General features: G+C 69.2%; 101 protein-coding genes, 2 pseudogenes and 1 riboswitch (2 of these 104 cut by a window edge). Of the genes and pseudogenes, 51 read left to right on the top strand and 52 right to left on the bottom strand.

Translation table 11 applies throughout. The features are described from left to right. Positions 1–2,229: the 5' portion of an SNF2-related protein gene (locus tag QRN27_RS14630; RefSeq protein ID WP_285042852.1), read on the bottom strand. The gene continues 684 nt to the left of window position 1, outside the view; the window shows 2,229 of its 2,913 coding nt (coding positions 1–2,229); its start codon is at positions 2,227–2,229; the stop codon falls past the left edge of the window. 480 nt (positions 2,230–2,709) lie between these two features. Between QRN27_RS14630 and QRN27_RS18365 the strand changes: the two are divergent. Then, positions 2,710–3,078, top strand: a pseudogene (locus QRN27_RS18365) (Swt1 family HEPN domain-containing protein); the annotation flags it as partial. A 171-nt stretch (positions 3,079–3,249) separates the two neighbouring features. Further along, positions 3,250–9,312 (top strand): anti-phage protein ProA, encoded by a 6,063-nt coding sequence (gene proA, locus QRN27_RS14625; RefSeq protein ID WP_285042851.1) that lies wholly within the window; start codon positions 3,250–3,252, stop codon positions 9,310–9,312. Positions 9,313–9,386: 74 nt separating this feature from the next. On the opposite strand, the gene QRN27_RS14620 is transcribed toward proA, so the two are convergent. The 5 genes and pseudogenes from QRN27_RS14620 to QRN27_RS14600 form a co-directional block, all read right to left on the bottom strand. Next, positions 9,387–10,322, bottom strand: a complete 936-nt coding sequence (locus QRN27_RS14620) for a restriction endonuclease (RefSeq protein WP_285042850.1) — start codon at positions 10,320–10,322, stop codon at positions 9,387–9,389. A 71-nt stretch (positions 10,323–10,393) separates the two neighbouring features. After that, positions 10,394–11,650 (bottom strand): hypothetical protein, encoded by a 1,257-nt coding sequence (locus QRN27_RS14615; RefSeq protein ID WP_285042849.1) that lies wholly within the window; start codon positions 11,648–11,650, stop codon positions 10,394–10,396. A gap of 40 nt (positions 11,651–11,690) precedes the next feature. Further along, positions 11,691–12,494, bottom strand: coding sequence for a DUF2510 domain-containing protein (locus QRN27_RS14610; RefSeq protein ID WP_285042848.1), 804 nt, complete (start codon positions 12,492–12,494; stop codon positions 11,691–11,693). 145 nt (positions 12,495–12,639) lie between these two features. Further along, entirely contained in the window at positions 12,640–13,047 is a 408-nt protein-coding gene (locus tag QRN27_RS14605) for a VOC family protein (RefSeq protein ID WP_285043116.1), read from the bottom strand. Between the two features lie 45 nt (positions 13,048–13,092). Further along, positions 13,093–13,947 (bottom strand): annotated as a pseudogene (locus tag QRN27_RS14600) (LysR family transcriptional regulator); the annotation flags it as partial. Positions 13,948–14,107: 160 nt separating this feature from the next. Here QRN27_RS14600 and tdh point away from each other — a divergent pair. Then, on the top strand, positions 14,108–15,220 hold the full coding sequence (gene tdh, locus QRN27_RS14595) for an L-threonine 3-dehydrogenase (RefSeq protein ID WP_285034977.1): 1,113 nt from the start codon (positions 14,108–14,110) through the stop codon (positions 15,218–15,220). Between the two features lie 65 nt (positions 15,221–15,285). Then, on the top strand, positions 15,286–16,455 hold the full coding sequence (locus QRN27_RS14590) for a glycine C-acetyltransferase (RefSeq protein WP_285042847.1): 1,170 nt from the start codon (positions 15,286–15,288) through the stop codon (positions 16,453–16,455). Between the two features lie 13 nt (positions 16,456–16,468). Here QRN27_RS14590 and QRN27_RS14585 read toward each other — a convergent pair whose 3' ends face one another. Continuing rightward, positions 16,469–17,008 (bottom strand): GNAT family N-acetyltransferase, encoded by a 540-nt coding sequence (locus tag QRN27_RS14585; RefSeq protein WP_285042846.1) that lies wholly within the window; start codon positions 17,006–17,008, stop codon positions 16,469–16,471. A gap of 14 nt (positions 17,009–17,022) precedes the next feature. Beyond that, the gene (locus QRN27_RS14580) at positions 17,023–17,205 is read right to left on the bottom strand and encodes a hypothetical protein (RefSeq protein ID WP_285042845.1); all 183 of its coding nucleotides are present in this window, start codon (positions 17,203–17,205) and stop codon (positions 17,023–17,025) included. Positions 17,206–17,521: 316 nt separating this feature from the next. Between QRN27_RS14580 and QRN27_RS14575 the strand changes: the two genes are divergently transcribed. Both QRN27_RS14575 and QRN27_RS14570 read left to right on the top strand, forming a co-directional pair. Further along, entirely contained in the window at positions 17,522–18,331 is an 810-nt protein-coding gene (locus QRN27_RS14575; RefSeq protein ID WP_285042844.1) for a MerR family DNA-binding transcriptional regulator, read from the top strand. A gap of 56 nt (positions 18,332–18,387) precedes the next feature. Continuing rightward, entirely contained in the window at positions 18,388–19,710 is a 1,323-nt protein-coding gene (locus tag QRN27_RS14570) for a GNAT family N-acetyltransferase (protein ID WP_285042843.1), read from the top strand. 45 nt (positions 19,711–19,755) lie between these two features. Here the strand turns inward: QRN27_RS14570 and QRN27_RS14565 are convergent, their stop codons facing one another. From QRN27_RS14565 to QRN27_RS14550, 4 genes are all read right to left on the bottom strand, one after another. Then, positions 19,756–20,133, bottom strand: coding sequence for a bleomycin resistance protein (locus tag QRN27_RS14565; RefSeq protein WP_285042842.1), 378 nt, complete (start codon positions 20,131–20,133; stop codon positions 19,756–19,758). 38 nt (positions 20,134–20,171) lie between these two features. Next, entirely contained in the window at positions 20,172–20,999 is an 828-nt protein-coding gene (locus QRN27_RS14560; protein WP_285042841.1) for a dienelactone hydrolase family protein, read from the bottom strand. 87 nt (positions 21,000–21,086) lie between these two features. Beyond that, positions 21,087–22,445 carry an SNIPE associated domain-containing protein gene (locus QRN27_RS14555; protein ID WP_285042840.1) on the bottom strand — a complete coding sequence of 453 codons (1,359 nt, stop codon included), beginning with the start codon at positions 22,443–22,445 and terminating at the stop codon, positions 21,087–21,089. After that, entirely contained in the window at positions 22,442–23,659 is a 1,218-nt protein-coding gene (locus QRN27_RS14550; RefSeq protein ID WP_285042839.1) for a hypothetical protein, read from the bottom strand. The genes QRN27_RS14555 and QRN27_RS14550 overlap by 4 nt, the downstream gene beginning before the upstream one ends. A 292-nt stretch (positions 23,660–23,951) precedes the next feature. Between QRN27_RS14550 and QRN27_RS14545 the strand changes: the two genes are divergently transcribed. Together QRN27_RS14545 and QRN27_RS14540 are read left to right on the top strand one after the other, a co-directional pair. After that, complete coding sequence (locus tag QRN27_RS14545; RefSeq protein ID WP_285042838.1) at positions 23,952–27,038, top strand: lamin tail domain-containing protein; 3,087 nt, start codon at positions 23,952–23,954, stop codon at positions 27,036–27,038. A gap of 423 nt (positions 27,039–27,461) precedes the next feature. Continuing rightward, a complete protein-coding gene (locus QRN27_RS14540; protein WP_285042837.1) occupies positions 27,462–28,268 on the top strand; it encodes a MerR family transcriptional regulator in 807 nt (268 codons plus the stop codon). 48 nt (positions 28,269–28,316) lie between these two features. Here the strand turns inward: QRN27_RS14540 and QRN27_RS14535 are convergent, their stop codons facing one another. The 7 genes from QRN27_RS14535 to QRN27_RS14505 all read right to left on the bottom strand — a co-directional run bounded on the left by QRN27_RS14535 (position 28,317) and on the right by QRN27_RS14505 (position 36,289). Further along, entirely contained in the window at positions 28,317–29,210 is an 894-nt protein-coding gene (locus QRN27_RS14535) for a DUF2268 domain-containing putative Zn-dependent protease (protein WP_285042836.1), read from the bottom strand. A 254-nt stretch (positions 29,211–29,464) separates the two neighbouring features. Then, complete coding sequence (locus tag QRN27_RS14530) at positions 29,465–30,430, bottom strand: N-acetylglucosamine kinase (protein ID WP_285042835.1); 966 nt, start codon at positions 30,428–30,430, stop codon at positions 29,465–29,467. Positions 30,431–30,432: 2 nt separating this feature from the next. Next, positions 30,433–31,593, bottom strand: coding sequence for an SIS domain-containing protein (locus QRN27_RS14525; RefSeq protein WP_285042834.1), 1,161 nt, complete (start codon positions 31,591–31,593; stop codon positions 30,433–30,435). Between the two features lie 114 nt (positions 31,594–31,707). Beyond that, positions 31,708–32,604: a carbohydrate ABC transporter permease gene (locus QRN27_RS14520; RefSeq protein ID WP_285042833.1), complete on the bottom strand. Its 897-nt coding sequence runs from the start codon at positions 32,602–32,604 to the stop codon at positions 31,708–31,710. Next, positions 32,604–33,563 (bottom strand): carbohydrate ABC transporter permease, encoded by a 960-nt coding sequence (locus QRN27_RS14515; RefSeq protein ID WP_285042832.1) that lies wholly within the window; start codon positions 33,561–33,563, stop codon positions 32,604–32,606. Before QRN27_RS14515 ends, QRN27_RS14520 begins: the two co-directional genes overlap by 1 nt. Further along, positions 33,563–34,918: an ABC transporter substrate-binding protein gene (locus QRN27_RS14510; RefSeq protein ID WP_285042831.1), complete on the bottom strand. Its 1,356-nt coding sequence runs from the start codon at positions 34,916–34,918 to the stop codon at positions 33,563–33,565. Before QRN27_RS14510 ends, QRN27_RS14515 begins: the two co-directional genes overlap by 1 nt. Before the next feature lie 54 nt (positions 34,919–34,972). After that, on the bottom strand, positions 34,973–36,289 hold the full coding sequence (locus QRN27_RS14505; RefSeq protein ID WP_285042830.1) for an alpha-glucosidase/alpha-galactosidase: 1,317 nt from the start codon (positions 36,287–36,289) through the stop codon (positions 34,973–34,975). A gap of 119 nt (positions 36,290–36,408) precedes the next feature. Between QRN27_RS14505 and QRN27_RS14500 the strand changes: the two genes are divergently transcribed. The 5 genes from QRN27_RS14500 to QRN27_RS14480 all read left to right on the top strand — a co-directional run bounded on the left by QRN27_RS14500 (position 36,409) and on the right by QRN27_RS14480 (position 41,267). Continuing rightward, positions 36,409–37,224 (top strand): DeoR/GlpR family DNA-binding transcription regulator, encoded by an 816-nt coding sequence (locus QRN27_RS14500; protein WP_285042829.1) that lies wholly within the window; start codon positions 36,409–36,411, stop codon positions 37,222–37,224. A gap of 218 nt (positions 37,225–37,442) precedes the next feature. Then, positions 37,443–37,790, top strand: coding sequence for a GntR family transcriptional regulator (locus QRN27_RS14495; RefSeq protein WP_285034995.1), 348 nt, complete (start codon positions 37,443–37,445; stop codon positions 37,788–37,790). Positions 37,791–37,865: 75 nt separating this feature from the next. Next, on the top strand, positions 37,866–38,858 hold the full coding sequence (locus QRN27_RS14490; protein ID WP_285042828.1) for a hypothetical protein: 993 nt from the start codon (positions 37,866–37,868) through the stop codon (positions 38,856–38,858). 58 nt (positions 38,859–38,916) lie between these two features. Then, positions 38,917–39,966, top strand: coding sequence for an aldo/keto reductase (locus tag QRN27_RS14485; RefSeq protein WP_285042827.1), 1,050 nt, complete (start codon positions 38,917–38,919; stop codon positions 39,964–39,966). Between the two features lie 203 nt (positions 39,967–40,169). Then, the gene (locus tag QRN27_RS14480; RefSeq protein ID WP_285042826.1) at positions 40,170–41,267 is read left to right on the top strand and encodes a LacI family DNA-binding transcriptional regulator; all 1,098 of its coding nucleotides are present in this window, start codon (positions 40,170–40,172) and stop codon (positions 41,265–41,267) included. 9 nt (positions 41,268–41,276) lie between these two features. Here QRN27_RS14480 and QRN27_RS14475 read toward each other — a convergent pair whose 3' ends face one another. Further along, on the bottom strand, positions 41,277–43,148 hold the full coding sequence (locus tag QRN27_RS14475; RefSeq protein ID WP_285042825.1) for a glycoside hydrolase family 35 protein: 1,872 nt from the start codon (positions 43,146–43,148) through the stop codon (positions 41,277–41,279). Between the two features lie 197 nt (positions 43,149–43,345). Here QRN27_RS14475 and QRN27_RS14470 point away from each other — a divergent pair, with 197 nt between their 5' ends. The 7 genes from QRN27_RS14470 (at position 43,346) to QRN27_RS14440 (ending at position 52,582) form a co-directional block, all read left to right on the top strand. Further along, positions 43,346–44,428 carry a peptidylprolyl isomerase gene (locus QRN27_RS14470; RefSeq protein WP_285042824.1) on the top strand — a complete coding sequence of 361 codons (1,083 nt, stop codon included), beginning with the start codon at positions 43,346–43,348 and terminating at the stop codon, positions 44,426–44,428. Next, on the top strand, positions 44,428–47,586 hold the full coding sequence (locus tag QRN27_RS14465) for a discoidin domain-containing protein (protein WP_285042823.1): 3,159 nt from the start codon (positions 44,428–44,430) through the stop codon (positions 47,584–47,586). The genes QRN27_RS14470 and QRN27_RS14465 overlap by 1 nt, the downstream gene beginning before the upstream one ends. 94 nt (positions 47,587–47,680) lie before the next feature. After that, positions 47,681–49,009 carry a carbohydrate ABC transporter substrate-binding protein gene (locus QRN27_RS14460; RefSeq protein WP_285042822.1) on the top strand — a complete coding sequence of 443 codons (1,329 nt, stop codon included), beginning with the start codon at positions 47,681–47,683 and terminating at the stop codon, positions 49,007–49,009. A gap of 75 nt (positions 49,010–49,084) precedes the next feature. After that, the gene (locus tag QRN27_RS14455; RefSeq protein WP_285042821.1) at positions 49,085–49,993 is read left to right on the top strand and encodes a carbohydrate ABC transporter permease; all 909 of its coding nucleotides are present in this window, start codon (positions 49,085–49,087) and stop codon (positions 49,991–49,993) included. Continuing rightward, a complete protein-coding gene (locus QRN27_RS14450) occupies positions 49,993–50,943 on the top strand; it encodes a carbohydrate ABC transporter permease (RefSeq protein ID WP_285042820.1) in 951 nt (316 codons plus the stop codon). The genes QRN27_RS14455 and QRN27_RS14450 overlap by 1 nt, the downstream gene beginning before the upstream one ends. After that, positions 50,940–51,110, top strand: a complete 171-nt coding sequence (locus QRN27_RS14445; RefSeq protein ID WP_200936462.1) for a DUF6903 family protein — start codon at positions 50,940–50,942, stop codon at positions 51,108–51,110. Before QRN27_RS14450 ends, QRN27_RS14445 begins: the two co-directional genes overlap by 4 nt. Next, complete coding sequence (locus QRN27_RS14440) at positions 51,107–52,582, top strand: alpha-L-fucosidase (protein WP_285042819.1); 1,476 nt, start codon at positions 51,107–51,109, stop codon at positions 52,580–52,582. The genes QRN27_RS14445 and QRN27_RS14440 overlap by 4 nt, the downstream gene beginning before the upstream one ends. Before the next feature lie 165 nt (positions 52,583–52,747). Here QRN27_RS14440 and QRN27_RS14435 read toward each other — a convergent pair whose 3' ends face one another. From QRN27_RS14435 to QRN27_RS14425, 3 genes are all read right to left on the bottom strand, one after another. After that, complete coding sequence (locus QRN27_RS14435) at positions 52,748–53,308, bottom strand: hypothetical protein (RefSeq protein ID WP_285042818.1); 561 nt, start codon at positions 53,306–53,308, stop codon at positions 52,748–52,750. A gap of 272 nt (positions 53,309–53,580) precedes the next feature. Further along, a complete protein-coding gene (locus QRN27_RS14430; protein WP_285042817.1) occupies positions 53,581–54,105 on the bottom strand; it encodes a hypothetical protein in 525 nt (174 codons plus the stop codon). 154 nt (positions 54,106–54,259) lie between these two features. Continuing rightward, complete coding sequence (locus QRN27_RS14425; protein WP_285042816.1) at positions 54,260–54,850, bottom strand: TetR/AcrR family transcriptional regulator; 591 nt, start codon at positions 54,848–54,850, stop codon at positions 54,260–54,262. Positions 54,851–54,944: 94 nt separating this feature from the next. On the opposite strand from QRN27_RS14425, the gene QRN27_RS14420 reads away from it, so the two are divergent. Continuing rightward, the gene (locus tag QRN27_RS14420) at positions 54,945–55,652 is read left to right on the top strand and encodes a TetR/AcrR family transcriptional regulator (RefSeq protein WP_285042815.1); all 708 of its coding nucleotides are present in this window, start codon (positions 54,945–54,947) and stop codon (positions 55,650–55,652) included. A gap of 32 nt (positions 55,653–55,684) precedes the next feature. Then, a complete protein-coding gene (locus QRN27_RS14415; RefSeq protein WP_285043115.1) occupies positions 55,685–57,352 on the top strand; it encodes an MDR family MFS transporter in 1,668 nt (555 codons plus the stop codon). 71 nt (positions 57,353–57,423) lie between these two features. Here the strand turns inward: QRN27_RS14415 and QRN27_RS14410 are convergent, their stop codons facing one another. Genes QRN27_RS14410 through QRN27_RS14395 form a run of 4 tightly spaced genes read right to left on the bottom strand, consistent with a single transcriptional unit; the run spans position 57,424 to position 60,105 of the window. Continuing rightward, complete coding sequence (locus QRN27_RS14410) at positions 57,424–57,975, bottom strand: SRPBCC family protein (protein WP_285042814.1); 552 nt, start codon at positions 57,973–57,975, stop codon at positions 57,424–57,426. Positions 57,976–57,986: 11 nt separating this feature from the next. Continuing rightward, positions 57,987–58,499 (bottom strand): hypothetical protein, encoded by a 513-nt coding sequence (locus QRN27_RS14405; protein WP_285042813.1) that lies wholly within the window; start codon positions 58,497–58,499, stop codon positions 57,987–57,989. Next, positions 58,496–59,821 carry a serine/threonine-protein kinase gene (locus QRN27_RS14400; RefSeq protein WP_285042812.1) on the bottom strand — a complete coding sequence of 442 codons (1,326 nt, stop codon included), beginning with the start codon at positions 59,819–59,821 and terminating at the stop codon, positions 58,496–58,498. The genes QRN27_RS14405 and QRN27_RS14400 overlap by 4 nt, the downstream gene beginning before the upstream one ends. Positions 59,822–59,844: 23 nt before the next feature. Further along, positions 59,845–60,105: a DUF6458 family protein gene (locus QRN27_RS14395; protein ID WP_285042811.1), complete on the bottom strand. Its 261-nt coding sequence runs from the start codon at positions 60,103–60,105 to the stop codon at positions 59,845–59,847. A gap of 88 nt (positions 60,106–60,193) precedes the next feature. Between QRN27_RS14395 and QRN27_RS14390 the strand changes: the two genes are divergently transcribed. Then, positions 60,194–60,919, top strand: coding sequence for a metalloregulator ArsR/SmtB family transcription factor (locus tag QRN27_RS14390; protein ID WP_285042810.1), 726 nt, complete (start codon positions 60,194–60,196; stop codon positions 60,917–60,919). 7 nt (positions 60,920–60,926) lie between these two features. Here QRN27_RS14390 and QRN27_RS14385 read toward each other — a convergent pair whose 3' ends face one another. Further along, positions 60,927–61,604 (bottom strand): M15 family metallopeptidase, encoded by a 678-nt coding sequence (locus QRN27_RS14385; protein ID WP_285042809.1) that lies wholly within the window; start codon positions 61,602–61,604, stop codon positions 60,927–60,929. A gap of 154 nt (positions 61,605–61,758) precedes the next feature. On the opposite strand from QRN27_RS14385, the gene QRN27_RS14380 reads away from it, so the two are divergent. Further along, the gene (locus QRN27_RS14380; RefSeq protein ID WP_285042808.1) at positions 61,759–62,454 is read left to right on the top strand and encodes a response regulator transcription factor; all 696 of its coding nucleotides are present in this window, start codon (positions 61,759–61,761) and stop codon (positions 62,452–62,454) included. Continuing rightward, on the top strand, positions 62,451–63,623 hold the full coding sequence (locus QRN27_RS14375) for a sensor histidine kinase (protein WP_285042807.1): 1,173 nt from the start codon (positions 62,451–62,453) through the stop codon (positions 63,621–63,623). The genes QRN27_RS14380 and QRN27_RS14375 overlap by 4 nt, the downstream gene beginning before the upstream one ends. 64 nt (positions 63,624–63,687) lie before the next feature. On the opposite strand, the gene QRN27_RS14370 is transcribed toward QRN27_RS14375, so the two are convergent. The 3 genes from QRN27_RS14370 to QRN27_RS14360 form a co-directional block, all read right to left on the bottom strand. Then, complete coding sequence (locus QRN27_RS14370) at positions 63,688–64,143, bottom strand: hypothetical protein (RefSeq protein WP_285042806.1); 456 nt, start codon at positions 64,141–64,143, stop codon at positions 63,688–63,690. Between the two features lie 117 nt (positions 64,144–64,260). After that, positions 64,261–65,328 (bottom strand): hypothetical protein, encoded by a 1,068-nt coding sequence (locus QRN27_RS14365; protein ID WP_285042805.1) that lies wholly within the window; start codon positions 65,326–65,328, stop codon positions 64,261–64,263. Between the two features lie 36 nt (positions 65,329–65,364). Further along, a complete protein-coding gene (locus QRN27_RS14360; RefSeq protein ID WP_285042804.1) occupies positions 65,365–66,036 on the bottom strand; it encodes a FadR/GntR family transcriptional regulator in 672 nt (223 codons plus the stop codon). 268 nt (positions 66,037–66,304) lie between these two features. On the opposite strand from QRN27_RS14360, the gene QRN27_RS14355 reads away from it, so the two are divergent. Genes QRN27_RS14355 through QRN27_RS14340 form a run of 4 tightly spaced genes read left to right on the top strand, consistent with a single transcriptional unit; the run spans position 66,305 to position 71,167 of the window. Further along, on the top strand, positions 66,305–67,339 hold the full coding sequence (locus tag QRN27_RS14355) for a sugar ABC transporter substrate-binding protein (RefSeq protein ID WP_082455637.1): 1,035 nt from the start codon (positions 66,305–66,307) through the stop codon (positions 67,337–67,339). Beyond that, complete coding sequence (locus QRN27_RS14350; RefSeq protein WP_285042803.1) at positions 67,336–69,051, top strand: sugar ABC transporter ATP-binding protein; 1,716 nt, start codon at positions 67,336–67,338, stop codon at positions 69,049–69,051. The genes QRN27_RS14355 and QRN27_RS14350 overlap by 4 nt, the downstream gene beginning before the upstream one ends. Next, the gene (locus tag QRN27_RS14345) at positions 69,048–70,061 is read left to right on the top strand and encodes an ABC transporter permease (protein ID WP_285042802.1); all 1,014 of its coding nucleotides are present in this window, start codon (positions 69,048–69,050) and stop codon (positions 70,059–70,061) included. The genes QRN27_RS14350 and QRN27_RS14345 overlap by 4 nt, the downstream gene beginning before the upstream one ends. Beyond that, the gene (locus QRN27_RS14340; RefSeq protein WP_285042801.1) at positions 70,058–71,167 is read left to right on the top strand and encodes an ABC transporter permease; all 1,110 of its coding nucleotides are present in this window, start codon (positions 70,058–70,060) and stop codon (positions 71,165–71,167) included. The genes QRN27_RS14345 and QRN27_RS14340 overlap by 4 nt, the downstream gene beginning before the upstream one ends. A 397-nt stretch (positions 71,168–71,564) precedes the next feature. On the opposite strand, the gene QRN27_RS14335 is transcribed toward QRN27_RS14340, so the two are convergent. Continuing rightward, on the bottom strand, positions 71,565–73,556 hold the full coding sequence (locus QRN27_RS14335; RefSeq protein ID WP_285042800.1) for an aldo/keto reductase: 1,992 nt from the start codon (positions 73,554–73,556) through the stop codon (positions 71,565–71,567). A gap of 93 nt (positions 73,557–73,649) precedes the next feature. Here QRN27_RS14335 and QRN27_RS14330 point away from each other — a divergent pair, with 93 nt between their 5' ends. The 3 genes from QRN27_RS14330 (at position 73,650) to msrA (ending at position 76,151) form a co-directional block, all read left to right on the top strand. Beyond that, positions 73,650–74,750, top strand: a complete 1,101-nt coding sequence (locus QRN27_RS14330) for a LacI family DNA-binding transcriptional regulator (RefSeq protein WP_285042799.1) — start codon at positions 73,650–73,652, stop codon at positions 74,748–74,750. 54 nt (positions 74,751–74,804) lie between these two features. Next, entirely contained in the window at positions 74,805–75,452 is a 648-nt protein-coding gene (locus QRN27_RS14325) for an MOSC domain-containing protein (RefSeq protein ID WP_285042798.1), read from the top strand. Positions 75,453–75,602: 150 nt separating this feature from the next. Further along, complete coding sequence (msrA, locus tag QRN27_RS14320) at positions 75,603–76,151, top strand: peptide-methionine (S)-S-oxide reductase MsrA (RefSeq protein ID WP_285042797.1); 549 nt, start codon at positions 75,603–75,605, stop codon at positions 76,149–76,151. A 72-nt stretch (positions 76,152–76,223) separates the two neighbouring features. Here the strand turns inward: msrA and QRN27_RS14315 are convergent, their stop codons facing one another. After that, positions 76,224–76,442 carry a hypothetical protein gene (locus QRN27_RS14315; protein ID WP_194671151.1) on the bottom strand — a complete coding sequence of 73 codons (219 nt, stop codon included), beginning with the start codon at positions 76,440–76,442 and terminating at the stop codon, positions 76,224–76,226. 207 nt (positions 76,443–76,649) lie between these two features. Between QRN27_RS14315 and QRN27_RS14310 the strand changes: the two genes are divergently transcribed. The 6 genes from QRN27_RS14310 (at position 76,650) to QRN27_RS14285 (ending at position 82,320) form a co-directional block, all read left to right on the top strand. Next, complete coding sequence (locus QRN27_RS14310) at positions 76,650–76,871, top strand: hypothetical protein (RefSeq protein WP_285042796.1); 222 nt, start codon at positions 76,650–76,652, stop codon at positions 76,869–76,871. A gap of 102 nt (positions 76,872–76,973) precedes the next feature. Continuing rightward, positions 76,974–77,669: an LON peptidase substrate-binding domain-containing protein gene (locus tag QRN27_RS14305; RefSeq protein ID WP_285042795.1), complete on the top strand. Its 696-nt coding sequence runs from the start codon at positions 76,974–76,976 to the stop codon at positions 77,667–77,669. A gap of 224 nt (positions 77,670–77,893) precedes the next feature. Next, positions 77,894–78,865, top strand: coding sequence for a sugar phosphate isomerase/epimerase family protein (locus QRN27_RS14300; protein WP_285042794.1), 972 nt, complete (start codon positions 77,894–77,896; stop codon positions 78,863–78,865). A gap of 25 nt (positions 78,866–78,890) precedes the next feature. Further along, a complete protein-coding gene (locus QRN27_RS14295; protein ID WP_285042793.1) occupies positions 78,891–79,844 on the top strand; it encodes a 3-hydroxyacyl-CoA dehydrogenase family protein in 954 nt (317 codons plus the stop codon). A gap of 62 nt (positions 79,845–79,906) precedes the next feature. Next, positions 79,907–80,680 (top strand): SDR family NAD(P)-dependent oxidoreductase, encoded by a 774-nt coding sequence (locus tag QRN27_RS14290; RefSeq protein ID WP_285042792.1) that lies wholly within the window; start codon positions 79,907–79,909, stop codon positions 80,678–80,680. Between the two features lie 266 nt (positions 80,681–80,946). Next, positions 80,947–82,320: an MFS transporter gene (locus QRN27_RS14285; protein ID WP_285042791.1), complete on the top strand. Its 1,374-nt coding sequence runs from the start codon at positions 80,947–80,949 to the stop codon at positions 82,318–82,320. Positions 82,321–82,456: 136 nt separating this feature from the next. Here QRN27_RS14285 and QRN27_RS14280 read toward each other — a convergent pair whose 3' ends face one another. The 5 genes from QRN27_RS14280 to QRN27_RS14260 all read right to left on the bottom strand — a co-directional run bounded on the left by QRN27_RS14280 (position 82,457) and on the right by QRN27_RS14260 (position 87,414). Further along, positions 82,457–83,170 (bottom strand): GntR family transcriptional regulator, encoded by a 714-nt coding sequence (locus tag QRN27_RS14280; RefSeq protein WP_285042790.1) that lies wholly within the window; start codon positions 83,168–83,170, stop codon positions 82,457–82,459. 102 nt (positions 83,171–83,272) lie between these two features. Continuing rightward, positions 83,273–84,082 (bottom strand): triose-phosphate isomerase family protein, encoded by an 810-nt coding sequence (locus QRN27_RS14275; RefSeq protein WP_285042789.1) that lies wholly within the window; start codon positions 84,080–84,082, stop codon positions 83,273–83,275. Next, complete coding sequence (locus QRN27_RS14270) at positions 84,082–84,543, bottom strand: ribose-5-phosphate isomerase (protein WP_056013815.1); 462 nt, start codon at positions 84,541–84,543, stop codon at positions 84,082–84,084. Before QRN27_RS14270 ends, QRN27_RS14275 begins: the two co-directional genes overlap by 1 nt. A gap of 97 nt (positions 84,544–84,640) precedes the next feature. Continuing rightward, the gene (locus QRN27_RS14265; RefSeq protein ID WP_285042788.1) at positions 84,641–86,371 is read right to left on the bottom strand and encodes a dihydroxyacetone kinase family protein; all 1,731 of its coding nucleotides are present in this window, start codon (positions 86,369–86,371) and stop codon (positions 84,641–84,643) included. A gap of 269 nt (positions 86,372–86,640) precedes the next feature. Then, complete coding sequence (locus tag QRN27_RS14260) at positions 86,641–87,414, bottom strand: GNAT family N-acetyltransferase (protein WP_285042787.1); 774 nt, start codon at positions 87,412–87,414, stop codon at positions 86,641–86,643. 110 nt (positions 87,415–87,524) lie between these two features. Between QRN27_RS14260 and QRN27_RS14255 the strand changes: the two genes are divergently transcribed. Beyond that, positions 87,525–88,316: a response regulator transcription factor gene (locus QRN27_RS14255; RefSeq protein ID WP_056013818.1), complete on the top strand. Its 792-nt coding sequence runs from the start codon at positions 87,525–87,527 to the stop codon at positions 88,314–88,316. Further along, positions 88,313–89,947 (top strand): sensor histidine kinase, encoded by a 1,635-nt coding sequence (locus QRN27_RS14250; protein WP_285042786.1) that lies wholly within the window; start codon positions 88,313–88,315, stop codon positions 89,945–89,947. The genes QRN27_RS14255 and QRN27_RS14250 overlap by 4 nt, the downstream gene beginning before the upstream one ends. 150 nt (positions 89,948–90,097) lie before the next feature. On the opposite strand, the gene QRN27_RS14245 is transcribed toward QRN27_RS14250, so the two are convergent. The 3 genes from QRN27_RS14245 to QRN27_RS14235 form a co-directional block, all read right to left on the bottom strand. Beyond that, complete coding sequence (locus tag QRN27_RS14245; RefSeq protein ID WP_285042785.1) at positions 90,098–90,736, bottom strand: GntR family transcriptional regulator; 639 nt, start codon at positions 90,734–90,736, stop codon at positions 90,098–90,100. Next, complete coding sequence (locus QRN27_RS14240) at positions 90,733–91,719, bottom strand: DMT family transporter (protein ID WP_285042784.1); 987 nt, start codon at positions 91,717–91,719, stop codon at positions 90,733–90,735. The genes QRN27_RS14245 and QRN27_RS14240 overlap by 4 nt, the downstream gene beginning before the upstream one ends. A 109-nt stretch (positions 91,720–91,828) precedes the next feature. Then, positions 91,829–92,293: a hypothetical protein gene (locus QRN27_RS14235; RefSeq protein ID WP_285042783.1), complete on the bottom strand. Its 465-nt coding sequence runs from the start codon at positions 92,291–92,293 to the stop codon at positions 91,829–91,831. Between the two features lie 233 nt (positions 92,294–92,526). Here QRN27_RS14235 and QRN27_RS14230 point away from each other — a divergent pair, with 233 nt between their 5' ends. The 4 genes from QRN27_RS14230 (at position 92,527) to QRN27_RS14220 (ending at position 96,932) form a co-directional block, all read left to right on the top strand. Continuing rightward, complete coding sequence (locus QRN27_RS14230; protein ID WP_502929537.1) at positions 92,527–94,728, top strand: MSCRAMM family protein; 2,202 nt, start codon at positions 92,527–92,529, stop codon at positions 94,726–94,728. Next, complete coding sequence (locus QRN27_RS18360) at positions 94,680–94,784, top strand: hypothetical protein (protein WP_350224103.1); 105 nt, start codon at positions 94,680–94,682, stop codon at positions 94,782–94,784. The genes QRN27_RS14230 and QRN27_RS18360 overlap by 49 nt, the downstream gene beginning before the upstream one ends. 104 nt (positions 94,785–94,888) lie before the next feature. Continuing rightward, positions 94,889–96,166, top strand: a complete 1,278-nt coding sequence (locus QRN27_RS14225) for a CDP-alcohol phosphatidyltransferase family protein (protein WP_285042781.1) — start codon at positions 94,889–94,891, stop codon at positions 96,164–96,166. 79 nt (positions 96,167–96,245) lie between these two features. Next, complete coding sequence (locus QRN27_RS14220; protein ID WP_285042780.1) at positions 96,246–96,932, top strand: HAD family hydrolase; 687 nt, start codon at positions 96,246–96,248, stop codon at positions 96,930–96,932. Here QRN27_RS14220 and QRN27_RS14215 read toward each other — a convergent pair. Further along, a complete protein-coding gene (locus QRN27_RS14215; protein WP_285042779.1) occupies positions 96,929–97,420 on the bottom strand; it encodes a DUF1622 domain-containing protein in 492 nt (163 codons plus the stop codon). The genes QRN27_RS14220 and QRN27_RS14215 overlap by 4 nt on opposite strands. A gap of 60 nt (positions 97,421–97,480) precedes the next feature. After that, positions 97,481–97,581, top strand: a riboswitch (TPP riboswitch). Between QRN27_RS14215 and thiM the strand changes: the two genes are divergently transcribed. The 4 genes from thiM to ppnP all read left to right on the top strand — a co-directional run bounded on the left by thiM (position 97,564) and on the right by ppnP (position 101,042). Then, positions 97,564–98,424: a hydroxyethylthiazole kinase gene (gene thiM / locus QRN27_RS14210; RefSeq protein ID WP_502929529.1), complete on the top strand. Its 861-nt coding sequence runs from the start codon at positions 97,564–97,566 to the stop codon at positions 98,422–98,424. Its footprint overlaps the riboswitch before it by 18 nt. Beyond that, a complete protein-coding gene (gene thiE / locus QRN27_RS14205) occupies positions 98,421–99,131 on the top strand; it encodes a thiamine phosphate synthase (RefSeq protein WP_285042777.1) in 711 nt (236 codons plus the stop codon). The genes thiM and thiE overlap by 4 nt, the downstream gene beginning before the upstream one ends. Further along, the gene (locus QRN27_RS14200) at positions 99,128–100,699 is read left to right on the top strand and encodes a bifunctional hydroxymethylpyrimidine kinase/phosphomethylpyrimidine kinase (RefSeq protein WP_285042776.1); all 1,572 of its coding nucleotides are present in this window, start codon (positions 99,128–99,130) and stop codon (positions 100,697–100,699) included. Before thiE ends, QRN27_RS14200 begins: the two co-directional genes overlap by 4 nt. Positions 100,700–100,745: 46 nt before the next feature. Continuing rightward, the gene (gene ppnP / locus QRN27_RS14195; protein ID WP_056013836.1) at positions 100,746–101,042 is read left to right on the top strand and encodes a pyrimidine/purine nucleoside phosphorylase; all 297 of its coding nucleotides are present in this window, start codon (positions 100,746–100,748) and stop codon (positions 101,040–101,042) included. Between the two features lie 112 nt (positions 101,043–101,154). Here ppnP and QRN27_RS14190 read toward each other — a convergent pair whose 3' ends face one another. From QRN27_RS14190 to QRN27_RS14160, 7 genes are all read right to left on the bottom strand, one after another. Continuing rightward, complete coding sequence (locus tag QRN27_RS14190; RefSeq protein WP_285042775.1) at positions 101,155–101,556, bottom strand: hypothetical protein; 402 nt, start codon at positions 101,554–101,556, stop codon at positions 101,155–101,157. Between the two features lie 125 nt (positions 101,557–101,681). Further along, positions 101,682–103,052: a cryptochrome/photolyase family protein gene (locus QRN27_RS14185; RefSeq protein ID WP_285042774.1), complete on the bottom strand. Its 1,371-nt coding sequence runs from the start codon at positions 103,050–103,052 to the stop codon at positions 101,682–101,684. Positions 103,053–103,296: 244 nt separating this feature from the next. Continuing rightward, positions 103,297–103,857, bottom strand: a complete 561-nt coding sequence (locus QRN27_RS14180; protein WP_285042773.1) for a methylated-DNA--[protein]-cysteine S-methyltransferase — start codon at positions 103,855–103,857, stop codon at positions 103,297–103,299. Continuing rightward, on the bottom strand, positions 103,854–105,356 hold the full coding sequence (locus tag QRN27_RS14175; RefSeq protein ID WP_285042772.1) for a DNA-3-methyladenine glycosylase 2: 1,503 nt from the start codon (positions 105,354–105,356) through the stop codon (positions 103,854–103,856). The genes QRN27_RS14180 and QRN27_RS14175 overlap by 4 nt, the downstream gene beginning before the upstream one ends. An 85-nt stretch (positions 105,357–105,441) precedes the next feature. Then, positions 105,442–105,873 carry a MarR family winged helix-turn-helix transcriptional regulator gene (locus QRN27_RS14170; RefSeq protein ID WP_056776776.1) on the bottom strand — a complete coding sequence of 144 codons (432 nt, stop codon included), beginning with the start codon at positions 105,871–105,873 and terminating at the stop codon, positions 105,442–105,444. Positions 105,874–106,309: 436 nt separating this feature from the next. Further along, positions 106,310–107,719 carry an ApeA N-terminal domain 1-containing protein gene (locus QRN27_RS14165; RefSeq protein WP_285042771.1) on the bottom strand — a complete coding sequence of 470 codons (1,410 nt, stop codon included), beginning with the start codon at positions 107,717–107,719 and terminating at the stop codon, positions 106,310–106,312. 588 nt (positions 107,720–108,307) lie between these two features. Beyond that, on the bottom strand, positions 108,308–109,747 hold the full coding sequence (locus tag QRN27_RS14160) for a hypothetical protein (protein WP_285042770.1): 1,440 nt from the start codon (positions 109,745–109,747) through the stop codon (positions 108,308–108,310). 483 nt (positions 109,748–110,230) lie between these two features. Here QRN27_RS14160 and QRN27_RS14155 point away from each other — a divergent pair, with 483 nt between their 5' ends. Beyond that, entirely contained in the window at positions 110,231–110,620 is a 390-nt protein-coding gene (locus QRN27_RS14155) for a hypothetical protein (RefSeq protein ID WP_285042769.1), read from the top strand. An 847-nt stretch (positions 110,621–111,467) separates the two neighbouring features. After that, complete coding sequence (locus QRN27_RS14150) at positions 111,468–111,779, top strand: hypothetical protein (RefSeq protein ID WP_285042768.1); 312 nt, start codon at positions 111,468–111,470, stop codon at positions 111,777–111,779. Between the two features lie 400 nt (positions 111,780–112,179). Here QRN27_RS14150 and QRN27_RS14145 read toward each other — a convergent pair whose 3' ends face one another. From QRN27_RS14145 to QRN27_RS14135, 3 genes are read right to left on the bottom strand one after another with little or no spacing between them, the layout of a single operon-like run. Further along, on the bottom strand, positions 112,180–112,548 hold the full coding sequence (locus tag QRN27_RS14145; RefSeq protein ID WP_285042767.1) for an Asp23/Gls24 family envelope stress response protein: 369 nt from the start codon (positions 112,546–112,548) through the stop codon (positions 112,180–112,182). Further along, complete coding sequence (locus QRN27_RS14140; RefSeq protein ID WP_285042766.1) at positions 112,541–113,155, bottom strand: Asp23/Gls24 family envelope stress response protein; 615 nt, start codon at positions 113,153–113,155, stop codon at positions 112,541–112,543. The genes QRN27_RS14145 and QRN27_RS14140 overlap by 8 nt, the downstream gene beginning before the upstream one ends. After that, positions 113,152–113,700, bottom strand: coding sequence for an RNA polymerase sigma factor (locus QRN27_RS14135; protein WP_056013865.1), 549 nt, complete (start codon positions 113,698–113,700; stop codon positions 113,152–113,154). Before QRN27_RS14135 ends, QRN27_RS14140 begins: the two co-directional genes overlap by 4 nt. Before the next feature lie 226 nt (positions 113,701–113,926). On the opposite strand from QRN27_RS14135, the gene QRN27_RS14130 reads away from it, so the two are divergent. Beyond that, position 113,927, top strand: partial view of an AI-2E family transporter gene (locus tag QRN27_RS14130; RefSeq protein ID WP_285042765.1) — a 1-nt sliver only. It continues 1,274 nt past the right edge of the window; a 1-nt sliver of its 1,275-nt coding sequence is all that appears in the window; the start codon is cut by the window's right edge — 1 of its three bases falls inside, at position 113,927; its stop codon lies beyond the right edge, outside the window.

Genomic DNA, 113,927 nt, shown 5'->3' with positions numbered 1-113,927 from the left:
GACGACATACTGTGCCAGCGGACTCGCATAGCGGTACTGGTGGGCGTTCTCGAGCGGCTGCGACTTGAAGAAGTAGCGCCCGGTCGGCGATTCCCTGACCGGCGCCTCCGTCAGCACGAACCTGCGACCGTCGCCTTCGAAAGTAGCAAATCGATCCAGCTCATGCCGGGTTATTGCGAGCAAAAGGCGCTCGAACTTATTGAGTACCTCACCGGACTGTGTGTCATACGCCTTCAGGCGATCCTGGACGTGCGGGTCGAGGTTGTCGAAGACTTTCGCCTTGGCGCTCGCCATCTCTCGCGAGATCTCGCTCGCGTACTGCCCCTCGAGCTCGCGGAACGCTGCATCCAGCTCGCCGGCTGTTCGGCAGCGGGTGAGGATCTCGCTGATCGTCTTCTCGAAGTCCAGACCGTCCTCGATCGTGCCGAGCACCTCGTCGCTCGCACCGAACACGCTAGAAAACAGCTGGAACTTATTCGTAAGCAGTTCCAGGATCCGGTGCTCGGCGATGTTGCCCTTGTTCGAGAAGTTCACGACAACGACGTTGTATTTCTGTCCAAAGCGGTGCACACGACCGATGCGCTGTTCGACCCGCTGTGGGTTCCAGGGAAGGTCGTAGTTGACGAGCATTGAGCAGAACTGCAGGTTGATGCCCTCCGCGGCGGCCTCGGTCGCGATCATGATTGTGCCCTCGGTGCGGAAGTAGTCCACGAGTGCCTTGCGGCGATCCACGGCGGCAATCCCGGTGATCAGGTCACCGTCCTGGTTGGCTTTGAGCCAGGCCTGGTAGATCGCGGTCTGCTCCGGCCCGTTGTTTGAGCCGTTGAACAGGACGAGTCCATCGCCGCGTCCGGCCTGACGCAGGGAACGAGCGATGTACTCCTGCGTCTTGGTCGAGTCGGTGAAGATGATGGCCTTCTGGGGAGCGCCCAGCTCATGGAGCCGCTCGAACCCCAGATCGAGTGCCTCACCGAGCTTGACAGCCTTCTGGTTCTTCGTGATCGAACGGGCAAGCGCGGCGTACTCGCGCAGTTCGTTGACTTCAGCCTGCATCTCCTCGATCAGTGATTCAGCAAGCGGCAGCGACGATGCGCGGGAGCCGGTTCCCTCGATCTCCTCTGCCTCCTCCAGCTCTTCGCTGGTGAGCTCATCGTCAACGGCGAAGTCTGCTGCCACGAGGCCACCACGGCCGTCTCGGCGTTGTCCGGCAGCGACCTCGTCCGCCAGACGGTTGGCGATGTTCTCCAGCGTGCTCGCGACCGCAAAGGTCGACGACCCGAGGCGCTTACGGATGATCAGGGCAGCGAGATGACGCTGGCTACCCGCAAAGGCGAACAACTCCTCACGCTGCAGGTAGTCGTTCACGAGGTCGTAGAGTCGCCTCTCGTCGGGCGATGGCATGAACTCGACCGTCAGGGGCAGTCGTTCGGTGAAGTGGATGTATTTGTCGGCGTCGCGCCGCAGAGTGCGTTTCGAGACGGTGGCGACACGCTCCACCAGGTCGTCATCGCCGCCCGGGTCACGGTTCTTGATATACCTCTCTCGGAACGCATCGAGCGAGAGGAAGTAGCCCGGGTCGAAGATCGACACCAGCCCGTACAGTTCTTCTAGCTTGTTCTGCAGCGGCGTCGCCGTCAGCAGCACCGTCTTGTGCGTACCCGACACGATGTGAGCGACAGCCTCAGCGGCCTTGGCCTTACCCGTCCAATAGTTCCGTAGCCTGTGTGCTTCGTCAGCGACGACAAGATCCCAGGCCTTAAGCAGCGAGGTCTCGTGCCGGAGCACGAACTCGTAGGAGCAGATTAACACCTGAGCGGAGCGACCACCCGCAGCGGCAAGCAGCGAATCCTTCGACTTCGGATCGAGGATGGACGACGGGATCAAGAACTTCTCGTGAAGCTCTTGCTGCCACTGCTGGCGCAGGCTTGACGGGGCAACGATCAGGATGCTGCGACGGCGCTCCGCCCAGTACTGCGAGATGACGATGCCCGCCTCGATCGTCTTCCCGAGGCCCACTTCATCGGCGAGGATCACGCCTCGGAGGAACGGCGTCTTCAGTGCGAACAGCGCGGCATCGATCTGGTGCGGCTTTGGCTCGACCTGGGCATCGAACAGCAGCCCGGCAAGCTTGCCGACGTGATCGTTCGCGTAGCTGCGCTGCAACTCGTGTGCGAAGTACTTCGCCTGGTGTGGCGCTAGGCCATTTGCAGGACGAACTCGTTCGCCCACGTGGTCATTCACCGCGCACCACACCCGCCCTCGGATTTTGCCGTGACCAAGCACAGCACGAATATGCTTCCCCTGCCAGCAACCCTATCGACTGCGAACCGGGCTCAGATGAGGGGAACCCCCTCACTTCGGATTCCGTCGGCACCTCGAGCTTCGATGGGCTGCTTTTCGTCCTCGAAGCAACTCTGCGTGTCAGCGCCAGCGGCGCGCGAACCGATAGGCCCGGTGCCCTGATCGGGGTCGCAGTGATGCCACCGCGCGTTACTCCATCGGCCCGCACCCGTGGCCGTTCTCCAGGCCGTGCGTCGGTGAATCGAGCGTCGCCCCTGCTAGGTAGGCTCATAGCGGCCCCTGAACCGGTCGGAAACCCCTTGTCGACTCTCGCGCGGGCCGAGTCGTGTTGCGGAGCCAGAGAACGCAACAGTGGCCCGATCAAGTGCCGATGGTATGCCAGCCTCACCATAATGAAAGGCCGCACACGTGGACGCTTCTGAACTCAACTCTGCCGTCGGCCAGGGGCTCGAGCAGCTTGGGCTGGGGCTTCGCCCCATCGTCGAGGGTGCGTTCGCCGAGGCGGTGCCCGGTGTCGAGTGGACTCGGGTCATCGAGGAGAAGGACTGCGCAGCCGGGGGCGGCCACGGGCGGTACTCGGCGACCGATGTGTCGCTGATGCTCCGGGCGATGACCGAGCGGATTGGGGAGCTAGGGTACCCGTTCGACCGCGTGTTGTCGCGGAGCGCTCGCGGGTACGCGAGCGAGCTTCGGGAGGTTCGGAACGCCTGGGCTCACAACGCCGGGTTCACGGAGCAGTCGGCCTATCGGGCGTTGGACTCGATGCAGTTGTTGTTGGAGAGCGTTGGGGCTGCGGAGCAGGCTGCGATTGTGGGGGAGTTGAAGGGGCGGGTGTTGGGCCCTTCGACAGGGGCAGGGACCGATGGAGTTGCGTCGGTCGAGGCGGGGAGCGCTGGGGAGATGGGCCCTTCGACAGGCTCAGGGACCGGAGCGGTTGCGTCGACAGGGTTGGCCGACGGTCCCGAAGCGGAAGACGGGCAGAGCGCCGCAGGCTCCATTTCCGTTGACGGCGCCGCAGGCTCCTCGTCTGCCGCATCCGCCGCCGCCCCCTCCTCCGTCTCCATCCGCGTCAGCGCGACGCCGACGCTCAGCTACGCGATGGCGCACTGCAGCATCGCGGTGATCGACGAGATCGTCCTCGAGAACCACGGCGGGGAACGCCGGGCGGCGTCCGTCGAGATCGACGTCGTCACCGCCGACGGCGCGCTCGCCGACACCAAGGTGCTCCTCGCCGACCTCGGCGAAGACCGCACCACCCTCCTCCGCAGCCCTGAGGTTCTCCTCGACCCACGCCGCATGCTTCTCGTCGAGGAGCAGCGGCCCGGCGTCATCCGCATCACCGTCCGCGACGCCGCGGGCACCCAGCTCGGCACGGTCGAGAGCCCCGTCACCGTGCTCGCGTCCAACCAGTGGATCTCCGCACCCGTGCAGCTCGGCCTCGAACTCCTCGCCGCCCACGTGCAGCCCAACGCGCTCGTCGTCAGCGAGCTCATGCTTGAAGTCTCCGATCTCCTCGACCACCAGACCGGCAACAGCTCCCTCGCCACCTACCAACTCGACGACCCCGCCCGCATCGACGCCATCGTCGCCGCCGTCTGGGACGCCGCCCGCGCCCGCGACATCCGCTACGCCGAACCACCCGCCAGCTGGGGCCAGAGCGGCCAGAAGGTCCGCACCCCCGAGGAAGTCCTCACCAGCCACCTCGGCACCTGCCTCGACACCACCATCCTGCTCGCGTCCGTCCTCGAAGCCATCGGCATCCACCCCCTCCTCTGGCTCCTCAAGGACCACATCTTCCTCGGCTACTGGCGCGTCCAGACCACCCTCGACGTCGTCGCCAGCACCGACGTCTCCGAAGCCGTCAACTCCCTCGAACTCGGCCGCATCGGCGTCGTCGAGACCACCATGCTCACCGGCACCTCCGCCACCTTCACCGACGCCTCCCGCCGGCCCCACACCGAACACCTCGCCGGCCCGCTCGACGACTTCATCGGCATCACCGACGTCGTCCAGGCCCGCCTCCGCAAGATCTACCCACTGCCCAGCCGCCGCATCAACGCCGAGGGCGAACCCGTCGTCACCCTCTACCAGGCACCCGAAGCCCGCGCCCTCACGCAGGACGCCCCGGCCACCGCCGAATCGACCGCCGCCGGCCACGGCCCCGAGGTCCCGAAGCGCGTCTCCACCTGGAAGAACGCCCTCCTCGATCTCAGCCTCCGCAACAAGCTCATCAACTACACCGACCGATCCGGCTTCGAACTCGCCGTCCCCGGCCCCGCGCTCGGCCGCCTCGAAGACAGCATCAACCACGGCACCCCGCTCACCCTCGTCGCCTCCGACAGCGTTGCGACGATCGACCAGCAGCGCGGCATCCGCTTCGGCCGCGACCTCGACGAGAGCGACCGCATCACCTTCCTCGACGACAAGAAGAGCGCCTTCATCGACGTCACCCAAGCCGCCTACCCGACGAAGCTCCGCGCCCTCGCCTACAAGGCCAAGACGATCGTCGAGGAGACCGGCGCCAACAACCTCTACCTCGCGTTCGGCATGCTGAGCTGGCGCTTCGGCGACCGCGACCTCCGCTCACCCCTCGTGCTCGTGCCGGTCACGCTCACGACCACCAGCCGCGGCTCCTCCTACCGCCTCACCCTCGACGAGGCCGGCTCCTCCACGCCCAACTACTGCCTACTCGAGAAGCTGCGGCTGAGCTTCGGCCTCGAGATCCCGGGACTCGCCAACCCCGTCGAGGACGGCTCGGGCATCGACCTCCCAGCCGCGTTCACCGCCGTGCGCCAGGCGATCCTCGACGCCGGCCTGCCGTTCCGCGTGGAGGAGACGGCGTCGCTGTCGATCCTCCAGTTCGCGAAGTACCGGCTGTGGAAGGACCTCGACGAGAACTGGGAGACGCTCAGCCGCAACAGCCTCGTCGACCACCTCATCAACTCGCCGCTCGAGGCCTACGCCGACCCCACGCCCGCGCAGACCGACACCGACCTCGACCGCCTCGGCCTCGACTGCCCGGTCGCCGCCGACTCCTCGCAGCTCGACGCCGTCGCCGAAGCGGTCGCCGGCCGCACCTTCGTGCTCGAAGGCCCTCCCGGCACCGGCAAGTCGCAGACCATCACCAACCTCCTCGCCCGCTCACTCGCCGAGGGCAAGAAGGTCCTGTTCGTCGCCGAGAAGCGTGCGGCGCTCAACGTCGTGAAGCAGCGACTCGAAGACGTCGGACTCGGTGCGTTCTCGCTCGACCTCCACGACAAGGGCGCGCGACCGAACGTCGTGCGCGCGCAGATCAAGACCGGCCTCGACCTCCGCACCAAGGCCGACATCGACGCGCTGAGCACCAACCGCGAGCTGTCCGAGTCCGGCCTCCGCACCCTGACCCGCTACGCCGACCGCCTGCACGAGGTCAACGCCGCCGGCTTCTCTCTCTACTCCGCGCGGAGTCGTCTGCTCGCGATGGACCACGACCTCGTCCCGATGGCGATCCCGGAGCAGCTCGTCGCCGCCGGAACGCCAGAGGCCTTCGAAGAACTGCGGCAGGTGTTCCGCGAGCTGCCCGAGCGCTCCGACCTCGCCCGCCCGAGCACGACCCACCCGTGGGCGTTCCTCGACGGCCCGTCGGCTCCCGGGCTCGACGCCGCGACCGTCCAGCAGGCCGCCCGCGCGATGGACGCTGCCCTGGCCTCGACGCTCGACGCCGGCCTCCCGATGGACGCGCTGCGGCTCGCGACGCGACCCGACCTCCTCGGCCTCTGGTCGACCGCCGTCGCCGCACCGCGTCTGCCGATCGGCGCGCTCATGGCCGGAACCAGGCCCGAGGACTTCAGCCGCCTCGACGAGGCCCTGGCCGCTGCCGAACAGCTCCGCGACGCCCAGGGAGAGTGGCGCTCGACGTTTACGCCCGCCATCCTCGACCGCGACATCGCTGGCCCGCTCCACGCCGCCGAGCAGGCCGCGGCGTCGAGCTTCTTCGGTCGCAAGAAGCGGCTGCGGGCGGCGCTCGCCCAGCTGAGTGACGTGCTCGCGGTCGACGCGACCTCGTTCAAGGTGAAGCAGCTCGTGCCACAGCTCACCGAGGCGAAGGCCGCGCAGGACCGCCTCGTCCAGCTGCGAGGCACGCTCCGCTCCACAGCCCTGCCGCTCGTCAGTGACCGCTGGAACCCGCTCGTCGAGCCGACCCAGCCGGTGCGCGAACTCCTCGGCTGGTATCGCTGGCTGTCGGAGGGCTTCCGCCTCCCGGGCACGCCCGACGACGCGTTCATCACCGCCGTCCGCGATCACTACGCCACGACCCAGCCGTCGCAGGAGGCCGCCCAGGCGCTGACGACGCTCGCGGGCACGTGGAGCGAGTTCCTGCGGGCCGCATCCGTCACCACCGAGCGCCTGTCGGCGTGGTCGGGTGGCGAGGGCTTCCTGCAGGCCTGGTGGTCGACGCGCGACGCCCGCCGTCTCGACGGCGCTGAGCCCGTCGTCCTCGAACGCTGGCTCGACCTGGTGCGGGTCATCGAACCGCTCCGCACCCACGGGCTCGACGACGTCCGCGCCGCGATCCTCGCCGGTCGCATCGAGACCGAGGACGCGACGCTCGCGTTCGAGAAGGGCCTCGCGCAGGCGTCGATCGACGAGCGTGAGCGCACCACCACGCTCGACGCCTTCGACGCCACCGCTCACAACCGCAGCGTCACCCGTTTCACCACGAGCGTGAAGGCCGTGCGCGAGGAGCTCCCGCGGGCGATCCCGGCGTCGGTGCTCGGGCTGCGGACGTTCAGTTCGCAGTCGGAGAGTGGTCAGGTCGGCGGGTTGCGTCGGCAGATCGACCGGCAGCGCGGTGGCATGAGCGTCCGTGCGCTGCTCGAGAACTTCGGCGAGCTCATCACGCAGATCATGCCGTGCACGCTCGCGAGCCCGGAGTCGGTCGCGCGGTTCTTCCCGGCTGCCGCCGAGCTGTTCGACATCGTCGTGTTCGACGAGGCGTCGCAGATCCGGGTCGCCGACGCGATCGGGGCGATGGGGCGTTCGCGCTCGGTCGTCGTCGTGGGCGACAGCAAGCAGATGCCGCCGACGACGTTCGCGGAGGCCGGCGCGACGATCGACGACGAGGCCGACTTCACGAGCGAGGTGCTGCAGGACGAGGAGTCGATCCTGTCCGAGTGCGTGCAGGCGCGGGTGCCGAGCAAGTGGCTGTCGTGGCACTACCGCAGCCAGGACGAGTCGCTCATCGCGTTCTCGAACCACCACTACTACGACAGCCAGTTGTCGTCGTTCCCGGCACCGTTCGCGGGTGCGCGTGACACTGGGGTCGAGGGTCACGGTTTGGCGTTCGTGCGACTCGACGGGCAGTTCGAGCGTGGCGGCCGCGGCAAGTCGTTGCGGACGAACCCGGTGGAGGCGCAGGCGATCGTCGAGGAGATCTCGCGCCGTTTCGAGGCTTCGCCGGACGAGACGCCGTCGCTCGGGGTCATCACCTTCAACGCGCAGCAGCGGACGTTGATCGAGGATCTGCTGCGTGACAGCGCCGACCCGCGGATCGCGCTGGCGCTCGATGAGCAGGACGGGCTCTTCGTCAAGAACCTGGAGAACGTGCAGGGCGACGAGCGCGACACGATCCTGTTCTCGATCGCGTTCAGCGCGAACGAGAAGGGCGTGATCCCGTTGAACTTCGGTCCGCTCACGCGTGCCGGTGGTGAGCGACGGTTGAACGTCGCTGTGACGCGTGCGCGGCGACAGGTGGTGCTGTTCGCGAGCTTCGACCCGTCGGAGCTGCGGGCGGAGCAGACCTCGTCGATCGGCATCAAGCACCTAAAGGCGTACCTGGAGTTGGCGCAGCGGGGGAGCGAGGCGGCTGGTGAGGATGGGCGTCGTCAGGCGATCATCGACCGCCACCGCGACGAGATCGCCGACGAGCTCCGGTACGCCGGGCATGCCGTGCGGACGGATGTCGGGCTGTCGGACTTCCGGGTCGACATCAGCATCGCGACGGAGGCGGAGCCCGATCGTCCGCTGGTGGCGGTGCTGCTCGACGGCGCGTCGTGGCGCGAGCGTCGGACGGTCGCGGACCGTGACGGACTGCCGGTGGAGGTGCTGAGCGGCTTGATGCGGTGGCCGGGCGTCGAGCGCGTGTGGCTGCCGGAGTGGTTGCACCACCGCGAGGAGGTGCTGGACCGATTGGTCGCGGCCGTTGAGGCTGCAGGGGAGCGGGTTGCTGCGGGGCGTGCGGTGCCGGCGGAGCCGGCTGGTGCGGAGACGGATCCGGCTGATGCCTCGGCTACCGATGAGGCCGATGTCGCTTTCGAGGATTCGGATGCGCCCGCACCCGTTCGCAGCGCCCGCGTGCGCGAGTGGTCGGAACGGCTGGCGTCGCTGGAGACCCTGTCGGAGTTCCGTGACCGCAAGGTCGGTTCGGCGCAGCCCGTGGAGGCGGCACCGGAGACGGACACCTCGGCGCGCTATCCCGAGCTCTCGGAGTATCAGCCCTGGGATGCGCCCAGGCTGGGTGGGATCGAGGTGCTTGACCGTCTGCCGGGTCGTCCATCGGTCGTCGCGGTGCAGGGTGCGATCCGCGCGGCGGTGGAGGCCGAGGGGCCGATCCATCTGACGCGTCTCGCGAAGCTGGTCGCGGGTGCGTTCGGTCTCGATCGGGTAGCCGGTTCGCGGGCCAAGTCGATCCTCGACAAGGTCCCGGCCGAGTTCCTCGGTCGCTCCGACGAGCCCTTCGCCTGGCCGACGGAGATCGACCCGCTCACCTGGCGAGGAGCACGTCAGTCCCCGGCCGACGCGCCTCGTGCGATCGAGCACATCTCCCTGGTGGAGATCGCGAACGCGATGGCGATCGCCGCGGAGCAATCCGCCGGACTCTCGCCCGACGAGCTCCGTCGCGAGACCCTCGCCATCTTCGGCGGCAAGCGAGTCACCGCTGCGATCGGAGCCCGCCTCGACGAGGCGTTGGAATTTGGTTTGACTTCCGGGCGGCTGGACCGCAGTGGCCCCGACACGATCGTCCCCAAGTAAGCGAGCTGTTCAGGATCGCTGCGAGTGCCGGATGGAGATGTCGATCCCGGTCTGACTCCATCCGGCAGCGCGGACTATTCGAAGAAGTCGGCGTCGATCTCGACTGTGTGATAGACGTGCTTCACCTGTACACCCACGCGGTACTTGATCATGAGATCTACCAGGCGCTCGCCGTCGATCAAGATGATCCTCGACGGGACTGCATCGGCGTAGGTCGTGGCAGACGGCGTGAAGGCTGATGTGGTGAGGAAGACACCCCTGCTCGCGCCGAAACCGTGGAGCGCTCCAACGAAGGCCTGAATGGTTTCTCGACTGATGTTGTTGCCGGCCTTGTACCGTTTCGCCTGAACATAGATTCGTTCAAGACCCAGAGCATCCTGGTTGATGACGCCGTCCACGCCGCCGTCCCCTGAACCTCCGATACGTTTTCCCCGCTGTTCCGCGCCTCCGTAGCCCATCGCGAGAAGCAGATCGACCACAGCCTGTTCGAAGAAATCAGGGTGACTCTCTCGGAGCCGCGAGAGCAGCTCTTGTCCGACCTCAGCCTCGATGCGCGAAACACCCGTTTCGATCTGTTCAATCGGATCCAACGACGCGATCTCGGCACTGGCCTCAGGATCTGCCGCGGGACTGGTTGTTCCCGACTTCGGCGAAGGCCAGAACGGCGCGAAGATTTCGCGCGCGCTCGCGTAGTCCAGCCCCTCGGGATAGCTCGCGAGTGCCCGGTGGCCTTCGTCATTGATCACATAGTGGCCCCGCGTCGGGCGATCGATCCAAGACGCCTTCGTGAGGTGGCTCAGTGCCCATCCCATTCTCTGCTCGGCGCGCGTCGAACCCGACGACAACGTCTCGGCGCGTGCTTCGAGGGAGAGACCAGACGCTTCCGCGACAGCGTCGAAGATGTCCTTACGGTGGCGTGTCTGTCCGTCGGCGAGGATTCGCAGGGTCGGAGTGACGAATGCCGGCCAGATTGGTACGAGAGAGGCGTCATCGCCACGATCCAGAGTCATGGCCTCCACCTTGCCCTACACGCGCCGAGATGACGGGGCGACATCCCATTCGATCGTCTGCGTTCTCCGGTTCATCGCTTCGAGTTGTCGTCGGGCTTCCTTTCATCGCCTCGCCGCCGGAGCATTCGCTCCGACATGCCGCCCAACAGGGTTCCCGCTGCAACGCGAGCCCGGTCGACGCCCTCGTTGCCGAGGCGGACAGCTGCGCCGACACCGGCGGCTCCGGTCTCGAGAGCGCTGTCACGCACGTCGGCAGCGGCCTCACCCCATCGCTTCACGTGCAGAGCCTCATGGTCGCTCTCGATACCCAGTCGGCTCTCGAACTCCACAATGGCAGCCGATGCATGGTTGCTCGAGTGAACGACCTTGCGGGCGGAGAACGGGTTCAACAGCACCTTGCCGTTCGCGAGCGTAGCTGCCGCATTGATTCGAACGAGCAGCGTCTCCGTGGTCTTCGCGATGCGGTTCAAACGGTTTCGTCGTGCGGCCTGGAGCCCGACCCGGTGAGCGTCGAGCTCTTCAGGTGAACCATCCAGCACCCGGTCGAGTTCGAGGATGGCGATGCCGTCCTGCAGCTGGAAGCATCGAGCGAGAACAGCAAGCCATTCACCCACGGATGACTCGGCGGTCTTCGCCAAGACAGCGAGATCGTCGACGTTTCCTTCCCGCTCCAACTTCTCCGCAATGGCGTCGAGCTGCAGCAGTGAGTACGCCTGAGTGCGAGCGACAATCCCGGACGAGTTCTGAATCTTCGACCAGCCGGTCTCAGAGACGCGGCCGGAATGCTCCCGGATCGTCATTGCCTCTTCGATCATGAGGTCGACGCCGATCATGTCAGCGAGGACAGCGTCTCGCTGACCGCGGAGGAGATCGTCGACCTTGGCGTCGATCTTCGCGAGGTAGTCAGTGATCTCGTCCATGGCCTGCTGCATTGCGATCTGTGTCATGATGCCTGCCGCGCCCGCGAGGACCGCAGGATTCGCGACGAGAGTTGCCGGACCCTTCACGAACTGGATGATCCCGTTGATCTTCCCGCCGTCCATCAGGACGGCGCGACTGACGCCCGGAGACGAACCCTTCATCAGTGGGTACTTCTGCAGGGCCCTCGCGGATTCCTTCGTCAGCTTGACCCAGCGGCCGGAGCTCGCGGCGATGTGAGATCCAACCTGAGCGGCTGTCGCGGCATGACCCGCGGCAGGGCGGAGACGCTCAAGCCCGAGGTGCTTCGACGTCAATCCCTCCGTTTCGATGAACCGTTCGACAGCAGCTGGATCGCCGATGACGGCCAGGCCATCTTCGTCTGCGATCAGTTCGATCTCGTCGCTCATAGGGTGGTCCTTTGATTGTGGGTTGGGCTCGTCAGTCAACCTAGACCGCCCGAGCGCCGATGTCGCGCAGCACAGCAGCAGACGCGCGGACACCGTCCATCGCGCCCTGGATCGTTGCCGGATCGCCGCCTGCGACAGCGGTCGTCAGGGCGTCGAGGTTCGTCTCCAGCCCGACGAGAGCAGGGGCCCACTCGGCCGCGATGGAGGCCGGTACGTCGAGCGACTGCAGCTGTCCGAGGTTGAAGCTGATCTCGACGGAGTTGGACAGCAGGCGCCAGGTGCCACCCTCGGCGAGCGTGACCGCCATGTCGTCGAGGTCCTTGTCGATGTCGGCGGTGTGCTTGCTGGCTCCAGCCTGGAAGGCGGCGACATCGACGACGGCGGGTACGACCGGCTCGGCGATCGGCTCGACGGTCGATGAGGGAACGGGCGTCTCGGTCGGAGTGGCCGACGGCGCCTGGGTGGCGGTCTGGGCGACAGCGACCGGCTCGGTCCGCCCACCGTTGATCGCATTCGAGATGCCACCGACGAGCAGCAGCGAACCGACGACGGCTCCGGCGATGATCCACCCCTTCGTCTTCCCGCTCATGCCGGTCGAGGTACCGGGCTGGGTGGCGTACGGCGACGGAACGGGCGCCGTGGCGAACGTGGGCGGCGCGGGCTTCTGCAACTGGAGCGGCTGACCGGTGAGCGGCGCGGCCACCACCTGCTGTGGAGGAGTAACCGCCGCCGGAGCGGTGTGACTGGTCCAGGCGGCTCCGTCCCAGTAGCGCTGCTGCGTGGGGTTCGAATAGTCGGGGTACCAGCCAGCGGGCGTTGCTGAGGGCGGAGTGGTCGAGCTCATGGGGAACGGTCCTTGCATCGGGTCAGCGCGACCCGCAGCGGCATCGTGAGGTCGACGGCAGGTGACGGACCCGAGAACTGGGCCGAGCTCAGTCTGGCGGGGGAGGGGTGGGGGTCATCAGTCCCAGAATGGGTCACGCGCCCGACTACTGGTCGGGATCCGCAACCACCTCGACCTTGAACCCTGCCGCGTTCTCGAGCCACCCTGCGTAGTGCTCATCGCCGCCGGCGTGGGGGTAGCGCTCCTGATACAGCGGCTGCCAGCCGTGCTCGGGGGCCGCAGCCATGAGGGCGTCGACCGCCCCGCGCGATCCCGCTCGGAACGCGAGATGGTTCACGCCCGGCCGGCGACGGTCGTGCGACTCCGCGCTGAGGTTCGGGGACGCGGTCAGCGTCAGGTACGTGTCGCCGGCCTCCCAGGACTCACCGCCGGACCACTCGCTCGCCATCGTGAAGCCGACACGACCGAGCAACCACGCCCAGCCCGCCCGCTCCGCATCCACGTCCGCCAGCCACACCTCGACGTGGTGCAATCCGGGACCAGCCGCGACCAGCGCGGACGGCCGCGTGCGCTGCAAGACATCCGCAGCACCCCGCAGCCGCTCCAAGGTCCCCGCCACCGCGACCCGCGCGAGCGCATGCGGCCGCGCGAGCACGTCGATGTTGCGCGCGATCCGCACGTCCTCCAACGGCACGAGCACCAACCGCGGGTCCGCCCGCGGCGCTGTATACCGCGGGAACAACGCCAGCAGCCCGCCACCCACGATCATCGACGCCGCCAGGTGGTAGTCGTTCACCCGATGCGCCCGCTGGAACCGCACGCCCGCCGTCGCCTCGACCACCCCGAGCGCGACGTCCGGCGCGAAGCCCGCATGCGCCGCGATCCACGACTCCTCGGCGAGTTCCGCAGCCGACACCGACGACCGCCCGGCCAACGGATGATCCACCGACATCGCCACGTCGAACGGCTCGCTCAACAACGTCGTCACCGACAACTGCTCCGACGGCCACGGCTCATCGTGATCCATGCGGTGCGCGATGACGAGGTCGTACTGGTCGACGAGCTCGGCGAACTCCGGCTGCGCGACATCGTGCTCACCGAACACCAACGCCGGAGCGGAGCCCGCGTCCCTCTCGGCCAACAGCCCCGGCAACAGCGCCTGGCCCGCACTCTGGAACGCCGCCACCCGCACCCGCGCACCGGTGTCGTCGCCGTACTCGCGCACCGTCTCCGCCGCACGGTCGATGAGCGTGTGCACGGTCCCGGCCATCTCGGCCAGCGCCATGCCAGCCTCGGTCAGCCGGATCTCACGTCCGACGCGATACGTGAGCGGCACGCCCAGCTCGCGGTGCAGCGCGGCCAGCTGCTGCGAGATCGCGGGAGCGGTCACGTGCAGGTGACGCGCGACGGCGGCGATCGTGCCGCGCCGGGCGAGCTCACGCATGATCCGCATCTGGGAGAGATTCATCAGCTCAAGCTAACTGGTCACGTGGAAACCCTCAATATTCATGACGGATCGATCTGGCTAGCGTGGTCATCAGGACAGCGCAAGGACGCCCGTCCGCGACAGCCAGTACCACCGGCCGTCGCCGCTCCCGCAGGAAGGAACGCCGTTGCTCGCCCTCTGGAAACGACCTGACACCGCCGGTTTCGAACTCGTCGAGCGCGCGATGCCGGCGATGGGCTCCGACGACGTCCTCATCCGCGTCCACCGCACCGGTATTTGCGGCACCGACCTCCACATCGAGTCGTGGGACCCGTGGGCGGCCGGCGCTGTCGACGCGCCGCTCGTCCCGGGCCATGAGTTCTCCGGCGAGGTCGTCGAGGTCGGCAGCCGTGTTGCGGGGATCCCGGTTGGCGCAGCGGTCTCCGGGGAAGGACACCTCGTCTGCGGGACCTGCCGCAACTGCCGCTCCGGCCGCCGCCACCTCTGCCGCCACACCCGCGGCCTCGGCGTCAACCTCGACGGCGCCTTCGCCGAGTACGTCGTCCTGCCCGCCACCAACGTGTGGGTCCACGGCGACCAGGTGACGCCCGACCTCGGCGCCCTCTTCGACCCGCTCGGCAACGCCGTCCACACCGCCCTCAGCTTCCCGATCCTCGGCGAGGACGTGCTCATCACCGGCTGCGGGCCCATCGGCCTCATGGCCATCGCCGTCTGCCGGGTCGCCGGCGCACGCAACATCGTCGCGACCGACGTCGTCGCCGATCGTCTCGAGAAGGCGCTCGCCGTCGGAGCCGACCGGGTGGTCGACGTCTCGAAGGAACGGGTCGCCGACGCCCAGGCCGCGCTCGGCATGCTCGAGGGCTTCGACATCGGCCTGGAGATGTCCGGTCAGGCCGCCGCCGCGAGTGAACTCATCGACAACCTCAACACCGGCGGCAAGGTCGCGTTGCTGGGTCTGCCGTCGACGAACATCGAGATCGACTGGACCAAGGTCATCACCCGCATGATCACCATCAAGGGCATCTACGGCCGCGAGATGTTCGACACTTGGCACCACGCGAGCGCGATGGTCGACCACAGCCCCGAGCTCCGGCACGCCCTCGAGTCGCTCGTCACCGCCCGGTTCCCGCTCGCCTCCTGGCAGGACGCCTTCGACACCGCACGCGGGGGAGCGGCGGGCAAAGTGCTCATCGACTGGACCGACACCAGCGACGCCGTCATCACCGGGGTCATCGACGAACACGTGCCGGAGACCGTCGGCGCGGTCACCGCAGCCTGAGCCGACGCCCATCGCCCACCCAACCGACAACCGATCAACCGCCCACTCGACCCCGAGGAGACGACATGTACGGCACCATCAAGACCCAGTTGCGCGACCAGCTCGACCGCATCGAGGCGGACGACCTCACCAAGCGCGAGTTCGCGATCACCTCGCGGCAGGGCAGTCACGTCACCATCGACGGTCGTGAGGTGCGGAACTTCTGCGCCAACAACTACCTGGGTCTCGCGAACGAGCCGTCGATCGTCGACGCCGCCAAACTGGCGCTCGACGAGTGGGGCTACGGGCTCGCCAGCGTGCGGTTCATCTGCGGCACGCAGCAGATCCACCGCGACCTCGAACAGGAGTTGAGCGCCTTCCTCGGTACCGAGGACACCATCCTGTTCTCCTCCTGCTTCGACGCGAACGGAGCCGTGTTCGGTGCGTTGTTCAGCGACGACGACGCGATCATCTCCGACGCCCTCAACCACGCCTCACTCATCGACGGCATCCGCCTGAGCAAGGCCCGCCGCCTGCGCTACCGCAACCGCAACATGGCCGACCTCGAGCAGCAGCTGATGAACGCGGCCGACGCTCGTCGCACCGTGATCGTCACCGACGGCGTGTTCTCGATGGACGGCTTCTACGCGCCCCTGGACGAGATCTGCGACCTCGCGGACCGCTACGGCGCGCTCGTGCTCGTCGACGACTCACACGCCGTCGGCTTCGTCGGCCCAGGCGGTCGCGGGACGCCCGAGCTGTTCGGGGTGCAGGACCGCGTCGACATCCTGACCGGCACTCTCGGCAAGGCGCTCGGTGGTGCGTCGGGCGGGTACGTGAGCGCGAAGCAGGAGATCGTCGACGTGCTGCGGCAGTCGGGCCGGCCGTACCTGTTCTCGAACAGCCTGGCGCCGTCGCTCGTCGCCGGAGCCCGTCGTGCCGTGGAGTTGGCGGCTGCGGGTGATGAGCTGCGCGAGGGGCTCTTCCGGAAGGCGGACCTGTTCCGCGCCCGCATGACCGAGGCCGGCTTCCGGCTGCTGGAAGGGTCGCACCCGATCATCCCCGTGATGTTCGACGATGAGCAGCAGGCCGTCCAGGTGGCCGGCCGGATGCTGGAGCAGGGCATCTACGTGATCCCGTTCAGCTTCCCCGTGGTCCCGCGCGGCGAGGCCCGCATCCGCGTGCAGATCAGTGCCGCGCACAGCGAGCAGGACATCGAGGACTGCGTGGCCGCGTTCGTCGCGGCGCGGGGGTAGGTGCCGCGGGATTTCAGCGAGAGCGCTCGTCGCTGGGGTCGGCCGTCGATCGCAGTCGCATGCCCCACACATGCCGCACCGACCCGTTTGCACCGAGGTCGTCGTCGACTCGCCGCATACCGATCTTCTCCGCCACGCGCGCCGACGCCCGGTTGTCGGGGTGGACGATCGCGACGAGCTCTGATGAGTCGGTGTGCTCCTTGGCGAAGTCCCGACTGGCGGCCGCGGCCTCGGTCGCCAACCCTCGACCCTGCCAGGCGGGGCTCACGTGGTAGCCGACCTCGAGCTTCAGCTCGCCGTTCACGCGCTGCCAGGTCAGACCGCAGTCGCCGACGAAGTCACCGTCGTGGGTCTCGATGATCCAGAGGCCGAGGCCGTCCTTCGCGTCGTTGTCCTCGTTCCAGGCGATCCACGCCGCGGCCTGCTCGCGGGTCTTCGGTGCCGGGTAGTACATCATGACGGCAGGGTCGCCGAGAATCGCAGCCATCTCGTCGAGGTCCGCCGGCGTCATCCGCCGGAACCGCAGGTGCTCCGTGTCGTGGGGGACTGGCATCGGTTGAACGGCCTCTACTGCGCCAGGCCGCGTGCTGCGGCGGCTCGGCGTTCGGCCTGTGTCTCCGCGTGGTGCTTCCGAAGCGCGGACAGGACCGCGGTCCGGATGATGAAGATCCAGAGCAGCACGAACAGGATGAAGCCGAGGAGCCAAGAGGTGACGGTCAAGACGATGAGAGCGGTCGGATCGAGGTTCACCCGTGAAGGCTACCGAAGTCGTGGGTCCGGAGAGTCGGGGTCACTCCTTGGATGGTCCGATCAGCCGCGCAGCTTCCCAGTCGTGCCGAGCGTCGGTGAGGAGGACCACAACCTTCACCGACGATCCTCGTTACTGAAGGATGGCTCCCTAACCTTCAGTAAGGGACCTCGTTAGTGAAGTTTGGCTCCCTAACCTTCAGTAAGGGACCTCATCGACGAAGGGTTTCATTCGCGGAAGGCGCTCGCAGAGATGTCGTCGGCACCGGAAAACTCCCGCATTTGACTCTCCCGTAGGGGGAGACGGGATGCTTGAAGCATGTTGCACATCGGAGAGTTCGCAGGCATGACCGGCTTGAGCGTGAAAGCGCTCCGGCACTACGACGAGAAGGGCGTGCTCGTTCCGGCGGAGGTCGATCCCGACTCCGGGTACCGCCGCTACGGCGAGGAACAGGTGCGTTCCGGCGTGATCGTGAAGGCGCTCCGCGACGCCGGCGTGCCGCTCGCCGCCGTGGGTGTCTCGGTCGCCGGTGCCGACCCGTCGACCGCGATCGATGTCCACCACCGGCTCGTGCTGGAGCAGCGGGAACAGGAGGACGTGGCCTTCGCGCAGGCTCGTTCAGTCGTCGCGTCGCTCGCGGCACCGGTCGAGATCGTCGAGCGCACCCTCCCACCCCAGCCCTACGTCGGCCGGGTGCTCACCGTGCCGCGCGGCGACGAAGACGCGGTGACCGACGACGATGCGAACGAGCAGTTCTCCGCGCTCTACGCCGCCGTGCAAGAGGCCGGCGCCGGCCCGTCAGGAACCTTCTGGACGACCTTACGACCCGGGGAGCAGGGCGCGGTCGAGATCGTCTGCTGCTGGCCCACCACCGAACTGCTCGAACCAGGCTGGGGCGGCGAGGAGACCACCGTCGATGTCCTGCCGGAACGCACCGAGCTCGCTGCGGTCTGGAGGGCCGAGCCCGGCGTCGAGCTCCCGGAGGGCTCGACCCACCCGGCGGTCGTCGCCCTGTTCGATGCGATCGCGGAGCGTGGAATCACGATGCCGACCACCGAGCTGCGGCAGCGGGTGCTCGGTCAGAGCGCCGACGAGTACGCGGTCGAGGTGTCTATCACCCTGCCGTGATGCAGTGGTCAGTCGACACCTGTGGGGCTGTCAGGGCAGGTCGTTAGGCTGGAGTCGTGGCCAACAGCAAAGAATTCGACGCCCGTTACGAGCTCCGTGAGTTCCCGTTCGCGAACGGGACCGACGGTGAACCGACCCCGGAGAGCCTGGCGGCGCTCGACGCCATCGGGTTCGGCTTCCACGAGCCCACCCCGAAGCCCGAGGCGCGCAAGCGCAAGGTGAACGAGTTGATCGCCGACGAGGCGGTCCTCCTCGGCGCCTACGTGCGCAACCCGCAGCCCGGCTCGGTCGACGAGACCTGGCCCGCCGGCACGTTCTCCTGGTTCCCGAAGGCGCTCAGCTGGGGCGACGGCACGTCGATCAACACGCAGGCTGTCTCCGACGTCACGGTCCGCCCGACCGAGCGCCGCCGCGGGATCCTCCGACGCATGATGACGCACGCGCTCGAGCGCGGCGTCGCCGACGGGTATGCGATCGCGGCCCTCACCGCCAGCGAGGGGACCATCTACCGTCGCTTCGGGTTCGGCTCCGCGATCCGCGAGCGCAACGTCGTCGTGAAGCGCGCGAAGGCCCTGCCGTTCCTCGCGTCGACCACCGGCATCGTGTCCGTCGTCACCCCCGAATACCTCGCCGACGGTGTCGCACGTCAGGTGTTCGACCGCTTCGACGAGCGCTCGATCGGTTCGATGGTTCGCAACACCGGATCGTGGCCGCTCGTCCTCGGCACGCTGGGCCGCGATGGCGAGCCCGCGAAGGACACCCGTGCCGCTGTGCACCGTCCGGCCGACGGCGAAGAGGTCGACGGGTACGTCACGTGGCGCATGGTCGAACAGCCCGGTGGGCAGACGGGCATCGAGATCATCGACCTCGTCTACGCGACGGACGCGGCCTACTTGTCGCTCTGGGAGTTCCTGCTCTCCATCGACCTCAATGACGTCGTGAAGTACAACCGCGCCCGCCTCGACGACCCGATCATCGCCGCCCTCGGCGACAACCGGGCGTACGACATCGAGCACGAGGAAGACCACGTGTGGCTGCGAGTCCTCGACCTGCCGGCCGTCCTCGCCTCTCGTCCCTACGCAGCCGACGGCTCGCTCACCATCGCGGTGGCCGACGCGCTCGGCTACGCGGCGGGCACGTTCCGCCTCGAGGTGACGGGCGGTCGCGGCACGGCGACGAAGCTGAGTGATGAGACCGATGCGTCCGGTGCGGACCTCGCGCTCGACGTCGCCGACCTCGGTGCCCTGCTGCTCGGTGCGGTCTCCCCGGTGACCCTCGCGGCCGGCGGGGTGCTGCACGCCGCCGACGAGCAGGCGCCGCTGCTCCTGCGGTCGATGCTGCAGACGCCCCGCGCCCCGCACGGGATCACCTTCTTCTAGGGAAGCACGTGGGCGAGCGGTCACTAGTGGCCGCTCGCTCGCAGGTCATTCGCGCTGCTCGATGAGCGTGAGTTGCGTGCCGTCCGGATCGATCAGGAAACCGGCTCGGAGGCCCCAGTCCTGCATCTGCACCGGGTGGAGTCGCGGCGCCCCGGTCGTGCGTTCCGGGACGCCCGAGCGTCGGATCGCATCGGCGAGCTCGTCGACTTCGGCGACGCGCAGGCAGCACATGAAGCTGCTCGACGCCGGGTCGAGCTCGGGCGCCGGGAAGAACTCGAGTTGCAGACCTCCGCGGACGAGGATCAGCCACCCCTCGTCGCGGAAGGTCCGCTCGAAGCCGAACGCTGCGTAGAAGGCCTCGGTGACGTCGAAGCTACGTGACGGCAGGTTGGGCGTAGCGCGGTCGTGCTGGGTCGCGGTCATGGCATCGATGATCCCAGCGCGACGACCGTCGGGGAAGGTCAATCTGTCGAAGCGGGTGACGCCAGGCGCTCGCGGAGGAAGGCGACCACGCGCTTGCGAGCCTCGAACGCCGGATGACCGTCGCGTTCGCGAACCTCGCCGGTGAGCACCGAGTGGGCGGTCTTCGCGAAGCCGCCGGGGTTGCCCGGTGAGGAGTCGAGTTCGATGACCTCGAAGGCGTCGCCGAGCTTCGCCGCGATGGTCGCGAATCGTTCCCGCGGAACGGCCTTGTCCTCGCTGAACCGCAGGCCGAGGGCGCAGACCGATCCTTGCGTTGCGCGGGTTGCGACGGCGTCGAACTCGGCTGCGGACATGCCGGGGTCGATCCGACGCGCACGACTGACGGGGAACGGCGTCGAGGGCTGGCTCATCACCGAGGCGAGCACGTGCTCGTCGACCGCAGCCGCGAGCGCGAAGCCGCCCGAGAAGCACATGCCGATGACGCCGACGCCCTGGCCCGGCGTGCGGGCGGCGAGGTCGGCGGCGAGGGCGCGGACGTGGTCCGCGACCGGCCGGTGCGCGCCGGTCGCGAACGCCTTGAACTCGGCGGACACGCACACCTTCGACACGCTGGCGAGCGTGTAGCCGAGGGTGCCCTCGCGACCCGGCGTCCCGAACGGCGACGGGATCGAGACGGTGAACCCCTCCGAGACGAGGTGCTCCGCCAACCCGAGGACCTCGGGCGTGAGCCCAGGCAACTCGGGGATGAGGACGACGCCCGGTCCTGAACCCTGCTCGAAGCGGTCGTGAGTGACGCCACCGCCGGTGAACGGGGTCCGGATCCAGCCGGTGAGTTCGCCGGTCGGAGCGTGGTCGAGGTCGGTCATGGGGTGAGCGTAGTCCTGGGGCGGGAACGCAGGCGGAGACCACGCGAGACACATCGCTTCTCGCAATCGTCGCTGGTCCGTTGAACTTCAGCCGATGGATTCGTTCCGCGATCGGGATCGCTGCGGCCAACGCCCGAGGGACTGTCGGTACTCCGTCGCTTCGGCGCTGTCCGAGAATTCGAGAATGTTGCCGACCTTCTGCAGGAGGACATCACGTACTTCAGCCGGACTGGCGAAGAAGAACTCTTTCCGCGGGTTAGCCTGGTTGAGTGCCCGGTCCGCGAAATGCTTGTGCAGCTCGTTCTCCAGGGTGACGGCATCCTCTGAGAAGAACAGAGCATGCGTGTCGAATCGGAATGGAACTGATGCTCCTCCGAGTTCCGCGATGCGGTCGCCGGGCGTTAGTCGGCGAGTGAGCCCGATCTTCACGACATCGGGTCCGAACGCACCCTCGTTGGAGATGACGTACACGTGCCCGGCCCGAATGTTCGCGGCACGGAAATCGTTCTCGGCGATTGCTTCGTCGATAGCCTCGAGGCGACGTAACAGGTCCTCATTGGTGTGGCCCTGTCCACCCAACGTGGCGAGGGTGTTCAGTAGCAGAGTGCGCTCCTTGTCCAAACGGGCACGCTCGTCATCCAGCTCTTTTTGAACGCGTTGCTCCTCCTTGATGCGGGCGCGTTCCTCTTTCGCTTCTTCTCGCTCGATCTGCTTCTTCATCAGCCAATCGGCCGTCAGCTCGATCTCCTTCTCGCGAAGCCGATGGAACTCGTCGCTGATCCTCATCTCCATCAGAGCGCCGAGCTTGGCGATGGCCGTGCGAGATGATTCCAACCGCTTCTTCGCGGTCACGACGTTGCCAGCGCGAAGGGTGCGCAGTGCGTTGTCGGCTTCCGAGTTGTAAGCCCGGAGCATGAGTTTCGCGAGATCCGACGTCATGCGCTTGCCCTGCGCCAGCGAGTTGTTGAAGGTGAAGAGTTCGGACTTCTCGATCGCGCGGTCGTCTCGGACCAGCGAGGCGATCCGAGCTTCGATCGCTTGCAGTCGCAGCTGATAAGCGGCTGCGGTTTCGAGCGGATGGTGGAATCGGTAGATGCCCACCGACTGCAGGACTCGTGCGTCGTCGAGTTCGACGAGATCGTCTGCGTGCCCCAGAGCCAACTTCTGACGCAACGCGGCGTTCTCCCGCTCGAGTTCCTGGATGCGAGCGGACTCGGATGCCGCGTTCGTCGACTGCGGCGTATCCACGGTTGTCGGCATCGCCGCTGGTGCTGGCGCCGGCGCTTCGATCTCGCGGCTGTCGTTCGGATCGATCCAGAGCGCCCATCCGGCTGGGGCAGGTGGCCAGCTCGGATCCGGCGTCCAACTCGCGGGCGGCCTCCAGCCGGCGGGAGGCTTCGGCCATCCCGGCGGTGGGTTGAAGATCATCGATCCGTTGTCCGTCATGCTCGGCGAACCCCGCCGCCATCGACCGCGACGAGCCCATGGGGGTTCTTCGACACGACCGCGCGAAGGTGCTCCAAGGTCGCGGACGGGACGACCGCGGCCAGATCCAGCTTGAGGAACTCGTCGCGTGAGACGGCGAGGGCGAGGAATCGCACCGAGGTCTCGCGGCCCGTCGCCGGATTGATCGTTTCGGTGCCCAACTCGAGCGACACATTGTGAATGAGTGCCCGCCGATCGGCTTCGAAGACCTCGTGGACGCTGCGGAGCGCGACGTTGTGGACGATTGCCGCGTACCGATCCTTCACGTCCTTCGCCGCCAGAGGAGAGGCGGCGATCTCATCCGACGCCTTCACGTACCGGTAGGCCTTGGTCGTCGGGATCTGGTCCGGTCCTGGGATGGTCACCCGAAGACTGAGTTCGGCCGTCGATGGTTCGAACGTCGCGTTGGTTTCAACCGTGAACCATTCCGGATAGACCGAGTTCGCCATGACGATGCCGACGTACTCCTGCACGGCTTCCACGGTGCCATAGCCGAGACCGGTGATGAGCTGGTCCAGCTCTGCGTTCCGCTGGGTCGCGGCAGTCTCGCGTGCTTCACACTCCTGGGAGTACTTGGATTCTTCGAAGGCGAGCCGTCCACGGCGTTTCTGCTCGGCAGCCTCGTATGCCTCCTGTTGCGCCGCGCGCTGTTGCGGAAGCGCAGCGACTGCTGCTTGCCAGGCGTAATAGTCGGCTGCATAACGCGCTTCAACAGCTGCCTGCGCCTCGGCGAGTTTCCGCTTCTTGCCGAACATCCCGGTCGGCTCCTCGGGAGCGTACTTGACCGGCAGCGGGGGATCGGGGATCGGGGCGGGAGCTGCCGTCGGGACTCGCAGATCGACCCGAGGGAATGGAGGGTGTTCAACTCGGACGCGTAGCTTCTCGAGGTCGACGTAGTCGTCGACATCGAGGGTCGCGCTGAGCAGCCCGTCTATCTCGGCATACTGATCCCGCAGATCCGCGTTTCGTTGGTCGACCTCGGCCTGCATGGCGGCGACGTGTGCGGCTGCCGCTTCCTTCTCCAGGCGCTTGCGATCTGCTTCTGACGCCCGAGCTGCGGCGAGCTGCGCTCGTTCGGCCGCGCGTTGCGCTTGCTCCACCTGGCGGACGTTCGCGTTGTGTTGTCGGACTGCGTTGCGTTGTCGCTGCTCCGCGAGCCTCGTCTGGTGCTGCATCTCCGCCAAGAACCCACGCCGTCGTGCCATTTTCTCCCCAATTCGGTCGTCCACATTGTATGCGGCGAGGGGTCACGAACGAGCGTGGTCCGTCATCGCCCAGCGCGGTCCCACGGGCTGCATCACTGCAATGCTGCGCGCGCGCTCCTCGCGCCCGAACTGCCGGATCGTGGCACGTGTCGCCTGGGAAGCCACCCGCCGTTCACCTTCCGGCCACCGTCGCTCCTCCATCCGGCAACCCCACGCCGATGGGATGGATCCAGATCCCCGTCCCTTCGTGCCCTGGAGACCCATGCCCCGCCTCAACCGCGTGTTGACGATGACCGCCGCGTGCGCCATCGGTGCAACCGCCCTCATCGCGACACCCGCCGTCGCCACCGCCGCCCCAGCGCCGGGGCTCCAGATCAACGAGGTCGAGTCCTCCGGGGGCGTCCCCGGCGACTGGATCGAGTTCACCAACACCGCCGCCACCGCGATCACGCTCGACGGCTGGGTCGTGAAGGACAACAAGGACGACAGCAACTACGCGTTCCCGGCCGGCACCGTCGTCGAGCCGGGCGCGTTCCTCGTCGTCGAGGAGGACCAGCTCGGGTTCGGCCTCGGCAAGGAGGACTCGGTCCGCCTGTTCGATCCGACCGCGGCCCTCGCCGACGAGTACTCGTGGACCGGTCACGCCGCGACCACCTATGGCGTCACCGCGGACCGCTCCGGGTGGGCCGAGACCACCGAGTCGACGAAGGGCGCGGCGAACGTCTTCACCGCACCCGAGGTCCCCGAGACGCCCGGCGAGATCCGCATCAACGAGATCGACTCACAGCCCGCCGACTGGGTCGAGTTCTTCAACCCCGGCACCGAGGCGCTGGACATCTCCGGCTACGAGATCCGCGACAACTCCGACGACCACCGCTGGCAGTTCCTGCCCGGCACGTCGATCGCGGCGGGCGAGTTCGTCGTCGTCGAGGAGTCCACCGTCGGCCTCGTCGGCGGCGTGGAAGCAGCCTTCCGAGACCCGATCGGAATCGGCAGCGCCGACGAGATCCGCCTCTTCGACGACGCCGGCACCCTCATCGACAGCTCCGGCACCTGGAGCGGCCACCCGGTGATCGGCGGCGACTCGCTCGCAGCGACCCTCGCGCGCTGCCCCGACGGCGAAGGCCCGTTCGTGCTCGCCAACATCACGAAGGGTGCGGCGAACGACTGCGTGCTCCCGAACCTCGCCATCAACGAGATCGAGTCGAACGGTGACGCCACCGACTGGGTCGAGGTCGTCAACCTCGAGCCGACCGCGGTCGACCTCTCCGGCTGGACGGTCATGGACGACGACCCGGTGGGCCACGCCGACCAGACCACCCCGCTGCCCGCCGGCACGATCCTCGAGCCGGGCGCGTACTTCGTCTTCGACCAGAACGTGAACTTCGTCTTCGGGCTCGGCAACGGCGACACCGTCACCGTGCGCAACGCGGCCGGCGCGACCGTCGCGCAGCACGCCTACGCCGCTCACGCCGAGGGCGTCCTCGCCCGCTGCCCCGACGGCACCGGCAACTTCGCCGATACCGCGGTCTCCACCAAGGGACTTCGTAACGCGTGCGGCAACCCGGTGCGCATCAACGAGGTCGAGTCCGACGGCGGATCGCCCGACGACTGGATCGAGCTCGTCAACCCGACCGCCACCACGCTCGACGTGTCCGGCATCGTCGTGAAGGACGACGACGACACCCACGCCTACGCCATCCCCGCGAACACGACCATCGCTGTCGGCGGCTACCTCGTCATCGAGCGCGCGGCCCTCGGCTTCGGACTCGGCGGCGGCGACACGGTCCGCCTCTTCGAGGGCGACGCACTCCTCGACTCCACCACGTGGGGCGAGGGACACCCGGCCACCACCTGGGGTCGCTGCCCCGACGCCACCGGCGCCTTCGCCGCGACCAGCGAGTCGACCAAGGGCACCGCGAACGTCTGCGTCGGTGAGATCCCGGTCGGCCCGTGGCCCGGCTCGCCCGACGTCACCGTGCTCGACACGACGCCGACGTTCCTCGAGGACAGCTCGGGCCTCGACACCCAGGTCACCGCCGACGGCGCGTTCCTCTGGGCTGTCGACAACGGCACCGGCACGTTCTGGAAGCTGGCCATCGCCGCGGACGGTTCCGTCTCGTTCGTCGACGGTTGGGAGCAGGGCAAGCGCGCACGCTTCCAGAAGGACGCCTCGAACCCGGCTGCGGCCGGCCCCGACACCGAGGGCATCACGGTCGACGGCGCAGGTTCCGTCTATGTCGGCGTGGAGCGCGACAACAGCGTGAAGGGCACGACGCTGAACGCCGTGCTCAAGGTCGACCCGAACGCGCCCGGACCGGACGTCGTCGCCTCCGAGGAGTGGGACCTCACGGCCCTGCTGCCGACGGTCGGCGCGAACCTCGGCGTTGAAGCGGTCGAGTGGGTGGCCGACGGGGACCTCGCCGGCAAGCTCTTCGACGACAACACGAAGGCGACGTACGACCCGGCCAACTATGCGGGTCACGGCGACGGCCTGTTCTTCGTCGGCGTCGAGGACACCGGCGACGTGTACGCGTTCGCGCTGAACGCCGACGGCTCGGCCACGCTCATCTCGACGATCGACCCGGGCCTCCCGGCAGTCATGGCGCTCGACTACGACACGACTCTCGGCGTGCTGTGGGCCGTGTGCGACGACGGCTGCGCGGGCACCGGTGCGCAGATCACCTTGAACGGCACCGAGCAGCCGGGCATCGCCCAGGTCGCCCGCCCCGCAGGCCTGCCCGACCTCAACAACGAGGGCTTCGCGACCGCGCCGGCCTCGCTGTCGGTCGACGGCAAGCGTCCCGTGTACTGGTTCGCCGACGGCTTCGCCTCCGAGGCGCTGCGCCTCGGGTCGCTGCCCGGGACGACCACGCCACCCGTGACGCCGCCGACCGGTGGGGTCACGCCGTTGCCCGGCACGAGCCTCACCGAGGCCAACCGCGGTGCGATCACGCTGGCCGACACGGTGCGGCGCGGCGAGACGGTGACGGTCGGGCTCGAGGACCGGTTCGCGGCCACGGCCGTCGAGGTGTGGCTGTACTCGACGCCCGCGCGCATCGCTGCCGGCACGACGAACGCCGCCGGTGACCTGCTGGCGACGATCCCCGCTGACGCGACGCTGGGCGACCACCGCGTCGCGGTCTACGCGGCCGACGGCTCGCTGATCGGGTGGACCGAGGTGCGCGTCGTCGCAGCCGACGGGACGATCGTCGACGGTGCGGCCTCCGGTGGGGCGCTCGCCACGACCGGCACCGAGCTGCCCATCGGGACGATCGGCACCGGTGTGCTCCTGCTCCTGCTCGGTGGTGTCCTCGTCGCGATGCGGGCGCGTCGCCGAGCGGCCTGATCCGCTGCAGCACCTGACGGCCCCGGGAGCGCTCCAGCGCACCCGGGGCCGTTCCCCGTCACCTGCCGGTTTCGTCGGTGCGGTGGTGATGTTGTCAGCGCGGTGCTGTGATGTGAGCGCGGGCTTGGGGCGTGAACGCGGGCCCCCGGAGGGTCGCGCTCGCGGGCGTGGGGCGCGGTCGGGCCGGGAGAGGCGCACTCACGCCGAACGGGGCGCACTCACGTCAGCGCACCGCGGTGACGAGGTCGTTTCCGGTGTCAGCGCGGTGCGCTGGGCCTGAGCGCGGGTCTAGGACGTGAGCGCGGGTCTCCGGAGGGGCGCGCTCGCGCGTGTGGGGTGCGCCCGGGCCGGGAGGGGCGCACTCGCGTCAGCGCACCGCGCTGGCCGAAGGCGGGGACAGGGCAGGAGTGCGATGCTGGGGCGATGGATGAGCGGGGAGCGACCGAAGGCGGCATGACCGTCGGCCGGGTGTCGGCCGAGATCGGTGTCAGCGTGCGGACCCTCCACCACTGGGACGGGCTCGGCGTCGCGCAGCCCTCCGGCAGGACGAGTAGCGGCTACCGCTCGTACCTGCCCGTCGACGTCGCTCGACTCCGACGCGTCCTCCTGCTGCGCGACCTCGGCGTCCCACTGGCCCGGATCCCCACGCTCCTCACCGCGCCGGCCGCGGAACGCCGCGCCGAGCTCACGCAGCGGCGCCGCGACCTCGCCGACACGATCGCCCGGCTCGAAGACGTCGCCCGGTCCGTCGACCGCCTGCTCGAAGCGGACGAGGTCGGCGTGCTCGTCCCGGAGGACCAGCACCACGCCGTCTTCGGTGACGACTGGAACCCGACGATGGCCGAGTCCGCGCGCGCCCGCTGGGGCGACTCCGCGCAGTGGGCCGAATACGCCGAGCGGTCCGCCGAGCGCACGCCGGAGGATTGGCGCGCGGTCGTCGGCCCGCTCCGGGACCTCGTGGACGAACTCGCCGAGGCCAAGCGGGCCGGGGTCGACGCCGGATCCGTGGCAGCGAACGCGCTCGCCGAACGACATCGAGCCGCCCTCAGCGAGTACTTCCACTGCACGCCGGCCATGCACGTGATCACCGGTCGCCTCGCGCTGACGGAGCCCGGCATGGCCGACACCTACGACCGGGTCGAACCGGGCCTCGCTGCCTGGCTCTCGTCCCTCATCGACGCGAACGCCCGCACCCACGGCGTGGATCCGGAGACCGCCGTCTGGGAGTGACCGCGGGCCAGCGCGGCCGGCTTGGCCAGCGCGGCCGCCTCGGTCAGCTCAGCCGGCTCGGTCCAGCTCGCGCAGCGCGACCTCGATGATCGTCGCGCTCGGAACGTGCAGCGCCTCGGCCGCGGTCGTCCCGGTCGCCGACAGGTAGGCGTCGACCAGTCGATTCCCCACCGCGTAGCCGGCACCCATCGGCAGGCCGACCGGTTGGCCTCCGAACCGCAGGGCCGCCTCGTCGCCGTGCACCCACGAGACGAAGTGCTGCATCCCTCCGACGTCGAGTCCCTCGACCACTCGATCGAACACGGCATCGTCGTCGAAGTGTGGGACACCGATCGGCGTGTAGCCGGACACCCCGTGCAGCTGCCTGGCGAACGCGTCCGCCAGGCCCTCCGAGACCACCTGTTCACCGACCACCACAGTCGCCGGATCCCACACCACCCCACCCGGTGCGTATCGCAGGTTGTGGTGGAGTTCGTGGACGGCCGCCGCCTCGAGGCGCGCGAGGTTCTCCTCCGTCGGCCAGAGGATGAGCGAGATGAATCCCGTCGCGCTGCCGTTGCCGATGAAGCCGCGGATGGCGTCCATGAAGTAGTCGTCGTCGGGATCGCCGAGGACGAGCAAAACGGTGATGTCGGGCGCCACCAGGCCTGGCACCGCGTCGAGCTGCACCGCGAGTGCCTCATCGAGAGCGCGCTCGATCCGAGCCCAGGCGTCCGCGGCGACGAGGCGGTCGAGGCCGTCGACGACGCGCTCGCGGCTCCGATCGATCGGGAACCCCGAGCCCATCGTGTGCATGGCGAGCAGGTCGACCTCGCCGGGGAAGTAGCGGTACATGTCGGCGACCGGCTCGAGCATGGACCGGAGTCTTGCGGCTCGTTCGGCTTCCGGTGAATTGAGGACGGAACGCATGCCGCTGGCGGTGTCGAGGATCCTGATCGTCATGGTGACGACGCTAAAGCCTCGCGTCGCGTGAGGGTCAAGCTTCCAAGAGGCCCGTCCTCACGCCAGCGCGGTGCTGTGACGCGAGTGCGCCCCTCCGACGGGGCCGCTGCGCGCCGGGACCGAGCGCTGCGCACTCGGCGTGACCGCGCCCCATGTGCATGGGCGCGACCCTCCGGAGACCCGCGCTCACGCGCCAGACCCGCGCTCGCGTCAGCGCACCGCGCTGGCCCAAGCACCACCGGGCAGGGAGGGGACTACCGGGCGCGCAATGTCTCGAGGGCGGCGGGGGACAGCGGCGCCCCGGCACGCTTCGCCGCGTACAGGGCCGCACCGACCGCGGGACCGAACAGCGGGGTCCGAAGGTCGTAGCGGGCCGGCAGCGCCGCGACGGCCCGTTCGAAGCCCGTCCGCACGCGCTCAGCGGAGAACACCCCGCCCGAGTACGACACCGGGACGACCTCGTCCTCGTCGAAGCCGAGCTCCACGCGGGTCGCCTCGACGATCTCCGCCAGCTCCTCGCTCGCATCGGCCAGGATGCGCACGGCGACCTCGTCACCCTGCTCCGCCGCAGCGACGACCGTCTTCGCGAGGTCCGCGATACGGCCCCGCTGGCCCTTCCACTGGTTCATGACGACGTCGATCACGTCGAGATCGCTCGTGATCCCGACCCGCGCCCGCACCAACTCGACGAGCGGACCCCGAGGCAGCCGGCCATCGCTCATCCGCGTGAAGGCGTTCAAGCCGCGGACCGCGATCCAGTACGCCGACCCCTCATCACCGAACAGCTCGCTCCATCCGCCGACGCGATGCCCGAGGCCTCGGCGCTCACCGTACGTCATCGAGCCCGTTCCGCTGATCACGTTGATGCCGTCGACGGCGCCCAGCGAGCCGGCCCAGCCGCACACCATGTCGTTGTCGCACGAGTATCGCCCGTGGCCGAGCACCTCACCCGGGATCGCGTCCAGTCGATCGATGTCGGAACTGACCTCGCCGTAGCCGGGCAGGCCGAAGAAGGCCTGATCGATGTCGGACACCTCGACATCCGCCGATGACGTGACTGCGGTGACACCCTCGGTGAGGATCCGGCCGACGAGCTCGATGCCCTCGTCGAAGTAGTAGCAACTGGCCGTCTGCGTCTCGGCGACGATGCGCCCGTCGTCGTCGAGGAGGACGAACGCGGTCTTCGAGCCACCACCGTCCACACCGAGGAAGAGCGACACCCCTACCGCTCCTCGGAGGTGGCACCCGCTGCGTCGGTAGTCACCGGGTGGATCCGGACGCCCTGCACGACGCGGTTCACTGTGCCGCTCGGGAACGGGTTGTCGGGAGTCGCGCCGAGCTGGAGCGAGTACGACAGCCCAAGCAGCTGCGCCACGAGCACGTACCCGACGGCGAGCTGCGCGTCGTCGAGACCGGCGAGTTCGGGCAGCACCCAGTCGGAGATCGTGGCGTCGGTGACCGGCTCGGAGGAGATCGCGATGACGCGCTCCGGCGACAGCGTCGCGCGGAGCTCGGCGACGATGTCGAGGTCGTAGCGCCGGGTGTACGGATCGGAGGACAGGTAGACGACGACGAGCGTGCTGTCGTCGACGACCGCCTTCGGTCCGTGACGGAAGCCGAGCGCCGAGTCGTAGTAGGTGACGATCCGCCCGGCGGTCAGTTCGAGCAACTTGAGCGCCGACTCACGGGCCAGCCCGGTGAGCGGGCCACTGCCGATGTAGACGACACGATCGCACCCCTCGTTGGCGAGTGCTCGGATGTCCACCTCGCGCTGGTCGAGGATCGTCGTCGCGCCGGCCGCGAGTGCCTGCACCGCGGCTTCGTCGGCGCCGCCGAGGATGAGGAGGACCGAGAGCAGCATGGAGCTGAAGCTCGACGTCATCGCGAAGCCCTCGTCGTTCGAGCGTCGGGGCATAAGCACGGTGAGCGACGACGCGCGGTCATGGTGGCGTCGGTACAGCTCGCCGGTCTCGTCGCAGGTGATCACCAGGTGGTGGACCTCGGCGAGCGACTGGTCGGCGAGCTCGGTCGCCGCGACGCTCTCCGGGCTGTTGCCCGAGCGGGCGAAGGACACGAGGAGGAGCGGGACGTCCTCCGCGAACGCCTCCCGCGGGTTGGAGACGATGTCGGTGGTCGCGACCGCGTCGATCCGGCGGCGGAGCGTCCGGGTGAGGGCCGGAGCCGCGATCTCGCCGATGAAGGCCGAGGTCCCCGCCCCCGTCAGGACGATGCGCAGTTCCGGCCGGGCGAGGAGCGGCGCGAGGAACGCGTCGATCTCGTCGCGGCGGGCGGCGATCCCCGTCGACGCCTCCAGCCAGACGTCTGGCTGCTGGGTGATCTCGCGGACGGTGGCTTCCGAACCGACGATGGTGGTGATGGACACGGGTGGCTCCTGGGATGGGTCGAAGTGATGGGGGTGTTGCGGTGGGGCTGCGGTAGCCGTGCCCGAGCTGCAGGCGCGGCGATGGACGTGATCCTGCCACGCCGGGATGGGTGACTACCCCTTGAGGCCGGAGAAGGTCATGGTCGCGACGAACTGCTTCTGAGCGACCATGAAGAACAGGATGAGCGGCAGCGTGGCGACGACGTTCCCGGCCATGAGGAGCGCCCAGTCGGTGCGCCGTGCCCCCTGGAAGTTCGTGATGCCGAGCTGCAGGGTGAAGACCTGGTCGTTGTTGATCGCGATGAGCGGCCAGACGAGGTCGTTCCACGAACCCAGCAGCGTGAAGATCGCGAGGGTCGCCAGAGCCGGTTTCGCGAGCGGCAGGATCACCCGGAAGAACACCTGCACGCGGGTGCAGCCGTCGATGAGGGCGGCTTCCTCGAGCTCCGCCGGCAGCGAGAGGAAGAACTGCCGCATGAGGAAGATGCCGAACGCGGACGCGAGCCACGGGACGATCGCCGCACCGAGGCTGTCGATGAGTCCGAGCCGCGAGAACAGGATGTACGTCGGGATCATGAGCAGCTGCGTGGGGATCATGATCGTGGCGACGATCATGAGGAAGCCCATCGTCTTGCCGCGGAACTTCAGGCGGGCGAAGCCGTAGCCGGCGAGTGAACAGAGCACGAGGTGGGAAGCGACGGCGACGGCCGACACGATGACCGTGTTGCCGAGCCACAGCAGGATGCCCGACTCCGTGAACAGCTTCGCGAAGCCGTCGAAGGTGATGTGCGACGGGAGGATCCGCGGCGGGAAGGTGTTGATCTCCGACTCCGGCGTCACCGAGGTGATGAACATCTGCACGAACGGGATAGCGAAGATGATCGCGATCGGCGCGAGCACGAGGTGCCAGAGGCTGAAGCGCCGGCGGGTGCGGCGTTCGGCGGGCGGCGCGGTGACCGAGGGCTTACCGGTGGCGGCGTCGCCGCGCGGCGGGGTGGTCAGGACGGTCATCAGAATGCCTCCACGTTGGACCGGCGGGAGTACAGGACGACGCCGATCGTGGCGACGAGGGTCACCGCGAAGAGGCCGTAGGCCACGGCGGAGCCGTACCCGAACTGCAACTGCTTGAACGCCGCGTCCCACAGGTAGAACACGATCGTCTGGGTGGCGCCGAGCGGGCCGCCCCTGGTCGTGGTATACACGAGGTCGAACAGCTGGATCGCCTGGATGAACTGCCAGATCGCCACGAACACGGTGACCGGCCCGAGCTGCGGGAAGGTGATGCGCCAGAACGACTGCCAGGCGTTGGCCCCGTCGATCCGTGCGGCTTCGAGGAGCTCGGAGGGGATGTCCTGCAGTGCCGCCAGGTAGATGACGGTGGTGAACGCCGCCTGCCCCCAGAGCGACATGATCGTGATGACGACCATCGCCTGCCCCTGGTCCTCGAGCCAGCCCTGCGCCGGCAGCCCGAGGAACCGGAACACGGTGTTGAGGAGCCCGAACTGCGGGTTGAAGAGGTAGGTGGTGAGGATGCCGGTGGCCGCGGCCGACGCGACGAACGGGACGAAGATCGCCGTGCGGTAGACGCCGATGAAGCGGATCCGGCGGTTGAGGGCGACGGCGAGGAAGAGCCCGAGCCCGAGCGACGCCGGGACGAACAGGAGCGTGTAGACGACGGTGTGCACGACGGCCGCCTGCAGCTCGTCGTTGCCGATCATGCTGGCGTAGTTCTCGAGCCCGACCTGCTCCGGCTCGCTGAAGCCGTCCCACTTCTGGAGCGACAGGAAGAACGCCCAGATCGCGGGGAAGATCGACAGACCGAGCACGATGAGCATCGCCGGGGCGACGAAGCCCCAGCCGGTGAGGTTGTCGCGGAGGCGTCGCCGGCCGGGCCGGGGCGCGGCGGGCGTGTGCCCACCCCGCCCCGGCTTCGCCGTGCGCTTCACGTCGTGTTCCGCGGTGGTCGACATCAGTCGTCCGCCAGGGCGGTGTCGGCGGCCTTCGCGGCATCCTCCAACGCCTGCTTCGGCTCGCCCTGCCCCTGCAGGACCGCGGAAATGGCCTTGCCGATCGCCTCGGAGAGTCCCACGTACCCCGGAACGGTGGGCCGGGCCTGCTTGGCGTTCACGCCGTTCTCGGCCATGACGTCGAGACCCGGGAGCTTGTCCACCTGCGCCTGGAACTCGGGGGTGTCGATCTCGCTCGACTGCAGCGGCAGGTTGCCGTAGGCGACGTTCCACTTGAGGTCCTGCTCGGAGTCCGTGAGCCACTTCGTGAACTCGTACGCCCAGTACTCACGGTTCTTGTCCTTGTGGTCGAACAGGGCCCACACGTCCGGACCGGAGACCGTCTGGTGGTCGCCGTCGGTGCCCGGCAGGACCGTGACGCCGTACTTCGTGCCCTTCGTCTGCAGGGTGGAGAGCTGCCACGGACCGGAGGTGATCATGCCGATGCGGTCGCTAGCGAACAGGTCGCCGAACTTCGTGTCGGTCTGGTCGAGGTAGACGCTCTTGTCCTCGACCGCCATGTCGCGGAGGAAGGTGAGGGCGTCGACGCCGGCGTCGGAGGCGAACTCGGCGGTCTTGTCGTCGTCGGAGATGATCGACCCGCCGTTCTGCCAGAGGTGCGGCCAGAACTGCCAGGTCGTCTCCTCACTGCCCGAGACGGAGTACGCGTAGCCGTAGGTGTTCGTCGCCGGGTCGGTCAGTTGCTTCGACGCCTCACGGAAGTCGTCCCAGGTCCAGTCGGCCGTCGGGTAGGCGACACCGGCGGCGTCGAACACCGTCGTGTTGTACAGGAGCGAGATGTTGTCGACGACCGCCGGGAACCCGATGGTCTTCTCGCCCGTCGGCTGCACGGTCTGGCGCGCGGCCTCGGAGAACTCGTCCCACTTGACGGCGGGCTCGGCCACCTGGTCGGTGATGTCGAGGGTGCGACCGGAGGCCTCGAGGCGGCTCGCCCACGAACCGAACGCGTAGGAGACGTCCGGATAGTTGCCGCCGGCGAAGCTCGCGGAGAGCTTCTGCAGGAGGTCCTCCGTCGACGGCGCGCCGGACGACACGTCGATGGTCACGTTCGGGTGCAGCTCCTCGAACTCGTCGACGAGACCGGTGAGGATCTGCTGGGCGGCGTCGGCCTGCCCCGTCCAGAACGTGAGCTTGACCTTCGCCTCCTTGTCGAGGGTCGTCGCACCGGAGGAGCCGCCCGCGCAGCCGGAGAGCGCGAGGGCTCCGGCGGCGACGATGGCGGTCGCGGTGATGAGGCGGCGTGCTCGGCGGGCGTGACGCGAGGCTGGGACGTGGATCGTGGAACGGGGTGGGAACATCGGTGGTCGTCTCCTGTGTCGATCGTTCGGGAACGGTGCGGGTCGGCGGTGCGGTCAGATGCGGTCGGCGGGGATGAGCTCCCGCAGCGGCTCCGGCAGGAGGTCGCCGTGCCCGGCGACGAGGTCGTTGCACAGCTCCCAGATCTGCTCCGGCGTGAGGGTCGAGGAGGCGTTCGGGTCCATGAGCACCGCCTGACGGATGAGCGTCGGATTCCCGGTGCGGGCGGCCTCGATCGTGAGCTCGGCGACCGAGACGTAGGGGCGGTTCATCGCGGCGCACTGCACCGGCAGGGCACCCATCGCCTGCGGGGCGATCCCGTTCGCGTCGACCTGCACTGGCACCTCGACGACCGCGCCCTGCGGCAGGTTGTCGATGAGACCGCGGTTGACGACGTTGCCGTGGATGAGGCGCGGGGTGTCCGTCACGAGCGAGTGGATGAGCTGTGGAGCGTACTCGCTGGCCTCCTCCTCGAGCGTCAGCGGAGTGCCGGATGCGAGTGCCGCCTTCGTCGCCTCGAACTCGGCGACGTTCTCCTCACTGATGCCCAGGTACTCGAGCGGCTGGAGCCGGTAGCGCTCGACCTGCTCGGGGGAGCGGAGGAACCACGACAGGTACTCGGAGGAGTGCTCGCTCGTCTCCGTCGGGTAGAAGCCGATGCGTCGGAACATCTCGACGCGCACGCGACGGCTGAGCTCGGGGTCGTTCCGGATGCGCTCGCGCAGCAGCGGGTACAGGTCGCGGCCGTCATGCGTCCACTCGAGCAGCCACGACTGGTGGTTGACACCGGCCGCGCGGTAGGTCGTGCCCTCGATCGGGACGCCGACGAGCTCGCAGAGGTCGTTCACCGTCCAGAAGACGCTGTGGCAGAGGCCGATCGCACTGATGTCGGGGGCGACGACCGACGCCCACCAGATGTTCATCGCCATCGGGTTGGTGTAGTTGAGCAGGTGGGCGTCGGGGCAGATCTCCCGCATGTCGGCGGTCAGTGCCGAGAGCAGCGGGAAGGTGCGGAGGGCTCGGAAGACGCCGCCGACGCCGGTGGTGTCGCCGATCGTCTGCAGGAGGCCACGCGCGGCGGGGATCTCGAGGTCGGAGTAGGTCGCGGCGATCCCGCCGACCTGGACCATGTTGATCACGAAGTCGGCACCGGCGAGTGCCCGGCGGCGGTCGGATTCGGCGGTGATCGTGGCACGACCGGCGAGACGCTCGTCCACCTGACGGGCGGTGCCCTCCGCCACGGCGAGGCGTTCCGCGTTGATGTCGTGCAGCACGATCTCGAGCCCTGCGAGCTCGCGGTACCGCAGCAGGTCGGCGATGAGCTGGCGGGTGAAGACGACGCTGCCTGCTCCGATGAAAGTCACTCGTGTCATGGAGCGATCATCGACTACAGTGATCGAACCGAGCAAGAAGTTGATCGGATTTTGCCTGAAGTGATCACTTTCGCTGAGCGTCCGGGTGCGCCAGGCGACGGGACGACGGAGGAGTCGCCATGCAGGGACCCACCGCTGCGGAGTTGTCGCAGCGCGCGCCGTCGGGCAAGCGCAGCCAGCGGATGCGCGACATCCTCGCCCAGCTGGCCGCCGCCGACGCGGTCGTCTCGATCGACGAGCTGACGAGTCGACTGGCCGTCTCCGCGCCGACGATCCGACGCGATCTCGCCGACCTCGACGACCTCGGTCTCGTGCTCCGCACCCACGGAGGCGCGCGCGCGATCGACGCACGCGACGAGGTGCCGGTCCGGTTCCGCGACACCCAGTTCCGGGAGGCGAAGCGCCGCATCGCCCGTCGGGTCGCCGACATGATCCCCGCCGGCCCCTACGCCATCGCTCTGAGCGGCGGGACGACGACGGCGGCTGTCGCCAAGGAGCTCAGCAACCGCTCAGAGCTCACGATCGTGACGAACTCGCTGACGACGGCGACGGAGATCGCGTCGAGGCCGAACCTGCAGGTCATCATGACCGGCGGTCTGGTGCGCTCCTCGTCGTTCGAGGCCGTCGGGGCGCTCGCCGAGAACACCTTCAGCGCGATCAACGTGGGGACCGCGATCCTCGGAACCGACGGCATCAGTGCGTCCGGCGGTGCGACGACCCACGACGAGCGCGAGGCGCGGACGAACCTCGCGATGGTGACGCACGCGCAACGGGTGATCGTCGTCGCCGACGGCTCGAAGGTCGGGCGTGTCACGCTGGCGCGCATGGCTGACCTCGGGCAGATCCACGACCTCGTGACGGACGCCTCCGCCGATCCTGCCGAACTCGAGCGGCTGGCCGCGGCCGACATCGCGGTGCACGTCGTCGCCCTCTGACGTCCTCCCGTCCATCCCTCCGCGGTGGCTTGCGCCAGCGCGGTGCGCTGACGTGAGCGCGGGCCGGTGACGTGAGCGCGGGCCTCCGGAGGGGAGCGCTCGCGGTTGTGGGGTGCGCTCACGCCGATTCCCGCGCACTCACGTCAGCGCACCGCGCTGACCTCCAGGCCGACGGAGGTCCCTAGCAAGGAATGCATTGTTCTAGTAGCATTGCAAACATGTTGTTCCGCATCGATCCGACCTCGACGACCTCCCTCGCCGAGCAGATCGCCGTGCAAGTGCGGTCGGGGATCGCCTCGGGTGACCTCGGTCCGGGGGAGCGGCTGCCGCCCGCTCGCGACCTCGCACGGGCGCTGCAGATCAACATGCACACGGTCCTCCGCGCCTACGGAGAGCTCCGCGATGCCGGACTCATCGGCATGCGACAGGGGCGAGGCGCATGGGTGCTGGAGGACGCCGTCCCCGGACTCGTGCGGGTCGAGGAGCTCGTCACGCAGCTGGTCGCCGAAGCCCGCAAGCTCGGGATCTCGCCTCAGGACCTCAACCGGATGATCGAACGCGCCTGACCGGTCCATCCACCACGCGCGACACCGACCGTCCGCGCAGCATCATCGCCGACCACCGCAGCTCAGGGGGAGCACATGCACGACACCACCACACCGCCACCGGCAGCACCAGCTCGCGGACGCATCGTCCTGGCCGGCCTCGCCATGGCCGTCCCGGCGATCGCGATCGCCATCACCCGGCTCGTCTGGGGCGATGCGCTCCCGGTCGACGTCGCCTCGCATTGGTCGGGCACCGGGGCGCCGGACGACTCACAGCCCGCCGCGGGTGTCTTCGTCGTGACGTTGATCATCGCGTCCGTCGTCGCGATCGCATCCATCATCCTGCTCGCCCTGCCACGGCCCGACATGCGGACCAAGCGCATGATCGTCCTGATCCTCGGCATCGCCGCGGGATCGGCCGCCGCCGTCTGGGTCATCCCCACGTGGCTCACGCTCCAGGCGGGATCGGTCGACGGTGCCGTCCTCGGTTGGTGGGTCGTCCCGCTCGCCGCGTGCTCGCTCTGGGGCGTCATCCCCGCGGCGATCCTGCCGGCCCGGCCGCTGCTCGCCGGTGCAACGGCACGACCGGCACCGCTGGACCTCGGCGAGACCGAGGTCGGCGCCTGGAGTCGGAGCGTCACGGCCCTCTTGTTCCTGTGGCTCACCCTCGCCCTCGTCGCGATCGGTGCCGTCGCGTACACGCCGATCCTGCTGGACGGCGAGTCGGGTGTCGCGACGTTCGGTCTGTCGATCCTCGCCCTCGCGACCCTCCTCTGCGCCTCGTTCATCCGCCTGCGCGTCAGCGTCGACTGGCGTGGCCTCCGCGTCGTCTCGCTCTTCGGCATCCCGATGAAGCGCATCCCGCTCGACCAGGTCGACGTCGTCGAGGCGACCGACATCCGCCCGATGGACTGGGGTGGTTGGGGCTACCGGGTCATGCCCGGCCGCTCGGCCGTCGTGTTGCGCTCCGGCCCCGGCCTCGTGGTCACGACCACCTCCGGCAAGCAGTTCGCGATCACGATCGACGACCCCGAGGAACCCGCCGCGCTCCTGCAGGCGCTCGTGGCCCGCGCCGCAGCCCGCGTCTGAGATTGCCGCGCATGACGATCGGGGCCTCGCGGCGCCGGTGAGCCAATACGGTGAGTCCATGAGCGAAGCACCCCTGGCGACCGGACCGTCGACGACCGCACTGCCCACCACGACCATCGGGACGGACGGTGACGCCGCCGAGGTCGGCGCCATCGGCTACGGCGCGATGTCGATCGCGGGCACGTACGGCGCGATCGCCGACGCCGACGTCACCGCGGTCCTCGACGCGACCCTGGCGGGCGGGGCGAACCTCATCGACACCGCGAACGTCTACGGTGACGGCCGAAGCGAGGAACTCCTCGGCCGATACCTGGCCGGGCGTCGCGACGAGGTGTTCCTCGCCTCCAAGGTCGGCATCGTCACGGGCGGGGGCATCGGCAAGCGCGGTGTCCGCGGCGATCGCGCCCACCTCCACGAGCAGATCGACCGCTCGCTCGCCCGACTCGGCACCGATCACCTCGACCTCTACTACCAGCACCGGGTCGACCCGAACATCCCCATCGAGGAGACCGTGGGGGCGCTCGCCGAACTCGTGACCGCCGGCAAGGTGCTCCGCATCGGCCTGTCGGAGGCGACCGGCGAGGAGCTCCGTCGTGCCCACGCCGTGCACCCGATCGCTGCGATCCAGTCGGAATGGAGCATCGTCAGCCGCGACATCGAGACGTATGTGGTGCCGACGGCGGCCGAGCTGGGCGTCACGGTCGTCGCGTTCTCGCCGTTGTCCCGCGGCCTGTTCACGGAGGACTTCACGGCCGAGACTGTGCCGCTCGGTGGGACGCGCGCCAACTTCCCGCGGTTCCAGCCGGAGCACCTCGCGGCGAACCTTGAACTCGCAGCCCGGTTCCGGACCCTCGCCCACCGGCTGGGGACGACCGCTGAGGCGCTCGCGCTCGCGTGGGTGCACGATCGCGGGCAGCAGCTCGGCGCCCGCGTCGTCTCCATCCCCGGTACCCGCAGCGTCGCCCACCTCCGCGCGAACCTCGCGGTCTTCGACGTCGAACTGACCGACGAGATCCGAGCCGAGATCGACACCTACGCCGAGCAGGTGAGTGGCCCGCGTTCCGCCGATCCGAACTGGGTGTCGGGCGGTCGCGAAGGACTCCTCTGACGCGGTCGAGCGGGCCTTCCCTCCGCCAGCGCGGTGCGCTGACGTGAGCGCGGGTCTGTGACGTGAGCGCGGGTCTCCAGAGGGGCGCACCCACGGCTGCGGGGCGCGGCCACGCCGATTCGAGCGCATTCGCGTCAGCGCACCGCGCTGGCCCTGTCGGAGGGGCTGCGGGTGTTATCCGTGCCATTGGCTAACATGTGGAAATGACGTCATCCGGGGGACCGACAGCGCTCGACGCACCAGCACCGAGCGACGATCCGGTGCCACCGGGCAGGCGCAGGCAACGCGACAAGCGCACCCGCATGCCCACGATGGCCGACGTCGCGGCGATCGCCGGCGTCTCCCCGCAGACCGTCTCCCGGGTGCTCCGCGGCCTCGACAACGTGACCGAGGTGACCCGGCTCCAGGTGGAGGCGGCTGTCGAGCAGACGGGCTATCGGCGCACCGGCCTCGCCCGGGCGCTCGTCACCGGCCGCAGCCGCACCATCGGCGTCCTCACCCACGAGACCGACTACTACGCGCGCTCGTCGATGATGCTCGGCATCCAACGCGCGACGCACCAGCACGACTACTTCGTGAGCGCCGCCGGGACGACGTCGTTGTCCGCCGCGTCCATCACCGACGCCATCGACCGGCTCCGCAACCAGGGCGTCGACGGACTCGTGATCGCCGTTCCGATCTGGGACGAGGTCTCCTTGCTGCGGGTGACGGCCGACCTGCCGACGGTCGTGATCGACGGCCTCGAGTCCTTCGCCGACGAGATCGTCCGGGTGGACCAGGAGGCCGCCGGCCGCATGGCGACGGAGCACCTGCTCGACCTCGGGCACGAGACCGTCTGGCACCTGAGCGGCCCGACGGCCTGGAAGGACGCTGGAGGTCGGACGATCGGCTGGCAGGCCGCCCTGCGCGACCGCGGCATCGACGAACCGCCCGTCCTGTACGGCGACTGGAGCCCGGAGTCGGGCTACCGCAACGGACTCCTCCTCGGTCGCATGCCGGACGTCACCGCGATCTTCGTCTCGAGCGACGAGATGGCGTTCGGGGTGCTGCGTGCCCTCGCCGAACTCGGCCGGAGTGTGCCGGGCGACGTGTCCGTCATCGGAATGGACGACATCGCCCTGGCGCAGTACGCCTCGCCGCCGCTCACGACCATCCGGCAGCCGTTCAGCGAGATGGGTCGCCTCGCCGTCGAACACCTGCTCACGCTGATCGAGGAGCCCGCTGCGGAGCGCGAGACGGTCGTCATGCTGCCGGAGTTGATCGTCCGCGGGAGCACCGCGGCGCCCGGCACGGCACGCTGAGCGCCGGGCTCAGAACTCCTCGACGTACTCCTCGGTCGGTCCGAGCTCCGGGTGGCTGACGAGCTCGACGCGCGACCCCGAGCGGTGGAGCTCGAGGACGACGATCCGATTCGATCCCGACCGAAGGAGCGGCCCGGGGACGTAGAGCGTCTGCTGCGGACCGATGTTCCAGTACCGGCCGAGCAGCGCGCCGTTGATCCAGACGAACCCCTTCGTGAACCCGGGGAGCCGCAGGTGGGTGTCGAGCGGTTCGTCGACGTGGAAGGTCCCGCTCGACAAGCCGCCGTCGTCCACGCCCTCGGAATCGGCTCCGTCTTCTGACCGTTCGATGACCGACCGTTCGACGACCGAGCGGAGGTGCAGGGCATCCAGGCGGTCGAGGGCGACGGGCCGTGCTCGCCAGCCGTGCACGAGACGACGCTCCACGAGCACCGGGCCGAGCAGGCCCTTCCTGGAGCCCAACTGCGGGCCGTAGTTGACGCGGCCGAGGTTCTCCACCACGACCGTCAGTTTCGAGACGAGTCCCGTACCGATCACGGTCACCGTACCGGCCGCCGTGATCGTCGCCTGGTGCTCGCCGTCGAGGAAGACCAGGGCGCGATCGGCGACGCCGTCGAACACGAGGTCGACCGGGCGGTCGGGGAGGAGGACGTCCGCCTCGAAGACGACCAGGCCGCCGTCGACGTCGAGGTCTTCGAAGGCCGCCGGTGACGCCGTCCGCTCGCCGAGCGGACCGCCGAGCCCACCGAGGGCGTCGAGTAGCCCGGCGCCGTGCTGCAGTGGCACGCTGCGTTCCGGCAGGTACCGCAGCTCGGGCGAGCGCAGCGGCTGGTCCGCCTTGCCGAGAGCCTCGCGGAGGGCGAAGAACTTGGGGGTGAGTCGACCGTCCTCGGCGATCGGCGCGTCGGAATCGTAACTGGTGATGGTCGGTCGCAGCTCGCCGTCGACGACGTTCGCCCCGGACCAGAGGCCGAAGTTCGTCCCGCCGTGCGCCATGTAGATGCTGATGCTGCCGCCGTCGGCCAGGATGCCTCGCGCGACCTCGGCGGCGTTGTCGGCGTCGCGCACATGGTGCGGCTGGCCCCAGTGGTCGAACCATCCGTTCCAGAACTCCGCGACGAAGAAGGGCTCGTCCGGCCGGCGGCTCCGGAGCAGGGCGCGAGCCTCATCCGGCTTCGAACCGAGCGTGGCGGCCATCATGATGCCGGGGATCGAGCCGCCGTCGATCATCAGATCGGTGGGCCCGTCGGCGGTGTAGAGCAGCTCCTGCACGCCGAGTCGGCGCAGGAGCGAGGCGAGCCAGCCGGGGTATCGGGCGTCGTCGCCGTAACTGCCGTACTCGTTCTCGACCTGCACGGCGACGACCGGCCCACCGTGGACGGCCTGGTAGGGCGCGAGCCGGGGGATGAGCTCTTCGAACCAGGTCTCGACCGGCTGCTGGTAACCCGGGTCCGAGCTGCGGAGCGCGATGTCGCGGGCGGTGAGCCAGGCCGGTAGGCCGCCGTTCGACCACTCCGCGCAGATGTACGGGCCGGGTCGGAGGAGGACGTCGAGACCGAGGTCGGCGGCGGTGTCCATGAACCGCCCGATGTCGCGCCAGCCGGTGAACTCGGGTGCCACGTCGACCTGGGGTTGGTGGAAGTTCCAGGGGATGTAGGTGTCGATGGAGTTGAGGCCGAGGTCGACGAAGCGCAGCATCCGGTCGCGCCAGTGCTCCGGGACGACACGGAAGTAGTGCAGCGATCCGGACCGGATGGAGTGCGGGACGCCGTTGCGGAGCAGCTCCCCGTCGTGCCAGTGCAGCGCCGCGGGGAGAGCGGGCTGTGGCTCGTCGGCGACGTGCGGGAGGGCTGAACCGACAGCGTCGGCGAACTTCGTCATGGTGCGGTCGTCTCCTCGGATCAGCGTGCAGGCTTCCACTATGGGGCATGCATGTTATGGATGCCAAGCCTGTGTTTGCCGACTATGAGCGACTTTGTAACGCTTTCGTGTCGACGATTGTTATCCGTATCATTTTCTGCCAGCATGACTCCCAACCACCGCCGACCCCGCTCCACTTCCACGGAAAGGCCGCACCGATGAACAGCACCGACGCTTCCGCTCACGGCCTCCGTGCAGCGCGCCAACGCGGTCGGCGTCGGACACGCCTGCTCCTCGCCGCCGGCGCAGCGGTCCTCGCGGGCGTCGTCGTCGCGGGGGTCGCCGTCACCGGGGCCGGAGCGGCTCCCGCGGAGCTGGGGACGATCGACGGCACCACGGTCACCCGAGACGAGCTGCTCTTCCACATGGAACGTGTCCGCCCCGCGATCGAGAACGAGGTCCTCGTCGAGACCGGCTCCGCGACCGTCGACTGGGACGCACGGCTCGGCGACACGACGGCGATCGACCGCCTGCGGGCAGCCGCCCTCGACGAGCTCGCGGCCGACCGTGTCGTCTTCGACCTCGGTCACGAGCACGGACTGCTCCCGTTCACGGACTTCGCCGGATTCGAACAAGCGCTCGCCGACACCAACACGGCCCTCGCCGCTCAGCTCGGCGAGGGGGAGGTCGTCTACGGGCTCACCTCGTTCCGCGCGCAGGAGTTCTACGGTCGGCTCCTCTCCGACGTCCGGACCAAGCTCGCCTCGGCCGTGAGCTCGGGCGACGACCCGCTCATCGACGTCTCCGAGGCGCAGGTCCGCGAGGCGTTCGAGGCGCACGCCGAGGACTGGACGCTGAACGCGAGCACCTACGCCCTCACGCGGATCGCCGTGCCACTCGATTCGACCACCGCCGAACAGTTCGCCGCCCGGCTCGCGACAGAGGGTGTCGACGCCGTCGGCAGCACCGGCGCGACGGTCTCCGCATCGACCCTCGACGGCGCCACCGGTCTCCTCGACGGCGGCTCGCGCACACCCGACCCGCGCCTGGTCGCCGAGGTCGCCACCCTGCCCGTCGGCGCGTTCAGTTCGCCCGTCGTGGAGCAGGGCGCGCACGTCGTCTACCGGGTGGACGCCGTCACCGTCGACCGCGCCGCCGCCTTCGCCGCCTATGCCAGCCGCATCCGAGCCCAGCTCGTGAACGACGCCCTCGACGCGCTCATCGCCGAGCGCGTCGCAGCCCAAGACCGCCAGATGGACAGCAACGCCCTGCACCAACTCACGATGGAGGACACGCACTGATGAACACCGCCACCCCCGCGGCGATCCCGGAACCCCGACGCAGACGTCGGAACCGGTCCGCCCACCACCCCGCACTCCGAGGGCTTGCCGCTCTCGGACTCACCGCCCTCTTCGTCACGGCCTTCGCGCCGGCGGCATCGGCGGCCCCGACCACCCCCGACACCGCCGTCCGAGCGGCCGCCGCTCCGACCGGCTGGGCCGGTGACACCCCGAACACGACGGGTGGCACGGACTACTTCGTCGACGCGACCGCCGGTGACGACGCCGCAGCAGGCACCTCGGCCGACACCGCGTGGAAGAGCTTCACGCCCGTCAACGCCAAGACGTTCGCGCCGGGCGACCGTGTCCTCCTGAAGGCCGGGGAGACGTGGTCCGACACGTCCCTGTGGCCGAAGGGTTCCGGGACCGAGGCCGCGCCCATCGTCATCGACGCCTATGGAGCCGCCGACGCGCGTCGCCCCTACATCGCGACGAACGGACAGGTCCCCAGCCCGTTCACGAGCCCGGGTGTGAAGAACCCCGAGACCGTCGGGTTGACCGGCGCCGTGATCCTCCGCAACCAGCAGTATGTGCACATCGCCAACCTCGAGGTGTCGAACGACGACGACTTCGCGACCGACATCACCACGGGCAGCTACGTCCGCGACGGTGTCTCCGTGTCGATCAACGCCGACAAGCTCGAGGCCGGTGCCGACTCGATCATGCGCGGCATCAGCGTCACGAACGTCTTCGCGCACGACATCGACGGCCCGTCCTCCTGGCAGAAGATCCACTACGCGGGCGTCAACTTCCAGGTCTTCGGTTCCCAGCAGTACACCGCGTACCCGACGGGTGGCCACCACTTCGAGGACATCAGCATCCAGGACAACACCTTCGAGAACGTCGAGCTGCACGCCGTGCAGTTCGCCTTCAACTGGTTCGGCGACCAGCAGGGTCAGACGGATGCCTCCGGCAAGTACCACGAGGGCTGGGAACAGCTCTGGGTCCGCGACCGCGACCTCTACAGCCGCGACGTGACGATCAGCCACAACTACGCCGAGAGCACCGGCCAGGGTCCGTTCCAGTTCGCGAACACCCAGCGCCTCACCGCCGAGTACAACGAGGCGAACGGCTGGCTCGAGCGCTACAACCAGGTCTCCGCGGGCCTCTACCTGTGGGCCGGTGCCGACAGCGTGATGCGCTTCAACGAGATCTACGGCGGCCCCGCCAACGAGTACGACGCGACGCCGTGGGACCTCGAGTTCACGAACTTCAACGTCGTCTACGAGCACAACTACTCGCACGACAACCAGGGCGGCTGGATGTCCTACATGGGCAACAGCTCCAACTCGATCGCCCGCTACAACCTGAGCGTCAACGACAACGGTGTGATCTTCAAGAACATGCTGTCGTCGAACTACTCGCCCACCTACATCCTCAACAACGTCTTCGTCTACGACGGCGCGGAGCTCGAGAGCTTCCACGACGAGGTGCTGAAGGACCGCGTCTACTTCGCGAACAATGTCTTCTACAACACCTCCACCTCCACGTCCACGAACTGGGCGCGGAAGGCGGGCGGCCTCGACAAGGGCGTGTTCTCGAACAACGCCTACTTCGAGGCGAGCGGCAAGCAGTCGGCCAACCAGCCGGCGGACAAGCGGGCCGTCGTCGGTGACCCGGAGTTCGTCGGGAACCCCGCCGACTACGCGAAGGACGCGGGCGTCGACGCCATCCGCGACTCCGCGTCCCTGTTCAAGCTGCGGGAGACCTCACCGCTCATCGACACCGGGCGCTACAACGAGCGCATCGGCTCCGACGACTTCTTCGGCACCGAGCTCTACTACGGTGACGGCGTCGACATCGGGCTGTACGAGGCCGCAGTCGGTGCGAAGGTCGACAACCCGGTGGACACCGACCCGATCGAGAACGAGGGCGTGGACACCCGCGTCGACCTCGCCAAGGGCAAGCCGATCGTCGCGAGCAGCACGCACCCGCACAACGACTTCGAGTTCAACGCGGGCAAGCTCGTCGACGGCGACCCGGCGACACGCTGGGCCGGTGCGGACGACGCCACCTACCCCCTGACGATCGACATCGACTTCGGTGCCGAGACGACGTTCGACGAGGTCGACCTCTCGGAGTTCACCGACTCCGGGACCGACGCCCGCGTCAACGCCTTCTCCCTCCAGCGGTGGGACGCAGCCGCCGGTGCCTGGGTGGGCTTCTCCTCCCAGACCGGGATCGGCGCGAGCAAGGTCGTGAAGGACTTCGGTTCGATCACCAGCTCGAAGCTCCGGGTGTCGCTCGAGAGTCTGGTGCCCGGCCAGGTCTACGCACCGACCCTCACCACCATCAGCGTCTTCAACGGCGCGGTCGTCGCCACCGATCCCACTGTGACCCCGACGGCGGCGGTCATGGACAAGAACGCCGCGATGGCGGAGGACCCCGACAACCTGCCGACGTTCACGGTCGACCTCGACGGTGACACCCTCACCGGTCTCCGGTACGTGCAGCCCTCCGGAGCGATCGTCGGCAGCCTCGACGACGCCGACTTCGTCCGCACCGACACGGCGGACGGCGCCACGATCACGCTCACGAATGCGTTCGCCGCCGACAAGGAGCTCGGTGCCTCCGGAGTCGTCTTCGAGTTCGGCTCGAACGCGACCGAGCGGGTCACGGTGGAGATCGTCGACACGACGGAGCTCGCGGCGTCGATCGCGACGGCGAAGGCCCTCCTCGCCTCGTCAGCGCCCGCAGCGCAGTCGGCGCGCGCCGCCGCTCCGGCGGCCGACGGCGTCGAGACGTTGACCGCGGCGATCGCCTCCGCGGAGGCCGTCCTGGCGCTCGTCAACCGCGACACCGTCGCGACCGGCAACACCGCCGTGACGAACGCCGACGTGCAGGCAGCGGTCGTCTCGCTGAACGCCGCGATCGAGGCCTTCGAGCCCGGTGGCGGCACCCCGGTCACGCCGGGTGGACCGGGCGCACCCGGCACGCCCGGCGCAGGAAGCCCCGGTACCGGTGGATCTGGCGCCACCGGTACCGGTTCCAACGGCGGATCGCTCGCGAGCACCGGCGTCGACGGCCTCGCGCCGGCAGCCGCAGGGATCCTGCTCCTGCTGGCCGGAGGAGCCGCCCTCACCCTGCGGGCCCGCCGCGCATCGGCCATGAACCGATGACGGACCGCAGCGCCCTCGCACACCCCCGTAACCGCATCACCGCTCTCCCCGCCACCCCCTGCAGCACCCACCCTCACTGGGAAGGACCCCTGTCATGAAGCACACGAGAACCGTCGGCGTCATCGCCGCGTTCGCGACGGTCGGCATGCTCGCCGGCTGCGCGGGCAACTCCGGGACGAACGGCGACGACGCCGACACCCTGAAGATCGCCGCCTTCGAAGGCGGCTACGGCTCCGAGATGTACGAGGAGGTCGTCGCGGCCTACGAGAAGCTCAACCCCGACGTGAAGATCGAGCTCACGACGAGCAAGACCCTCGCCGACGAGCTCACCCCGCAGGTCGCGGCCGGCGACTACCCCGACCTCGTCGTCCTCGGCCTCGGCGCCAAGGAGGGCTTCACGGAGTCCTTCGTCCGCGACAGCAACCTCGAAGACCTGACGAGCGTCCTCGACGCGAAGATCCCCGGCGAGGACGTCACGGTCGGCGACAAGCTGACCCCCGGCATCGTCGGCAACCTCAACACCAACCCCTACGGTGACGACGAGGTCTACCTCATGCCGATGTACGCGTCGCCCACGGGCCTCGTCTACAACCAGAAGCTGTTCGCCGACAACGGCTGGACCGTCCCCACCACGTGGGACGAGATGTTCGAACTCGGCGACGAGGCGAAGGCGAAGGGCATCTCGCTCTTCACCTATCCCACCGCCGGGTACCTCGACTCCTACTTCTTCTCGCTGCTGTCCGCGGTGGGCGGGCCGGAGTTCCTGAACGACGTCCTCACCTACAAGAAGGACGTGTGGAAGTCCGACGACGCCACCGAGGCCCTCGAACTGACGACAAAGCTCCTCAGCTACGCGGCCCCGACCACGGTCGGCTACGCCAACGGGCAGGACTTCACGAAGAACCAGCAGACCATCCTCGATGGCACCACGCTGTTCATGCCGAACGGGTCGTGGATCGCCAACGAGATGAAGGATGCCCCGCGCACCGACGGGTTCCAGTGGGGGCTCACCCCGGTCCCCGCTTCCGAGGCCGACGGCACGCGCTACCTGACGACGTTCGTCGAGTCGGCGTGGGTCCCGAAGGAGGCCACGAACAAGGACGCGGCGAAGGACTTCATCGCGTACCTGTACTCGGATGAGGCCGCTGACATCTTCGCGAAGGCCAACGCCATCCAGCCGATCCAGGGACTCCCGGAGCGACTGACCGGTGAGGCGAAGGACTTCTACGCCGTCTACAGCGAGCCCGGTGTCGAGGCCGTCGTCGGTGCCTTCGCCGCGACCAAGCCGGTCCCCGGTGTCGACCTCAAGGCCACGCTGTTCGACGCGGCCAACAGTGTCCTCTCCGGCACCACCACCCTCGAGGACTGGCAGAACCAGGTCAACGAGGCGAGCAACAAGCTCACCGACCAGCTCGCGGGCTGATCCCGACCGGTGTGCCCGTCCGATGCCCCCACATCGGACGGGCACACCACCCCCTCTTCGCAGAAAGGACGCGCCGTGGCCAGACGCTCCGTCTCCCTCAACACCCGTGGGAAGAACCGCTTCGTGCTGCTGTGCGTCGCGCCCGCGATCATCCTCTACGTGCTCTTCATGGTCGTGCCGACCTTCGACGTGTTCCGGATGTCGCTCTACAACTGGACCGGCGTCGGCGGCACCCCCACGTTCGCCGGCTTCGACAACTTCGTCGCCCTCGCCGGCGACATGCAGTTCGTGCGGGCGTTCCAGAACACCGTCTTCCTCCTCGTGGTCGTCTCCATCGTGACGATGGCCGGCGGGCTCGTGCTCGCAGGGGTCATGACGCAGGGCAAGGTGCGTGCTCGCAACCTCTACCGCTTCGTGCTCTACCTGCCGAGCGTCCTGTCGATCGTCGTCGTCGCCGCGATCTTCTCCGCCGTGTACGACCAGCAGAACGGGCTCATCAACGGCTCCCTGACCTTCCTCGGCCTCGAGTCGTTGTCGCAGGTCTGGCTCGGCGACCAGAAGATCATCATGTACAGCATCGCCTTCGCGATGGTGTGGCAGTCGCTCGGCTACTACCTCGTCCTCTACATGTCGGGCATGTCGAACATCCCGGCGGAGATCTACGAGGCCTCAGCACTCGACGGCGCAGGCCCGTTCCGGCAGTTCTTCGACGTCACGCTGCCGCTCGTCTGGGAGACGCTCCGCACCTCGCTGATCTTCTTCATCATCAGCTCGATCAACCTCGCCTTCGTCCTCGTCCGGGCCCTCACCGGCGGTGGCCCCGACGGTTCCTCCGAGGTCCTCCTCGACTACATGTACAAGCAGGCGTACACGAACTCGAGCTACGGCTACGGCATGGCCATCGGGACGGCGATCTTCCTGTTCTCATTCCTCGCGGCGCTCATCATCAGCCGTGCGACCAAGCGAGAGGTCCTCCAGTTCTGATGACCACGACCACCTCAGCCCCCGTCCCGCCGATCGTGACACCGCCGTCATCCTCGGTTCCACCAGGTCCGACCTCCCGTCAGCGTGCCCGTCGCCGCAAGCCGGTGTCGTGGATCTCGAACCTCGTCCTGATCCTCATCTCGCTCATGATCCTGGTGCCCGTGCTCTGGGTCGTCATGGCCTCCGTCAAGACCAAGGGCGAGTTCTACGGCAACCCGTGGGCGCTGCCCGAGGGACTGCACTGGCAGAACTTCGTGGACGCGTTCGTCGACGCGAACATGGGCCCCTACCTGCTCAACTCGCTCCTCGTCACCGTCGTCGGCCTGTGCTTCGTCCTGATCATCGCCGTGCCGGCCGCGTATGCGCTGGCCCGGTTCGAGTTCCGCGGCAAGTCGATCCTCGAGACGCTGCTGCTCGCCGGCCTGTTCATCAACGTGAACTACATCGTCATCCCGATCTTCCTCATGCTGCTCGGGTGGGACAAGGCGCTGCGGACGTTCATGCCGAGCGGTTTCTTCATCGACAACCTGTTCGTCCTCGGGCTCGTCTACGCGGCGACGTCGCTGCCGTTCACGATCTACCTGCTGCTCGCCTACTTCCGCACCATCCCGGTGTCCTACGAGGAGGCCGCCACGCTCGACGGCGCATCGCGGTTCCGCACGATGCGGACGGTCATGCTGCCGATGGCGATGCCGGCCATCAGCACGGCGATCCTGTTCAACTTCCTGAGCTACTGGAACGACTACATCATCTCGTTGTCGCTGATCCCGGGCGACAACAAGACCCTGCAGGTTGGGCTGCTGAACCTGTTCCAGGCGCAGCGCGCGGCCGCCGACTACGGCCGGTTGTACGCGGGTATGGTGATCGTCATCATCCCCGTCGTGATCCTGTACATCATCATCCAGAAACGTCTGTTGCAGAACGTCGGAGCCGGAGGGCTGAAGGAATGACCAAGGAACGTGTGGGAGCCGTCGTCGCGGCGGTCGTGTTCGTGAGCTGCGTGGCCGCGGTGATCATCGCCAACCAGTCGGTTGGTTGGCTGAACCTCGGGGTGATGCTCCTCGGGCTCGCCGGGTTGATCACGCTGCTCGCCCTCTACAACCGGAAGTTCCGATGAGCCGCGCGGAGGCCGACGGTTCGGCCGCACCGGTGGTCGATGCCACCGCACGCCTGGCGGAGGCGGTCGCCGTCGTGCCGTCACCGCGGCAGCTCGCGTGGCAGGGGATGGAGTTCTACGGCTTCATCCACTTCGGGGTCAACACGATGACTGACCGCGAATGGGGTGACGGCACCGAATCGCCCGCCGTGTTCGATCCGTCCGGCGTCGATGCCGAGCAGTGGGTCGCCGCAGCGAAGAGCGCCGGCATGCGCGGGCTCATCCTCACCTGCAAGCACCACGACGGGTTCGCGCTGTGGCCGACAGCCGTGAGCGACCATTCCGTCGCGTCGAGCCCGTGGCGCGATGGTGGTGGCGACCTCGTGGCAGAGGTCGCGGACGCGTGTCGCGCGGCAGGGTTGGCGTTCGGCGTCTACCTGTCGCCCTGGGATCGAGCCGAGCCGAGCTACGGCTCCGGCGACGCCTATGACGACTTCTTCGTCGCCCAGCTCACCGAACTCCTCACCGGCTACGGCGAGTTGTTCTCGGTCTGGTTCGACGGCGCGAACGGTGAGGGGCCGAACGGCAAGAAGCAGCTGTACGACTGGGACCGCTACTACGCCGTCGTCCGCGAACTCCAGCCGAACGCCGCGATCAGCGTATGCGGGCCGGACGTGCGCTGGTGCGGGAACGAGGCCGGATCGACCCGCGCGGACGAGTGGAGTGTGGTGCCGGCGTCGTTGCGTGATGCGGAGCGCACCGCCGACCGCTCGCAGCAGGTCGACGACGGGCTCTTCTCGCGGGCGGTGCAGTCCGACGAGGAGGACCTCGGGAGCCGAGCCGCGATACTCGCGACCACGGAGCCGCTCGTCTGGTACCCGGCCGAGGTCAACACCTCGATCCGTCCGGGCTGGTTCCATCACCCCGCCGAGGACGGGATGGTCCGTTCGGCCGAGGAGCTCTTCGACATCTACGAGCGCAGCGTCGGCGGCAACGCGACGTTCCTGCTCAACCTGCCCCCGACCCGCGACGGGGTGATCGCGGAGCCCGACCTCGAGAGCCTCGCCGGACTCGGCCGACTGATCGACGACCTGGAGCGGAACGACGTCGCGGGTTCCGCGCTGCTCACGATGTCGAGCGCGCCGGTGCCGACCACCTCGATCACGGGGACCGGGTCGCAGCTGGACGTGGTGACGTGGCGCCCGGACGACGACGATCCCCTGCCGACCCTGCGGTTCCGATGGGACCGACCGCAGCCGGTGTCCGGAGTGAGTGTGCGGGAGGCGATCGCACATGGCCAGGTGGTCGAAGGGGTCGAGGTCTCGGCGCTGGATACCGACGGTGTGCCGCGGGTGCTCGCTTCGGCGGCGACCGTCGGTGCTCAGCGGATCCTCCGGTTCGACGCGGTCGAGACGACCGAGTTGCGCGTGACGATCACCGCATCCCGAGCGCAGCCGCACCTCGCGCGGATCTCGGTCTTCACCGCCTCCTGACGGTCTTCCTCCAACGGTCTGCGTCAGCGTGTTGTGCCGGCGCGGTGCGCTGGCGTGAGCGCGGTGTTGCGGGCGCGGGCCTGCCCCGGTGACGTGAGCGCGGGCCTCCGGAGCGTTGCGCTCACGCCGCCGGGGCGCGCTCACGGCGGTGAATCGGTGCCGGGTTCAGCAGCCGATGGTGGGTTTACCGGGTCGGCAGGGTTTGTCGACGCCGACGGTCGCGTTGCGGACGATCTGGATGGGGTGCGGAGTGTCCGAGGGGATGGTCAGGGTTCCGATCACGGGAAGCCAGCCACTGTCGCCGACCCGGTACTCGGCCGCGTACTCGACCTCCACGGTGATCGTCTTGGACCCGACGGTCGTGTACCGGTGACTGGTCGGGGTCTTGGAGAACTCGGGGAGTCCGAGGGACGCCCAGGTCGCTCCGCCGGTGCTGCTGGTGGCGGTGGTGCCGTCGCCGTAGTCGATGGTGAACCCGACGGGGATGAAGTTCACCTCCGCCGTCTGTCCGAGGAGGGTGCCCGAGCGGGTGTGGCCTGATGCACCGGCGATCACGTTGGTGTGCAGCCCGCGCACACCCCAGCCCCCCGGTTCGGTGGTGATGGTCGGGGCGGCGGGCGCGAAGCTGATGAGGTCCCGGATGGTGACCGGTTGAGCGGCGGGTGTGGGTTCGAAGCCGGGGATCAGTTCGCCAGGGGTGATCGTGTAGCAGTCGTCGGGACGCACGAGACTGCATACAGTGCGTTCGCCGTTGGGTCCGTCGGTGACGCCGGGCGGGAGCTCGGTCGAACCGCCACCGCTGTCACCACCGCCTGAGCCACCGGAGCCCCCACCCCCGGTCCCGGGCCGCTCCACGCTGCCACCAATGTCGACCGAACCGCTCCCGATGCAAGCACCTTCCAGTTGGCCCTCCGATCCGCAGGAGGCGGCGATCGCCACGTTTGCGGGCGCGAGCGTGAGTGCTACCACCAGGGCTGTTGCGGCTGCGAGAGCGCACCTCAGATTTCGCATGACTCTCCTTCGGCGACCGCAACGTGGTTCATGAGGACGAGTTCGGTTTGCTCCTTGTTACCCGTGCCCACGTCGTAGGCCCATGTGCGAGTCCGAGGGCGGTCAGGTCGCACCGTGGAGTTGCCAGCGGCGTCAAGAACATCGACAGTGCTGAGATCGATGCAAGACTTCGCCTTCGCGATGACGCCGAGGGAGTCCGGGCTGGAGTACCACTCTGAGAGGTGCGTCGAGATCAGTGTCGGCGCTCCGACCATGGTCTTTCCGGCGGTAGCGAGTTCGACGAGGCTTCCGTGTTCGAACTCAGCGAGCTCCTTCCCAACGATGACGTCGATCCGTTGGACCTCCAGGCCTCCATCCAGAAGGATTGCATTCGAGATCCGCATGTACTCCTGGTACGTCTCCGTCACCGCGCTCAGCGCCTCCTCCTCACTGGCGAACACCGGCGGGGCGCTGCTCGGCGGCGGCGCGGGATCCGGGCCGGAGCACGCCGTCAGGGCGAGCAGGCCCGCCACGAGAGCGAAAGCGGAATGGGTGCGGGGACGTGGAGCGACTGGCATCCCTCGACGCTAGGCGCGGCCGGAACCCGTCCCAGGGTTATCCACAGAGCAGATATGCCTACACCGACATATGTCTCGCCTCGGCGGGAGTCGGTCAGCCCGAACCGGTCTAGCGACGACCGAGCCACCAGGCGGGGGAGGCGGCGATGACGGTGCGGGCGGCGGCGTCGATGTCGTCGAGTTCGCCGGTGCGGAGCCACTCCTCGATCGCCGCGACCGTGCCAGCACCGGCGTAGGCGACGAGCATCCGCACGTGGCGTTCGGGGTCGATGCCGTCCTCGCGCGGCGGGGCGATCTGCGGGTGACGGTCGAGATGGTGACGGAGCGCCGCCTCGATCCGTGCGGTGAGCGCATCGCGGAGGGGACCGACGAGGCGGGGCTGCATCGCGTTGCGATAGATCGTCGCGTGCTCGGCCACGTGCCGCAGGAGTTCGCGTTCCGACTCGTCGAAGACGCTCAGCTCGGAGCCGCTCTCCGCCGGGAGGTCCGCATGTGCACGGAGCGTGTCGTCCAGTTCCTCGCCGAGCACGTCGGCGAGCAGGTGGACGGGCGTCGGCGCGTGCCGGTAGAAGGTGTCGCGGGTGATCCCGGCCGCTCGAGCGACATCCGCGACCGTCACCTGGTCGATGCGGCCCTCCGTCGCGAGCGTGTGGATCGCCTCGCGGAGGGCGCGACGGGTGCGTGCCTGGCGGGGGTCCATCCGCTCACTCTAGTGAGCGCGGCTGCGAGCTCGTCCGGGGCTGGAAGAGAGCGACTTGCACCCTGGGGTGGAGAGTGCAATACTGCACTTCGTGATGCAGAGTGCAACTTCGACGAATCGGCTGTCTGAGCGGATGGCCGCGACCGCCACACGCCTGACGACGGTGTCCCGACGACTCACAGCGGCCCAGGGCCTCAACGGATTCACCATCGAGGAACTCTGTGAGGAGGTCGGCGTCTCGCGCCGCACCTTCTTCAACTACTTCCCGAGCAAGGAGGACGCGGTCCTCGGCATCGACGAGTCCGAGGAGAGCGAGCGGTTCGCCACCGAGTTCCTCGCCCTGGGCTCGCGGGGGTGGCGCGCCGTGCTCGACGACTTCATGCTCATCGCGGCCGCCCATGCGGAGCGGTCCGGATTCGGCCTCGCCGAGCACGTCGACTTCCACGCCGCCCTCGAGCGCGAACCCAAGCTGCTGGTCCGCTTCATGGGCCTGAACCGCGAGCGCGAGCAGATGCTCGTCGAGCTCATCGCCCTGCGGGAAGGCGTCCCGACGGACGACCCGCGTGCCCGTGCCTGCGCCGACCTCTTCGGGATGGCGATCAAGACGACCATGGCGCGCGTGTTCGGCAGCGGCGTCCCCGACCTCGGCGAGGGCGGGGAGTTCGACATCGTCGGCTCCATCCGCGACTGCCTCGCGACGTACCGCGCCGTACTCGAACCCACCGATCCCGACGGCGACGACCTCGACGTCGCACCCCAGAACCCCCACACCGACCCCACTCCCCGAAAGGACCTCCCGTGACCGCCGCCACCGCCGCGCCCACCGAGGGCCCGATGCTGCTCACCAAGCGCCGCATCTGGATCATCTTCGCCGCCCTCATCGCGGGCATGCTGCTCTCCAGCCTCGACCAGACGATCGTCTCGACCGCCATGCCGACGATCGTCGGACAGCTGGGTGGCGTCGACCACCAGGTCTGGCTCACCACCGCCTACCTGCTGGCGACCACCGTCGTCATGCCCGTGTACGGCAAGTTCGGTGATGTCCTCGGCCGCCGACGGCTGTTCCTCGTCGCGATCGCGCTGTTCACCATCGCGTCCATCGGCTGCGCCTTCGCCGGCGACTTCACCCAGCTCATCGTCTGGCGCGCCGTCCAGGGCCTCGGCGGCGGCGGGCTCATGATCCTGTCGCAGGCGATCATCGCCGACATCGTCCCGGCCTCCGAGCGCGGCAAGTATCTCGGCCCGCTCGGCGCTGTCTTCGGTCTCTCCGCCGTGGGTGGCCCGCTCCTCGGTGGCTTCTTCGTCGACCACCTCACCTGGCAGTGGGCGTTCTACATCAACATCCCGGTCGGTATCGCCGCCTTCGCGATCGCGTTCTTCACCCTGAAGCTGCCGAACAAGAAGGCAACGGCCCCGATCGACATCCTCGGCGTGATCTTCCTCTCGGCCTTCACCACCTGCCTGATCTTCTTCACCGACTTCGGTGGCGACGAGGCGCACGGCTGGGGCGCCATCGAGACCTGGTTGTTCGGCATCGGCATGCTGGTCGCCGCCCTGCTCTTCGTCATCACCGAGGCGCGCGCGAAGGACCCGATCATCCCGCTGTCGCTCTTCAAGAACCCGACGTTCATCAACGCGACCGCGATCGGCCTCACCCTCGGGCTCGGCATGTTCTCGGCGATCGGCTTCGTGCCGACCTTCCTCCAGATGTCGTCCGGCACCTCCGCAGCCGCATCGGGTCTCCTCATGATCCCGATGATGGTCGGCCTCATCGGCACGTCGATCGTGTCGGGCAACCTGATCACCAAGACCGGTCGCTACCGCATGTTCCCGGTCATCGGGACGCTCGTCACGGCGGCGTCCATGATCGCGTTCACGACGCTCACGGCCGACACCCCGATCTGGCTCATCTGCGTGTTCCTCTTCTTCTTCGGTGCGGGCCTCGGCCTGATCATGCAGGTCGTCGTCCTCGTGGCGCAGAACTCGGTCGACGCGTCGATGGTCGGTACGGCGACGAGCACGAACAACTACTTCCGCGAGGTCGGTGCGTCGCTCGGTGTCGCCGTGTTCGGCACGATCTTCACCACGCGCCTGACCTCGAACCTGCGGGACGTCTTCGCCGGTTCGGGTGCGAGCCCCGACGAGGCGTCCAGTGCGGCGTCGACGATCGATCCGCAGACGCTCAGCCAGCTCCCGCCCGGCGTCCGCGACGGCGTCGTGACCGCGTACGCCGACGCGCTCGCCCCGGTGTTCTGGTACCTGCTGCCGTTCATCGGTGCGGCGTTCCTGCTCTCGCTGCTGCTCAAGCAGATCCCGCTCTCCGACGTCGCCGGGCTCGTCGCCCGCGGCGAGGCGCTCGGTGGCGAGGAGGCGGAGTCCCTCGAAGCGGCCGCCCGCGGTAAGGCGACGGCGTCCGCCGCCGCCGGCACGACGACGGACCCGTCGAGTGGCGCCGACGGTTCGGTGACGACGACCACCGCGTCCGAGTCGCGCGAGCGATAGCCGCAACCGGTCATATGACGACGGCCCCGGGACCTGTGAGGTCCCGGGGTCGTCTGGCGTGCGGCCGACGCCTAGCCCTTCGGCGAGACGACCTTGATCCGGGAGTGACCCGAGGGGCCGCCGGTCGACTCGATGTAGGTCTTGAACGCGTCGAGCGTCCCGCGGACGGCTCGCCCGGCGAGCCCGAGCGCCGCAGCGGTCCGTTCCACCGCGGTCACCGGCTTCCAGTGCACCGTGACGTCCACGCGGGTCTGCTGCTTGTCGATCGCGTCGAAGGTCGCGTCGCCACTGAACCAGACGTCGCCCTCGATGGTGCGCCAGACCAGACGCTCCTCGGGAAGCTGCTCCAGGATCTCGACGAGGAACTGCCGCGAGAGTTTGCTGATCGCGACGGTCCAGCGACTGTAGACCTCGCCGGTCGTCGTCACCTCGCGCACCGCCGGGAGGAACTCCGGGTACGACTCGAAGTCGACCCACTGCTTGTAGACGGCGGCGATGGGGAGATCGACGACGACGCTGTGCTGCACGGTCGACACCCCGTCGCGCTCCCGACGGTTGCGTTTCGCCGACTGCTCATCGTCCGGCCCGGTGCCGGGCTCGTCGTCCGCTGCTGCTGCTGACATCCCTCGTCGTCTCATTTGTCCTTCTTGCCGTTCCCGTTGCCGTTGCCGTTGTTGCCCTTGTCGCCGTTCTTGCCGCCGTCGTTCCCGTTTCCGTTCCCGTTCCCGGGGCCACCATCGTCGCCTGGCTCGTCCGCGCCGTCGTCCACCGGGGCGGCGGGCTCCACCGGCTCGACCGAGCTGGGCGTGGGCGTGGGCGTCGGTGTGGGTGCCGGTGTCTCGACGACGGGAGAGAGGTCGGCCCTGACGGTGGCGATGGCCGCGCGGATGTCCGTCAGCCGACTCGCGGAGACGGAGCCGTCCGCTTCCGCCTCGGCCACTCGTGCCTCGAGGGCGTCCAACGCGGCGACGGCACGTGCGGTGTCGCCCGCGGCGGCGGCATCGGCAACCGCGACGACCCCCTGTTGCAGTTCGCGACCGGTGTCCGCGTCGAGCCCCGTGTTCGGCGTCGCGCAGCCGCTGAGCAGCGCTACGACGAGCAGGGGAGCAGCGAAGAGCACCCGAGCGCGGTTCTTCGATCGGGTCATGGGGTCACCTCCCGCATCAGCTCGTCCAGGTGCGTCGACAGCGGATCCGGCAACTCCGGCAGGGCCGGCACAGAAGGTTGCGCCGACGAGACGAGCAACCACACGAGGGCGGCAGCCGCCACGAGGAGGATCACGCCGAGGAGCACCCAGACCCGGATCGTTCGCGAACGCCGCTCGACGGCGGCGCGTCGAGCGCGTTCGTCGACCCGACGCGTCGAACGTGGGGAATCACCGAGCACGGTCGTCGTGGAGAGCCCCTCGTCGGCGCGCGATCGGGTCGGGAGCACCAGCGTGGGATCGACGGCCGGGCCCTGCGTGTCGAACCGTTCCGTCGTCGCCGTGGGAGCCGCGGCATCGAACCGCTCCGTCGTCGCCGTCGGAGCCGCCGTCATCGCGGTGGCTGGAGTGGCCGCATCCGTCGACGCCGACCCGGCCGACATCGCCATCGTCGCGGTCACCGGGTCCGTCGCCTGGTCGGGCAGCGGGCCGAGGTCGCGCGCGGCCACGGCGACCTCGAGCGCCGTCGGGCGCGCGGCCGGATCCGACGCGGTCATCGCCGTCAGCAGGGACTTCCACTGGTACCCGAGTGTCCCGGGGATCGTCGGCGACGCGTTCAAGCGCGCCATCAGGGATTCATGGGTGCTCGTCTGCGGGTAGGCGCGGCGGCCCGTCAGCGCTTCGAGGAGGACCAACCCGAGGGCGTAGACGTCGGCGGGTGTGGCCGGATCGGCGCCCCGGACGAGTTCGGGACTGAGGTACGCGACGGTGCCCATCAGAGAGCCGGGTGCGGTCATGCGGGTGCTGTCGATGAGGTGCGCGATGCCGAAGTCGGCGAGCTTCGCGCGATACTCCTGGTGCGGGAGGACCGATCGGCGCAACAGCACGTTCGACGGCTTGATGTCGCGGTGCACGACCCTGGCGGCGTGCACGGTGTGCAGCGCCTCCGCGAGGTCGACCGCCATCGCAGCGACCTCAGGTGACGGCAGCGGCGATCGGCTGATGCGCTGCGACAGCGTCGGTCCGTCGACGTACTCCATGACGAGGTAGGAACCGTCACCGGAGACGACGCGCGCGTCGAAGAGGGTGACGAGCGCGTGATGGTTGAGCGATGCCAGCAGACGCGTCTCCGAGGCGGTCCGCGCTCCCAACGAGGCGTCGGTCGTGCCGGGGCGGAACAGCTTCACCGCGACCTGACGCCCGAGGGTCTCGTCGGTCGCGAGGTGGACGGTCGCCATGCCGCCGGATCCGATGCGCGCTCCCAGGCGGTAGCGTCCGTCCAAGAGGTCGCCGGTGCGCGGGTCGTCGACGCCGGGTTCGGTCATGGGTGGTGCGGTCGGCCCGGTCCTCAGAGGACGGGACCGTCGTTGTCGGTGGTGCTCCGGCGGGTCACGCGCTCACCGCTGTTCGGGTCGACGGCGGAACGCGTCGTCGACGACACCTGGCGGTGACGCAGCACGAGGATGAGCGAGATGAGGAACACGACTGCGCCGGCTGCCATGAGGATGTACCCGATGAGCGTGAGGTCCACGGCGGGGACGTCGACGTTGACGGCGAAGGCGAGAATGGCTCCGATGACGACCAGGGCGATTCCGGTTCCGATACCCATGACAAGCTCCTTCTCCAGGTGACCCGGGCGTCGAGCGGGCGTGCTCGAGCGTGACCGACGGGTGACTCAGCCTATTATTGAGTCAATCGTGGTTGAGTCAACGGGGGTTGTGTCGGTGGAGTCGCTGGCGGTAAGGGCGTCGAAGTTCGCCGCGCTCGCCGAGCCGGCCCGCCTGCGCATCGTGGACCTCCTCGCCTTGGGCGACCTGTCGCCGACGGAGATCCAGGCGGCACTCGGGATGAGCTCGAACCTCGTCGCCCATCACCTGAGCGTCCTGCAGAAGGCGGGGATCCTCTCGCGGTCGCGGTCGGAGTCCGATGGCCGTCGCAACTACGTCCGCCTTGTCCCCGGCGCCTTCGACCGCCTCGCACCGGAACCGATCAGCGTCCCGAGCCGCGTGGTCTTCGTCTGCACGGCCAACTCCGCACGGTCCCGGATGGCCGAGGCGCTCTGGCTGGACCGCAGCAGCGTGCCGGTCGCCTCCGCGGGCAGTCGCCCCGGCGACCAGGTGAACCCGGGAGCGGTGCGGGCGGCAGCGCGACACGGCATCCGGATCGGTTCGCAGCACCCACGCGGCACGCAGGACGTGCTCCAGCCGGACGACTTCATCATCACCGTCTGCAACCGGGCGCACGAGGAACTCGCCGGGCGCGACGACCTGCACTGGTCCGTCCCCGACCCCGCCCTGTCGGCCACCGAAGAGGCGTTCGACGAGGCGTTCCGGGACCTCCGGATCCGGGTCGATGAGTTCGTCAGCCGACTGGCACCGCTGCCTCCGGAGCCCCGCGTAGAGTCGCTGGACCGGCCGGCCTGACGGCGGCTCAGCCAGCGTCGGGGAGGAGCTCCGGGCAGTCGCCGCCCGGGGTGGTGGCCAGTTCGAAGTGCCAGATCTCGTTCGCGTAGGTCTGGCAGAGGCCGAACGCGGAACCGTGCTCGATGAGCCAGTAGTCGGCGTCCGTGGCACCGATGTCGACGGCGGCTCCGCGGGTGTGCGAGGAACCCTCCGGGGTGGCGACGACCTGCCGGGCCGCCTCCTCGCTGCCGTAGCGCAGGATCGCCTCGTCGAGCAGATGCTGCTGGTAGGCCGTGCTCCGCCATCCCGAGCTGATGAACAGCGTGATGTCGTCTTCCGCCGCTGCGTCGGTCGCCTGACGGACCGCCTCGAGGAGGTCCGGTTCGAGGTTCGCGATGCCGGGCAGCTCGACGTCGTCCGCAGTGAAGCGGTTCTCTTCGAGTACGCCGTCGGCGGTCCCGAACCCGCCGTCCGCCACGGTCGTGCCGTCGTCCGGATCGGGCTGCCCGGCCGAGGACGTGATCGCACGCGTGATCGCGGGCGCGACGCCGGTGCACGCGACCAGGGCGATCGCGGCGGCGAGGGCGACGGCGGAGACCGCGAGGACGGTGACGGCCCGGTTCGCGGTGCGCCGGCCAGCTGCAGGCCGTCGCGTCGCGTGCAGTCGCCGCGGGTGGCGCCGCTGGTCGAAGTCCTGGTGTCGCATGATTCCTCCTCCACGGATCGCCGCGGATCGGCGTCCGGTGATCGGGCCCCAGTCCAGTCGCTCGGGGGTCTCGTGGGCGTCGGGCGATCGCCAGACGGTTCCGAAACATCCGGCCGCCTACGATCGACACGACGCCCAGACGACCGGAGGTTCCATGCGTGTCTTGATCGCCGAGGACGAGCAGTACCTGGCCGAGAGCATCCTCGAGGGGCTGCAGCACGAGGGGCTCGCCGCCGACCTCGTGTTCGACGGCGATGCCGCGCTCGAACGGCTCGCCGTGAACAGCTACGACGTCGTCGTCCTCGACCGCGACCTCCCCGGCACGCACGGTGACGACGTCTGTCGCTGGATCGTTGCGCAGGAACTGCCCTGCCGGGTCCTCATGCTCACCGCCGCCGCCGAGCTCGACGACAAGGAGAGCGGGTTCGAGATCGGCGCCGACGACTACCTGACGAAACCGTTCGAGCTGCGCGAGCTGGTGCTCCGACTGCGCTCGCTGGCTCGTCGGCCTGCCGCGTCCCTGCCGCCCGTCCTCGAATACGCGGGGGTGCGGCTCGACCCGTTCCGCCGTGAGGTGTACCGCGACGGGCGGTACGTGCGCCTGGCGAAGAAGCAGTTCGCCGTGCTGGAGATCCTCCTCGCAGCGAAGGGTGGCGTCGTGAGCGCTGAAGACCTGCTCGAACAGGCCTGGGACGAGCACGCCGACCCGTTCACGAACGCCGTGCGGGTGACGATGTCGACGCTGCGGAAGGTCCTCGGCGAGCCGTGGGTCATCCACACCGTGCCGGGCGTCGGGTACCGGGTGCTCCCGCCGGGCGAGGACGAGCGCACGAGGGTGGACGCAGAATGACCACCGAGTCGCCCGCTCGACCGGTCTCGTCCCGTCCGACGCGCATCACCGCCCGCGTCAAGCTCACCGCGACGTATGCCGCCTTCACCGTCGTCACGGGCCTCGTCGCGCTGATCGTCATCAACGTCATCATCTGGCGCTTCCCCGACTACCCGATCGCGCCGGCCGCCGATCCGGAGCAGTTGTCCGGCATCACCCGTGGCGAGATCCGCGACTCGCTCATCAACTACTCGATGCTCGCGCTCATCGCGATGGCCGTGATCGGCACCGGTGTCGGCTGGATCGTCGCCGGTCGGGTCCTGCGGCCGCTGCGCGACCTCAACGACGCGGTGCGGGCTGCCGCGGCGGGCTCGCTCGACCACCGCATCGCGATGACGGGTCCGCGCGACGAGTTCCGCGAACTCGCCGACCGCTTCGACGACATGCTCGCGCGCCTGGAGCAGTCGTTCCTCACGCAGAAGCGCTTCGCGGCCAATGCCTCGCACGAGCTGCGCACGCCGCTCGCGACCATGAAGATGCTCATCGAGGTGGCGCAGGCCGATCCGGAGGGCCGTGACGTCGACCGCGCGCTCCGGCGACTGCACGAGACGAACGAGCGGGGGATCGCGATCGTGGAAGCCCTGTTGCAGCTGAACCAGCTCGACCGCCGTCCGCTCACGACCTCGCCCGTCGACCTGGCGGCGGTGGCCCGGGACGCGTCGCAGCTCGTCGCACCGGACGTCGCCCACGCCGGCGTCACGATCTCCTCGACCCTCCGGAGCACCGCCGTGCTCGGCAATCGCGTGCTCCTCCAGCAGCTGCTGACGAACCTGCTGTCGAACGCCGTGCGGTACAACAGCGGTCCGGGCGGATGGGTCTCGGTGTGGGTGGGCGGCGATCCGCAGGCCGACCCGTCCGCGGCCGACCACGCGGTCGTGGTCGTCAGCAACTCAGGACCGTTGCTCGGCGACGACGAGGTCGCTCGATTCGTCGAGCCGTTCGATCGCCGCGACGCCAGGATCGCGCGCACCGCCGGGGCCGACCGGGGCAACGGGCTCGGGCTGACGCTCGGTGCGCGGATCGTCGAACTGCACGGAGGTTCGCTGCGCCTCGCGCCGCTGCCGGCCGGCGGGCTCGAAGTGACGGTGCTGCTGCCCGCCGTGCACGCTCCCGAGCCGGACGACGCCTGACCCCGGGACGACGAGACGGCCGACCGATCGACGGATCGGTCGGCCGTCCCGGCCGGAGCGGTCGTCACTGCACGGCGCAGGCCCTGGCCTCGTCGAACAGGTCCTCCGGCAGGTCCCACACGCCGTTCGCGTCGGGGTCCGGGACGTCGAACCCCTGGTCGCGCAGGCACTGGGCGCGGAGCCGCAGTTCGTCGGAGATCTCGCCCCGGGTGGGCTGATCGGGGTTGGCCGGCGGTGGGCCGAGTTCCGTGCTGCAGGCGTCGTAGGCCTGGTTCATCGCGTCGCTGCCGTCGAGGGTGATCGCCGTGCCGGGTTCCGGGTCCACGACGTCGACCCCGTGGTCGCGCAGGCAACCCGCGAGGGAGATCGTGTAGTCGTCGAACGCCTGGGCGTAGGCGTCGGCGGTCGACGGCGACCCGCCACCGCCGGACGGTGCGTCCGACGTCCCGGAGCAGGCGGTGAGCCCCAGCATGAGGGCGAGGACGGGGACGGCGAAGCCGAAGGCGGCGGATCTGCGCATGGGATGGTCCTTTCTGACGAGTGACCGGGGTCGGTCACCCAGCCATCCCAGCAACCGGCCTGTTCCGTCCTCGTCTGTCGATCACCAGACGTCGTCGACATGCGCGCGGACCAGGGGTCAGTTCATGCGCATGACGATCCAGAGGATCACCGTTCCGACGACGAACACGATGGGGATCCACGTGCCGGATCGTCGCAACCTGCGGCCGGACGGAGCGACCCCCGGCGGCGGCTTGAGGAGTCCGAGTGCGGGGGAGCCGGCCTGAGCGCCTGGCGCAGACGAGTGCTCCAGCCCTCCTGGTGACTGCGGCTGGAGGCGGTCGTCCCGCCACCGCGCCCACTGGTCCAACTTCGTCATCAGCGCGTCGACGACGCTGAACAGCCAGGCCCAGGTGTCGGGATCGAGCGTCGACACCTCTCGTTTCGTGTAGAGGAACAGCCAGTCGTCGATGATCTCGACGTCGAGTTGGGCGGCGTGGTCGATGAACCGCGCCATGATGTCCGGGGTGAACAGGTACAGGGCGTCCCGTTCGTAGCCGGCGGGGCAGTAGAGCGTGAAGTGCTGGTCGAAGTCGCCTTCCAGGGACAACCGCTGCGCTCGTTGGAACGCCGCCGGGAGGTTCGAGCCGAACCCGTTGTTGCCGATCGCATCGAGCACGATGTTCGGCAGGGGGACGTCGAGCTTCACCGCGACGTACCCCCAGTGGTGCGTCGTCGAGCTCTTCCCGTGGCGGACCGTGTACCGGTAGTTGCCGAACTCCACGGGGCGGGGACGATCGCCCCGCAGCACGTCGGTGGCCTGCCGCGACGATCCGATCCCGAAGATCATGCCGGGGAACGGCGGGTAGCTGAGGTCGGCGGTGTAGGTCATCCCGTTGGCTGCGGCGAACTGGGAGAGGCGGAAGCGCTTGATGCGCCTCGTGCGCCAGGAGAGGACCGCGATCACTGCGACGGCGGCGGCCGCGAGGAGTCCGATCCCGAGCATCGGTGTCGGGCCGGAGCCGCCTCGTGAGGACGAGGACACCGTTCCCAACAGGACGAACCCGGCGACGACGACCACGACGACTCCCGCGATCAGGCCGATGAACAGCCGCGCGGAGGGCGCGCGGTGGTACGCGGGCGCCTTCGCCATGGCCTCGCCGTCGATGGGATCGATGAGCGCTCGGGTGTCGATCGTGCCGTCCATGCCCACACGCTACCCGCCCCGGGTCGCAGGCCTCGGTCACATCGAGCGGCGGAGCCAGCTCTCCACGCCGCTCACGTGCACCGTCACGAGGGACCGGGTGAGTTCGATGTCGCGTCGCTCGAGGGCGTCGACGATCGCGTGGTGCTCCTGCAGGGTGCGGGCGACGGCCTTCTCCTCGGTGAGGCCGCGCCAGATGCGGGCGCGGACCGTCTTGCTGCCGAGGGCGGCGAGCAGGCTCGCGAGGTAGGCGTTGCCGCTCAGCTCGATGACGCGCGCGTGGAACTGGAGATCGTGCGCGACGAGGTCCTCGACCGTGGTCGACTCGTCCACCTCGTCGACCATCGCGCGCAGTTCGGCGATCTTCGCTTCGTCGAGGTGCTGGATCGCCATCACCGACGCGGACGGTTCGAGGATCCGGCGCACCTCGAACATCTCGATGAGGGAGCCGTCGGCGTGCATGTCGATGACGAACGACATCGCCTCGTGCAGCAGGCTCGGCTCGAGCGTCGTGACGTAGGTGCCGTCGCCGCGACGCACGTCGAGCACGCGGATGAGTTCCAGTGCCTTCACGGCCTCGCGGAGCGAGCTGCGCGACAGCCCGAGCGTCTCGCTGAGTTCCTTCTCCGGTGGGAGCCGCTGCCCGGGCTTGAGATCGCCCGTCACGATCATCGCCTGGATCCTCGCGATCGCCTCGTCGGTGACTGCCATGGAGACCCCCTGCTCGTGCGTGGCGGTCGCCGGTCGCACCACCTCGCGCCATGATACATCCGACGTTTCGCGTGGCCGGGCCCGGCTACTGGTCCCCGCCAGGCGTTGTGTTACGTCAGGTTGAGCGCCCTCTCGCGGCCCTCCCCGTCCGTCCCTACTGTTACTGCAACCCCGACGTCCCGGTGCAGCTCACGCCCGCACCGACAGCGGACGGCGGCCCCGACCCACCCCCGTACCGTCCCGCGCCCCACCGTCCTCTGGAGTCCCCATGCGTCGTCGATCGCGCCTCGCGCTGTCCATCATCTCGCTGGCCGTCGTGGCCGGTCTCGCCACCGGCTGTTCGCTGAAGCAGTCCTCGTCCGGCGAGTCGACGAGCGGCCCCGCGGCCAGCTCCGCTGCGTCCGACGCCGACGTCCCCTCGCTCAAGGGCAAGACCGTCGGTGTGGCCGCGAAGGACGTCGTGCGCGACTTCGGTCGCCTCACCTACCAGGGCGTCCAGGACCGCTTGGAGGAGCTCGGCGCGAAGGTGGTCGCGACCCAGGCCGATGCGCAGGACGACAAGCACCTCGCCAACGTCGAGAACCTCGTCTCGCAGAAGGTCGACGCGATCGTCGTCATCCTCGGCGACGCCACGACGCTCGCGCCGGCGCTGCAGCAGGCGAAGGACGCCGACATCCCCGTCTTCACCATCGACCACGCCAGCGAGAACTCGGTGAACAACATCGGTTCCGACAACTGGCAGATCGGTTCCACGCTCGCCCGCACGCTCGCCGAGGACATCGGCGGAAAGGGCAAGGTGCTCGTCTTCAACGGCTTCTACGACGTCACCCCCTGCCAGATCCGCTACGACGAGTTCAAGCTGGTGCTGAAGAACTACCCGAACATCGAGGTCATCGAGCCCGAGCTGCAGGACGTCTACGAGGGCACCATCGAGGACGCCAAGCAGAAGACGAACGACGCGCTGACCCGGTACCCGAAGGGCGAGATCTCGGCCGTGTGGTCGTGCTGGGACCTCCCCGCGATCGGTGCCGCGCAGGCCATCGACGCAGCCGGTCGGAACGAGATCAAGGTGTACGGCGTCGACGCCGAGCCCGGCGCGCTCGACCTCATCGAGGACCCTGCCTCGGTCTACCAGTTCACCGTCGCGCAGCAGCCGACCCTGTTCGGCACGACGAGCGCGGACAACGTCGCCCGGTACCTCGGTGGACAGCAGGACGAGGTGCCGCTGAGCACCTACCTCGACGCCGTGTTCATCGACAAGGCGAACGTCGCCGACGAGCGCAAGCGACTCGGCCTGGAATGACGGACCGCACCTCGACCGACGAGTCGACCGCCCAGCGCACGCTGGACGGTCGGCCCGGCGCGGCTGCTTCCGGCTCACCCGCGCCGGCGGTGACCATGCGGGGCATCGCGAAGGACTTCGGCGGCGTCCGCGTGCTGCACGACGTCGACCTCGAGGTGCAGCCGGGAGAGGTCGTCGCGCTCGTCGGCGAGAACGGTGCCGGCAAGTCGACGCTCATCAAGATCCTCACCGGGCTCTACACGGCGAGCGAGGGGTCCATCGACATCGACGGCGAACCCGCCGTCATCCGGAACCCCGGCGACGCCGAACGCCTCGGCATCCGGGTCATTCACCAGGACCGCCACCTCGCCGGACGACTCACTGTCGCCGAGCAGCTGTTCCTCGGCTCACGCACCCCGTTCCTCACGGGCCGGCAGCTCGACCGCCGCGCGGAACGGGAGCTCCTCGACCTCGTCGGACTCGACGTCCCCGGCAGCACGCTCGTGGACGAACTCAGCGTGGCCGAGCAGCAACTCCTGCAGCTCGCGATCGCGACGATCACGCGCCCGCGCATCCTCGTGCTCGACGAGCCGACCGCCCCGCTCGCCGCGGGGGACGTGGAGCGCTTGTTCCGCACCGTCCGCGCCCTGCAGGCCGAGGGCGTCGCCGTCATCTACATCTCCCACTACCTGCAGGAGGTGCGCGACATCGCGTCCCGCGTCGTCGTCCTCCGCAACGGCGAACGCGTCGGTGCGCTCGATCTCGCCGACCCCGACGCGACGCTCGACGCCATCGTGCAGCTCATGGTCGGCCGCAGTGTCACGGAGTTCGGAGACGGGGAACGCGTCGCGGCGGACGCCGGGAGCGAGCCGGTCCTCGCGATCGACGCGCTGACGGTGCCGGACCGGCTCCACGGCGTCTCGATCACGGTGCGGCCGGGCGAGATCGTCGGGGTCACCGGCCTTGTCGGCTCCGGGCTCGAGGAGCTCGCCGACGCCGTCGTCGGCCTCCGCGCCCACGGCGGAACGGTGCGCCTCGGCGCCGCCGGCACGATCCGCTCGCCGCGTGCCTTCGTCCGTGGCGGCGGCGCCTACGTGCCGGCGAACCGCCACCGCGACGGCATCCTCAACCGGCAGTCCGTGCGGGAGAACCTGACGCTCGCGGCGCTCGACCGCATCACGGGCCTCGGAGGCATCCTGCGCGGCCGACGCGAGCGAGCGATCGCCGCCGACCTCGTCGAGCGGCTCGACATCCGACCGGCGAACGACGCCGCGGTCGCCGGCAGCCTGTCCGGTGGCAACCAGCAGAAGGTCGTCCTCGGTCGCTGGCTGGCCGCAGGATCGACCATGTTCGTGCTCGATCAGCCCACCTCCGGGGTCGACATCGGCTCGCGCCAGCAGATCTACGCGGAGATCGATGCGCTCGTCGCCCAGGGCGCCGGGGTGCTGCTCGTGAGCGTCGACCTCGAGGAACTCATCGGCCTCGCCGACCGCGTGCTCGTGCTGTATCGCGGAACCATCCGTACAGAGCTTCCGCGGTCGCAGGCGACGGCCGACACGATCCTCGCGTGGTCGACGGGCGTCGCCGAGCTCGCCGCCCCATCGGTCCCTGAGACCAACCCGGTCCCTGAGCCGACCCCGGTCCCTGAGCCGACCCCGGTCCCTGAGCCTGTCGAAGGGCCATCGACCATCTCCCGGAACGCAGCATCGCCCACCCGAGGAGCCTCCGCATGACCGCCCTGTCCGCACCGCCCGCCGCTCCCTCGGCCGCCGCCGAGTCCACGACGAAGCGCCGCCCGGTGTCCCGGCTGGGATTGATCGGCTACGCGATCGTCGTGATCGAGATCGTCGTCTTCGCGGTCGCCTCGCCCGGTTTCCTCGATCCCGCGAACCTCGCGACGATCCTCACCCAGTCCGCGGTCTACGCCATCGCCGCTTTCGGCTTGTCCGTCGTCGTCGTGACGGGTGGCGAGGACGTCGTGCGTGGTGGCATCGACCTCTCGATCGGCGCCGTCCTGGGCTTCTCCGGTGCGCTCGTCGCGGTCCTGCTGCAGGCCCAGCTCGGCCTGCCGCTCGCCCTGCTCCTCGGGCTGGGCGCCACCGCGCTCATCGGGCTCGTGAACGGGCTCGTCGTGGTCGCCGGGATCCGCCCGCTCCTCGTCACGCTCGCGATGATGAGCATCGTCACGAGTCTCACGATCGTCATCACCGACAACGTGAAGGTGCCCGTGTCCGACGGTGGGCTCGTCTGGCTGCGCAGCGGTCATGTGCTCGGGGTCCCTGCCGCGGTCGTGGTGCTCGTGATCGTCTTCGCGATCGTCGTCTTCGCCACCGGTCGCACCAGTTGGGGTGTGCGGAACGCGGCCGTCGGCCAGAACCCCACCGCCGCGCGGGTCGCCGGGATCAGCGTGAACCGCCACCTCGTCGGCAGCTACGTGCTCGCTGCCGTGCTCGCCGGCATCGCCGGTGTGCTCATGACGAGCCGGCTCTCCGCGGCCCTCCCGGGGATCGGGGAGCAGTCGTTGATCGACATCCTCCTCGCGACCTTCCTCTCGATCGCGTTCTCCCGTCGCCTGGTCGTCACGATCACCGGCACGCTCTTCAGCGCCGTGTTCGTCGCGATCCTCACGAACGGGTTCAGTCAGCTCGGCGTCCCGAGCCAGTGGATCGGCATCACCAAGGGTGTGCTGATCCTGCTGGTCCTTGCGGTCGCCGCGATCCGTGAACGGAGCGTCAAGCGATGAGCATCGACACCCGGGAGGATGCGACGCCCGCAGCCGACTCGTCCACCACCACCGGCGGGGGCCGGCGGAGCGACACCCCGGGTCGCCGGGGGAGCGGCTCGGACAAGCGGGCAGGCGGTCCGCTCTCCACCCTGACGGTCAGCGGACTCGGGGCCGCCGTCCCGCAGGCCCTCGCCCCGACCGTGCTCGCGGTCCTGCTCATCGTCTTCGCGATCCTGTCGCCGTCGTTCCTCACCGCCGACAACCTGCTCGGCGTGCTCAACCAGAACGCCCTGCTCCTGCTGGCGGCGGTGGCGATGACGGTCGTCGTGCGGGCCGGCGGCATCGACCTGTCGATCGGGGTCGCCATCGACCTCGCGGCGCTGACCGCCTCGGCGCTCCTCGCGGACGACTACGTCGCCTGGGTCGCGATCGTCGGCGGGCTGGTCGTCGGCCTCCTCGTGGGTGCGGTGAACGCGTTCCTCATCGTCGTGCTGCGCATCCGACCGTTCCTGGCCACCTTGAGCGTCTGGTTCATCGGTGGTGGGGTGCAGCAGGTGGCGACTGACGGCGGCTCGCCCATCTACCTGTCGCGTAGCAGTGTGCCGGACGAGTTCGCGTGGCTGGGTGCCGGTTCGGTGCTCGGGGTGGCCGCGCCCATCGTGATCGCCGTGATCGTCCTCCTCATCGTGTGGGCGGCGCTTGAGCGGAGTCGTTGGGGGCGCGTGCTGACGGCCGCCGGGGAGCAGCCGACCGCCACGCGGATCGCCGGACGGATGGCGGGGACGTCGATGGCGACCGCGTTCGTCTTCGCGGCGGGGATCGCGGCGATCGCCGGACTGATCCTCGCGGCGCGGAGCAACGGCTTCGTCGCGAACAGCGGGCAGCTCTACGTGCTCGACTCGATCGGTGCGGTGTTCATCGGGACGACGCTCAGCCGGACCGGCCGGCCGAACCTCTTCGGCACGCTCGTCGGAGTGCTCATCTTCGCGTTGCTGACGAACGGGATGAACCTCATCGGCCTGTCCTTCTACTGGCAGGGCCTCGCCCGCGGTGTCGTCCTCATCCTGATCCTGCTGCTCGGTGTCCTCCTCGCGCGCGACCGGGCCCGCAAGCCCCTCACCTGACGTCTAATCGCCGCGGGTGGTGTGGTGGTGGTCGTGGGTGCCAGCGCGGTGCGCTGACGTGAGACGTCGCGACTCGGCATGAGCGCACCCCTTACGCGTGAGCGCGGGTCTCTGGAGACCCGCGCTCACGCGTAAGACCCGCGGCGAGGCCCAGCGCACCGCGCTGGCGCCGGGTCACGCGTGGTCGGGCCCCGCACCCAGCGCTCGGGTCAGCGCGGTGCGCTGACGTGAGATGGAGCGACTCGGCGTGGGCGCGTCCCGCGCGACTGAGCGCGGGTCTCTGGAGACCCGCGCTCACGCCCATGACCCGCGGTGACGTCAGCGCACCGCGCTGGCGCCCCGCCACAGACCCGCGCTCGCGTCAGCGCACCGCGCTGGCACCACCCGAGGGACCCGCTCAGACGCGGAGGTCGAGCCAGGCGACCTGCTCCGGCGTCAGCTTCAAGGACAGGGCGTCGGTCGACGAGCGGGTCTCCTCGATCGACCGCGGCCCGATGAGCGCGAACGTCGGGAAGTCCTGCGCCAGCACGTACGCCAGGGCGATCGCGGTCGGCGCGACTCCCAGGTCCGAACCGAGCTTCCGGGCACGAGCCAAGCGCTCGAAGTTGTCGTCACTGTAGTAGCAGCGCACGAGGTCGGGATCGGACAAGTCCTCGGGCTCGGCACGGCCCGTGAAGAACCCGCGAGCCTGGGACGACCACGGCAGCAGCGGCGTCTTCGTCTCCTCGAGCCAGGCACGGCTGGTCGGATCGGTCACCTCCACGCAACCCGCCCACGGCACGTCGAGCGCCCGCGCGAGACCGAAGTGGTTACTCAGCGCCGCGAAGCCACGCTTGCCGTGCGCCGCGGCGTACGCGTTCGCCTCCTCGAACCGCTCGATCGACCAGTTCGACCCGCCGAAGGCGCGGATGCGACCGGCCTCGGCGTGCTCGTTCAGCACGTCGACGAACTCACCGACCGGTACCTCGACGTTGTCGCGGTGCATGAGGTACAGGTCGAGGTGGTCGGTCCCGAGCCGCTCGAGGCTCTCGAACAGCTGACGTGAGATCGACTCCGGGTCGCAGAACGGCGTGTGCGCACCCTTCCCGATCACGACGACGTCATCGCGGAGGCCACGGTTCGCGAGCCACCGCCCGAGGAGCTGCTCCTGGAGTCCGTCGCCGTAGAGCCAGGCGGTGTCGAAGGCGTTACCGCCGCGCTCGAAGAAGTCGTCGAACATCGCGGAGGCCTGCGGGAGGGTCTCCTGGTTGTCGACGCCCATGACGAGCCGGGAGATGTCGTGGTCGATGCCGGCGATCCGACCGGTGGGCATCGGCAGCTCGGCGCGCACGGTGAGTGGACGGCCGGAACCGGTCGGGACGTCCGTGTCGATCGACTCGAAGGGGTACTCGAGGCCGATCGCGGCCCGCCAGCGATCGAGGGTGGCGGCGTTGCCGAGCGAGTCGGCCCACCGCATCTGCGGCGCCTGTCCGGCCTCGGCGAACTCGGCGAGTGCATCGGCCTGGATCGCATACTGGTGCGCTCCGGGGATCAGGATCGACTCCGTGCCCGAGACGGTGCGGACCTCGATCGTCGAGCCGTCCTCGACGGAGGGCAGCCACGGGTCGGCGACGATGATCTGACCGGCCGAGCCCGTGACGACGACACGGTTGTCGTCCTGCACGCGGACACCGCTCGTGACGTGCGCCGTGATGCCGGAGGGGAAGACGAGGGAGGCGCTGGCCCACTCGTCGACGCCGGTCGAACCGATGGTCCCGTTGCCGGTGACCTCCGTCGGGTCGGCGAACGGCGCGCCCACGGCGGCACCGGCGATGAGGCGCGCGATCGAGACGGGGTAGCCGCCGACGTCGAGGATGCCGCCGCCGGCGAGCTCCGGGTTCATGAGTCGGTGGTCGGCGGGCAGGTCCGCGGCGAAGGCGAAGGAGGCTTCGATGTGCTGGACCTCGCCGATCGTGCCCGACGACACCAGTTCGACGAGCTTGGCCGTCTGCGGGTGGAAGCGGTACATGAACGCCTCGGCGAGGTAGACCCCGGCGCGGCGGGCGGTCTCCACGGCGAGCATCGCTCCGGCGCGGTTCACCGAGAGCGGCTTCTCACTGATGATGTGCTTCCCGGCCTCAGCGGCTTCGATGACGAGCCGGACGTGCTCGGTGTGCGGGGTCGCGATGTACACGGCGTCGATGTCCGGGTCCGCCAGCAGTTCGGCGACGGAACCGTAGGCGCGGACGGGAGCCGTGCCGTCGCCGAAGCGATCACCGAACTCCTGGGCGCGGGCCGCGTCGCGACTGGCGACGGCCGCGAGACGCCCGGTACGACTCTCGTGCAGTTGCGTCGCGAAGCGTTCCGCGATGGTTCCGGGTCCGATGATTCCCCAGGCGACGTGTTCCATGTGGTGATGCTCCTCGACGTTGATCGGCGGTTCTGTGGTCTTCGTGAACGCTACCGTGAACGTTCACGGCGATGGTATCAGTACGATGTGTCCATGACCAGACCCCGCGACGATCAGGCTCCCGCACGAGCGACGATCATCGACGTCGCCCGGGTCGCCGGGGTCTCCAGGCAGACCGTGACCCGCTCACTCAATGGCATGCGCGACGTCAGCGAGGCCACCAGGCAGCGCGTCATCGAGGTCGCGGCATCACTCAACTACCGGCCGAACCGGGCCGCGCAGCATCTCGTCAGCGGGCGTACGACGACGCTCGGTCTCGTCGTCGACGACCTGCGGAACCCGTACTACCCGGAGCTGGCCGCGGCGCTCGTGCAGCAGGCCGCCGAGCGCGGGTGGACCGTGCTGGTCGCCGAGGTCGGGGGAGCGGGCGTCGCCTCGGGTGAGCGACCGGCCGCGGCGGATCGAGGGCCGGAGCTCCCCGACGCCGAACGCGCGCAGCTCGCCGAACTCGCACGGCAGGTCGACGCTGTCGTCGGACGCAACGGCGCCGACCACGGAGCCCTGCAGGGGGCGTTCGCGACCATCCCCTTCGTCTCCCTCGGCGACCAGCGCACCCGCGACCACGACGATCCTGCGGCCGAGGAGCCGGTTGCGGCACCGGTGGCCGGCGTCGACATCGACTTCGACGACGGCATCCGTCAGGCCATCGCCCATTTCACAGCCACCGGTCGGCGCTCCATCGCGATGATCGACGCCTCGGCCGAGCCCTCCGGGCGTCGCCTCGCCTACCGCGCCCTCCTCGCGGAGCACGGCCTGCCCTGGTCGGAGGCGTCGGAGACCTGGGCGGACGACACGCACCAGGGTGGCGTCGCCGCCGCCCTCCGCTGCCGCGACGCCTTCCCCGAGGTCGACGCGGTCCTCGTCTTCAACGACGTCATGGCGGTCGGGGTGCTCAAGGGGTTCGCGCGCGCCGGGGTGCGCGTGCCGGAGGACGTCGCGGTGATCGGCATCGACGGCCTCGACCTCGGTCGCTTCGTCACCCCCGAGCTGACGAGCGTCGCCGTCGACAAGCGCGACCTCGCCCGGCTCAGCCTGGAACTGCTCGACGGCATGATGTCCGGCGCGCTCCCGCTCTCCGGCCCGACGGTCCGGCGGACGGTGGGCGTCTCGCTCGTCGTGCGCGAGTCCGCCTGAGGTCTGCCGGGCGCCGTGCCGCCACCGGCGGCGAGGACACGGCAGACTGGTCCCATGCCTGAACTCCTCGCCCTCTGCCGTGTCGACGCCCTCCAGATGGACGACGGGTCGATCGGCGTCACCGCGATCGACAAGCGCGCGGTCGACGAGCCGCTCCACGTCCGGCCCATGGGGCTCTACGGCGACGTGCAGGCCGACCGAAAGCACCACGGCGGCCTCACGAAGGCGCTCTACGCCTACGCCGAGGAGGACGCGCGGTTCTGGGAGGGCGAGCTCGATCGCGAGATCACCCCCGGGTTGTTCGGTGAGAACCTCCGCACGCAGGGGCTCGACGTGAACGGCGCCGAGATCGGTGAACGCTGGCGCATCGGCGACACCCTCGTCGTCGAGGTGACGTGCCCGCGCACGCCGTGCGGCACGTTCCAGCGACGGCTCCGCGAGCCGCGCTGGGTGAAGCGCTTCGCCGACGCCGCCCGGCCCGGCGCCTACCTCAAGGTGGTCAAGAGCGGGACGGTCCAGGCGGGCGACACGATCGAGATCGTCCGGCAGCCCGGCCACGGCGTGACCATCGCCTCCTGGTTCGCCGCCGCCGACGAGGCCCAAGCCGTCGCCCTCGAACAGTCGGAGCAGTCGGGTGCCGTGGCGCTGGCCCCCGAGATCCACGAATCGATCAAGCAGCTCCGTCGCAAGGCGACCCTCTGAGTGACGCCCGGCCCTCCGCGCACCTGGGGGACTCCTGAGTGCAACCCCCGGGCGGAACAGTCCGGAAGCACCCGCTGTTGCATACCATGGAGCCGAAGACCGGAGCACGCGGGGACCCCGCACGGTGCTCGGCACGAAGGAGGAGTCACGATGAGTGCAGCAGACGAGCAGGGCAGGACCACCGAGCGTGCCGTCCTGGCCGGCGGATGTTTCTGGGGCATGGAAGACCTCGTCCGCAAGATGCCCGGCGTCATCTCGACGCGTGTCGGCTACAGCGGCGGCGACGTCCCGAACGCCACCTACCGGAACCACGGCACCCACGCGGAGGCGCTCGAGGTCGTGTTCGACCCGAGCCGGCTCTCCTTCCGTGAGCTCCTGGAGTTCTTCTTCCAGATCCACGACCCGTCGACGAAGAACCGTCAGGGCAACGACGTCGGCCTGAGCTACCGTTCGGCCATCTTCTACACCTCACCCGAGCAGGAGCGCGTCGCGCGCGACACCATCGCCGACGTCGACGCGTCCGGGTTGTGGCCGGCCAAGGTCGTCACCGAGGTGGAGCCGGTGTCCGAGTTCTGGGAGGCCGAGCCCGAGCACCAGGACTACCTGGAGCGCATCCCGTGGGGCTACACCTGCCACTTCGTGCGCCCGGGCTGGAAGCTCCCGCGTCGCGAGGCGGCCACGGAGCAGGCCACCGCGTAGTCTCCATCGCAGCGCCCGGCACCACTGGTGTCGGGCGCTGTGCTGTGCCCGGGGGAGCTGCAGGCCTGGTGGTCAGACGCCGTCGGCGCGCGAGGAGTTGACCGCGTCGGAGGCGAGCCTCGGTGCGAACCGGGGGTCGAAGGTGAGGGGCGGATCGTCGGGCGAGGCGAGCGACGGCTTGCCGAGGCGTACCCATTCCAGGTACTGGAGGTAGGGGTCGGACCCGGCATCGACCGGCGCATCGACGATGCGCTTGCGTCCCCACGGCCACTTCCACCCCACGATCAGCATCCTACGGACGCTTCCTGAAGATCCGCGCACCATCGCGCCACGATCTCGCAACGATGTCCTCCCTGGCCTCGACGGGCACCGGCCGGGGAGTTGTCCAACATGCGTTCCGGCTGTCATGATGAACCACGGCGGAGATAGCTAGACAGTCGAGGTATCGTGAACGACGTGTCTCGTCCTGATCCCGCATCCGTCGAGAGAGGGCGTTCCATGGACTCCGCCGACGGCCCGACCACCGACGTCAGACGAGCGTGGGTCGAACAGCTCGCAGCCGACCGCTTCGGGGTGTTCATCGGCGACCGCCGCATCGGGTTCATCGACGTCGACGGGCCGCTCCACGTCGCCCTCCGCGGGACCGAGTACGACACGGCCGTCGAGGTCGACCGCGCCATCCGCTTCGATCAGGCGCTGCGTGCCCTGCTCGCCGCCTGAGTCCGCTCCGGCGTCCGGCGGCTATGATCGCAGGACGATTCGGGCGGGACGTCGGGGAAGCACCGGCACCGCCGCGGGTCGACGGGACGAAGGGACGCTGACATGACCGACTCCCTCAGCCCCGAGCCCTGGGCCTCCGGACTCCCCGTCCTCGAACTCCCGATGTTCCCACTCGGCTCCGTGCTGTTCCCGCACATGCCGCTCGCGCTCCGGCTGTTCGAGGAGCGCTACCTCACGATGCTCGCCCACCTCCTCGAAGCGGAGGACCCGGCGTTCGGCGTGGTGCTCATCGAGCGAGGCCGGGAGACGGGTGGCGGCGAACACCGCTTCCGGACGGGCACGGTCGCCGAGATCGTGGAGGTCGACGGCGGCGAGGGGTTCGTCGCGGTGATAGCCGAGGGTGGCCAGCGCTTCGAGGTCACCGACTGGCTACCCGACGACCCGTACCCGCGCGCCGAGATCCGAACCCTCGACGACCTGGAGTGGGACGACCGGTTCGAGTCGCTGCGCGGCGAGACCGAGGCGGCCGTCCGTCGCTCGCTCGCGGTGGCGAGTGAGTTCAGCGAGCAGCAGTGGGCCTCGGTGGTCGAGCTCGCTGACGATCCGCTCGAGTCGTCATGGCAGCTCGCCGGCATCGCGCCTGTGAGCGAGCTCGACCAGATGCGGTTCCTCTCGGCAGGCTCCCTCGAGGAGCTGCTGCTCGGGGTCCGCGATCGCGCGACCGAGGCCGGCGAGGCGTTCATCGCGGGTGGCATCGCCGACGCGGACGACGAGGACTGGGACATCCTCGGCGGCTGAGGTGGCCGCACCTCGACAGGCTCGGTGACCGGGTCGCGCTCGATGACCGGGTTGGGCTCGCTGACCCCGGAGTCCGTCGGTCGGCGGGGTGGTCGGCGCGCCCGGTCACCGAGCCTGTCGAGGTGCTCTTGCGCATTCCCGGAAACGGTTTACTATTTCCTATAGGATCTTTTTCACCGGGAGCATCACCCCCGGGCAGCAGTCCCTGAGCGCAATGGAGCATCATGACGGATACGAACGCGACCGCATCGCCGACCTCGGCGGCGTCGAAGACCACCTGGACCGCTGAGACCTGGCCCATCGCCACCTGCCTCCACGGCATCCCGCCGGTCGACCGCAACGGCGTCTCACTGCACGACGCCGAGCCGGAAGCCTGGGACGACCTCTTCGCGCAGGTCGCGGGTGTCGGCTTCACCCTCGCCGAGCTGCCCGACAGCCACGTGCGACCCGCCGACCTCGAGCCATCGCGTCGTGACGAGTTCCTCGCCATCGCGAAGTCGCACGGTGTCGGTGTCCCCTCCGTCCACTTGCAGCGCCAGAGCGTCATCATGCCCGGTCACGAGGAGCGCAATCTCGAGTACGCGCACCGCACCATCGACGCCGCAGCGGAGTGGGGCATGCAGGTGTTCTCCACCGGCCTGCACCAGCCCTTCAGCGAGGCGCAGCGGAAGGCGCTCTGGTTCTGGACGGCGCAGGGCCCGAAGGACCCCGACGACCCCGAGGTGTGGAACGCCGCCGTCAGCCGCATCCGCGAACTCGGCAAGCACGCGGCCGACGTCGGGCTGCCCCTCGCCCTCGAGCTGTACGAGGACACCTACCTCGGCACCGCCGACAGCGCGGTCCGCTTCGTGGAGGAGGTCGGCCTCGACAACGTCGGCCTGAACCCCGACGTCGCGAACCTCATCCGCCTGCACCGCCCCGTCGAGGACTGGCGCGAGCTGTTCGCCAAGACCCTGCCGTACGCCAACTACATGCACGTGAAGAACTACACGCGCGACGAGTTGGCCGACGGCAGCTGGGCGACGTCCGTCCCCTCCACCATGGAGGCCGGCCTCATCAACTACCGCCAGGTCTTCCGCGACGCCGTCGAACTCGGCTTCGACGGCATCATCCTGGCCGAGCACTACGGCGGCGACAGCCTCGGCATGTGCTCCACCAACCAGAAGTACATCAGGACCCTGCTGCCGCAGGCCTGACCGAAACGATCACAGGAGCAACCCCATGACCGCACACACCATCGCCGTCGTCGGATCGGGTTACATGGGCGGCGGCATCGCCCAGGTGCTCGCACTGTCCGGCGCCACCGTCCGCATCGCCGACATCTCCGAGGAGATCGCGCGCAAGAACTACGACCGCCTCATCGCCGAGACCGAGCAGTTCGTCGCCGACGGCCTCTTCCCCGCCGACGCCGTCGAGCGGATCCGCGCGAACGTCTCGCCGGCCGCCTCCATCGAGGAGGCCGTCACCGGAGCCGACTTCATCGAGGAGGCCGTCCCCGAGAAGATCGAGATCAAGCACGAGACCCTCCGCCGCATCAGCGCAGCGGCCTCGCCCGACGCGATCATCGGCTCGAACACCTCGACCATCCTCATCGGCTCGCTCGCCGAGGCCGTCACGAACCCGGAACGGTTCCTCGGCGTGCACTTCTCGAACCCGGCACCGTTCATCCCGGGCGTCGAACTGATCCCGCACGAGACCACCGCCGACGCGGCGATCGCGACCGTCGAGGAGATCGTCGCCGCCACCGGCAAGGAGACCGCCCGGGTCAAGGACTCCACCGGCTTCGTGCTCAACCGGCTGCAGTACGCGCTGTTCCACGAGGCGACGCAGCTCGTCGAGGAGGGCGTCGCGACGGCGGAGGACATCGACACCATCGTCCGCACGACCTTCGGGTTCCGACTGCCCGTCTTCGGGCCGTTCGCGATCGCCGACATGGCCGGGCTCGACGTGTACTCGTTCTGCTACGCCTCGCTCCAGACGCGCTGGCCCGAGCGCTTCGCCACGCCGGACTCCCTCAAGGAGCTCGTCGACGCCGGCAAGTTCGGCACGAAGTCCGGAGCCGGCTACCTCGACGTGCCCGCCGACCGCACGCCGGAACTCATCGCCTACCGCAACAAGGCCTACGTCGCGATCAAGCAGCTCATGGACGAGCTCGGGCCGGCCCCCATCAACTGAGCAGGCCGTCCGGTTCCGCCGGACTCCACAGCCCTCGCCCCCATCACGCAGAAAGGCCGGTCATGACCGCCACCACCTTCCCCGAGTCCAAGACCGTCGTCCTCACCGGGGCGGCTTCCCCGCGCGGCATCGGGCGCGCGTCCGCCCACCACCTCGCCGAGCTGGGGTGGAACATCGGGATCATCGACCTCGACGAGGCGGCCGCGCAGGCCGTCGCCGCGGAGATCGCGGAGCAGCACGGCGTGCAGGCGGCTGGAGCCGGGGCGAACGTCGCGGACGAGGCACAGGTCCGTGCCGCGTTCGACGCCCTCGAGGCCGCCCTCCCGCAGCTCGTCGCGCTCGTCAACCTCGCCGGTGTGGCCTCGCCGGTGCCGTACCTCGAGGTGAGTGCGGACGAGTGGAAGCGCGTCATCGACATCAACCTCAACGGCGTCCACTTCACGACCCGTCGTGCCGTGGAGTCGATGGTGGCGAACGGCGTCGGCCGAGTCGTCAGCCTGTCCTCCGTCTCCGCCCAGCGCGGCGGCGGCACGTTCAGCAAGACGGCCTACTCGGCGGCGAAGGCCGGCGTCATCGGCTTCACCCGGAGCGTCGCGCGCGAACTCGGCCACGACGGCATCACCGTCAACGCCATCTCGCCCGGCCCCATCGACACCGACATCATGGGCGGCACCCTGACGGAGGAGCGCAAGACGGCGATGGCCGCCGACGGCGTCCTCCCACGCATCGGCACCCCGCGCGACATCGCCGCCGCGATCGCCTACCTCATCAGTGAGGACGCCGGCTTCGTCACCGGCCAGACGCTCAACGTCGACGGCGGCCTCTACATGCACTGAGTCGTCTCCTGCACCGAGCCGGCCGCCCCGATCCGCGGGTGCGTCCGGTGCATGCACCACCCCGCACCACGAGCGAACGGAGCAGCACATGCAGCACCTCACCGGCCAATGGACCAAGTCCCGGCTGATCTTCCTCGGTCTCGGCGTCGTCTTCGTCGGCATCGGCCTCTGGATGATCATCCCGTCACTGGTCTCCTGACCACCTCACGCAGCAGCAGCAGCACCAGCAGCACCCACCCGCACCAGTCATCTCAAAGGAGAGTGTCTTGTCCACACCCAATCCGCCGGCGATCGGATCGACCAACGATCCGGCCCTGAAGTCGGCGATCCGCAAGGCGTCGAAGCACCTGATGCCCATGCTCGTCATCCTGTACTTCGTCGCGTTCCTCGACCGCACGAACGTCGGATTCGCCGAGGAGGCGCTCAGCGTCGACCGCGGCATCTCCAACGGCGCCTTCGCCCTCGGCGCCGGAATCTTCTTCATCGGCTACGCGATCTTCGAGATCCCCAGCAACCTGTTGCTGAAGAAGTTCGGCGCCCGCTTCTGGCTCGCCCGCATCGCGGTCACCTGGGGCATCGTCGCCGCGCTGTTCGCGTTCACCACGGGTGACACGATGTTCATCATCCTGCGGTTCCTGCTGGGTGTGACCGAGGCCGGGCTCTTCCCGGGCGTCATCATGTTCCTGTCGGAGTGGTTCCCCAACAAGGTCCGCGTCCAGATGTTCTCGATCTTCTACCTGGCGCAGCCGTTCTCGCAGATGCTCGGCGCCCCGTTGAGCGGTGGCCTCATCAGCTTCGGTGACGCCCTGACGCCGTGGCACGGCTGGCAGGTGATGTTCTTCGCCGAGGGCATGCTCGCTGTCCTAGCCGGACTCGCGGCGCTCTACTTCCTCACCAACTCGCCACAACAGGCGAAGTGGCTGAGCCAGTCGGAGAAGGACTCGTTGACGGCCGCGATGGAACGCGAGGACACCGTCAGGCAGTCGGACGGCCCGACCGGCATCGTGAAGGCGATGACGAGCTGGAAGGTGTGGTACTTCACCATCATCTACTTCTGCCTCCAGATCGCGGTCTACGGGACGACGTTCTACCTGCCGCAGCAGGTCTCCAACCTCATCGGCCAGGATGTCGGTTGGCAGGTCGGTCTCGTGGCGGCCATCCCGTGGCTCGTGGGTCTGTTCGCCTGCTACTACGTGGGTCGCAACGCGAACACCGTCGTCCGCCGCCGCACCTGGGGCACGATGTTCTACATCTCGACGGGTGTCTTCATCCTGGCCTCGGCCTGGGCGGGCGCGAACAACCAGCCGTTCCTCGGCATCCTGTTCATCACGATCGCCGTGGCGAGCTTCCTCTCGGTCGGACCGATCACCTGGGCCTACCCGACGGCGTTCCTCACCGGAACCGCTGCAGCGGCCGGCATCGGCCTCATCAACTCGCTCGGTAACCTCGGCGGCTTCGTGGCGCCGATCATGCGCACCGGGATCAACGAGAGCGTCCCGACCGACAGCGGCGCGTGGGGCGTGGTGTCGCTCGGTGTGTTCGCGTTCCTCGCGGCGGCGATGCTGTACTGCACGAGGTTCTTCCGCGGGGCGAAGGCGGACGACCTCCTCGAGACGACGGCGAACCGCACGGCGCACTAGTCACGACGCACCACCTGGACGGGGTCGATCGCTCACGCGGTCGGCCCCGTTCCGTGCGCCCTTCGACAAGCTCAGGGACCGGGGCAGGGTGGCTCAGGGACCGGGGCAGGGCGGCGCGGGGAAGGCGGCAGGCGCCTCAGTGCTCGGCGTCGCTCCGGGCGCGCATGCGGACGAGCTCGATGTGGGACCGCATGGCGGCCGCGGCGGCCTCCGGCCCCTCGGAGAAGGCGTCGAGGATCGCCCGGTGCTCGACCACGGCCTGGTCGGCGTCGGTGACGCCCGTCTCCACCGTCTGACGCATGCGGTGCACGCGGGTCGAGATGCCCTCGGACATGTCGAGGAGGAACGGGTTGCGGGTGCCCTCGAAGATGAGGTGGTGGAAGTTCCAGTCGACCGCGAAGTACTCCCGCAGGAGGGCGACGGGGATCTCGCCGGTCGACGCCGACGCCCGCACCCTGGCGGTCATCTCGACGTGCTGGGCGAGGGCGACCTCGAGGGCCGGGACGAGGTCGTCGGCCTGGGCGGCGGCGAGGGCGGTCGCGCCGCTCTCGAGCACGATACGGGCGTCGAACAGCGACTCGAGCTGGTCGTCGGCGAGAGGCGGGGCGACGCGGTAGCCCTTGTGCGTGACGCGGGTGACGAGGCCCGTGCGCTCCAGCTGGACGAGCGCCTCGCGGACGGGCGTCGGGGAGACGTCGAGGTCGCGGGCGATGGCGTCGATGGACAGCCGCGCGCCGGGCTCGATGCCCGAGCTGAGGAGCATGTCGAGGACCAGCTCGTAGACCCGGTCGCGGAGCCCGCGGCGTTCGAGTGAGGAGGAGGCGCCGAGCGGGAAGACGGCATCAACCACGGCGGTCTCCGAAATGTGTGCTCGGGGCGTCGTCACGGAGGGGGACCCCCGGTCGAGCTGCCGCGATGATCGTCGAGGTCCAGTTTACGGGGCCGTCAGGCGTCATCGCGGCAGGTCGGCGTCCGTGCTCCGGAGGGCGGCCGCTTCATCGAGGACGAGCGCGAGCGCCGCCGGGTCGTGCGCGAACCGGCCGAGGAAGAGGCCGTCGACGGCGTCGCCGATCGTGGTCAGCAGGCCGGGCCCGGCGCTGCCGCCGTAGATGACGGCCGAGGACGTGCTGACCGCACCCTGCTCGGCGAGGGCGTCGAGATGGTCGCGGAGCCGTGCGCACACCGTCCTGATGTGGTCAGGGGCGGCGGGCTCGGCGGCACCGATGGCCCAGTGCGGCTCGTAGGCGACGATGACCCGGCCGACGATCCCCGCGGCCACCGCCCCGGCCAGGGCGTCGTCGAGTTGGTCGATGCAGGAGGCGGCCGCGTCCTCGGGGTCGCCCTGCGCGGCCTCGCCGATGCAGAGCACGGGAGCGAGTCCGTTGCGGAGGGCGGCGGTGGTCTTCGCGCGGACGACGTCGGGTGTCTCGCCGAACAGTCGACGGCGCTCGGCGTGCCCGACCTCGACGACTTCGCAGCCGACCTCGCGGAGGGCCGCGCCGCTGACCTCGCCCGTGAACGCACCGCGGTCCTCGGTCGCGAGGTCCTGACCCCCGACGGAGGCGACGCCGCGGAGCCGCTCGACCGCCCCGGTCACCGACAGGTACCCGGGGATGACGAACAGCTCGGCGGCGCCGGTCCGGAGGGCGTGGTGCTCGGCCGTGACCCCCGCGACGGCCGAGCACCAGTCGAGCGTCTGCACGTGGCCGAAGTACATCTTCAGGCTCACGCCGACGAGGATCGGGCGGGGGTGGTGGGTCATCAGGAGGCTTCGTACGCGCTGATCTCCTGCACCTTGTCGTTCGACGCACTGGTGGTGTCGAACTCGTAGGTGAGCCATTCGCGGACGTTGCGGCGGGCCAGCTCGATGCCGACGACCCGCTGGCCCATGCAGAGCACCTGGGCGTCGTTGGAGAGCACGGCGCGTTCGACGGAGAAGCCGTCGTGGGCGGTGACGGCCCGGATGCCCTGGACCTTGTTCGCCGCGATCGCGACGCCGAGACCGGTGCCGCAGATGAGCAGGGCCCGGTCGGCCTCGCCACGCGCGACGATCTCCGCGGCCGTCACCGCGACGGTCGGGTAGTTGGTGTGCCCGTCGGCGTCGACCCCGACGTCGACCACGGAGGCGACCAGGTCGCTCGCCTCCAGGTCGCGCTTGAGGATCTCCTTGTAGTCGTAACCGGCGTCATCGGAGCCGATGACGATTCGCCAGGTGCGGGTCATGGTGTGCCTTTCGTGGGTGGCCCTTCGACAAGCTCAGGGACCGGGGTGTCGATTCAGGGACCGGGGATGCCGTTCGAGGGTCGGTGGGTGGTGCGAATCAGTGGTCGGACAGCAGCGCGCCGACGCGTTCGACGATGAGGGCTAGGGAGACGGCTCCGGGGTCCTCGACGCCGACGGCCTTCGAGCCGTGCGAGCGGGCGCGGCCCATGCCTGGCATGAGTCCGGCCGTGTCGTGGGCGGCGGTGGTGGCCACTGCGGCCGCCGCGGTCCAGGCGGTGGGGAGGTCGTCGCCGTCGCCGACGCGTGCTGCCAAGGTGTCGGCGAACGGGACGAGAGCGTCCACGAGGGTCTTGTCGCCGACGGACGCCTTGCCGTAGCGCATGACGGCGTCCTTCGCGGCGGTGACGCCCTCGCTGACCGCGGTGGCCGTCGGGCGTTCGGTGTCGCCGAGGCGCTCGCCGAGGGTGCGCAGCATGACGCCCCAGAGCGCTCCGGACGTGCCGCCGGCCCGGTCGGACCAGGCGTCGCCCGCTCGGTCGAGCACGGTCGCGACGCCGGCGCCGGCCGCTCGCAGCCGTTCGGCCTCCTCGGCGGCCGCGGTCGCCCCGCGGTCCATCCCGATGCCGTGGTCGCCGTCGCCGACGATGGCGTCGAGCCGGCCGAGTTCGTCGGCGTGCTCGGCGATCAGCTCGTGGATGGCCGTGATGGCCGTGGCGACGACGACGGCGGACTCCTGCGACTCGGCGGACGCCTCCGGAACGACGAACTCGGCGGCTTCAGTGTCCTCGGCGGTCACGGTCTCGAGGGCGCCGGTGTCCACCGCGCCGGTGCGGTAGGCCGGGGTGTCGGCGGGCGCGCTCCACAGCCGTTCGAGCTCCTCGTCGACCCACAGCAGGGTCAGGGAGACGCCGGCCATGTCGAAGCTCGTGCAGAATTCGCCGACCTGCGGGTCCACGAGGGTGACGCCCGCATCCTCGAGGAGGGTCGCGACGCGGTCGTAGACGACGAAGAGTTCCTCGGACTTCACCGAACCGAGGCCGTTGAGGATTGGGACGACGCGCGCGCCGTCCACCGCGACGCCCTCAGGGATCTCGGCGCTGTCGAGCAGGTGCTGCACGAACAGCTCGGCGAGGCCGTCGGCGGACGGGATGTCGGTCTCGTCGATGCCGGGCTCACCGTGGATCCCGAGTCCGACCGCCATGCGTCCATCCGGAACGGAGAACAGGGGCTCGTCGGCACCCGGCAGGGTGCATCCGGAGAACGCGACGCCCATCGAGCGGGTGCGGGCGTTGGTGAGGATCGCGACGCGCTCGACGTCGTCGATGCGGTAGCCGCTGGAGGCTGCTCCGCCCGCCACCTTGAAGACGGTGAGGTCGCCCGCGATCCCGCGGCGCTTCTGGAGCTCCGTCGGCGGGGCGCTGAAGATGTCGTCGGTCACGGTGACCGTGCGGCAGTCGATGCCGTCGGCGCGCACGGCGTCCTGGGCGGCGGTGAAGTGCAGCACGTCTCCCGCGTAGTTGCCGTAGCTGAGCAGGACGCCCTCACCCTGTTCGCTCGCACGGATGACGCTCTCGACCTGGTGGGCCGATGGGGAGGCGAACAGGTTGCCCATCGCCGCACCGTGGGCGAGGCCGGGGCCGACCAGGCCGGCGAACGCGGGGTAGTGCCCGGATCCGCCGCCGATGACGAGTGCGACCTCCGGCTCGGCGGACCGCGTGGACCGGGAGACGCCACCGGAGACCTTGCGCACCCAACGACCGTTGGCTCGGACGAACCCGTCCACCATCTCATCGGCGAAGTCCGCCGGCCGGTTCCAGAGCCTGGTCATCTGCATCTCCTCGTCATCGAGTCCGTCGATCCGGCACCAGCCGGCACATCGCGATAATCCTATAGGATATTGGAACCGAGCGGAACCCTGGGTTGCACGACGCAGGAGGCCGACGGTGCATCGGGGCGGCCGGGCATCGGCCTATAGCGGCACGCGGAGGCGCTTCGGCGACGTGCATGCACGCATCGCCGTCCCGATGGCTGAACCTGCCGGGGCCAGTGTGGGGGAGACACGGCCCCGACAGGTTCGGCGATCGGGACGGCGATGCGTCAGGGGCGACGTGCCGCGCTGTCGTCGCCCTGCGGGATGCCGGCGGCGGCACGTTCGGCGCGGCGAGCGGCGAGCAGGGACGGCGTGATCACGAAGGTGATGCTCGACGAGCGGCGTGGTGCGTCCTCCCGGAGGAATCCGAGGCGCTCCGCGAGCGCGATGGACCGGGTGTTCCCGGGTTCGATGACCGCCGTCACCGTCTTCGCCTCGACCTCCGTGAACGCCAGGTCGAGCATCGCGGCCGAGGCCTCGCTCGCGAAGCCCTGGCCACCGGCAACCGGGTCCAGCACCCAGCCGATCTCCACCGAACGCTCGGCCGACTCCACGTCGCGCAGGTGCAGGGAGACGTCACCGACGAGGTCCCCGTCCCGTTCCACGGCCAGCGCGAGGAAGTCGCCGGACTGCCACAGACGGCGGTGTCCCATGCGATGGCGCAGGTGCTCCAGGGAGGCCTGGCGGTCGCGGACCGGCCACGGCAGGTGTTCGACGACCTCGGGAGAGGACTGGATGCGGTACCAGGCGTCGGCGTCCTCCAGGCGGTGACGACGCAGGACGAGGCGTTCGGTGCGGATCGGGTGCGCGTCGACCGGCGTCTCGATCCGCGGCCCGCGGAGGAGCCGGGGGCGCGAGACCGCTGCCGGGATCAGGGGGCGGAGTGCTCGGGCGACCCCGCCCACCGTGACCCGCAGACGATCCGTGGCTCCGGGCGCGTCACCCGACCGCCGGTGACGGCGGGAGGTGTACGGCGCGCCCAGGGGCTCTGCTCGGGTCATGCCCTCCACGGTAGGCACCTCGCTCATGCGCTCGGCCTGAAAAGATATGAGCCCTCTATGAATCGCCGGTCGCTGCACGTTCATCCCACCGGACGACGGATAATCGAACCATGCCCTCCGACCTGCCGACGCAGGTCGTCGACTCGGGGCGCCGCCGGGCGGTCCTCGCCAAGCTTCCGCGGATGTACCGGGCCGACGGCTCGCCGATCCGTGTCCTCCTCGTCGACGACGAGGCGGTCCTCACCGACCTCGTGAGCCTCGCCCTCGGCTACGAGGGATGGGTCGTGGACGTCGCCACCAACGGTCGCGAAGCCGTGCAGCGGTACCGGGCCGAGCGCCCCGACGTCGTCGTGCTCGACATCATGCTGCCCGACATGGACGGCTTGAGCGTCCTGCGCCAGCTCCGCAGCTTCTCGCAGGGCGAACCGGAGTCCGGCACGCCGACCCTGTTCCTCACGGCGCGGGACTCCGTGGACGACCGCATCATGGGACTCACCGCCGGCGGCGACGACTACATGACGAAGCCCTTCTCGCTTGAGGAGCTCGTCGCGCGCCTCCGCGGCCTGCTCCGCCGGACCGCGCACGTCGTGTCCGACGACGACTCGCGCATCACGATCGGCGGCCTCTTCCTCGACGAGCGCAGCTACGAGGTCAGCCGCGACGGCGAGCCGGTCGCGCTCACCACTACCGAGTTCGAGCTGCTGCGCTACTTCATGCGCAACCCGAAGCGGGTGCTGAGTCGCGCGCAGATCCTCGACCGGGTGTGGAACTACGACTTCGCAGGCAAGGCCAGCATCGTCGACCTCTACGTCTCCTACCTGCGGAAGAAGATCGATGCCGACCGCGCGCCGATGATCCACACCGTCCGCGGTGTCGGATACGTGCTGCGGCCCGTCGAATGAGCACCGGAGCGGTCCCGACCGCAGGCGTCTCGACGTCCCCTCCGAAGCAGCGGCACCCGTGGACCCTCCAGCGCCGCCTGGTGACCGGGATCGCGGCCGTCATCGCCGCGGTCCTCGCGGTCTCCGGTGTCCTGACCGTCATCACGGTGGAGGCGTCGGTCACCGAGGTCGTTGACACGCAGCTCACCGGTTCGATGGAGGCCTTCGAGCACTCGGTCGTGAAGTTCCACGACCAGCAGGCTCGTGACGGCGCCGTCGCCGACCCGGACGCGACCCGGGGCGAGCCCGGCTACGTGAAGCCGTTCGTCGACTACGTCGGTCACGGCCCGGGCACGCTCATCGCCCTCATCGCCGATGGCCAAATGGTCGACTCGGCACGGTTCACCCAGTCCAACGCGAAGGCGCTCGACGTCCGCACGCAGGCGCTCATCGAGGAGGCCGCAGCCGCCGGCGGCACCGAACGGCAGAACATCGGGCTCGGGTCGCTCGGCGGGTACCGGCTCGAGTTCCTCGACCACGGCGACGGCGAGACCCTCGTCGCCGGAGTCTCCCTCGCCACCCCTCGCGCGGCCGTGCAGCAGGAGGCGATCGTCATCGCGATCCTCGCCGTCCTCGCCCTCGCCGTCACCATCGTCGGGGCGATCATCGTGGTCCGACTCGCGCTCCGCCCGCTGTCCCGCGTCGCCGCAGCCGCAGCCGAGGTCTCCACGCTGCAACTCGAGCGCGGGGACACGGGGATCGACGTGCGCGTGGACCAGGCCGACACCGACCCGCGAACGGAGATCGGCAAGGTCGGCGAGGCCCTCAACGGCCTCATCGACCACGTCGACCGGGCGCTCGCCGTGCGCGCGGCCACCGACAAGCGCATGCGGCGTTTCGTCACCGACGCGAGCCACGAGCTGCGGACGCCGCTGGCCGCGATCCAGGGCTACGCCGAGCTCACCCGCCAGGACAGCGAGAACCTCCCGCCCATGACGGAGCATGCCCTCGCCCGCATCGAGTCGGAGGCGACGCGCATGAGTTCGCTCGTGAGCGAACTGCTCCTGCTCGCGCGGCTCGACGAGGGCCAGGACCTCCACCTCGACGACGTGGACCTGAGCGACCTCGTCGCCGCCGCGGTGAGCGACGCGGCCGTCTCGGCTCCCGGGCACCACTGGTCGGTTGACGTGCCGGAGCGCGCGATCATCGTCCGAGGCGACCGCGAGCGGCTGCACCAGCTCGTCGTGAACCTGCTGTCGAACGCAGCGGTCCACACCCCGGCGGGCACCTCGGTGGTGACGCGGATCGCCGCGCCGAAGAGTGCCGACGAGCCGCAGCGTGCGGCCCTGACGATCGCGGACGACGGCCCCGGCATCGACGAATCGTTCCTCCCGGAGCTGTTCGACCGCTTCGCGAGGGCCGATTCGTCCCGGTCGCGGGCCGCGGGAAGCACGGGACTCGGTCTCGCGATCGCGCTGTCGATCGCCGAAGGGCACGAGGGTGCGATCGAGGTCGCGTCCTCGCCCGCCGGCACCACGTTCACGGTGACGTTGCCGTGGTCGGGGCCCTCCGACGAGCATCCGGCCGTCCGGTCGTCGGCCAGCACCGCGGCCGCGGTGCGCCCGGGCGAGGTCTCCTCGGCCCGGTCCTGACCGGCGCCCTTCGACAGGCTCAGGGACCGGGGGCCACAGCCCTTCGACAGGCTCAGGGACCGCGGGCTACTGAGCCACCCTTCGACAGGCTCAGGGACCGCGGGCTACTGAGCCCCCCACCCCGGTCACCGAGCTTGTCGAGGTGCGGCGTCAGCCGGCGGCGCGGCGGAGCGCCACGAGTTGCTCGGCCGAGTGCGTCAGGTGCGCGCGCAGTTCCGTCTCGGCGTGGTCGCTCAGCAGTGCGTCGACGAGCCGGTCGTGCTGGCTGATGAGTTCCTCCGGTGGGAGGACGCTGCGGAGCTGCACCATGAACAGCCCGAGTTCGGCGAGCAGCCCGGCGTGGGCTTCGAGCAACCTCGGACTGCCCGCGGCGGCCACGATCGCGTGATGCAGCTCGGCGTGGGCCTGCTCGATGCGGCGCTGGTCGTGGGGTCGTGCAGTGCAGGCCATCCGGAGCGCCTCGTTCGCCGCGACGACCGCGTCCGGCTGTCGCGATTCGGACGTCGTTCGCGTCCGGAGCAGCCGGAGCGCCTCGACCTCGATCGCCGTGCGGTATTCCATGAGGGCCAGGACGTCCGCGTCGCTGAACGACCGCACCCGTGCGCCGCGGTAGGCCTCGAACGTGACGAGCCGTTCGGCCGCGAGCATCTGGAGGGCGGCGCGGACGGTGTGCCGGTTGACGCCGAACCGGGTGGTGAGGGCGGCCTCCCGGAGCGGCTCGCCCGCGCCGGGTCGGCCGTCCAGGATGTCCTCTCGCAGCGCATGCGCGACGGTCTCGACGGCGGTCATCGGATGCCCGGTCGCCGGCTCCGGCGCGCCGGCGTCACGAGGATCGCCAGCCCGGTGAGCAGGAGTGCGGCGCCGACGACGGTGGTCGGCCCGAACGATTCCCCCAGCAGCAGGATGCCCAGCAGCGTGGCCGTCATGGGTTCGAAGAGGGTCAGCGTCGCGACCCGTGAGGCGGGCAGTCCGCCGAGCGCGTAGCCGAAGAGGAGGTAGCCGGCGAGCGTGTTCACGAGCGCGAGCCAGGCGACGGCGAGCGCTCCGGGGACGGTGGCGATCCAGGCGACCTCCGTGAAGAGGAGCACGGGCAGGGAGATGACCGCGGCCGAGCCGAAGAGTGTCGCCATGGAGCCGAGGGGGCTCCAGCCGTGGTCGATGAGCGCCTTGCTGCAGAGCGTGTAGAGGGCGTAGGAGGCGCCGGCGCCCACGGAGGCGAGCAGCCCGTCCACGGTGACCTCCCCGACCCCGCCGGTCAGGCCGGACAGGACGGCGACACCGGCAGCCGCGACGACGGTCGCGAGGAACCAGCGGGCGCTCGGGCGACGTCGGTGGATCGCCCATTCGAGGAGCCCGGTGATGGCGGGTGCCGACCCGAGCGCGGTGAGGGTGCCGATGGCGACGCCGTTGCGCTCCGCACCGAGGAAGAAGAAGGGTTGGTAGGCCGCGACGCCGACGGTGCCGAGCACGATCGCCGCGATGAGCGCCGGCCGCCCGAGCGCCGTGACCCGCGGACGAGCCGCGGAAGGGGAGCCGGCGTGGGCCGTCGACGCCCGCTTCGACGCGATGGCCCACACCACGACGAGGAGGACGCCGCCGAACACGATCCGTGCGGCGCCGAAGGGGACCGAGCCGACCTCGATGGGGAGGAGGGCGTGCACCGTCCCCGTCGTGCCGAAGCACACGGCGGCGAGGATCGCGGCCGCGACGGGGAGGCGCTGCGCTGCCGGGGCCGGAGCGCTCGGGCCGGCCACGGTCGTCGATCGGGTCATGAGGACAGCCTGGCGGAGGATTGTGTAACAATCAACGCCCGATGTCGTGGTTCACGCACGACGACGCCCGCCGACTCGGGGAGTGGGCGGGCGTCGTCGGGTTGTCGGATCAGTTGATGGAGGCGACCATCGAGACGCCGAGCAGCAGGGCGGCACCGGCGGCGACGATCAGGGCCAGCGCGAGCATGGTGCCCGAGATGATGACAGCGGTGAGCGCGAAGCCCTTCGCCCGCGGTTTGCGGGCCAGGGCGATGATGCCCATGACGAGCGAGGCGATCGGGAGGAGGACGAACGAGGGGGCCACGATCGCGGCGATCGAGAGCGCGAAGGCGATGATCGACAGCGTCTGCGTGGAGCTCTCGCGGTCTGCCGCCGCGGTGGCCGGCACCGGTGGGACGGCGGCGATGGCGGTGGTCTGGGTGGTGGGGATCGTTTGGACGGGTGTCGTCTGATCCGGGAGGGGTGTCGTCTGGGCGAGCGGGTCCGTCCCGAACGATTCGGTCGGGGCGTCGGCCAGGGTCACGTCCTCGGCGGGCGAGGTCGTGGGGGACTCGGTGGTGGCTGAGGCGGACATGGGCTTCTGTTCCTTCCTCCGCGGTGGCGGAGCTGTCTCCGCGGTTGCGGAGCTGTTCGGTTGATGCTGCAAGCCTCCTCCGATCGGGTCCGTGGCGGATCGCCCGCGCGCCCGATCTTCCCTCGTCCTGCGGGACCATCCCCGTTGCACGGTCCGTGGGTCGGCGGTGCCATGGCGGCCTTACCACGGATCGTTCGGGATGTCCCGCCTGAGGTCCGGGATTCCCCGCTGCGATGCCTCCGCATATCCTGGCGCGCATGACCCGCCGCATCGGAGCCGCTGTCCTCGCCCTGCTCGGAGCCTCCGCGCTCGCCCTCACCGCAGCCGTCCCGGCGGCCTCGGCCGCGACCACCTCGAGTTGGGCGACATGGCCCACCTTCTCCGGCGTCTCGGGGTCCTATCAGGGCACGATGACCCTGGCCGGGCAGCCCGCCCTGACCGCGGCGCTCACGAGCGACTCGCTCGGCGGCGCGAACGTCGTCTCCGGCGCCTCGAACTGGTTGGCGGCGTCGACCCCGGTGGGTGCGAAGTACGGCAGTAGCCGTGACCAGCCCTATCTGAACCTCCGGCCGAAGGCGAACAACCCCGCGTCGCCTTCGACCACGACCTACTCCTTCACGACGCCGACGCCGCCGTCCGGCTGGACGTTCGTGCTCGGCGACATCGACGCCGACCAGGTCACCGTGACCGCGATCGGTCCCGACGGGGTCGCCCTGACGGCGGACGAGCTCGGGTTCAACGGCGGGTTCAACGCCTGTGCTCCTGGTCTGACCGGCAAGCCCTCCTGCACCGGTTCGGCGACGGACGTCCCCACCTGGGATCCGGCGACGCAGGTGCTGCGCGGCAACGATGCCGCCGCCGACACGAGCGGTGCGGCCGCCTGGTTCGAGCCCGCCGCGCCGATCTCCAGCCTCACCTTCGCCTTCCAGCAGCGGTCCGGCTCGCCCGTCTACCAGACGTGGTTCGCGTCGATCGCGCGCGACGTGACCGGTACCGTGACCGACCAGGCCGCTGGCGGGCTGGACGGCGTCGGCGTGCGACTCATCGACCGCGACGGCCGGGTGGTCGCCTCGACGACCACTGCCGGCGGAGGCGCCTACGCCTTCGAGGGGTACTTCGCGACCGACGGCTACACCGTGCAGCTCGTCCCGCCGGCCGGCAAGATCGCGGTCGGGGCAACGCGGGTCGCCGCCGACCTCACGGACACTGATGCGGTCGCGGACTTCGTCGTCCGGGACATCGTGCCCGTTGCGGTCTCCGGCACCGCCCTCGACGCCGATGGTGTCCCCATCGTCGGGGCCACCGTCACCATCGACGGCGTGGGGAGCGTGACCACCGACACCGACGGGGACTATCTCTTCGACACCGTGCCGGTCGGCGACCACACGCTCGTCATCACGCCACCGGCGGGGTACGCCGTCCAGATCGCGCCGTCCCCGTTCTCCGTCCCGGCCGGGAGCGAGACGCCCATCACAGCACGGGACTTCGTGCTCGTCGCGAACCCGCGCCTCGGCGGCGTGATCAGTTCCGGCGGGGTCGGCGTGGCCGGGGTCACCGTGAGCGCCGAGGGTCCGAGCGGCGTCGAACGCGCCGTCACGGCCGCCGACGGCTCGTACAGCTTCCCGCTCCTGCCGGCGGGGTCGTACACCGTCTCGATCGTCGCGCCCGAGGGCTACGTCGTCTCCGGGACGGCGACGCGCTCCGAGGAGCTCGCCGACACGGATCTGGACGCGGTCGACTTCGAACTCGCCCGGCTCGGCACGGTCATCGGCGACGTCCTGACGGACACGGGTGCGCCCGTCCCCGGGGCCACCGTGACGGTCGAGACGCCGACGGGCCCGGTCGTGTTGACGACGTCCGCCGAGGGTGCGTACGGGCTCGCCGACCTCCCGCCCGGTGACTACCCGGTGACGCTGACCGTGCCGGCAGGGTATTCCGTCCCAGACGGCGGGGTGACGACCGCCGTCGCGGTCGTCGGCTCGGACGGTTCGGTGCAGACGGTGCCGAGCTTCGTCCTCGTCGCGGACGAGGTGCTCGGTGGGCTGACCGGAACCGTGGAGACGGACGCCGGTGCCCCGCTCCCGGACGTCGTCGTGACGGTCGACACCCCGACCGGCGAGGTCGCGGTCACGACGGACGCCGACGGCGTCTACCTCCTCGACGACCTCGCCTCGGGCTCGTACGAGGTCGCGGTGACGGTTCCGTCGGGCTACACCGCCGAGGGCGCCACCTCGGCGGTCGCGGTCGTCGCGGCCGACGGATCCGTGGTCTCCGTGCCCGCGTTCGTCCTGGTCCCCGACGTCGTCGCGCCCGTGCCATCGGCGATCCCGCCGTGCCGGGCTCCTCAGGCCGTCTGCCCTCGACCGGCGCGGACACGATGCCGTGGATCGTCGCGGCCGGAGTGCTCGTCGTGTTCGGAGCGGCCGGCGTCGTGACGGCCGCGGTCCTCCGCCGTCGTCGTGCCGGGAGGAACGCCCCGTCCGACGATTGACGGCTCCGTCGTCCCGAAGGGGATCGGAGCACCCGGCTCGTCCGTAGACTTGGGCGAGCCGCGCTCCGACCAGGGGCGCGGATCGTATTCGTGAACGGGGACCCGTGGACGTCATCGGCTGGGTGGACGGCGCCACGACGGTGTTGCCCGATCCGATGATCTGGCTGTTCGGCCTCCTCTTCGCCGTGGCGGAGTCCGGGCTCTGGCTCGGTCTGCTGGTGCCGGGGGAGCCCGTCGTGCTCCTCCTGTCGGCGATGCTCGACTCCGGTCCGGCCGCGCTCGTCCTGTTCCTCGCCGTCGCCCTCGGTGGATCGCTGGGAGACCACCTCGGGTTCCTCATCGGTCGTCGGAGCGGCGGGCGTCTCCGCGACACGGCCGTCGTCCAGCGTCTCGGCGTCGGCGGCTGGGATCGGGCGGTCGAGGCGCTCGAGCGGCGCGGAGCCCAGGCCGTCTTCCTCACCCGGCTCGTCCCCGTGCTCCGGTGCCTGACGCCGGCCGCGGCCGGGGTCGCCCGCGTGCCGTACCGGTCGTTCCTCCTCGCGTCGGTGCTCGGGTCGCTCCTGTGGTCCGCCGTCTTCGTCGGCGTCGGTTCGCTCGTGCGCGTCGTGCTCGAGGGAGTCCGTCAGTACCTCGGTTCCGCCGGGTGGGTGCTCCTGCTCGCACTCGTCGTCGTGGTGTCGATCGTCGCGATCGTCCGAGCTCGCCGGGGACTCGCGATCCCGGGCGACGAGGCGATGATCCCGGTGACCCTGCACGAGAAGACGCCGATCGCGCGCCTCCGCACCCAGCTCTTCGCGGACGACGACTGGCGGAACCTGCCCAACGCGATCACGGCGGGACGCATCCTCCTGCTCCCCGTCTTCGCCGTCCTCGTCGTCACCGGCTCCTACCTGGCGGCGCTCGTCGTCGGGGCGGTCGTGTTCCTGAGCGACGTCGCCGACGGGCAGATCGCGCGCCGGATGGGGACCGTCTCGGCGCTCGGCACCTGGCTCGACGGCGTCGCCGACCGCTTGACCGTCGTCGTGGTCGCGGCCTCCTTCGCCGTCGCGCAGATCATCCCGTGGCAGGTGTTCGTCGTCATGATCGTGCCCGACCTCCTCCTCGCGTTCATCGCGGTCGTCGCGTTCCGCGGGACGCCCGAGGTACCGGTGAGCCTCGCCGGCAAGATCCGCACGGTGCTCCTCTTCGTCGGCTTCTTCGCGCTGCTCACCGGGCTCGCCCTCGGCGGCGGTGATCCGGCGTCGCCGCTGTCCCGCGTGTTCGGCGGCATCGGCTTCGTCGCGATCCTCCTCGGGCTCGTCGGGCACTTCGTCGCGGCGACCCAGTATGCGCGACGCATGATCGTCACGTGGCAGCGGCAGGGTGTCGGCATCTCCCGCTGATCGCCGTCGGTCACGATGCCGGCCGCTTCCCGGAGACGCGCCAGGCGTGGACGCAGGCGGCGTCGTTTAGGCTCGGAGTATGCCAGTCGACTATCCGGACCTCGTCATCTTCGACTGCGACGGCACCCTCGTCGACACGGAACGCATCTCGGTGCGGGTGAACCTGCAACTCCTCAACGAGGTCGGCGGCGACTACACCGAGGCCGAGGTGCGCGAACTGTTCGTCGGCGCGTCGTTCGAGACCTACGCGACCCTCGTCGAAGCACGGCTCGGCAAGCCGTTGGAGGCCGACTGGATCCAACGCTGGAGCGACATGTTCCGCGGCATCTGCGAGCGCGAGCTGGAAGCGGTCGACGGCGTCGTCGACGCGCTCGACGGCATCGCGGCGACCGGGGTGCCGTTGTGCGTCGCCTCGAACGGCATGCTCCACGACGTCGTCCGGAACCTCGGCCAGGTGGGCATCCACGACCGGTTCGCCGGGCGGATCTTCAGCGCGACCGACGTCGCCGTCGGCAAGCCGGCCCCGGACCTCTTCCTGCACGCGGCCGCCGACTTCGACACCGCCCCCGAGCGGTGCGCGGTCGTCGAGGACAGCGTCGTGGGCGTGCTCGCCGCGCGGGCCGCGGGGATGACCGTGTACGCCTACGCCGGCGGCATGACGCCGGCCGAGCGGCTCGTCGGCGACGGCACCCACGTCTTCGACGACATGCGTGAGCTGCCCGACCTCATCCGAGACACCTGGGCGGAAACCGCCTCCACGCGCTAGCCGCGACTGCGCAGTTCCGGGAACCGGCCGTCGTCATCCGGCGTGGCCGTGGCTTTGTCGGCGTCCGGCACCGTCACGGGCTGCTCCTCGGTGGACCGCCGTGGCCGCTCGCCGCCGCGCGCGACGGCCTGGCCGAACGCCTGCGGTCCCGTCGTCGCGAGGCGTCTCCAGGGCAGGGTCCCTTCGATCTCGATCTGCAGGGAGAAGCTCAGCAGGGTGCGGATGACGACGATGATCGCCAGGACGGCTGCGTCGGTCAGCGACGGGGTGGACGTGACCGTCTTCACGAGGTCGGCGGCCACGAGGATCTCGAGCCCCAGGAGGATCACCGAGCCGATCGTCTCCCGCAGCATCCGGAACGCCCGCCCGCCGTCGCGGGTGCGCAGCCACAGGCGGGCCGAGAGGGCGACGGCGATCACGAAGCCCACGACCATCGCCCCGACACCGGCGACCTCGAAGACGATGGTGACCAGCTCGAAGAAGTCCATGCGCCCATCATCCTCGTCGCCTCGCCGGACGGGAAGCGCCACCGACCCGCTATGGTGGTCGCGAGTGACACGGGGTGCCGATCCCAAGACGACCGGCTGAGAACACACCCGTCGAACCTGATCTCGTTAGTCCGAGCGAAGGGATGTCGCGAATGAGCATTCGCACACCGCAGCAGTCTGCCCACCCGTCCACCGACGAGTCCGCCGCCGGCGGGTTCGCGACCGCGGCGGGGGACCTCCTCGACCGGCTGCGCGAGCGCACCCCACTCGTCCAATCGATCACGAACGCCGTGGTCACGAACTTCACGGCGAACGTCCTCCTCGCCGTCGGTGCCGCCCCGGCGATGACCGACATCCCCACGGAGGCCGGGCCGTTCGCCCGCATCGCCTCCGGCGTGCTCCTCAACCTCGGGACGCCGCAAGCGGAGCAGCGCCAGGCCATGATCGAAGCCGCGACCGCCGCGAACGAGGTGGGCACCCCGTGGGTGCTCGACCCCGTCGCGGTCGGGTCCCTCCCCGTCCGGACGGCGCTCGCCGCGGAGCTCCTGGCACTCCGGCCGACGATCGTCCGGGGCAACGCGAGCGAGATCATCGCGCTCGCCGGCCTCGGCGCCGGCGGTCGCGGTGTCGACAGCACCGACTCCGTCGACAGTGCGATCGAGGCTGCGACCGCGATCGCGCGCACCTCGGGAGCGGTTGTGGCGATCTCCGGTCCGACCGACGTCATCACCGACGGTGAGCGCATCGTCCGCTGCTCCAACGGACACCCGTGGCTCACTCTCGTGACGGGCGGCGGATGCGCGCTCGGTGCGGTGTTCGCCGCGTTCGCTTCGCTCCACGATGACCGCTTGCTGACGACGGTGGCCGCAACGAGCGTGTACACGGTCGCCGCTCAGCTGGCCGCGGCGGAGAGCCGCGGGCCCGGGTCGTTCGCCCCGGCTTTCCTCGACCGCCTCCACCTCCTCGATGCGGAGACCGTCCGCCGACTGGCGGTGGTGGCATGAGCGCCGAGACGGTGTCCGACAGCGTGCACGCCGCCCGTTCGCACGCCGCCCTCGTGCGCCGGGCCATGGAGACGTATCTCGTCACGGATGCCTCGGCCAGCGGCGCCCGGGGCGTGCTCGACGTCGTGCGCCGAGCCGTCGACGGCGGGGTGACCGCGGTGCAACTGCGTGAGAAGACCGCGACGGCTCGCGAGCTGTTCGACCTGACCGTCCGTGCCGCGGAGCTCGTATCGGGTCGAGCCCTGCTCCTCGTCGACGACCGGGTCGACGTCTTCCTCGCCGCCCGTTCCGCCGGCGCCGTCGTCCACGGTGTCCACGTCGGGCAGAGCGACCTCCCGGTCGACGCGGTCCGCCGGATCGTGGGTGACGCGGCCGTGGTGGGCTTGACGGCGAACACGCCCGCCCACCTCGACGCGGTGGCCGCCCTGCCCGCCGGGACCGTCGACTACCTCGGCGTCGGCGTGATCCGCCCGACGGCGACGAAACCGGACCACCCCGAGCCGCTCGGCGTGGACGGGTTCGCCGCGATCGCCGCCGCCACCGAGCTGCCCTGCGTGGCGATCGGCGGGGTCGGGCTCGCCGACACCGTGGCCCTCCGATCGGCGGGTGCCGCCGGGCTCGCGGTGGTGTCCGCCATCTGTGCCGCCGACGATCCGGCTGCGGCGGCTCGCGCGTTCCGTGCGGCGTGGGACGAGGTGTCCGCGTGAGCGCCACCGAGTCGCTGAGGACAGCCCCGGCCCGCTCGTCCGCCGATGCCGGGATCGGGCGACGCCCGTTCGCGACCAGACCCACACCGCGGGTGCTGAGCATCGCCGGCACCGACCCCACCGGCGGCGCCGGCGTCCAGGCCGACCTCAAGAGCATCGCCGCGAACGGCGGATACGGCATGGCGGTCGTGACCGCGCTCGTCGCGCAGAACACCCGCGGCGTCCGGTCCGTGCACACCCCGCCCGTCGCATTCCTGAGGGCGCAGCTGGACGCCGTGGCCGACGACGTCGTCATCGACGCCGTCAAGGTCGGCATGCTGGGCGACGCGCGGATCATCGAGACCGTCGCCACGTGGCTCCGCGAGACGACGACCGGACCCGTCGTCCTCGACCCCGTCATGGTGGCGACGAGCGGTGACCGCCTCCTCCGGCAGGACGCGGAAGCCGCCATGCGCGCGCTCCTGCCGCTCGTCGACCTCGTCACCCCGAACCTCCCCGAGCTCGCCGTCCTCGCGGACGAACCGGTGGCGGAGTGCTGGGCCGACGCCCTCGCGCAGGCGCGGCGGGTGTCGGAACGGGCCGGAGTGATCGTGCTCGTGAAGGGCGGGCACCTGTCCGGGGTGGCGGACTGCCCCGACGCCCTCGTCGACACCGGCGGCGGCCTCGGTGACGGCCGCTCGCTCATCGAGTTCGACGGACCGCGGGTCGCCACGACGAACACCCACGGGACGGGGTGCTCCCTGTCGAGCGCGATGGCGACCCTCGTCGCCCGCACCGGGTCCTGGTCGGAGGCGCTCGGCACGGCCAAGGCGTGGCTCACCTCGAGTCTCGAGGCGGCGGACGCGCTCGAGGTGGGCGCGGGGAGTGGCCCGATCAACCACTTCGCCACGTTGTGGGAGTCGGCGGGCCTCGGTGCGCGCCCAGCAGACGGCGCCGAGCTCGTCGCGGGATGGTGGGACGAGATCACGGAGCTGCGGGCGCGGATCGACCGGCTGCCCTTCGTCGCGACGCTCGCCGACGGCACCCTCGATCCGGCCCGGTTCGCCTGGTACCTGCAACAGGACGCGATCTACCTCCGCGCCTACTCACGGGTGCTCGCGCGAGCGAGCGCGCTGGCCCCGACCCCCGAGGAACAGGTGTTCTGGGCCACGGGCGCCGCCGGCTCGATCGAGGCCGAGATGGAACTCCACCGCACCTGGCTCGCCGCCTCGGCAGCGGCCGGGGAGGAGGCGGAACCGTCGGCGACCACGACGGCCTACCTCGACCACCTGCACGCCGCGAGTGTCGACGGCGACTACGGTCGGGTGATCGCCGCGGTCCTGCCCTGCTACTGGATCTATCAGGATCTGGGGGAGCGGCTCGTCCAGGCGTCGCACCCCGAGCACCCGTTCGCCGCGTGGCTCGACACCTACTCCGACCCGGCCTTCGCGGTCGCCACCGCCCGCGCGATCGAGATCGTCGCCGGTGCCGCCGAGCGCGCGGACGCGACGGCACGTCGGGCGATGCGCCGGGCGTTCCTGGCCTCTGCGGTACACGAGGAGGCCTTCTTCGCCGAGCCGATACGATGAATGGCGGATCGGCCACGGTGGTCGTGGACCACGAGGGAGGCCCCTGATGCTGACGAGCAACGAGTACTTCGACGGCAACGTGAAGTCGATCGGCTTCGCCACGCACGAGCCGGGAGCCGAGTCGGCGAGCGTCGGGGTCATGGCTCCGGGGGAGTACACCTTCACCACCGGGAAGGCCGAGGAGATGTCCGTCATCTCCGGCCGGCTCCGCGTCCTGTTGCCCAACACGAGCGCCTGGCAGGACTTCGGCCCGGACGCCCAGTTCAGCGTCCCGGGGAGCAGCAGCTTCCAGGTCCAGGTGGAGGTCGCCACCGCCTACCTCTGCCGCTACCTGAACATCTGAGCGGCTGAGCGGCTGCCCTTCGACAGGCTCAGGGACCGGTGCGCCTTGGTCACTGAGCTTGTCGAAGTGTCGACCGGCTCAGGGACCGGTGCGTCGTGCGACCGGTCGCGGCTCAGGGACCGGCGACGACCTCGAGGGTGAACACGACGGTCGAGTCGTCGGAGCGGTTCGTCAGCGTCACCGTCGTGCTGCCGACCGCGAGGGGCTGCAGGCCGGGGTTGAAGGAGGCGCCGCCCCGGGAGCCACCGGGCACGTACTCCGCGATCGACGGGTCCTCGATCTCGGCGGACCAGACGGTCGGGTCGACGGCGACGAGGTCCACCACGTTGTCGAGGCCGACGGAGACGGTGCGCCCGTCCTGATCGACGAGCTGGACGATGACGGGCGCGATCACGCCGGCGGCACTCGCGGAGCCCTGGTCGGAGGGTTCGTCCGAACCGCCGGTGCATGCGCTCGTGCCGAGGAGCGCTCCGACGATCGCGATCACGGTGAGCCCTCGGCTGGCGCTGCGCATGGTGATCCTCTCTCGGCGTGACCTCACCCTACCGCCGGGCGGCGACGCGCCTCAGGATCGCTGGGCCAGCGCGTCGGCGGCCGTGCTGAGCCGCCCGTCCTCCATGACGAGCACCTGGAGCCGGGCTACGCGCCCTTGACGTGCTCGTACGCGGCGAGGGCCGCGTGCCGCGTCTCACCGAGGTCGACGATCGGCTCCGGGTAGTCGGGCGTCCCGAACTCCGGTACCCACCGCTTGATGTAGGCGTCGTCGGGATCGAACCGTTCCCGCTGGCGTTCGGGGTTGAAGATCCGGAAGTACGGCGACGCGTCGAACCCGCTGCCGGCGACCCACTGCCAGTTGAACGGGTTGGACGCCGGGTCCGCGTCGACGAGGGTGTCCCAGAACCACTCCTCGCCGAGCCGCCAGTGGATGAGGAGGTTCTTGGTCAGGAACGACGCCACGACCATCCTGATGCGGTTGTGCATGCTGCCGGTCGTCCACAGCTCGCGCATGCCGGCGTCGACGAGGGGGATGCCGGTGTGGCCGGTGGTCCAGGCGGTGAAGGCGTCCTGGTCGACGTCCGGCCAGGGGAAGCGGTCGAAGGCCTGCCGCCAGTTGCGGGTGGCGAGGTCGGGGAACGCGAAGAGGCAGTGGTAGGCGAAGTCGCGCCAGCCGAGTTCCTTGAGGAACGTGGCGCCGTCGTCGCCGAGGTGCCGTCGGTGGTCGCGAGCCGCATGCCAGATCTGCGGTGAGCTGATCTCCCCGAAACGCAGGTGCGGCGACAGCCCGGAGGTCGACGGTTGGGCGGGGAAGTCACGATCCTCCGCGTACCCGGTCACCCCACCATCGAGGAAGTCGGCGAGTCGTGCGTCCGCTCCGGCCTCACCCGGCGTCCAGTGCTCACGGAGCCCACCCGCCCAGTCCGGCTTCGTCGGCAGGAGGTCCCACGATCCGAGCTCGTCACCGTCGGGCGCGTCCGAGACGCCCGTCAGCTCGGTGGGCGCGGGGAGCGGATGCCTCGGCGGGTTCGCCGCATGCCGTTGCAGCGACGCCTTCCAGAACGGGGTGAACACCGAGTAGGGCTGGCCCTGCCCGGTGACGATCTCCCAGGGTTCGGCGAGGAGGTTCGCGGCGAAGCTCCGGGCGTCGAGACCGGCGTCCTTCAGCTCCGTCTTGATCCCTGAGTCGATCTCCCGTTCCGCGGCTCCGTAGCGACGGTTCCACAGCACCGCGCCGGCTCCGAGGGAGGTGGCGAGTTCAGGAACGATCGTGGCCGCACTCCCCGAACGGAGGAGCAGAGTGCCGCCGAGCCCGCGGATGTCCTCCCCGAGCGCCTCGAGGCTGTGATGCAACCACCAGCGGGAGGCCCCGCCGAGCGGTCGCAACTCCTCGCTGTCGTCGAGGACGAACAGGCAGAGGATCGGTGCGCCGAGCTCGACGGCCGCGTGCAGTGCGGGGTTGTCGGCCAGACGGAGGTCGTCACGGAACCATACGATCGTCGGGGCAGTGGCCATCCCGTCAGCCTACGCGGCGCGCTCGTCCGAGCTGCAGGGTTGACCGCGGCCGTGCGTTCCGGTCGCTGTCCCCTCCTCCGATCGCTGCCCCCATCCTCCGGTCACTGCCCCATCCTCCGGTCGTTGTCCTCCTACTCCGGTCGCTGCCCCCTCCTCCGGTCACTGAGCCTGTCGAAGTGCCCACCGGGTTGACGCCGCCCTTCGACAGGCTCAGGGACCGGGTCCCCGCCGTCGAAGTGCTCGCTCAGCTCAGCGCGGCCTCGCGGTCGAGCAACGAGCGCTTGACGTCGAGGCCCCATGCGAAGCCGCCGAGCGAGCCGTCCGTCCGCAACACACGGTGGCAGGGGACGAAGAGCGCGGGCGCGTTCGTCGCGCAGGCGCTCGCCGCGGCGCGGACCGCCGACGGTCGACCACTCGCCGCCGCGAACTCGGTGTAGGTCACGGGGCGTCCTGCCGCGATCGTCCGCAGCACCGTCCAGGCGTGGGTGCGGAACGGGCCGCCGAACTGGGCGACCGGGACCAGGTCGATCGCGGTCAGGTCGCCGTCGTAGTACGCGCGGACGGCGTCCATCGCCTCGACGGTCCCCGCCACCGTCTCGCCGGGTCGGTCGGCGGGCCGGATCCGTTCGAGCATCACGCCGATGTCGTCGGACCACCCGGAGGAGAGCACCGCGCCGTCCTCCCTCGCCAGGACGGTGAAGGGGCCGTCCGGGGTGTCGACGGTCTGGCTGATCGCGGTGAGCTGCGTGCCGGACGGTCGACCGTCGTCGCGGCGGACGCTCGTGCTGGAGATGATCGTGGTCATGCTGCTGGACCTTTCTCGAGGGCTGATGGTCTGGCGGTCGGTGCCGGCGTGGACGCCGCCTTCCACAGGTGGAGGCAGAGGTACGAGCGCCACGGGGCGAACGCCTCCGCCTCCGCGGTGAGGCTCCGGGCGTCGGAGGGCAACCCGAGCCGGCCGGCCCCGGTGCGGACGGCGACGTCGCCGGGGAGGAACGCGTCGGGGTTGCCGAGCACCCGCATGCTGACGTAGTCGGCCGTCCAAGGGCCGATCCCCTTCATGGCGAGCAGGCGGGTCCGGAGCTCGTCGCGGTCGTCGCCGAAACCGATCGACAGCTCCCCGGAGACGAGCGCCCGCGCGACACCGAGCAGACTGCCGATCCGTGCCCGGGGCCCGACGAGTGCGGCCTCCCCGCCGTTCGCGATCTGCGTCGCCGTCGGGAAGAGGCGATGCAGTCCGTGCCGTTCTGGGACCGTCGTGCTCACCTCGTCTGCGAGACGGCGGAGCTGGGTGCGCGCTGCGGCAACGGTGATCTGCTGGCCGACCATCGCCCGGACCAGCATCTCCTCCGGGTCGACCGCCCCGGGGAGTCGGATGCCCGGTGTGGCCGTGACCGAGGGCGCGAGCCGAGGGTCGGTGGAGAGCACCGCGTCGGTGGACGTCGGGTCCGCGTCGAGGTCGAAGAGCCGACGGACCCGCGAGACGAGCACCGGGAGGTCGGCGAGGTCGGTCACCTCGGCGGTGAGTCGGAGCTCGTCGCCGAGCTGCCGGACCTCGAACCACGCCGTGCCGCCGGGGAGGGCGAGGAGCCGGGAGTAGTGGTCGGGTCCGGCCAGTTCGACGCCCGGAACGGCTCGTGGTGCGAGCCAGGCGAAGACCCCTGCGGCGTCGAAGGGGCGCCGGAACGGGAGCGACAGGGTGATGGAACCGGGGTCCGGTTCGCCGATCCTGCGGTGCTTCGCCCGGAGTTCGCCCGGGGTCAGCTCGAACACCTCGCGCATCGTGTCGTTGAACTGGCGGATGCTCGAGAACCCGGCGGCGAACGCGATGTCACCGAAGGGGAGGTCGGTGCCGGTGAGGAGCTGGCGCGCGCCCTGAGCACGGTGGGCGCGGGCGAGCGCGAGGGGCCCGGCGCCCAGCTCGGCGGTGAGGATGCGCGTCAGATGGCGGGTCGAGTAGCCGAGGCGCGAGGCGAGTCCGGGGACGCCCTCGCGTTCGACGACCCCGTCGGCGATGAGCCGCATGCTGCGAGCGGCGACGTCGTTGCCGAGGTTCCAAGCCGGAGTCCCCGGCACCGCCTCGGGCAGGCATCGCTTGCACGCTCGGAAGCCGGCCTCGTGCGCGGCGGCGCTCGTGGCGTAGAAGGTGACGTTCTCGGGCTTCGGCGTCCGCGCCGGGCAGGACGGACGGCAGTAGATCCCGGTCGAGCTGACGGCCGTGATGAACTGGCCGTCGAAGCGCTGGTCACGAGCCTGGATCGCGCGGTAGCGTTCCGCGAAGTCCGCGCGTCGTGTGTCGTCCATGACCTGAGTCTGACACGCGGCACCGACCCGGACGAGCGGGAATCGGACACGGCAGTGGGCTGACGTGGGCTCACTGCCAGACGGGTCAGGCGCCGCGGAGCTTGTCGCTCAGCGTCGCGAGCGTGGTCATCTCCTCGGGGCTGAGCGAGGTGGTCACGCGCTCCGCGATCGTCGCGCCGTGGGCGATGGCGACGGTGCGGTACACGTCGTAGCCGGCCTCCGTCATGCGGACGAGCGTGCCGCGTCCGTCGTCCGGGTCCGGGCACTTGCCGACGAGGCCGCGGGCGACGAGCCGGTCGACGAGGCGGCTGATGCTCGGCTGCGACAGCAGCACGCTCGAGTTGAGATCGCGCAGGCGGATGCGGTGGTCGGGCTCGCGCGACATCGTGTGGAGGACGTCGTACTCGTTCAGGGAGATGCCGTGGCTCGGGAAATCGTGCGAGATGTGACGCATGACCTCGACCTGGGCGCGGAAGAGCGATTCCCATGCGGCGATCGCGAGTCGCCTCTCATCCATGCTGTCTCCTGGTGCTGTCCGACGATCCACACCTGAATCTATCCTGGACGGCGCAGGAGGAGCACGTCGGGGCGGGGTGCTTGCGCATCGGTCGGACCCCGGACATGACGAGACCCGGTCGCAGAGGCTACGACCGGGTCTCTTTCCCTTGCACCAAGAGTGTCCTGCAATCGCATTCCGTCAGCTGGAGATGAGTGGGCCAGGTGCGGCCACGTCACTACCTCTCCTGGGCGTTTTGAGATCCCCGACATGATCAGCCCCGTCCGCAGGTTGTAAGGGTGCCGCATGTTGCAGGTGGCCGCCGCGGTTCGACCCCCGCGGATGGCAGTCGGGAGTGGTGCGAGCGGGGAACTCGTCGCCGCCTGTGAGTAGCGAAACGGCGCGAGCCCGAGAGCGTGCTCGCCCGCTTGCGGGCGACTCTGCGCGGACGAGGCTTCTAATTAGTGCGCGCCCACGCCCCGGCGCTTTCCACCCGAAGCCCATAGGCGGCGAAACGTTGGCGTACGTCCCACATGGCGCTCCCTGAGCGATAGTCCACTAGTAGCTGATCGCCCTTCCCGGTGAGCTGAAGGGCCGTGAGCTGGACGACGAGGCGGGTCACGATGCTGATCAGGTACGTTTCCTCGTGGGCAGGCAAGTCTCCACGGTCGAAGTGCTTGACGGCGTTGTAGTTGTTCGCGACCGCCCTCGCGAGCCCTTCGATACTCACGGCGCATGAGCCCCAGTCGATCCCGAGCGCGTGGAGGCACCGATAGACGTAGGTTGCCGTCGAGGGCCGATTGCGGGACCACGTGGACTCTTCGCCCTCCTGCACGCCGAGCAGGTGGCCAGCGGCCTCAATGCTCATGGAGGTCGATGTGACGACGTCCTCCATGAACGCTCCCGAGCGCCCCAACACTCCCGCCGCGGGCAGGATGAACCGACTCCAGGCGTCGTAATTGGCGTTCCACGCCTCCAGCCCCTCAGGGCCGATCTGTTCGAGGTACGCCGTGGGACGATTCATCGCCTTCGCAGACGGAACCGGCCTCGACCTCTCGCGCACCGACAGCTCGCTGATCAACTCAACGAACGGGTGATCATATACGCGGCCGTCCATCATGCGGGCAGGGAACGACTCGTCCTGAACACGATGCTCGCGGAACGAGATCGGGCACGCAAACAGGAACACGAGCAGGCTCGCTATCTTCCGCTGCTCAACGAAATGGTCGAAGAATGGCCGCGGCTCACCAGCAAACCTGCTCTCGATATGAACGTTGTCTCCTACCGTGAAGGAGCTCTCATATCCATCTTCCGCGGCACTGGTGGTCCAGCTTGATGTGATCGACATTTCGGCTTGCCCCTGGGACCAAGTCGCGAGTGTCTTGCCGTCCAGCTCCAGCGTTAGCTTGCGAGTTCGCCCACGCTCATCCGTGTCGTACTTCCGAGAAATGGCGGAGGAGCGCGCCCACGCGTTCAATCCATCGATCCTGCTCCGCGCCGTCTCGATCACTAGCGGCGCATCAAGCACCCCATCTCGATGGCCGAGCACGGTCTCCCGCGCCCTGAGTCGTCCAAGCGAGAGCTGATGGCCGGACGGATCGGTGTGCCCGGCCCACTGCACGTTGAAAAGTGACGCCGATCCCTGCGCAGTGAGGAGCACCATGTTCTGGGGTGGGTCTTGCCCACTGAACCACTGGTCTAGGTGCACGAATTGCTCGGAGGCGGCGCGAGACATGAACGGCACGTCCAGCTGAATCCCGCTTGGATCTAGCATGCGCATCGTCGCTGCGGTCAGCGGGGTGTCGGGGTCGCCATCGATGAGCTGGCCAGCGATGCTGTCGCCGAATTGAAGAGATTCGATTGCCATGGCCCGAGCCTAGGAGCGGCAGCATGGTTCTACCGGGACCGGGACCAATCGCGCGGGGTTCGCGGTTGAGCTGGATCGGGCGAAAGTTGCGCCCAGATCGGCACTGAAAAGGCACGGCATCGCAGCAGCCATCTGGCCTACCGCCAGGCGAGGAGAGGACACGGAGCTAATCCCCTGGTCAGAGGCAAAGCGAGAGCCGGTCGCAGAGGCTACGACCGGCTCTCTTTCCCTTGCACCAAGAGTGTCCTGCAATCACATTCCGTCAGCTGCCACAGCAAACATCTGACGTTCCAAAACCATATAACGGATCGGTAACGAGCGGTAGTTATCGAACTGTTATTTTTGCTGGGAATTCCCCGAGTGACGCTACCCGAGCGGAGCGCCCGGGCTCACTCCTGCGAGCCACTCGGCACGACGTCGACGACGCGCACCGTGATGGTCATTGCGCGACGAAACGCACCGCGAGGGGCGAACGGCCTCGCGGAGCCGGACCGACGTTCGACGGGTGGGCGGCAGGCTTGCCATCCCGGCGAACGCTGGAGAACGTGCAGGCGGATTGCCGCCGAGGGCCGGCAGCTCATGACCCTGTCACTCCGAGGTATCGTCGGACTCAGGTCGGGTGCTTATTGCGCTGCCTGCCCTGATGAACGCGCTGGGGCCGAACGAACTGCGGTCGTCCTCTCTATACACCTGTCTGGCTAGGGTCTCGCCGCGTTGAGTGGGGCGCGCTTCCGTATCGAATTCCAACCCGGATTTACGCAATACTGCGCCTCCGACCGAGATGGTGCCGTTGCCAGACGCTGCCGTGTGCGACAGCGACATGTATGCGTCATCGGACAGCGACACATCATCAAGGTCGAGGTCTGCGTCGTCTTCAATTCTCGCCCGCTGGACAATCAGCGATGTTTCATTCGTGAACGTCCCGCCGATGCTGGTGGTGCTTTCGTGCCGCTGCAAAGTGCTGAGTGTGATCCTGGCGCCGTCGGATGCCTCAACAGAGATTTCGATGTCTGCGTTCTCGGTCATCTTGAGCCGATTGATAGCGATTCGTGCTTGGTCTGCGACACTCGTTCCCATCACGTCGAGCGTGGCGGAGTCGGACATGCTCGCATTGCGCATCGTTACCCATCCAGCTCCACGTATCTTGGCGTTGTCAATGCGGAGCGCGCCGTTGGCGGTGAGTCGCGCCCGGCTGAACGTGAGCGCCTTATCGAGGACATCGGCGCCAGAGAAATCGACGACGGTGTCCTTCCCGATCACGATGCCGCTGAGTGGGACATCAAAGTGGATTGGGGCGTCCCGAAGGTCGAATGTGAAACCAGACCACGCCGGATCGTCCTGGCCGTTCGCGACTAGTCGGCTTCGGACAATGCTATATCCGCTCACGCGGATCGCGGCTTCCTCAGTAGGCGCTTCGTCCTCCTTCTGGGTCAAGGGAGACCGGAGGTATCCGCAGAGTACATTGATACACACCTGAGCCTCATCGCGCCGGTCGAACCGGATCCAGTCATCGGCGAGCGCTGCAAGGGCATAGAGCCCGGCCGTCCGCTTGATCGCACCGTTCACCGTCAGCATCTCCACCGAGCTCACGAAGCGCGAACGGAACTCTTGCTCGGTGGCGGCCTTCCGATCGGCAAATGCTTCGTCGCGGCGATGGCGCTCGACTTCCTGATCGAACCGGTGAGAGTTCATCGACAGCGCATTGCGATCTCGCTCGAGAGTGGCCCGCTCGCGGTCAAGCTCCGCAGCGAGGAGCTCTTCGGCGTGACGAGCAACGCTCAGCCCTACGCCGACGATAGCGATGACGCCACCTAGCCCGAAGAGCACGATCTGAGCGGCTGGGCCGAGAAACGGCGCGCGCTCCGCGGATGGGAGGTCGGGAAACCAGTTGCGGAGCAACATGTCCGGGAGATTCCAGAGGGTGAACGCCGCCAGCAGAACGAACAGTATGGCGACAGTGACAATTATCCATATTCGCTTGCGCGCCCGATTCCTGTGCTCAAAGGCGCGCGAGTCCGGAGTCGTCATGATTGTACGATAGCGAGTCCGCCGCAAGCGGAGTCATCGGCGGCGTTCGCCTTACCGCGCGACACGGTGTCGTCCAAAGCATCTCCGGGCCGAGTTCAATTACACCTCCCAACCGCAATGCCGGGGCATGTGCGGATTCGCCTCCGGCCTGGAAGAGCTCCGCCCGACGGTCGCTGTCTACCGCCGAGACTACGAACAGGCCGCGGTCTGAGACCACTAGAGGCAGTAGTCGGCCGGTGCCCCCCCCGGCGTGCGGAGCGATGACGGTCTTCGGGGGAGTGGCATTGAACATCGTGACCCGGGGCGGGACATCCACTCCGAATGCGGCCGTGCCGGTCGGCGATTGACGCCTCAACGTGGCCGATGACCTCGACAACGACGAACGGGAGGCCGGCCGCGACGCTGCGACTCCGTGCAAGCAGCGCGCAGTGCGGGGCGCCCTGGCTACCCGCTGACGCGTGCTCAGATCGTCCGCTATTGCGGGTGCCGGTTCTCTCGCTGCTGCGCTTATCGATTCGCGTGATGGCCGACGAGGCTGGCCTGCTCGACTTTTATCGTCAGGCGTACTCGCTTTCCAGCGGCGTCGCTCATTCGGAGTGGTGGTCCGTGGAGACGCATGCGATGGAGCGCTGCGCGAACATTCTCCATGGTGGGCACCAGATCCCGAGCATGTCCCTGAACTCGGGTGGGAATGTTGACCTTGCGACATCGTGGGTCGACCTGTTCCATACCGTCGTCCGTGACGGCCTCCGGATCCTCGGGACCAACATCGACGCCGTGACCGCGGCATTCTCATGGATGAGTGATTTCGACGATCATGAAGCGGAGACCCCAACCGACCCCGGCGGCGACAGGACGACCGCGGCCGTGTGATTGCGTCGCTCTGCGGGTGTCGGTTGGACGGGAGGTGGCACAAGGCACGCTCTACGAGCCCAGTACCGTTTGGCGCGGGCCTCATAATCGGCACGTCCACCGGTGTCTCGAGCCCGGAGGCCGGCGTGCGGCCCTCGATCTCGAGTGTGAGCTGTTCGTATCGTTGGGTCGGCCAGATTCGGAGCGTAATTATCTTTCCAGTGGGCCACGAGTTTACTCTCGAAGGGATACCGTCGTGTGATGTCACACAGGACAAGTCGCTGCCTTCGAACTCCGGCGTCACCCGTCGAGCGTTGGATCGGAACCCCACGTGAGACAGTAGCCGACCGGCCTCGAAGACAACCGTCCCGTTGTCCGCGACTGTCGCACTGGGGTTCGCGAGAAGATATTCTTCGCGGCGAGATCGAACCGATCCGCTCACGGGGCCAATCGCCCACTATTCGTTCAGTAGGCACCGAACGCTCGCTGGTGGCTTGTTTAACCGCTGTTCTGTCTCTTCCAGGCAAGGGGCTGAGTCTCACCACTCGTGCAAATGAGCTTGATGTCTCGAAATGGCGGCGCTCGCGGCGTGCGCGACGCACTTATGGTTCGCGCGCGCATCGCGAATCGGGAGAACAGAGTCTGTCGGTTGCGCGCACAGCACGGCGGATGCGCGCGTGTCGTGGTCAGTCCCCGCCGCGTATATCCTCCAATTTGAGCAAGCGGCCAGTGATGGAATCGTCGCGAAGGCAGATCTCAAACTGACTACGAGGCAAACCCGAGATGCCAGTCGGGGCTGCACCTCGTTCGATGCGATGAAACCCGATAGAGGCGCGACAAATGGTGCCTACCTCGCTACTCTCAGACCATGGTGGGTGACGAATACTTCGACAGCCTCGTGCGAGAGGCACTCCGGCTGTCAACGGAACTGATGACTTCCCAGACCCTTCGGGACGACGAGGCTCGGCAGATCAGCATGCAGAACATCTCCGACTTTCTGTCTGCCCAGTCGACCGAGGTTGAGGAGAGGATGACGGCCTATATTCTGGCGAACGCGCATCTATCGAGCTTCTTGGTCGACTTCGCCGCACGGGCAACCAACTGGTCGGCGGACCAGATGGTGGAGTACGTCGCTCAGCACATTAGTGCGCGCACGGACGCGGACGAAGCCGAGCACTGAAGCGCGCTCGCATTCCAGGCGTTCATTGCGACGGTCGCTATGGTCATGGCGCCGTTCGTTGATGTGCCTTGGCTAGCACAGCTGAGTGCTGTGGCCGGAGGATTGCTACGCGTTCGATCGCCCCCAATTGTCGGCAGCAGCACAGGCCGCGTCTTTCGACGGGAGTTTTGCGCCGCGACGCCCCGATCGTCGCCGTGGAAGAACCCGCTCCGAGCCTGGGCTAGCGTCGGGTGTGAGGCCTCTACCTCCAACGCGCTCCGGCACGATCGAACCACATGCATGCGGAATGCTGACAACTCGCGTGAGACAAGATGACGAAGAGCCGGTCAGCCTTCCCCGGACTACCGCGATTCGTGCGTCTCATTTCGTGACAACTCACGTGAGAGCGGAGCGCCCGGGCTCACTCCTGCGAGCCACTCGGCACGACATCGACGACGCGCACCGTGATGGACGGAGCCGCAGCGTCGTCGGCCGAGGGGAGGAGCTCCGCGATCGCGCGGTGCACCGCCTGCGCGACGGCGGGCGAAGCGTGTTCCGCGGCGACGGCGATGTTCGCGTGCACGGCCACGGCGCCGCGGACCCGCTTGACGCTCACGCGCGCGCTCTGGTCCGGTGCGCCGAGGAGCGCTCCGACGCCCTCACGCGCGGCACGCACCAGCGTCGGTTCGGCCGCCGTGAGCCGCACGACCCCCGGCACCGCTTCGACAGCCGCGTCGAGGACCATCGCAAGCGTGTCGAGCGCGTCGCCCGTGTCCGTCAGGTCACTCATCGTCCCCCACCTCTCCGTGCTGCTCGGCCTCGAAGTGCAGGTCGTCGACGACGACGTCGAGCCCGGCCACCACCAGGTCGGTGTGCTGCACGAGACTCGCGCGGACCTCCTCGCGGAACTGCGCCACCGCCTCCGCGACCGATCGACCCCAGCCGATGCTGACCGTGACGTGCAGGGTGATCGGCTCTCCCGCCACCGTCACATCACCGTCGAGCACGCATCGGCCCACGAGGACGCCGGGGGTCCGGTCGCCGGCGCCGCGGACCAGGCCACGGACCGTGCCCTCCGTGATGACGAGTGCCGCATCGTCGTCGGCCGCGGCGAACGGGATGTCGCGGCCCGCTTTGGCCTCTCGGCCGATGTTCTCCATGATCCCGCGGATCCAGTCCTGATCGAGCGTCGTGACCGCGGCCTCGTCGGCCTCGAGCAGCGGCGCCGCGAGTGAGCGGACCCGCCGCAACGACCGGAGGACCCGTTGGCACTCGGGGGAGTCGTCGATCGTGGGGTCGGCGGGCAGCATGTCCCGCTCGAGGTAGTCGGTGAGGGCGTCGATGCCGTGTGCGCATCCGCTCGGCTCGAGCCCGTCGCTCTGCGTCCCGTCGGTCATCGCCACCCCTCCATCTCCGTCATCAGTTTCGCTCTCGCCCTGGCGAGGCTCCCTCGCACACTGGCGACACTCTGCCCGAGCTGCTCGGCGATCTCCTCGTAGGAGTACCCACCGATCTCGCGGAGCACCCAGGCCTGGTGCTGTCCGTGCGGCAGTCTGTCGAGCGCGGCTGACAGGGCTCCCAGCTGTGACGACGCCTCGGCCTTCCGCTCCGGACCGTCGCGCTCCGGCGCCTCGATGACGGCGTCGTCGGTCGAGTCGGTGTCCTTGCGCTGCCGCATGAGGTCGATCGCGCGTCGGCTGACGATGCGCATGAGCCAGCTCTTCACCATCGCGCCGTCCTCGAGCGTGTCGATGCGCTTCCAGGCCGAGATGAGCGCCTCCTGGACGACGTCGTCGCCGTCCGCGGAGGACCGGGTGAGTCGGACGGCGTAGGCCTTCATCATCCGCCCGTAGCGGGTGATGAGCACCTGGAAGGCGCGGGTGTCGCCGTCGACGCAGCGCTCGACGAGGGTTCGGTCCGTCGCCTGGTCGAGCAGGCTCACGGGTGTCCGCGCAGGCTCAGCTCCCACCGTGCAGCCACCTCTCTGATCCGACCCGCGACATCGTGCGACTGCTTTCCCCAGAAGGGAGCGTGACATCAGCGGGCCACGCTCCGTCTCACTACTGTAGGCACAGAGCGGCGGTCCGAGCGACCGCCGTACGAAGGAGACGCAGGATGTACCATTTCCGACCAGCTCCACCCCGTACCACCACCGAGGAGACCGCACGA

Origin of the sequence: Plantibacter sp. LMC-P-059a (genome assembly GCF_030209505.1) — a bacterium.
Classification (GTDB): domain Bacteria; phylum Actinomycetota; class Actinomycetes; order Actinomycetales; family Microbacteriaceae; genus Plantibacter.
Note: the sequence above shows the minus strand (reverse complement) of the source record. Positions and strands in the feature narration are given on the sequence as shown.

What these genes read in the sequence shown, in the direction of transcription:
- QRN27_RS14520 (WP_285042833.1), bottom strand. Translation starts at nt 32,604, where the DNA reads ATGACCGTCCTGACCACCCCGCCGCGCGGCGACGCCGCCACCGGTAAG.
- QRN27_RS14380 (WP_285042808.1), top strand. Translation starts at nt 61,759, where the DNA reads ATGCGTGTCTTGATCGCCGAGGACGAGCAGTACCTGGCCGAGAGCATC.
- QRN27_RS14360 (WP_285042804.1), bottom strand. Translation starts at nt 66,036, where the DNA reads ATGGCAGTCACCGACGAGGCGATCGCGAGGATCCAGGCGATGATCGTG.
- QRN27_RS14465 (WP_285042823.1), top strand. Translation starts at nt 44,428, where the DNA reads ATGAACACCGCCACCCCCGCGGCGATCCCGGAACCCCGACGCAGACGT.
- QRN27_RS14230 (WP_502929537.1), top strand. Translation starts at nt 92,527, where the DNA reads ATGCCTCCGCATATCCTGGCGCGCATGACCCGCCGCATCGGAGCCGCT.
- msrA (WP_285042797.1), top strand. Translation starts at nt 75,603, where the DNA reads ATGAGTGCAGCAGACGAGCAGGGCAGGACCACCGAGCGTGCCGTCCTG.
- QRN27_RS14350 (WP_285042803.1), top strand. Translation starts at nt 67,336, where the DNA reads ATGACGGACCGCACCTCGACCGACGAGTCGACCGCCCAGCGCACGCTG.
- QRN27_RS14585 (WP_285042846.1), bottom strand. Translation starts at nt 17,008, where the DNA reads ATGCCAGTCCCCCACGACACGGAGCACCTGCGGTTCCGGCGGATGACG.
- QRN27_RS14220 (WP_285042780.1), top strand. Translation starts at nt 96,246, where the DNA reads ATGCCAGTCGACTATCCGGACCTCGTCATCTTCGACTGCGACGGCACC.
- QRN27_RS14245 (WP_285042785.1), bottom strand. Translation starts at nt 90,736, where the DNA reads ATGACCGCCGTCGAGACCGTCGCGCATGCGCTGCGAGAGGACATCCTG.
- QRN27_RS14235 (WP_285042783.1), bottom strand. Translation starts at nt 92,293, where the DNA reads ATGTCCGCCTCAGCCACCACCGAGTCCCCCACGACCTCGCCCGCCGAG.
- QRN27_RS14490 (WP_285042828.1), top strand. Translation starts at nt 37,866, where the DNA reads ATGCACGACACCACCACACCGCCACCGGCAGCACCAGCTCGCGGACGC.
- QRN27_RS14450 (WP_285042820.1), top strand. Translation starts at nt 49,993, where the DNA reads ATGACCACGACCACCTCAGCCCCCGTCCCGCCGATCGTGACACCGCCG.
- QRN27_RS14590 (WP_285042847.1), top strand. Translation starts at nt 15,286, where the DNA reads ATGTACGGCACCATCAAGACCCAGTTGCGCGACCAGCTCGACCGCATC.
- QRN27_RS14385 (WP_285042809.1), bottom strand. Translation starts at nt 61,604, where the DNA reads ATGCGACACCAGGACTTCGACCAGCGGCGCCACCCGCGGCGACTGCAC.
- QRN27_RS14395 (WP_285042811.1), bottom strand. Translation starts at nt 60,105, where the DNA reads ATGGGTATCGGAACCGGAATCGCCCTGGTCGTCATCGGAGCCATTCTC.
- QRN27_RS14270 (WP_056013815.1), bottom strand. Translation starts at nt 84,543, where the DNA reads ATGACCCGCACCTGGCGAATCGTCATCGGCTCCGATGACGCCGGTTAC.
- thiM (WP_502929529.1), top strand. Translation starts at nt 97,564, where the DNA reads ATGTCGCGAATGAGCATTCGCACACCGCAGCAGTCTGCCCACCCGTCC.
- QRN27_RS14480 (WP_285042826.1), top strand. Translation starts at nt 40,170, where the DNA reads ATGACGTCATCCGGGGGACCGACAGCGCTCGACGCACCAGCACCGAGC.
- QRN27_RS14620 (WP_285042850.1), bottom strand. Translation starts at nt 10,322, where the DNA reads ATGACTCTGGATCGTGGCGATGACGCCTCTCTCGTACCAATCTGGCCG.
- QRN27_RS14300 (WP_285042794.1), top strand. Translation starts at nt 77,894, where the DNA reads ATGACGGATACGAACGCGACCGCATCGCCGACCTCGGCGGCGTCGAAG.
- QRN27_RS14355 (WP_082455637.1), top strand. Translation starts at nt 66,305, where the DNA reads ATGCGTCGTCGATCGCGCCTCGCGCTGTCCATCATCTCGCTGGCCGTC.
- QRN27_RS14290 (WP_285042792.1), top strand. Translation starts at nt 79,907, where the DNA reads ATGACCGCCACCACCTTCCCCGAGTCCAAGACCGTCGTCCTCACCGGG.
- QRN27_RS14345 (WP_285042802.1), top strand. Translation starts at nt 69,048, where the DNA reads ATGACCGCCCTGTCCGCACCGCCCGCCGCTCCCTCGGCCGCCGCCGAG.
- QRN27_RS14565 (WP_285042842.1), bottom strand. Translation starts at nt 20,133, where the DNA reads ATGACCGCGACCCAGCACGACCGCGCTACGCCCAACCTGCCGTCACGT.
- QRN27_RS14180 (WP_285042773.1), bottom strand. Translation starts at nt 103,857, where the DNA reads ATGACCACGATCATCTCCAGCACGAGCGTCCGCCGCGACGACGGTCGA.
- QRN27_RS14365 (WP_285042805.1), bottom strand. Translation starts at nt 65,328, where the DNA reads ATGGACGGCACGATCGACACCCGAGCGCTCATCGATCCCATCGACGGC.
- QRN27_RS14260 (WP_285042787.1), bottom strand. Translation starts at nt 87,414, where the DNA reads ATGACCCGAGCAGAGCCCCTGGGCGCGCCGTACACCTCCCGCCGTCAC.
- QRN27_RS14420 (WP_285042815.1), top strand. Translation starts at nt 54,945, where the DNA reads ATGCAGAGTGCAACTTCGACGAATCGGCTGTCTGAGCGGATGGCCGCG.
- QRN27_RS14550 (WP_285042839.1), bottom strand. Translation starts at nt 23,659, where the DNA reads ATGCAGCACCAGACGAGGCTCGCGGAGCAGCGACAACGCAACGCAGTC.
- QRN27_RS14575 (WP_285042844.1), top strand. Translation starts at nt 17,522, where the DNA reads ATGTTGCACATCGGAGAGTTCGCAGGCATGACCGGCTTGAGCGTGAAA.
- QRN27_RS14615 (WP_285042849.1), bottom strand. Translation starts at nt 11,650, where the DNA reads ATGAGCGACGAGATCGAACTGATCGCAGACGAAGATGGCCTGGCCGTC.
- QRN27_RS14275 (WP_285042789.1), bottom strand. Translation starts at nt 84,082, where the DNA reads ATGACCCACCACCCCCGCCCGATCCTCGTCGGCGTGAGCCTGAAGATG.
- QRN27_RS14315 (WP_194671151.1), bottom strand. Translation starts at nt 76,442, where the DNA reads ATGCTGATCGTGGGGTGGAAGTGGCCGTGGGGACGCAAGCGCATCGTC.
- QRN27_RS14150 (WP_285042768.1), top strand. Translation starts at nt 111,468, where the DNA reads ATGGTGGGTGACGAATACTTCGACAGCCTCGTGCGAGAGGCACTCCGG.
- thiE (WP_285042777.1), top strand. Translation starts at nt 98,421, where the DNA reads ATGAGCGCCGAGACGGTGTCCGACAGCGTGCACGCCGCCCGTTCGCAC.
- QRN27_RS14495 (WP_285034995.1), top strand. Translation starts at nt 37,443, where the DNA reads ATGTTGTTCCGCATCGATCCGACCTCGACGACCTCCCTCGCCGAGCAG.
- QRN27_RS14165 (WP_285042771.1), bottom strand. Translation starts at nt 107,719, where the DNA reads ATGGCAATCGAATCTCTTCAATTCGGCGACAGCATCGCTGGCCAGCTC.
- QRN27_RS14145 (WP_285042767.1), bottom strand. Translation starts at nt 112,548, where the DNA reads ATGAGTGACCTGACGGACACGGGCGACGCGCTCGACACGCTTGCGATG.
- QRN27_RS14240 (WP_285042784.1), bottom strand. Translation starts at nt 91,719, where the DNA reads ATGACCCGATCGACGACCGTGGCCGGCCCGAGCGCTCCGGCCCCGGCA.
- QRN27_RS14405 (WP_285042813.1), bottom strand. Translation starts at nt 58,499, where the DNA reads ATGACCCGATCGAAGAACCGCGCTCGGGTGCTCTTCGCTGCTCCCCTG.
- QRN27_RS14440 (WP_285042819.1), top strand. Translation starts at nt 51,107, where the DNA reads ATGAGCCGCGCGGAGGCCGACGGTTCGGCCGCACCGGTGGTCGATGCC.
- QRN27_RS14250 (WP_285042786.1), top strand. Translation starts at nt 88,313, where the DNA reads ATGAGCACCGGAGCGGTCCCGACCGCAGGCGTCTCGACGTCCCCTCCG.
- QRN27_RS14445 (WP_200936462.1), top strand. Translation starts at nt 50,940, where the DNA reads ATGACCAAGGAACGTGTGGGAGCCGTCGTCGCGGCGGTCGTGTTCGTG.
- QRN27_RS14535 (WP_285042836.1), bottom strand. Translation starts at nt 29,210, where the DNA reads ATGACGATCAGGATCCTCGACACCGCCAGCGGCATGCGTTCCGTCCTC.
- QRN27_RS14515 (WP_285042832.1), bottom strand. Translation starts at nt 33,563, where the DNA reads ATGTCGACCACCGCGGAACACGACGTGAAGCGCACGGCGAAGCCGGGG.
- QRN27_RS14325 (WP_285042798.1), top strand. Translation starts at nt 74,805, where the DNA reads ATGCCTGAACTCCTCGCCCTCTGCCGTGTCGACGCCCTCCAGATGGAC.
- QRN27_RS14340 (WP_285042801.1), top strand. Translation starts at nt 70,058, where the DNA reads ATGAGCATCGACACCCGGGAGGATGCGACGCCCGCAGCCGACTCGTCC.
- QRN27_RS14160 (WP_285042770.1), bottom strand. Translation starts at nt 109,747, where the DNA reads ATGACGACTCCGGACTCGCGCGCCTTTGAGCACAGGAATCGGGCGCGC.
- QRN27_RS14460 (WP_285042822.1), top strand. Translation starts at nt 47,681, where the DNA reads ATGAAGCACACGAGAACCGTCGGCGTCATCGCCGCGTTCGCGACGGTC.
- QRN27_RS14470 (WP_285042824.1), top strand. Translation starts at nt 43,346, where the DNA reads ATGAACAGCACCGACGCTTCCGCTCACGGCCTCCGTGCAGCGCGCCAA.
- QRN27_RS14175 (WP_285042772.1), bottom strand. Translation starts at nt 105,356, where the DNA reads ATGGACGACACACGACGCGCGGACTTCGCGGAACGCTACCGCGCGATC.
- QRN27_RS14370 (WP_285042806.1), bottom strand. Translation starts at nt 64,143, where the DNA reads ATGCGCAGATCCGCCGCCTTCGGCTTCGCCGTCCCCGTCCTCGCCCTC.
- QRN27_RS14415 (WP_285043115.1), top strand. Translation starts at nt 55,685, where the DNA reads ATGCTGCTCACCAAGCGCCGCATCTGGATCATCTTCGCCGCCCTCATC.
- QRN27_RS14540 (WP_285042837.1), top strand. Translation starts at nt 27,462, where the DNA reads ATGGATGAGCGGGGAGCGACCGAAGGCGGCATGACCGTCGGCCGGGTG.
- QRN27_RS14335 (WP_285042800.1), bottom strand. Translation starts at nt 73,556, where the DNA reads ATGGAACACGTCGCCTGGGGAATCATCGGACCCGGAACCATCGCGGAA.
- QRN27_RS14185 (WP_285042774.1), bottom strand. Translation starts at nt 103,052, where the DNA reads ATGGCCACTGCCCCGACGATCGTATGGTTCCGTGACGACCTCCGTCTG.
- QRN27_RS14545 (WP_285042838.1), top strand. Translation starts at nt 23,952, where the DNA reads ATGCCCCGCCTCAACCGCGTGTTGACGATGACCGCCGCGTGCGCCATC.
- QRN27_RS14375 (WP_285042807.1), top strand. Translation starts at nt 62,451, where the DNA reads ATGACCACCGAGTCGCCCGCTCGACCGGTCTCGTCCCGTCCGACGCGC.
- QRN27_RS14555 (WP_285042840.1), bottom strand. Translation starts at nt 22,445, where the DNA reads ATGACGGACAACGGATCGATGATCTTCAACCCACCGCCGGGATGGCCG.
- QRN27_RS14425 (WP_285042816.1), bottom strand. Translation starts at nt 54,850, where the DNA reads ATGGACCCCCGCCAGGCACGCACCCGTCGCGCCCTCCGCGAGGCGATC.
- QRN27_RS14505 (WP_285042830.1), bottom strand. Translation starts at nt 36,289, where the DNA reads ATGACACGAGTGACTTTCATCGGAGCAGGCAGCGTCGTCTTCACCCGC.
- QRN27_RS14500 (WP_285042829.1), top strand. Translation starts at nt 36,409, where the DNA reads ATGCAGGGACCCACCGCTGCGGAGTTGTCGCAGCGCGCGCCGTCGGGC.
- QRN27_RS14170 (WP_056776776.1), bottom strand. Translation starts at nt 105,873, where the DNA reads ATGGATGAGAGGCGACTCGCGATCGCCGCATGGGAATCGCTCTTCCGC.
- QRN27_RS14330 (WP_285042799.1), top strand. Translation starts at nt 73,650, where the DNA reads ATGACCAGACCCCGCGACGATCAGGCTCCCGCACGAGCGACGATCATC.
- QRN27_RS14400 (WP_285042812.1), bottom strand. Translation starts at nt 59,821, where the DNA reads ATGACCGAACCCGGCGTCGACGACCCGCGCACCGGCGACCTCTTGGAC.
- QRN27_RS14255 (WP_056013818.1), top strand. Translation starts at nt 87,525, where the DNA reads ATGCCCTCCGACCTGCCGACGCAGGTCGTCGACTCGGGGCGCCGCCGG.
- QRN27_RS14510 (WP_285042831.1), bottom strand. Translation starts at nt 34,918, where the DNA reads ATGTTCCCACCCCGTTCCACGATCCACGTCCCAGCCTCGCGTCACGCC.
- QRN27_RS14485 (WP_285042827.1), top strand. Translation starts at nt 38,917, where the DNA reads ATGAGCGAAGCACCCCTGGCGACCGGACCGTCGACGACCGCACTGCCC.
- QRN27_RS14310 (WP_285042796.1), top strand. Translation starts at nt 76,650, where the DNA reads ATGGACTCCGCCGACGGCCCGACCACCGACGTCAGACGAGCGTGGGTC.
- QRN27_RS14305 (WP_285042795.1), top strand. Translation starts at nt 76,974, where the DNA reads ATGACCGACTCCCTCAGCCCCGAGCCCTGGGCCTCCGGACTCCCCGTC.
- QRN27_RS14475 (WP_285042825.1), bottom strand. Translation starts at nt 43,148, where the DNA reads ATGACGAAGTTCGCCGACGCTGTCGGTTCAGCCCTCCCGCACGTCGCC.
- QRN27_RS14295 (WP_285042793.1), top strand. Translation starts at nt 78,891, where the DNA reads ATGACCGCACACACCATCGCCGTCGTCGGATCGGGTTACATGGGCGGC.
- QRN27_RS14215 (WP_285042779.1), bottom strand. Translation starts at nt 97,420, where the DNA reads ATGGACTTCTTCGAGCTGGTCACCATCGTCTTCGAGGTCGCCGGTGTC.
- QRN27_RS14190 (WP_285042775.1), bottom strand. Translation starts at nt 101,556, where the DNA reads ATGCGCAGCGCCAGCCGAGGGCTCACCGTGATCGCGATCGTCGGAGCG.
- QRN27_RS14610 (WP_285042848.1), bottom strand. Translation starts at nt 12,494, where the DNA reads ATGAGCTCGACCACTCCGCCCTCAGCAACGCCCGCTGGCTGGTACCCC.
- ppnP (WP_056013836.1), top strand. Translation starts at nt 100,746, where the DNA reads ATGCTGACGAGCAACGAGTACTTCGACGGCAACGTGAAGTCGATCGGC.
- QRN27_RS14560 (WP_285042841.1), bottom strand. Translation starts at nt 20,999, where the DNA reads ATGACCGACCTCGACCACGCTCCGACCGGCGAACTCACCGGCTGGATC.
- QRN27_RS14265 (WP_285042788.1), bottom strand. Translation starts at nt 86,371, where the DNA reads ATGACCAGGCTCTGGAACCGGCCGGCGGACTTCGCCGATGAGATGGTG.
- QRN27_RS14410 (WP_285042814.1), bottom strand. Translation starts at nt 57,975, where the DNA reads ATGTCAGCAGCAGCAGCGGACGACGAGCCCGGCACCGGGCCGGACGAT.
- QRN27_RS14140 (WP_285042766.1), bottom strand. Translation starts at nt 113,155, where the DNA reads ATGACCGACGGGACGCAGAGCGACGGGCTCGAGCCGAGCGGATGCGCA.